The organism is Catenuloplanes sp. NPDC051500, from assembly GCF_044454585.1.
GTDB lineage: Bacteria > Actinomycetota > Actinomycetes > Mycobacteriales > Micromonosporaceae > Catenuloplanes.
Genome location: NZ_JBITDX010000009.1, coordinates 56,243 through 167,662 on the forward strand (window position 1 = coordinate 56,243; position 111,420 = coordinate 167,662).

The 111,420-nt window shown below is 71.9% G+C and carries 108 protein-coding genes and 2 tRNA genes (2 of these 110 only partly in view); 63 read left to right on the forward strand and 47 right to left on the reverse strand.

Annotation, left to right across the window (positions count from 1 at the left end):
- The 9 genes from ACIA8K_RS19565 to ACIA8K_RS19605 all read left to right on the forward strand — a co-directional run.
- Positions 1–72 carry the end of a phosphocholine-specific phospholipase C gene (locus ACIA8K_RS19565; protein WP_396060898.1) on the forward strand. The gene continues 1,953 nt to the left of window position 1, outside the view, so only the last 72 of its 2,025 coding nucleotides appear in the window; its start codon lies beyond the left edge, outside the window; the stop codon is at positions 70–72.
- Positions 73–206: 134 nt separating this feature from the next.
- The gene (locus ACIA8K_RS19570; RefSeq protein ID WP_396060900.1) at positions 207–1,715 is read left to right on the forward strand and encodes an FAD-binding oxidoreductase; all 1,509 of its coding nucleotides are present in this window, start codon (positions 207–209) and stop codon (positions 1,713–1,715) included.
- A gap of 11 nt (positions 1,716–1,726) precedes the next feature.
- Positions 1,727–2,923 carry a sensor histidine kinase gene (locus ACIA8K_RS19575; RefSeq protein WP_396060902.1) on the forward strand — a complete coding sequence of 399 codons (1,197 nt, stop codon included), beginning with the start codon at positions 1,727–1,729 and terminating at the stop codon, positions 2,921–2,923.
- On the forward strand, positions 2,920–3,558 hold the full coding sequence (locus ACIA8K_RS19580) for a response regulator (protein ID WP_396060905.1): 639 nt from the start codon (positions 2,920–2,922) through the stop codon (positions 3,556–3,558). The genes ACIA8K_RS19575 and ACIA8K_RS19580 overlap by 4 nt, the downstream gene beginning before the upstream one ends.
- Positions 3,559–3,662: 104 nt before the next feature.
- On the forward strand, positions 3,663–4,535 hold the full coding sequence (locus ACIA8K_RS19585; protein WP_396060907.1) for a S1C family serine protease: 873 nt from the start codon (positions 3,663–3,665) through the stop codon (positions 4,533–4,535).
- 17 nt (positions 4,536–4,552) lie between these two features.
- Complete coding sequence (locus ACIA8K_RS19590) at positions 4,553–5,524, forward strand: AAA family ATPase (protein WP_396060911.1); 972 nt, start codon at positions 4,553–4,555, stop codon at positions 5,522–5,524.
- Positions 5,525–5,527: 3 nt separating this feature from the next.
- Positions 5,528–6,589: a DUF58 domain-containing protein gene (locus ACIA8K_RS19595; protein WP_396060913.1), complete on the forward strand. Its 1,062-nt coding sequence runs from the start codon at positions 5,528–5,530 to the stop codon at positions 6,587–6,589.
- Positions 6,586–7,557 carry a VWA domain-containing protein gene (locus ACIA8K_RS19600; RefSeq protein WP_396060916.1) on the forward strand — a complete coding sequence of 324 codons (972 nt, stop codon included), beginning with the start codon at positions 6,586–6,588 and terminating at the stop codon, positions 7,555–7,557. Before ACIA8K_RS19595 ends, ACIA8K_RS19600 begins: the two co-directional genes overlap by 4 nt.
- Entirely contained in the window at positions 7,557–8,636 is a 1,080-nt protein-coding gene (locus ACIA8K_RS19605; protein WP_396060918.1) for a VWA domain-containing protein, read from the forward strand. The genes ACIA8K_RS19600 and ACIA8K_RS19605 overlap by 1 nt, the downstream gene beginning before the upstream one ends.
- On the opposite strand, the gene ACIA8K_RS19610 is transcribed toward ACIA8K_RS19605, so the two are convergent.
- Complete coding sequence (locus ACIA8K_RS19610; RefSeq protein ID WP_396060920.1) at positions 8,614–9,015, reverse strand: barstar family protein; 402 nt, start codon at positions 9,013–9,015, stop codon at positions 8,614–8,616. The two genes, ACIA8K_RS19605 and ACIA8K_RS19610, sit on opposite strands and share 23 nt — an antisense overlap.
- Before the next feature lie 54 nt (positions 9,016–9,069).
- On the opposite strand from ACIA8K_RS19610, the gene ACIA8K_RS19615 reads away from it, so the two are divergent.
- Both ACIA8K_RS19615 and ACIA8K_RS19620 read left to right on the forward strand, forming a co-directional pair.
- On the forward strand, positions 9,070–9,456 hold the full coding sequence (locus ACIA8K_RS19615; protein ID WP_396060922.1) for an SseB family protein: 387 nt from the start codon (positions 9,070–9,072) through the stop codon (positions 9,454–9,456).
- A gap of 57 nt (positions 9,457–9,513) precedes the next feature.
- Positions 9,514–10,449 carry a 5,10-methylenetetrahydrofolate reductase gene (locus tag ACIA8K_RS19620; protein ID WP_396060924.1) on the forward strand — a complete coding sequence of 312 codons (936 nt, stop codon included), beginning with the start codon at positions 9,514–9,516 and terminating at the stop codon, positions 10,447–10,449.
- Between the two features lie 50 nt (positions 10,450–10,499).
- On the opposite strand, the gene ACIA8K_RS19625 is transcribed toward ACIA8K_RS19620, so the two are convergent.
- Positions 10,500–11,357, reverse strand: a complete 858-nt coding sequence (locus ACIA8K_RS19625; RefSeq protein WP_396060926.1) for an SDR family NAD(P)-dependent oxidoreductase — start codon at positions 11,355–11,357, stop codon at positions 10,500–10,502.
- 84 nt (positions 11,358–11,441) lie between these two features.
- On the opposite strand from ACIA8K_RS19625, the gene ACIA8K_RS19630 reads away from it, so the two are divergent.
- Together ACIA8K_RS19630 and ACIA8K_RS19635 are read left to right on the forward strand one after the other, a co-directional pair.
- Positions 11,442–12,338, forward strand: a complete 897-nt coding sequence (locus ACIA8K_RS19630; protein ID WP_396060928.1) for an AraC family transcriptional regulator — start codon at positions 11,442–11,444, stop codon at positions 12,336–12,338.
- Between the two features lie 27 nt (positions 12,339–12,365).
- Positions 12,366–13,397: a hypothetical protein gene (locus ACIA8K_RS19635; RefSeq protein ID WP_396060930.1), complete on the forward strand. Its 1,032-nt coding sequence runs from the start codon at positions 12,366–12,368 to the stop codon at positions 13,395–13,397.
- Here ACIA8K_RS19635 and ACIA8K_RS19640 read toward each other — a convergent pair.
- Positions 13,357–14,076: a MerR family transcriptional regulator gene (locus tag ACIA8K_RS19640; RefSeq protein ID WP_396060932.1), complete on the reverse strand. Its 720-nt coding sequence runs from the start codon at positions 14,074–14,076 to the stop codon at positions 13,357–13,359. The two genes, ACIA8K_RS19635 and ACIA8K_RS19640, sit on opposite strands and share 41 nt — an antisense overlap.
- A gap of 60 nt (positions 14,077–14,136) precedes the next feature.
- Between ACIA8K_RS19640 and ACIA8K_RS19645 the strand changes: the two genes are divergently transcribed.
- Both ACIA8K_RS19645 and ACIA8K_RS19650 read left to right on the forward strand, forming a co-directional pair.
- Positions 14,137–15,714: a DUF6194 family protein gene (locus tag ACIA8K_RS19645; RefSeq protein WP_396060935.1), complete on the forward strand. Its 1,578-nt coding sequence runs from the start codon at positions 14,137–14,139 to the stop codon at positions 15,712–15,714.
- 49 nt (positions 15,715–15,763) lie between these two features.
- A complete protein-coding gene (locus ACIA8K_RS19650; RefSeq protein WP_396060937.1) occupies positions 15,764–16,777 on the forward strand; it encodes a threonine/serine dehydratase in 1,014 nt (337 codons plus the stop codon).
- Between the two features lie 19 nt (positions 16,778–16,796).
- On the opposite strand, the gene ACIA8K_RS19655 is transcribed toward ACIA8K_RS19650, so the two are convergent.
- The 3 genes from ACIA8K_RS19655 to ACIA8K_RS19665 all read right to left on the reverse strand — a co-directional run bounded on the left by ACIA8K_RS19655 (position 16,797) and on the right by ACIA8K_RS19665 (position 18,543).
- A complete protein-coding gene (locus ACIA8K_RS19655; protein ID WP_396060940.1) occupies positions 16,797–18,185 on the reverse strand; it encodes a glycoside hydrolase family 16 protein in 1,389 nt (462 codons plus the stop codon).
- 197 nt (positions 18,186–18,382) lie between these two features.
- Positions 18,383–18,457 (reverse strand) — tRNA-Cys (locus tag ACIA8K_RS19660).
- Between the two features lie 8 nt (positions 18,458–18,465).
- Positions 18,466–18,543: transfer RNA gene (locus ACIA8K_RS19665), tRNA-Glu, on the reverse strand.
- A gap of 164 nt (positions 18,544–18,707) precedes the next feature.
- Between ACIA8K_RS19665 and ACIA8K_RS19670 the strand changes: the two genes are divergently transcribed.
- From ACIA8K_RS19670 to ACIA8K_RS19695, 6 genes are all read left to right on the forward strand, one after another.
- A complete protein-coding gene (locus tag ACIA8K_RS19670; RefSeq protein ID WP_396060943.1) occupies positions 18,708–19,349 on the forward strand; it encodes a hypothetical protein in 642 nt (213 codons plus the stop codon).
- A gap of 59 nt (positions 19,350–19,408) precedes the next feature.
- Entirely contained in the window at positions 19,409–19,975 is a 567-nt protein-coding gene (locus tag ACIA8K_RS19675) for a thymidine kinase (RefSeq protein ID WP_396060946.1), read from the forward strand.
- Between the two features lie 107 nt (positions 19,976–20,082).
- On the forward strand, positions 20,083–23,229 hold the full coding sequence (locus ACIA8K_RS19680) for an ABC transporter permease (RefSeq protein WP_396060948.1): 3,147 nt from the start codon (positions 20,083–20,085) through the stop codon (positions 23,227–23,229).
- Between the two features lie 11 nt (positions 23,230–23,240).
- Positions 23,241–25,949 (forward strand): FtsX-like permease family protein, encoded by a 2,709-nt coding sequence (locus ACIA8K_RS19685; protein ID WP_396060951.1) that lies wholly within the window; start codon positions 23,241–23,243, stop codon positions 25,947–25,949.
- Positions 25,949–26,893, forward strand: coding sequence for an ABC transporter ATP-binding protein (locus ACIA8K_RS19690; RefSeq protein ID WP_396060954.1), 945 nt, complete (start codon positions 25,949–25,951; stop codon positions 26,891–26,893). The genes ACIA8K_RS19685 and ACIA8K_RS19690 overlap by 1 nt, the downstream gene beginning before the upstream one ends.
- Positions 26,890–27,603, forward strand: coding sequence for an ABC transporter ATP-binding protein (locus ACIA8K_RS19695; protein WP_396060957.1), 714 nt, complete (start codon positions 26,890–26,892; stop codon positions 27,601–27,603). The genes ACIA8K_RS19690 and ACIA8K_RS19695 overlap by 4 nt, the downstream gene beginning before the upstream one ends.
- On the opposite strand, the gene ACIA8K_RS19700 is transcribed toward ACIA8K_RS19695, so the two are convergent.
- Together ACIA8K_RS19700 and ACIA8K_RS19705 are read right to left on the reverse strand one after the other, a co-directional pair.
- Positions 27,541–27,966: a PPOX class F420-dependent oxidoreductase gene (locus tag ACIA8K_RS19700; RefSeq protein ID WP_396060958.1), complete on the reverse strand. Its 426-nt coding sequence runs from the start codon at positions 27,964–27,966 to the stop codon at positions 27,541–27,543. The two genes, ACIA8K_RS19695 and ACIA8K_RS19700, sit on opposite strands and share 63 nt — an antisense overlap.
- A gap of 42 nt (positions 27,967–28,008) precedes the next feature.
- Entirely contained in the window at positions 28,009–29,616 is a 1,608-nt protein-coding gene (locus ACIA8K_RS19705) for a Na+/H+ antiporter (RefSeq protein ID WP_396060960.1), read from the reverse strand.
- A 161-nt stretch (positions 29,617–29,777) separates the two neighbouring features.
- On the opposite strand from ACIA8K_RS19705, the gene ACIA8K_RS19710 reads away from it, so the two are divergent.
- Entirely contained in the window at positions 29,778–30,251 is a 474-nt protein-coding gene (locus ACIA8K_RS19710) for a molybdenum cofactor biosysynthesis protein (RefSeq protein WP_396060963.1), read from the forward strand.
- A gap of 324 nt (positions 30,252–30,575) precedes the next feature.
- Here ACIA8K_RS19710 and ACIA8K_RS19715 read toward each other — a convergent pair whose 3' ends face one another.
- Both ACIA8K_RS19715 and ACIA8K_RS19720 read right to left on the reverse strand, forming a co-directional pair.
- Positions 30,576–31,769: a beta-ketoacyl-[acyl-carrier-protein] synthase family protein gene (locus ACIA8K_RS19715; protein WP_396060967.1), complete on the reverse strand. Its 1,194-nt coding sequence runs from the start codon at positions 31,767–31,769 to the stop codon at positions 30,576–30,578.
- A 77-nt stretch (positions 31,770–31,846) separates the two neighbouring features.
- Positions 31,847–33,649, reverse strand: coding sequence for an alpha-amylase family glycosyl hydrolase (locus ACIA8K_RS19720; RefSeq protein WP_396060969.1), 1,803 nt, complete (start codon positions 33,647–33,649; stop codon positions 31,847–31,849).
- A gap of 75 nt (positions 33,650–33,724) precedes the next feature.
- Here ACIA8K_RS19720 and ACIA8K_RS19725 point away from each other — a divergent pair, with 75 nt between their 5' ends.
- Entirely contained in the window at positions 33,725–34,231 is a 507-nt protein-coding gene (locus ACIA8K_RS19725) for a GNAT family N-acetyltransferase (protein WP_396060972.1), read from the forward strand.
- 10 nt (positions 34,232–34,241) lie between these two features.
- On the opposite strand, the gene ACIA8K_RS19730 is transcribed toward ACIA8K_RS19725, so the two are convergent.
- Positions 34,242–34,604 (reverse strand): nuclear transport factor 2 family protein, encoded by a 363-nt coding sequence (locus ACIA8K_RS19730; protein ID WP_396060974.1) that lies wholly within the window; start codon positions 34,602–34,604, stop codon positions 34,242–34,244.
- Between the two features lie 81 nt (positions 34,605–34,685).
- On the opposite strand from ACIA8K_RS19730, the gene ACIA8K_RS19735 reads away from it, so the two are divergent.
- From ACIA8K_RS19735 to ACIA8K_RS19745, 3 genes are all read left to right on the forward strand, one after another.
- A complete protein-coding gene (locus ACIA8K_RS19735; protein ID WP_396060976.1) occupies positions 34,686–35,279 on the forward strand; it encodes a TetR/AcrR family transcriptional regulator in 594 nt (197 codons plus the stop codon).
- Positions 35,280–35,453: 174 nt separating this feature from the next.
- On the forward strand, positions 35,454–35,807 hold the full coding sequence (locus ACIA8K_RS19740) for a metalloregulator ArsR/SmtB family transcription factor (protein WP_396060978.1): 354 nt from the start codon (positions 35,454–35,456) through the stop codon (positions 35,805–35,807).
- Positions 35,804–36,283, forward strand: a complete 480-nt coding sequence (locus ACIA8K_RS19745) for an SRPBCC family protein (protein ID WP_396060980.1) — start codon at positions 35,804–35,806, stop codon at positions 36,281–36,283. Before ACIA8K_RS19740 ends, ACIA8K_RS19745 begins: the two co-directional genes overlap by 4 nt.
- A 1,344-nt stretch (positions 36,284–37,627) precedes the next feature.
- Here the strand turns inward: ACIA8K_RS19745 and ACIA8K_RS19750 are convergent.
- Together ACIA8K_RS19750 and ACIA8K_RS19755 are read right to left on the reverse strand one after the other, a co-directional pair.
- The gene (locus ACIA8K_RS19750; protein WP_396060982.1) at positions 37,628–38,509 is read right to left on the reverse strand and encodes an NADP-dependent oxidoreductase; all 882 of its coding nucleotides are present in this window, start codon (positions 38,507–38,509) and stop codon (positions 37,628–37,630) included.
- A 250-nt stretch (positions 38,510–38,759) separates the two neighbouring features.
- Entirely contained in the window at positions 38,760–39,158 is a 399-nt protein-coding gene (locus ACIA8K_RS19755; RefSeq protein WP_396060984.1) for a cellulose binding domain-containing protein, read from the reverse strand.
- Positions 39,159–39,305: 147 nt separating this feature from the next.
- Here ACIA8K_RS19755 and ACIA8K_RS19760 point away from each other — a divergent pair, with 147 nt between their 5' ends.
- The gene (locus tag ACIA8K_RS19760; RefSeq protein WP_396060986.1) at positions 39,306–42,284 is read left to right on the forward strand and encodes a tetratricopeptide repeat protein; all 2,979 of its coding nucleotides are present in this window, start codon (positions 39,306–39,308) and stop codon (positions 42,282–42,284) included.
- A gap of 147 nt (positions 42,285–42,431) precedes the next feature.
- Here the strand turns inward: ACIA8K_RS19760 and gap are convergent, their stop codons facing one another.
- The 4 genes from gap to ACIA8K_RS19780 form a co-directional block, all read right to left on the reverse strand.
- Positions 42,432–43,430, reverse strand: coding sequence for a type I glyceraldehyde-3-phosphate dehydrogenase (gene gap, locus ACIA8K_RS19765; RefSeq protein WP_396060988.1), 999 nt, complete (start codon positions 43,428–43,430; stop codon positions 42,432–42,434).
- A 174-nt stretch (positions 43,431–43,604) separates the two neighbouring features.
- A complete protein-coding gene (locus tag ACIA8K_RS19770; RefSeq protein ID WP_396060990.1) occupies positions 43,605–44,540 on the reverse strand; it encodes a GlxA family transcriptional regulator in 936 nt (311 codons plus the stop codon).
- 264 nt (positions 44,541–44,804) lie between these two features.
- Positions 44,805–45,587: a GNAT family N-acetyltransferase gene (locus ACIA8K_RS19775; protein ID WP_396060993.1), complete on the reverse strand. Its 783-nt coding sequence runs from the start codon at positions 45,585–45,587 to the stop codon at positions 44,805–44,807.
- 85 nt (positions 45,588–45,672) lie between these two features.
- Complete coding sequence (locus ACIA8K_RS19780; protein WP_396060995.1) at positions 45,673–46,155, reverse strand: DUF2231 domain-containing protein; 483 nt, start codon at positions 46,153–46,155, stop codon at positions 45,673–45,675.
- 233 nt (positions 46,156–46,388) lie between these two features.
- Between ACIA8K_RS19780 and ACIA8K_RS19785 the strand changes: the two genes are divergently transcribed.
- Both ACIA8K_RS19785 and nhaA read left to right on the forward strand, forming a co-directional pair.
- Positions 46,389–47,012, forward strand: a complete 624-nt coding sequence (locus ACIA8K_RS19785; RefSeq protein WP_396060997.1) for an excalibur calcium-binding domain-containing protein — start codon at positions 46,389–46,391, stop codon at positions 47,010–47,012.
- 86 nt (positions 47,013–47,098) lie between these two features.
- Positions 47,099–48,400, forward strand: a complete 1,302-nt coding sequence (nhaA, locus tag ACIA8K_RS19790; RefSeq protein WP_396060999.1) for a Na+/H+ antiporter NhaA — start codon at positions 47,099–47,101, stop codon at positions 48,398–48,400.
- 62 nt (positions 48,401–48,462) lie between these two features.
- Here the strand turns inward: nhaA and ACIA8K_RS19795 are convergent, their stop codons facing one another.
- On the reverse strand, positions 48,463–49,737 hold the full coding sequence (locus tag ACIA8K_RS19795) for a dienelactone hydrolase family protein (RefSeq protein ID WP_396061002.1): 1,275 nt from the start codon (positions 49,735–49,737) through the stop codon (positions 48,463–48,465).
- Positions 49,738–49,769: 32 nt separating this feature from the next.
- On the reverse strand, positions 49,770–50,492 hold the full coding sequence (locus ACIA8K_RS19800) for a TetR/AcrR family transcriptional regulator (protein ID WP_396061004.1): 723 nt from the start codon (positions 50,490–50,492) through the stop codon (positions 49,770–49,772).
- Positions 50,493–50,613: 121 nt separating this feature from the next.
- Here ACIA8K_RS19800 and ACIA8K_RS19805 point away from each other — a divergent pair, with 121 nt between their 5' ends.
- The 5 genes from ACIA8K_RS19805 to ACIA8K_RS19825 all read left to right on the forward strand — a co-directional run bounded on the left by ACIA8K_RS19805 (position 50,614) and on the right by ACIA8K_RS19825 (position 53,864).
- Positions 50,614–51,258, forward strand: coding sequence for a DUF2306 domain-containing protein (locus ACIA8K_RS19805; protein ID WP_396061007.1), 645 nt, complete (start codon positions 50,614–50,616; stop codon positions 51,256–51,258).
- Positions 51,258–51,689 (forward strand): protein phosphatase, encoded by a 432-nt coding sequence (locus tag ACIA8K_RS19810; protein WP_396061009.1) that lies wholly within the window; start codon positions 51,258–51,260, stop codon positions 51,687–51,689. The genes ACIA8K_RS19805 and ACIA8K_RS19810 overlap by 1 nt, the downstream gene beginning before the upstream one ends.
- 131 nt (positions 51,690–51,820) lie before the next feature.
- Positions 51,821–53,023, forward strand: coding sequence for a sensor histidine kinase (locus ACIA8K_RS19815; RefSeq protein WP_396061010.1), 1,203 nt, complete (start codon positions 51,821–51,823; stop codon positions 53,021–53,023).
- Positions 53,024–53,058: 35 nt separating this feature from the next.
- On the forward strand, positions 53,059–53,292 hold the full coding sequence (locus tag ACIA8K_RS19820) for a hypothetical protein (protein ID WP_396061013.1): 234 nt from the start codon (positions 53,059–53,061) through the stop codon (positions 53,290–53,292).
- Positions 53,289–53,864 (forward strand): NAD(P)H-dependent oxidoreductase, encoded by a 576-nt coding sequence (locus ACIA8K_RS19825; RefSeq protein ID WP_396061015.1) that lies wholly within the window; start codon positions 53,289–53,291, stop codon positions 53,862–53,864. Before ACIA8K_RS19820 ends, ACIA8K_RS19825 begins: the two co-directional genes overlap by 4 nt.
- Before the next feature lie 4 nt (positions 53,865–53,868).
- On the opposite strand, the gene ACIA8K_RS19830 is transcribed toward ACIA8K_RS19825, so the two are convergent.
- Positions 53,869–54,402: a DUF1697 domain-containing protein gene (locus ACIA8K_RS19830; protein WP_396061018.1), complete on the reverse strand. Its 534-nt coding sequence runs from the start codon at positions 54,400–54,402 to the stop codon at positions 53,869–53,871.
- Between the two features lie 115 nt (positions 54,403–54,517).
- Between ACIA8K_RS19830 and ACIA8K_RS19835 the strand changes: the two genes are divergently transcribed.
- The gene (locus ACIA8K_RS19835; protein ID WP_396061020.1) at positions 54,518–54,928 is read left to right on the forward strand and encodes an HD domain-containing protein; all 411 of its coding nucleotides are present in this window, start codon (positions 54,518–54,520) and stop codon (positions 54,926–54,928) included.
- Here the strand turns inward: ACIA8K_RS19835 and ACIA8K_RS19840 are convergent.
- Entirely contained in the window at positions 54,819–55,679 is an 861-nt protein-coding gene (locus tag ACIA8K_RS19840) for an alpha/beta fold hydrolase (RefSeq protein ID WP_396061023.1), read from the reverse strand. The genes ACIA8K_RS19835 and ACIA8K_RS19840 overlap by 110 nt on opposite strands.
- A gap of 22 nt (positions 55,680–55,701) precedes the next feature.
- Here ACIA8K_RS19840 and ACIA8K_RS19845 point away from each other — a divergent pair, with 22 nt between their 5' ends.
- Entirely contained in the window at positions 55,702–56,277 is a 576-nt protein-coding gene (locus tag ACIA8K_RS19845; RefSeq protein ID WP_396061025.1) for a TetR/AcrR family transcriptional regulator, read from the forward strand.
- A gap of 138 nt (positions 56,278–56,415) precedes the next feature.
- Here ACIA8K_RS19845 and dhaM read toward each other — a convergent pair whose 3' ends face one another.
- On the reverse strand, positions 56,416–56,808 hold the full coding sequence (gene dhaM / locus ACIA8K_RS19850; protein ID WP_396061028.1) for a dihydroxyacetone kinase phosphoryl donor subunit DhaM: 393 nt from the start codon (positions 56,806–56,808) through the stop codon (positions 56,416–56,418).
- A 69-nt stretch (positions 56,809–56,877) separates the two neighbouring features.
- On the opposite strand from dhaM, the gene dhaK reads away from it, so the two are divergent.
- The 4 genes from dhaK to ACIA8K_RS19870 all read left to right on the forward strand — a co-directional run bounded on the left by dhaK (position 56,878) and on the right by ACIA8K_RS19870 (position 60,531).
- Positions 56,878–57,858: a dihydroxyacetone kinase subunit DhaK gene (gene dhaK / locus ACIA8K_RS19855; RefSeq protein WP_396061030.1), complete on the forward strand. Its 981-nt coding sequence runs from the start codon at positions 56,878–56,880 to the stop codon at positions 57,856–57,858.
- 2 nt (positions 57,859–57,860) lie between these two features.
- The gene (gene dhaL, locus ACIA8K_RS19860; protein ID WP_396061033.1) at positions 57,861–58,448 is read left to right on the forward strand and encodes a dihydroxyacetone kinase subunit DhaL; all 588 of its coding nucleotides are present in this window, start codon (positions 57,861–57,863) and stop codon (positions 58,446–58,448) included.
- Positions 58,449–58,533: 85 nt separating this feature from the next.
- Complete coding sequence (locus tag ACIA8K_RS19865) at positions 58,534–60,111, forward strand: FAD-dependent oxidoreductase (protein ID WP_396061035.1); 1,578 nt, start codon at positions 58,534–58,536, stop codon at positions 60,109–60,111.
- A 114-nt stretch (positions 60,112–60,225) separates the two neighbouring features.
- Positions 60,226–60,531, forward strand: a complete 306-nt coding sequence (locus tag ACIA8K_RS19870; RefSeq protein ID WP_396061037.1) for an antibiotic biosynthesis monooxygenase — start codon at positions 60,226–60,228, stop codon at positions 60,529–60,531.
- Between the two features lie 33 nt (positions 60,532–60,564).
- Here ACIA8K_RS19870 and ACIA8K_RS19875 read toward each other — a convergent pair whose 3' ends face one another.
- Complete coding sequence (locus ACIA8K_RS19875) at positions 60,565–60,900, reverse strand: YnfA family protein (RefSeq protein WP_396061039.1); 336 nt, start codon at positions 60,898–60,900, stop codon at positions 60,565–60,567.
- A gap of 232 nt (positions 60,901–61,132) precedes the next feature.
- Here ACIA8K_RS19875 and ACIA8K_RS19880 point away from each other — a divergent pair, with 232 nt between their 5' ends.
- Positions 61,133–61,717 carry a GNAT family N-acetyltransferase gene (locus tag ACIA8K_RS19880; RefSeq protein WP_396061041.1) on the forward strand — a complete coding sequence of 195 codons (585 nt, stop codon included), beginning with the start codon at positions 61,133–61,135 and terminating at the stop codon, positions 61,715–61,717.
- A gap of 23 nt (positions 61,718–61,740) precedes the next feature.
- Here ACIA8K_RS19880 and ACIA8K_RS19885 read toward each other — a convergent pair whose 3' ends face one another.
- Positions 61,741–62,289 carry a TetR/AcrR family transcriptional regulator gene (locus ACIA8K_RS19885; RefSeq protein WP_396061043.1) on the reverse strand — a complete coding sequence of 183 codons (549 nt, stop codon included), beginning with the start codon at positions 62,287–62,289 and terminating at the stop codon, positions 61,741–61,743.
- A gap of 143 nt (positions 62,290–62,432) precedes the next feature.
- Here ACIA8K_RS19885 and ACIA8K_RS19890 point away from each other — a divergent pair, with 143 nt between their 5' ends.
- From ACIA8K_RS19890 to ACIA8K_RS19900, 3 genes are read left to right on the forward strand one after another with little or no spacing between them, the layout of a single operon-like run.
- A complete protein-coding gene (locus ACIA8K_RS19890; protein ID WP_396061046.1) occupies positions 62,433–63,338 on the forward strand; it encodes an SDR family NAD(P)-dependent oxidoreductase in 906 nt (301 codons plus the stop codon).
- Positions 63,339–63,384: 46 nt separating this feature from the next.
- Positions 63,385–63,888 carry a GNAT family N-acetyltransferase gene (locus tag ACIA8K_RS19895; protein ID WP_396061049.1) on the forward strand — a complete coding sequence of 168 codons (504 nt, stop codon included), beginning with the start codon at positions 63,385–63,387 and terminating at the stop codon, positions 63,886–63,888.
- Positions 63,889–63,940: 52 nt separating this feature from the next.
- On the forward strand, positions 63,941–65,107 hold the full coding sequence (locus tag ACIA8K_RS19900; RefSeq protein WP_396061052.1) for a DUF5925 domain-containing protein: 1,167 nt from the start codon (positions 63,941–63,943) through the stop codon (positions 65,105–65,107).
- A 54-nt stretch (positions 65,108–65,161) separates the two neighbouring features.
- Here ACIA8K_RS19900 and ACIA8K_RS19905 read toward each other — a convergent pair whose 3' ends face one another.
- Entirely contained in the window at positions 65,162–65,989 is an 828-nt protein-coding gene (locus ACIA8K_RS19905; protein ID WP_396061055.1) for a hypothetical protein, read from the reverse strand.
- 245 nt (positions 65,990–66,234) lie between these two features.
- A complete protein-coding gene (locus ACIA8K_RS19910; protein WP_396061058.1) occupies positions 66,235–67,449 on the reverse strand; it encodes a pectate lyase in 1,215 nt (404 codons plus the stop codon).
- Between the two features lie 232 nt (positions 67,450–67,681).
- On the opposite strand from ACIA8K_RS19910, the gene ACIA8K_RS19915 reads away from it, so the two are divergent.
- Positions 67,682–68,452: a M15 family metallopeptidase gene (locus ACIA8K_RS19915; RefSeq protein WP_396061060.1), complete on the forward strand. Its 771-nt coding sequence runs from the start codon at positions 67,682–67,684 to the stop codon at positions 68,450–68,452.
- Positions 68,453–68,546: 94 nt separating this feature from the next.
- On the opposite strand, the gene ACIA8K_RS19920 is transcribed toward ACIA8K_RS19915, so the two are convergent.
- Positions 68,547–70,367 carry an RICIN domain-containing protein gene (locus ACIA8K_RS19920; protein ID WP_396061063.1) on the reverse strand — a complete coding sequence of 607 codons (1,821 nt, stop codon included), beginning with the start codon at positions 70,365–70,367 and terminating at the stop codon, positions 68,547–68,549.
- A 406-nt stretch (positions 70,368–70,773) separates the two neighbouring features.
- Here ACIA8K_RS19920 and ACIA8K_RS19925 point away from each other — a divergent pair, with 406 nt between their 5' ends.
- Positions 70,774–74,433 (forward strand): fibronectin type III domain-containing protein, encoded by a 3,660-nt coding sequence (locus tag ACIA8K_RS19925; RefSeq protein ID WP_396061066.1) that lies wholly within the window; start codon positions 70,774–70,776, stop codon positions 74,431–74,433.
- A 75-nt stretch (positions 74,434–74,508) separates the two neighbouring features.
- Here the strand turns inward: ACIA8K_RS19925 and ACIA8K_RS19930 are convergent, their stop codons facing one another.
- Together ACIA8K_RS19930 and ACIA8K_RS19935 are read right to left on the reverse strand one after the other, a co-directional pair.
- Positions 74,509–75,273, reverse strand: coding sequence for a polyphosphate kinase 2 family protein (locus tag ACIA8K_RS19930; RefSeq protein ID WP_396061068.1), 765 nt, complete (start codon positions 75,271–75,273; stop codon positions 74,509–74,511).
- Positions 75,270–75,560: a hypothetical protein gene (locus tag ACIA8K_RS19935; RefSeq protein WP_396061071.1), complete on the reverse strand. Its 291-nt coding sequence runs from the start codon at positions 75,558–75,560 to the stop codon at positions 75,270–75,272. The genes ACIA8K_RS19930 and ACIA8K_RS19935 overlap by 4 nt, the downstream gene beginning before the upstream one ends.
- A 179-nt stretch (positions 75,561–75,739) precedes the next feature.
- On the opposite strand from ACIA8K_RS19935, the gene ACIA8K_RS19940 reads away from it, so the two are divergent.
- The 3 genes from ACIA8K_RS19940 to ACIA8K_RS19950 all read left to right on the forward strand — a co-directional run bounded on the left by ACIA8K_RS19940 (position 75,740) and on the right by ACIA8K_RS19950 (position 78,212).
- Complete coding sequence (locus ACIA8K_RS19940; protein WP_396061073.1) at positions 75,740–76,501, forward strand: alpha/beta fold hydrolase; 762 nt, start codon at positions 75,740–75,742, stop codon at positions 76,499–76,501.
- Positions 76,502–76,678: 177 nt separating this feature from the next.
- Positions 76,679–77,044, forward strand: coding sequence for a DUF427 domain-containing protein (locus ACIA8K_RS19945; RefSeq protein ID WP_396061076.1), 366 nt, complete (start codon positions 76,679–76,681; stop codon positions 77,042–77,044).
- Between the two features lie 4 nt (positions 77,045–77,048).
- Positions 77,049–78,212 (forward strand): acyl-CoA dehydrogenase family protein, encoded by a 1,164-nt coding sequence (locus ACIA8K_RS19950; RefSeq protein ID WP_396061078.1) that lies wholly within the window; start codon positions 77,049–77,051, stop codon positions 78,210–78,212.
- A gap of 15 nt (positions 78,213–78,227) precedes the next feature.
- Here ACIA8K_RS19950 and ACIA8K_RS19955 read toward each other — a convergent pair whose 3' ends face one another.
- Complete coding sequence (locus tag ACIA8K_RS19955) at positions 78,228–78,782, reverse strand: dihydrofolate reductase family protein (protein WP_396061081.1); 555 nt, start codon at positions 78,780–78,782, stop codon at positions 78,228–78,230.
- A 171-nt stretch (positions 78,783–78,953) separates the two neighbouring features.
- Entirely contained in the window at positions 78,954–79,139 is a 186-nt protein-coding gene (locus tag ACIA8K_RS19960) for a Flp family type IVb pilin (RefSeq protein ID WP_396061083.1), read from the reverse strand.
- 192 nt (positions 79,140–79,331) lie between these two features.
- On the opposite strand from ACIA8K_RS19960, the gene ACIA8K_RS19965 reads away from it, so the two are divergent.
- Positions 79,332–80,291: a helix-turn-helix transcriptional regulator gene (locus ACIA8K_RS19965; protein WP_396061085.1), complete on the forward strand. Its 960-nt coding sequence runs from the start codon at positions 79,332–79,334 to the stop codon at positions 80,289–80,291.
- On the opposite strand, the gene ACIA8K_RS19970 is transcribed toward ACIA8K_RS19965, so the two are convergent.
- Complete coding sequence (locus ACIA8K_RS19970; protein WP_396061088.1) at positions 80,254–82,542, reverse strand: ATP-binding cassette domain-containing protein; 2,289 nt, start codon at positions 82,540–82,542, stop codon at positions 80,254–80,256. The genes ACIA8K_RS19965 and ACIA8K_RS19970 overlap by 38 nt on opposite strands.
- Positions 82,543–82,594: 52 nt before the next feature.
- Here ACIA8K_RS19970 and ACIA8K_RS19975 point away from each other — a divergent pair, with 52 nt between their 5' ends.
- A complete protein-coding gene (locus ACIA8K_RS19975; protein ID WP_396061090.1) occupies positions 82,595–83,344 on the forward strand; it encodes a TetR/AcrR family transcriptional regulator C-terminal domain-containing protein in 750 nt (249 codons plus the stop codon).
- 139 nt (positions 83,345–83,483) lie between these two features.
- Here the strand turns inward: ACIA8K_RS19975 and ACIA8K_RS19980 are convergent, their stop codons facing one another.
- From ACIA8K_RS19980 to ACIA8K_RS20005, 6 genes are all read right to left on the reverse strand, one after another.
- On the reverse strand, positions 83,484–84,896 hold the full coding sequence (locus tag ACIA8K_RS19980) for a (Fe-S)-binding protein (protein ID WP_396061092.1): 1,413 nt from the start codon (positions 84,894–84,896) through the stop codon (positions 83,484–83,486).
- 81 nt (positions 84,897–84,977) lie between these two features.
- The gene (locus tag ACIA8K_RS19985) at positions 84,978–86,435 is read right to left on the reverse strand and encodes an FAD-binding oxidoreductase (RefSeq protein WP_396061095.1); all 1,458 of its coding nucleotides are present in this window, start codon (positions 86,433–86,435) and stop codon (positions 84,978–84,980) included.
- A gap of 223 nt (positions 86,436–86,658) precedes the next feature.
- Positions 86,659–88,113 carry an FAD-linked oxidase C-terminal domain-containing protein gene (locus tag ACIA8K_RS19990; RefSeq protein ID WP_396061098.1) on the reverse strand — a complete coding sequence of 485 codons (1,455 nt, stop codon included), beginning with the start codon at positions 88,111–88,113 and terminating at the stop codon, positions 86,659–86,661.
- Positions 88,114–88,639: 526 nt separating this feature from the next.
- Complete coding sequence (locus ACIA8K_RS19995; protein WP_396061101.1) at positions 88,640–89,050, reverse strand: VOC family protein; 411 nt, start codon at positions 89,048–89,050, stop codon at positions 88,640–88,642.
- Complete coding sequence (locus ACIA8K_RS20000; RefSeq protein WP_396061104.1) at positions 89,047–89,487, reverse strand: helix-turn-helix domain-containing protein; 441 nt, start codon at positions 89,485–89,487, stop codon at positions 89,047–89,049. The genes ACIA8K_RS19995 and ACIA8K_RS20000 overlap by 4 nt, the downstream gene beginning before the upstream one ends.
- A gap of 4 nt (positions 89,488–89,491) precedes the next feature.
- Positions 89,492–89,854, reverse strand: a complete 363-nt coding sequence (locus ACIA8K_RS20005) for a DUF1304 domain-containing protein (RefSeq protein WP_396061107.1) — start codon at positions 89,852–89,854, stop codon at positions 89,492–89,494.
- A 107-nt stretch (positions 89,855–89,961) separates the two neighbouring features.
- On the opposite strand from ACIA8K_RS20005, the gene ACIA8K_RS20010 reads away from it, so the two are divergent.
- A complete protein-coding gene (locus ACIA8K_RS20010) occupies positions 89,962–91,098 on the forward strand; it encodes a lycopene cyclase family protein (RefSeq protein WP_396061110.1) in 1,137 nt (378 codons plus the stop codon).
- A gap of 70 nt (positions 91,099–91,168) precedes the next feature.
- On the opposite strand, the gene ACIA8K_RS20015 is transcribed toward ACIA8K_RS20010, so the two are convergent.
- Entirely contained in the window at positions 91,169–93,361 is a 2,193-nt protein-coding gene (locus ACIA8K_RS20015; protein ID WP_396061112.1) for a hypothetical protein, read from the reverse strand.
- 338 nt (positions 93,362–93,699) lie between these two features.
- Between ACIA8K_RS20015 and ACIA8K_RS20020 the strand changes: the two genes are divergently transcribed.
- Entirely contained in the window at positions 93,700–94,437 is a 738-nt protein-coding gene (locus ACIA8K_RS20020; RefSeq protein WP_396061116.1) for an FKBP-type peptidyl-prolyl cis-trans isomerase, read from the forward strand.
- Between the two features lie 76 nt (positions 94,438–94,513).
- Here the strand turns inward: ACIA8K_RS20020 and ACIA8K_RS20025 are convergent, their stop codons facing one another.
- The 3 genes from ACIA8K_RS20025 to ACIA8K_RS20035 all read right to left on the reverse strand — a co-directional run bounded on the left by ACIA8K_RS20025 (position 94,514) and on the right by ACIA8K_RS20035 (position 98,983).
- The gene (locus tag ACIA8K_RS20025) at positions 94,514–95,071 is read right to left on the reverse strand and encodes an isochorismatase family protein (RefSeq protein WP_396061119.1); all 558 of its coding nucleotides are present in this window, start codon (positions 95,069–95,071) and stop codon (positions 94,514–94,516) included.
- 31 nt (positions 95,072–95,102) lie between these two features.
- Positions 95,103–97,004 (reverse strand): hypothetical protein, encoded by a 1,902-nt coding sequence (locus ACIA8K_RS20030; protein ID WP_396061122.1) that lies wholly within the window; start codon positions 97,002–97,004, stop codon positions 95,103–95,105.
- A gap of 125 nt (positions 97,005–97,129) precedes the next feature.
- Complete coding sequence (locus ACIA8K_RS20035; protein ID WP_396061125.1) at positions 97,130–98,983, reverse strand: diguanylate cyclase domain-containing protein; 1,854 nt, start codon at positions 98,981–98,983, stop codon at positions 97,130–97,132.
- Between the two features lie 191 nt (positions 98,984–99,174).
- Between ACIA8K_RS20035 and ACIA8K_RS20040 the strand changes: the two genes are divergently transcribed.
- Positions 99,175–99,834, forward strand: a complete 660-nt coding sequence (locus ACIA8K_RS20040; protein WP_396061128.1) for a (2Fe-2S)-binding protein — start codon at positions 99,175–99,177, stop codon at positions 99,832–99,834.
- 31 nt (positions 99,835–99,865) lie between these two features.
- Here the strand turns inward: ACIA8K_RS20040 and ACIA8K_RS20045 are convergent, their stop codons facing one another.
- The 3 genes from ACIA8K_RS20045 to ACIA8K_RS20055 form a co-directional block, all read right to left on the reverse strand.
- Positions 99,866–100,564, reverse strand: coding sequence for an anti-sigma factor family protein (locus ACIA8K_RS20045; RefSeq protein WP_396061131.1), 699 nt, complete (start codon positions 100,562–100,564; stop codon positions 99,866–99,868).
- Positions 100,561–101,136: a sigma-70 family RNA polymerase sigma factor gene (locus ACIA8K_RS20050; RefSeq protein ID WP_396061133.1), complete on the reverse strand. Its 576-nt coding sequence runs from the start codon at positions 101,134–101,136 to the stop codon at positions 100,561–100,563. Before ACIA8K_RS20050 ends, ACIA8K_RS20045 begins: the two co-directional genes overlap by 4 nt.
- Before the next feature lie 92 nt (positions 101,137–101,228).
- Positions 101,229–102,125, reverse strand: a complete 897-nt coding sequence (locus ACIA8K_RS20055) for a DUF1996 domain-containing protein (protein WP_396061135.1) — start codon at positions 102,123–102,125, stop codon at positions 101,229–101,231.
- A 129-nt stretch (positions 102,126–102,254) separates the two neighbouring features.
- On the opposite strand from ACIA8K_RS20055, the gene ACIA8K_RS20060 reads away from it, so the two are divergent.
- A complete protein-coding gene (locus ACIA8K_RS20060) occupies positions 102,255–102,557 on the forward strand; it encodes a hypothetical protein (RefSeq protein WP_396061137.1) in 303 nt (100 codons plus the stop codon).
- A gap of 44 nt (positions 102,558–102,601) precedes the next feature.
- On the opposite strand, the gene pgi is transcribed toward ACIA8K_RS20060, so the two are convergent.
- Entirely contained in the window at positions 102,602–104,236 is a 1,635-nt protein-coding gene (gene pgi, locus ACIA8K_RS20065; protein WP_396061139.1) for a glucose-6-phosphate isomerase, read from the reverse strand.
- A gap of 84 nt (positions 104,237–104,320) precedes the next feature.
- Positions 104,321–104,686, reverse strand: a complete 366-nt coding sequence (locus tag ACIA8K_RS20070) for a hypothetical protein (RefSeq protein WP_396061142.1) — start codon at positions 104,684–104,686, stop codon at positions 104,321–104,323.
- A 170-nt stretch (positions 104,687–104,856) separates the two neighbouring features.
- On the opposite strand from ACIA8K_RS20070, the gene ACIA8K_RS20075 reads away from it, so the two are divergent.
- The 8 genes from ACIA8K_RS20075 to ACIA8K_RS20110 all read left to right on the forward strand — a co-directional run.
- Positions 104,857–105,750, forward strand: a complete 894-nt coding sequence (locus ACIA8K_RS20075; RefSeq protein ID WP_396061144.1) for a helix-turn-helix domain-containing protein — start codon at positions 104,857–104,859, stop codon at positions 105,748–105,750.
- Complete coding sequence (locus ACIA8K_RS20080) at positions 105,747–105,929, forward strand: DUF397 domain-containing protein (RefSeq protein ID WP_396061147.1); 183 nt, start codon at positions 105,747–105,749, stop codon at positions 105,927–105,929. Before ACIA8K_RS20075 ends, ACIA8K_RS20080 begins: the two co-directional genes overlap by 4 nt.
- A 167-nt stretch (positions 105,930–106,096) precedes the next feature.
- The gene (locus ACIA8K_RS20085) at positions 106,097–106,942 is read left to right on the forward strand and encodes an ATP-binding protein (protein ID WP_396061149.1); all 846 of its coding nucleotides are present in this window, start codon (positions 106,097–106,099) and stop codon (positions 106,940–106,942) included.
- Between the two features lie 120 nt (positions 106,943–107,062).
- Positions 107,063–108,001, forward strand: a complete 939-nt coding sequence (locus tag ACIA8K_RS20090; RefSeq protein WP_396061152.1) for an STM4015 family protein — start codon at positions 107,063–107,065, stop codon at positions 107,999–108,001.
- Entirely contained in the window at positions 107,998–109,044 is a 1,047-nt protein-coding gene (locus ACIA8K_RS20095; protein ID WP_396061155.1) for an STM4014 family protein, read from the forward strand. The genes ACIA8K_RS20090 and ACIA8K_RS20095 overlap by 4 nt, the downstream gene beginning before the upstream one ends.
- Complete coding sequence (locus ACIA8K_RS20100) at positions 109,032–109,817, forward strand: STM4013/SEN3800 family hydrolase (RefSeq protein WP_396061158.1); 786 nt, start codon at positions 109,032–109,034, stop codon at positions 109,815–109,817. The genes ACIA8K_RS20095 and ACIA8K_RS20100 overlap by 13 nt, the downstream gene beginning before the upstream one ends.
- On the forward strand, positions 109,814–111,103 hold the full coding sequence (locus tag ACIA8K_RS20105; RefSeq protein ID WP_396061161.1) for an STM4012 family radical SAM protein: 1,290 nt from the start codon (positions 109,814–109,816) through the stop codon (positions 111,101–111,103). The genes ACIA8K_RS20100 and ACIA8K_RS20105 overlap by 4 nt, the downstream gene beginning before the upstream one ends.
- Positions 111,100–111,420, forward strand: the 5' portion of a protein-coding gene (locus tag ACIA8K_RS20110; RefSeq protein ID WP_396061164.1) for an STM4011 family radical SAM protein. It continues 564 nt past the right edge of the window; the window shows 321 of its 885 coding nt (coding positions 1–321); the start codon lies at positions 111,100–111,102; its stop codon lies beyond the right edge, outside the window. The genes ACIA8K_RS20105 and ACIA8K_RS20110 overlap by 4 nt, the downstream gene beginning before the upstream one ends.

Here is a 111,420-nt window from a genome sequence, read left to right on the forward strand (position 1 = left end):
CTGCGCTACGCCGGGCACCTGGAGAACGGCAAGGCCAGCATCAGCGACCCGGGCATGGGCGGACTCATCTGACCGGAAGCCTGTATCGAGGCGGCAGCCCGGCTGCCACCTCGATACAGGCGTAACGGTGGAGCGGCGGATTCCACCGCTCCACCCCACCGGGCGGGCGATGCGGGGCGGGGTCGCGTTTCGGCAGGCTGACGGGCATGAGAGAGCTGACCCTGAGCCGCCGAAACCTCCTCGCCGCCGCCGGTGTGTCGGCCGCCGGCGCGGCTGCCACCGGCGGTGCGCCGGCCACGGCGAGCCCGGCCGCCACACCCGCGAACCCGGCCTCCGTCACGATCACGCCCGGCGACCGCCGCTACGGCAGCCTGCTGCGCGGCAACAATTGGCGCTTCACCGGCAGCCCGGACGAGATCCGCGTCGCCTCCTCGGCCGCTGACGTGCAGCGCGCGGTCGCCGACGCGGTCCGCACCGGCCGCCGCATCGCCCCCCGCAGCGGCGGCCACTGCTTCGAGAACCTCACCACCGAGGGGGTACGCCTGCTGCTCGACCTGTCCCCGATGAACGCGGTCGGCTGGGATCCGGCCCGGCGCGCCTGGTTCGTCGAGCCCGGCGCCACTCTCGGCGAGGTCTACCGGTCACTGTTCACCGGCTGGGGCGTCACGGTCCCCGGCGGCAGCTGCCCCGAGGTCGGCGCGGGCGGTCACTTCGCAGGCGGCGGATACGGCCCGCTGTCCCGCCGCTACGGCTCCGTCGTCGACTACCTCTACGCCGTGGAGGTGGTGGTTCCCGACCGGACCGGCGCGCGCACTGTCGTCGCCACCCGCGAGCCGGACGATCCGCACCGCGACCTGTGGTGGGCGCACACCGGCGCGGGCGGCGGCACGTTCGGCGTCGTCACGAGGTACTGGCTGCGGGACCTGCCGCCCGCGCCGGAGACCATGCTGCAGCACGTGGTCATCTGGTCCTGGGCCGACCTGACCGAGACCGCGCTGACCACGCTGATTCGCAACTTCGGCGTCTGGCACGAGCGGCACAGCGCGCCCGGCACCCCGGAGTGCGGCGTCTACGGGCTGCTCGAGGCGTCGCATCGGACGGCCGGCACGGTCATGCTCGTCGCCCAGGCCGACGCGGACCTGCCCGGCGCCGGCGGCCTGATCGACGAGTTCATCGCGGCCGTGACCGCCGGTACCGGGCTGACGCCGGTCCTCGACCTGCGGACGCCGATGCCCTGGCTGCACCGGATGACCTGGCCGGCCAGCGGCATGCCTGGTGACGTGCTCACCCGCCGCTACAAGATCAAGGCGGCGTATTTGCGGCGCGGCTACACCGAGGCCCAGCTCGCCGCGGTCTGGCGTCACCTGACCACCGCCTTCGGCGGAAACCTGACGCTCATTGGGTACGGCGGGCAGGCCAACGCGGTCCGGCCGGCCGACACCGCGATCGCGCAACGGTCCGCGGTGATGAAGACGACGCTCGCCACGACCTGGTTCGACGAGTCGGGTGACGCCGCGAACCTTGACTGGGTACGGGCGTTCTACCGCGACGTGTTCGGTGAGGTGCCTGCGGACGGCTCCTACATCAACTACCCGGACACGGATCTGCCGCGCGAGGTCTACTACGGCGCCAACTATCAGCGGCTGCGCCAGATCAAGTCCCGCTGGGACCCGCGCAACGTCTTCCGGCACGCCTTGTCCGTCGAGCCACTGTAGATTGGCGCGTCATGAGGTGGTGGCCGTTGGTGCTGCTGGCGGCGCTCGCCGCCGCCGTGGCCTCGCCCGTCACGCTTGCGCTGTGCGCGGTGGCGGCCGGGTGGCTGCTGCAGCCGTGGTGGCGCAACGCGGTCTTCGTCACCGGGCTCATCCTGCTCAACGCGGCCCTGGTGCTGCAGAGCCCGTGGTTCGGGCTGTTCACTCCGGTGTCCTATGTGTACGCGTTCCGGCTGCTGCGCTGGCCGTGGCAGCCGGCCGGCGTCGGCGCGGTCGCGGTGGTGGCCGGCATCGCGCAGGCGACAGGCGTGTCCCCGGCCTCCCCGGCCTATGCCGCGGTGCTGGCGGCGAACGTCGTACCTATGTGCGGTTTCGCCTGGTTCGCCCGGCGAGCCGAGCAGCAGCAGGCCGAACGCGACCGCGCGCTCGCCGAGACCCGCGAGGCGAATCGGCGGCTGGCCGCGTCCCTGGCCGAGAACGCGGCGCTTCACGACCGGCTGCTGGCCCAGGCCCGGGACGCGGGCATCCGGGACGAGCGGCAGCGGATGGCCCGCGAGATCCACGACACGCTCGCCCAGGGCCTGACCGGCATCATCAGCCAGTTGCGGGCCGCCACCCACGCGGACAACGACCCCGACCGCCGCCGACGGCACGTCGAGGCCGCTACCACGCTTGCCGGTGAGAGCCTGACCGAGGCCCGACGCTCGGTGCACGCGTTGCGCCCGTCCCCGCTGCGGACAGCGCGCCTGGTGGAGGCGCTGACCGGGGTCGCCTCGCGGTGGTCCGCGCTGCACGAGATCCCGGTGCAGGTCACCACGACCGGAACGCCCCGGCAGATCCGGCCGGAGGCGGAGGCCGCGCTGCTCCGGATCGCCCAGGAGGCGCTTGCGAACGTGGCGAAGCACGCGTCCGCCACCCGCGTCGGCGTCACGCTGTCCTTTCTGGACAGCGAGGCCGCCCTCGACATCCGCGACGACGGCCGCGGCTTCGTCGTGCCGGAGGGCATCGAAGACCTGGCCGCATCCGAACCCGGACCGCGGGCAGAGGGCGCCGGCCCTGACGATGCCGTCGCTCCCGCCCGGAACGAGAGCGGCGGCTTCGGCCTGATCGGGATGCGGCAGCGGATCGAGGCGCTGTCCGGCACACTGCGGATCGAGTCGGAGCCGGGTGGCGGCACCGGCATCTCCGCCCGCGTGGGAGTGAGCGCATGACACCGGTCCGGCTGCTGATCGTGGACGACCATCCGATCGTCCGCGACGGCCTGGTCAGCCTCTTCGACGGCGACCCCGGCTTCGAGGTGCTCGGCGAGGCCGCGGACGGCGCCGAAGCGGTCCGGCTGGCTCGCGCGCTGCACCCCCACGTGATCCTGATGGACCTGCGCATGCCCGGCACGGACGGTCTGACCGCGACCCGCGAGCTGGCCGCCGACTTCCGCATCCTGGTCCTGACCACGTACGATACCGACCACCACGTGCTGCCCGCGATCGAGGCGGGCGCGACCGGCTATCTCCTCAAGGACGCGCCGCGCGACGAGCTGACCCGCGCCGTCCGCGCCGCCGCCCGCGGTGAGGCCGTGCTCGCCCCGTCCGTCGCCGCGCTGCTGATGCAGCGGATCCGCAAACCCCCGCCCGGCCCGCTCAGCGCCCGCGAACTCGAGGTGCTGCGCCTGATCGCGGACGGCGCCACAAACCGCGAGGCCGCCACGAAACTCTTCCTCACCGAGGCCACGGTCAAGTCGCACACGCTCAGCATCTACACCAAACTCGGTGTCAACGACCGCGCCGCAGCCGTTACCGAAGCCTTCCACCGCGGTCTTCTGGTGACCCGCCCGCCGGATCGCCCGTAGGCGTCCTGGAAGGTGTACGAGTCGCACGGCCACCGCCGGGTTCCGCTCCGTAGCGTGCTCAACTCTTCTGGCGTTTTCCGAGGTAAGGCTCCTACAGTCGGGTGATGCAGACCGACCGCCCGCCGGTGGTGATGACCGTGCTGCGCGACCCCCCGGCCGCAGGCCCGACCGCCCGGGACCCCGGCCCGGCTCCGGACGGCCAGGCCGCGAGAGGTCCGAGGCTGACGCCGGAACGCCGCCGAAAGCTGATCATCGGCGCGATCCTGGTCTGGGCGCTTGTCCTCACCGGCCTGGTGATCCTCCGCGACGCGCCTGCCGCGCCGGAGACGGCGGCCGCGCCCGCGCCGAGCCCGAGCGAGTCCGGGGGCCCACTCGCCGTGCCGGCGATCTACGAGGCCGTGCTGCCGTCAGTGGTCCGGATAACCGCCGAGGGCGCGGGCGAGTCCACCGGCACCGGCGTGCTCGCGAACGCGGACGGCACCATCCTCACCGCCAACCACGTGATCGACGGCGCGCGGTCGATCACTGTCGCCTACGCGGACGGCTCCGAGACGCCGGCCACCGTCGCGCAGGCCGACCCGGCCACTGACATCGCGGTGCTGCTGCCCGAACGGCTGCCGGAGACGCTTGTCCCGGCCACGCTCGGCGGCGCCGCGGGCGTCGGCGACACGGTGGTGGCGATCGGCAACCCGCTCGGCCTCACCGCGACCACCACGAGCGGCGTCGTCTCCGGGCTCGGCCGCACGCTTGCCCGCGGGAACGATCCGGACCTGCCGGGACTCATCCAGTTCGACGCGGCGGTCAACCCGGGCAGCTCGGGCGGGCCGCTGATCAACGACCGGGCGGAGGTGGTGGGCATCGTGGTCGCGCTCGCCAACCCCACGGACGCAGGCACCTTCATCGGCATCGGCTTCGCGGTCCCGATCGGCGCCGCGCTCGGCGCCGGCGAGGGCGACGGTCAGGCGCCACCACTGTGAGCGACAAGGGAGTGACGATGTCGGAAGCCGGACCGGTCGAGCAGGTGCTCTACGAGGTCAAGAAGACCATCGTGGGCCAGGATCCGCTGCTCGAACGGCTCGTGGTGGCGCTTCTCGCCCGCGGCCACATCCTCGTCGAGGGCGTGCCGGGCCTGGCCAAGACGCTCGCCGTGAAGTCGCTTGCCGAGGCGATCGGCGGCGACTTCCACCGCGTGCAGTTCACGCCCGACCTCGTACCCGCGGATATTCTCGGCACCAGGGTCTACCACCAGCCGACCGGCGAGTTCCAGGTGTCGCTCGGCCCGGTCTTCACGAACCTGCTGCTCGCCGACGAGATCAACCGCGCCCCGGCGAAGGTGCAGAGCGCGCTGCTCGAGGTCATGCAGGAGCGGCAGGTGACGATCGGCCGGGAGACGCACAAGGTGCCGAACCCGTTCCTGGTGATGGCGACCCAGAACCCGATCGAGAACGAGGGTACGTATCCGCTGCCCGAGGCACAGACCGACCGCTTCATGATGAAGGTGCTTGTTGGCTACCCGAGCGTGACCGAGGAGTTCGTGATCGTGGAGCGGGCGCTGGCGCCGGCCGCGGTCATCCAGCGGATCATCGACCCGGAGACGCTTGTCGGGCTGCAACGGGACGCGGACCGGGTCTACGTCGACCCGTCGCTCATCGAGTTCGCGGTGAACCTGGCGCACGCCACCCGCGAACCGGCCCGGATCGGCCTTGACGATCTCGCCCGGTACGTCACCTACGGCGCCAGCCCGCGCTCCTCGATCAGCCTGGTGCTGGCCGGCCGCGCGCTCGCGTTCCTGCGCGGCCGCGACTACGTGGTGCCCGGGGACCTGACCGACCTCGCGCTTGACGTGCTCCGGCACCGCCTGGTCCTCTCCTACGAGGCGCTCTCCGACGACGTCACCGCTGACGACATCCTGCAGAAGGTGCTGGCCAACCTGCCGGTTCCGGAGCCCGCCGGACACGGGCGATAGCCGATGACAAGCGCACCGGACCGGCTGCTGCGGCGCCTGGAGTGGCGGCTCGGCCGCCGGCTCGACGGGCGGCTGCAGGGCGCCTACCGCACGGTGTGGCACGGGACCGGCCTCGACTTCACCGACCTGCGCGCCTACACCGCGGAGGACGACGTCCGGCACATCGACTGGAACGTCACGGCCCGCCTGGACGAGCCGCATGTCCGCCAGTACACCGAGGACCGGGAGCTGACCGCCTGGCTGGTCGTGGACCGGTCCGCGTCGATGCGGTTCGGGCCGGGGGAACAGGGCAAGGAGTCGGTCGCGGCGGAACTGTCGGTAAGCCTGGCCCGGCTCGTCTCGCAGGGCGGCAACCGGGTCGGCGCGATCCTGTTCGACAACGACGCGCACCGGGTCATCCCACCGCGCGGCGGCCGCGACCAGATTCTCCGCATCGCCGGCGAGCTGATCAGACCGCAGCCCGGCACGCAGGGACGCACCGCGCAGGGACGCACGGGGCAGCCCGGCGCGCAGGGGCACACGGGGCAGTCCGGCAGGTGGTGGCGCACCGCACAGCCCGGAAAACGACGCACCGCAGAGTCCGGCGCGCAGGGCCGCACCCCGCAGTCCGGCGCGCAGGGCCGCACCCCGCAGTCCGGCGCGCAGGGCCGCACCACGGACCTCACCGCCATGCTGAGCCTGGCCGCCGCGACCACGAGACGCCGCCGCAGCCTGGTCTTCGTCGTCTCCGACTTCATCGGCGACCCCGGGTGGGAGAAGCCCCTGGCGATGCTCGCCCACCGGCACGAGGTGGTGGTCGTGCGCGTGGTCGACCCGGCCGAGCTGGAACTTCCGGACGTCGGCGTGGTGCTTGTCGAGGACGCGGAGACCGGCGAACAGGTGCTCGTCGACACGAGCGACCCGCTGCTGCGGCGCCGGCTCGCCGACCAGGTCGACGGCCGTGAGCTGGCCGTCGAGACCGCGATGCGCCGCGCCGGCGTGGCCGCGCACCGGATCACCACGGACCTGGACCTGCTCGGCGCGCTGGTCTCGATGACCAACCAATCCGGGAGGGTACGCCGGTGACAGTGCTCTACCCGGCCGTGCTCGCGCTCGCGGTGCTGCTGACCGCGGCCGCGATCGCCGCCTATGTGTGGCTCCAGCGTCGGCGTACCCACGCGCTCATGGCTGTGGGTTTTGTCGCGCCAGGGGATCGGGCGGCCGCGGTAAGGCGGCACCTGCCCTGGGCGCTGCTGCTCGCCGCGTTGCCGATCATGCTGGCCGGCGTGGCGCGACCGCAGGCGGAGGTGTCGGTACCGCGCGTCTCCGGCACCGTGATCCTCGCGTTCGACATCTCCAACAGCATGGCCGCGGACGACGTCAGCCCGACCCGGCTCGGCGCCGCCCAGGCCGCAGCCGGCGAGTTCGTGGCAGCGCAGCCGGACACCGTCGACGTGGGCGTGGTCGTCTTCGGCGATCAGGCGCTCACCACCCAGGCGCCGACGGACGACCACGATCTGGCCGTCGCCGCGATCAACCGGGCCAAGGCGGGCGGTGGCACGTCGCTTGGCCAGGCGATCATGGTGTCGCTCAGCGCGATCACCGGGCGGCCGGTCATGCTGCCGGCGGAGGAGGGAGCGCCGCCGCCGGACCTCGGCTACTGGCCGTCCGCGACCATAGTGGTCTTCTCCGACGGCGAGGAGACCGGCGGGCCGGACGTGGAGGCCGCCGCCGGGCTGGCCTCGGCCGCGGGCGTGCGGATCCAGACCGTCGGCGTCGGCACGCCGGAGGGCGCGACGGTCGAGGTGGACGGCTACCGGCTCTCCACCGCGCTTGACGAGACGCTGCTGACCGCGGTCGCGCAGGCCACCGGCGGCGCGTATCGGGCGGCCGGGGACGCCGCGGCGCTCGCGGACTCCACAGGCGGCATCGACCTGCGGCTGACCACGAAGAAGGAGCCGATGGAGCTGACCGCGGCGTTCGCCGGGGCGGCGCTGCTGCTGCTCGCGGCCGGCGCGCTGCTCAGCACCCGCTGGCACGGGAGGATCATCTGATGTCCGTCGGCTGGCCGTGGGCGCTGCTCGCACTGTTGATCGTGCCGTTGCTGCTGCTCGCCCGGTGGTGGATGAACCGTCGCCGGAAACGGGCCGCGCTGCGCGTCTCGAGCGTCGCGCTGATCCGGGCCGCGCTGCCCGGCCGGTCGTCCTGGCGCCGTCGCGTACCCCTGATCCTGTTCCTGACCGGTCTTGCCGCCCTGGCGGGTGGGCTGACCCGGCCGCAGGCCTCGGTCGCGGTGCCGTCCAACGACACCTCGATCCTGCTGGCGATCGACGTGTCCGGCTCGATGTGCACCACTGACATCGCGCCGAACCGGCTCGCGGTCGCTGCGGACGCGGCGCGCGACTTCATCCGTGAGACGCGGGACGGGACGCGGATCGGGCTGGTCGCGTTCTCCGGCATCTCCGGGCTGCTTGTCGCGCCGACCGAGGACAAGGAGGTGCTGATCACCGCGATCGACACGCTGAAGACCGCGCGCGGCACCGCGATCGGGGCGGCGATCCTGACCGCAATCGACGCGATCGCGGAGATCAATCCGAACGTGGCCGCGACCGGCGTGGACCTCGGTGACCCGCCGGTGGCCGACCCGAACGCGTTCGAGCCGGACACCATTGTGGTGCTCACCGACGGCGCGAACAGCACTGGCGTCGACCCGGTCACCGCCGCGGAGCAGGCCGCCGCGCGCCGGTTGCGCGTGTTCACGATCGGCTTCGGCACCACCGAGCCGGCGCAGATGGTCTGCACTGCGGACCAGATCGGCACTGATGCGTTCAGCGGGCGCCGTGGTCCCGGCGGCCGTGATCCCGGCTTCGGCAACGGCGGCGGGCGGCGGATTCAGGAGATCGACGAGGTGGCGCTGACCGCGGTCGCGGACCTGACCGGCGGCAGCTACTTCAAGGCGGAGGACGCGGAGCAGCTCACCGACGTGCTCGGCGACCTGCCCCGGGAGATCGGCCTGCACACCGAGGACGTGGAGATCACGTTCTGGTTCCTGCTTGCCGGCGCGGTGCTTGTGGTGACCGGCGCGGGTCTGTCGCTCCTGTGGAGCCGGGTCACGCTTCCGCCCAGGCGATAGGCGGCTGGACCAGGCAGGAGAGCTGTCGGCCGTGGACGGCCGCCTCCGCGCAGTGCTCGGCGATGATCTCCAGCGCGATCCTGGCGGTGCGCGGGCAATGCGTGGCGAACCCGTCGTAGCCGATGAACGCGAGCGCCAGGCCGTCGCCGACGTCCAGGTCGCCGAGCGAGTCGTTGAGCGCGTCCAGGTTCGCGCCGTAGTGCGCGGGGAACTCAAGCGCGGCCGCGAGCTCCCGGTGCAGGTCGGCGTCCTCGGTCCAGCCGGAGGCGTCCAGCCGGACCACCCGCTGGCCGCGTGCCCGCAACGACGCCGCCACCGCGTCAAGCACCACGACCTCCAGAAACGGGCGTACGTACTCAGCGGCTCCGGCAGAAGTCATGCGCCCGACCATAGCCAAATATTGATGGTGCTGCAGGCCCTATAGTCACTGGGCATGAGCGATTCGCCGCTGTCCGACGCAATGGCCGCATATGCCGGTAATCGGACGGATGAGAACTGGGCCCTTTTCGTGGAGGTGTTCCGCAATGCGATCGTCGGCGCGGTCGGCTCCGGCCCGGTGGACGAGGAGGGCCGCTCCCGCCCCGGCTTCGGCGTGGGCCGCACCACACACGGCGACGGGCAGCCGCGCATCCTGACGTTCGCGGACCCGCCTGTCTTCGCGCGCACGTTCGGCAGGCCGTTCACCGTCGGCGTGCCCGGATCAGTGCTGCTGGAGATGGCCGCGGGCGACCCGGACTGCGCCGGCATCCTGGTCAACAGCGCCACCGAGGAGACCAGCGTGATCATCACCCGCGAGGCGGCCGAGGCGGCCTGCGACTAGGCCTGCCCGTGGGACGGGTTGGTCAGACGTGGATCACGCTCGGTAGGGTTTACCGCTATGCCCGACACGTTCCCCCGGCCGAGCCTCCGCCAGCTGATCGAGACGGGCGGGGAGCCGCTGCTTGTCGGCATCACGCCGCCCCGGCGGTCCGCGGAGCCCGCGCAGGTCGCGGAGATCGCCGGCCGCACGCTTGAGCGGCTGTCCGCGGTCGACGTCGACGGGCTGATCCTCTACGACATCGACGACGAGAGCGACCGGAACCCGGACGAGCGCCCGTTCCCGTACCTGCCGACAATGGACCCGGCGTCGTTCCACGAGCGGCACCTGGCCGGCTGGGACCGTTCCGTAGTCGTCTACAGGTGCGTCGGGAAGTACCCGGAGGCCGACCTCGCGGACTGGCTGCGCACCGTCGACACGGACAAGGTGCTCGGCGTCTTCGTCGGCGCGTCGTCAGGCGACAAGCCTGTGCACACCCACCTCGGCCAGGCGCACGCGCTGCGCCACGAGGTCCGCGCGGACCTGACGCTCGGGGCGGTGAGCATCACCGAGCGGTATACGCAGCGCGGCGACGAGCACGTACGCATGCTCGAGAAGCAGGAACGCGGCGTCGCGTTTTTCATCTCGCAGGTCGTCTACGACGTCGGCGCCACCAAGAGCATGCTCTCCGACTACTTCTACGCCTGCCGCGAGCGCGGTGTCGCACCCCGCCCGGTGATCCTGACGCTCTCCGTCTGCGGCTCCGTGAAGACGCTCGAATTCCTCAAGTGGCTCGGCGTGGACGTCCCCCGCTGGCTTGAGAACACGCTTCGCCACTCCGACGACCCGCTCGCCGAGTCGTACGAGCAGTGCGTCGCCAACGCCCGCGAGCTGATCACGTTCTGCCGCCGTCTCGGCCTGCCGTTCGGCTTCAACGTCGAGAGCGTCTCCAGCCGCCGCGTCGAGATCGAGGCCTCCGTCGCGCTCGCCGCGGAGATCCGCCGTCTCCTCGGCTGACCGGCTCCGCGGGCACGTGAACGGCGCACCATGGTTAAAGACGGACCTGGTTACGGCGTTCGCAGGGCGGCTGAGGCGTAATCCCAGAGCCAGCCGGCCGTGTCCGGGTCGATCGCGTGCGCGCCCACGTTCGCCGAGGGCGCGGTGTCCTCGAAGTACCGGCCGGTCATGCCGTCGGCCAGCGGGGCCACGGCCAGCAGCACCGGGCCGGCCGCGCCCTCCGCGAGCGTGCGCGAATACGGCTGCGGGATCAGGTTTCCGGCCGCGTCCATCGCGCCCATCGCCCGCATGGTGTCGTCGTCCACGTGCCGCTGCAGACCTGTGGTGACCCAGCCGGGGTTCGCCGCGTTCGCCACGATGCCGTCCGCGGCCCAGCGGCGCGCCGCCTCCACTGTCAGCAGCACGTCCGCGCTCTTCGACGCGCCGTAGGCGGCCCACCTGTCGTAGCGGCGCCTGGTGAACTGCGGGTCGTCGCGGTCGAGCGGGTGGTCGCGGTGCGCGCCGGAGGAGAGCACCACAAGCCGGCCGGCGCCGGAGCTGCGCAGCGCCGGGTGCAGCGCGGTCGCCAGCGCGAAGTGGCCGAGGTGGTTGACGGCCAGGTGCATCTCCCAGCCGGCCGGACTGAGCCGCCGCTCCGGAATCGCCATCACGCCCGCGTTCGCGATCAGCGCGTCAAGCGGGCCGTCCCAGGCCGCCGCGAACGCGCGCACCGAGTCGAGGTCCGCGAGGTCAAGGGGCACAGAGCCGAAACCGGCCACCGGGGTACGCGCACCGATAGTCACCTCCGCGCCCGCCTGGGCCAGCACCCGGGCGGTCTCCGCACCGAGCCCGGACCCGCCACCGGTGATCAGGATGCGCCGCCCGGTGAGGTCGAGCCCGCGGACCACGTCTTCTGCAGTCGTTCTCATGACCTCGACGGTACGTAGCGCATGTCGTACCCCCAATGGTTGAATGTCGCTTGTTCTTTAGCGAGCGTCCAACGGAGGCGACCCATGGATCCGCTCGACGACGTGCTCGGGATGCTCGGCGCGACCGGCAGGCTGTCCGCGGGGCTGATCGCGGGCGGCGAGTGGGCGGTGGCGTTCGACGCGCCGCTCGACCTGAAGTTCAACGCGGTCCGCCGTGGCGCGTGCCTGCTCATCACCGGCGGCGAGACCATCGCGCTCGCACCCGGCGACTGTTTCCTGATCACCCGGCCGGTGCCGTTCGTGCTGGCCGGCGATGCGCAGGTGACGCCGGTTCCGGCCTCGAAGATCTTCGCCACGGCTGAGGGCGGGTATGCGCGGGCCGGCACCGGCGACGACGTGGTCCTGATCGGTGGCCGGTTCGAGCTGGCCGGTCGCGCGCGGGAGCTGCTGCTCGACGCGCTGCCGCCGGTGATCCACGTGCCCGCGCACACGCCGGAGGCGGCCACGGCCGGCTGGGCGATCGGCGAGATCGACGCGGAGCTGCGGGCCGGGCGCACCGGGTCCGGCCTGGTCGCGGAACATCTGGCGCTGGTGCTGCTGATCCGCGTGCTGCGGAATCTGCCCCACCGGACCGGCTGGCTGGGCGGCCTTGCGGACCCGGTCGTCGCGCCCGCGCTGCGTGCGGTCCACGCCCGCCCCGCGCACAGGTGGACGGTCGCGGAGCTGGCCCGCACGGCCTCGGTGTCCCGGTCCACGCTCGCCGCGCGGTTCAAGGCCACGGTCGGGCGCGGGCCGCTGGAATACCTGACCGGCTGGCGGATCGAGCTGGCCGCGGACCGGCTGCGACGGGGGGACACGGTCGCGGCGATCGCCCGCGAGGTGGGCTACGGGTCGGAGAGCGCGCTGAGCGTCGCGTTCAAGCGCGTCACCGGATCTACGCCGCGGGCGTACCGATCGTTCGTTTCCAGGACATTCCAGTGACGATCGGCACCATCTATATTCCCCGACATGAATGCTAGGAAGGCTCTCGCCACAGTCGTGACCACCACCGCGATCGCTGTGCTCGCGCTCGCCGCTCCCGCCTCCGCCGCACCCGGCCGGGCCGAGCTGGCGCTGCGCTGGGCGCCCGTCCACCACCAGGACGTCGACCAGACCGGCGACCACGCGCTCGGCGGCAGGTCCGACTACATCTCCCGCGTCGACTTCGACGGGGACCTCAACGGCCGCAACAACTGGGACAACACCGGCACCGGCGACCTCACGGCCGCGGCGTACTACTCGGTGACCGAGACCAGCTCGCACTGGTTCATCACCTACCTGTTCTTCCACCCGCGCGACTGGGTGGACCACCCGTTCTTCGAGACCGAGCACGAGAACGACGGCGAGGGCGTCCTGCTTGCCGTCGAGAAGAACGGCACCGACTACGGCGTGCTCAGGTCCGCGGTGACCGTGGCGCACAGCGACTTCTACTCGTACCTGCCGTCCGGCAGCACCTGGACCGGCGGGCGCGAGTCGAACGACGGCACGCTTCAGTTCGCCGCGTCGCCGCACGACGCGTTCCAGCACCCGGTCACCGCGCAGGAGGCCAAGGGGCACGGGCTGAAGGCCTGGCCGCAGTACCAGATCGACGGCGACGGCGTTACGTACTACCCGGCGACGTCGGGCGAGGCGCCGAGCGGGCCGAACGACCGGGACGTGCGCTACCAGCTGATCGACGTGTTCGCGGGCGACGGACTGTGGGCGCAGCGGAACAACGCGACGCTCTTCGCGAGCCTTGGCACGTTCGCTGGTGACACCACTGGCGGCTGCGGCACCGGGACGTACAGCTGCGGGACGAACTCGGCGAACGCGCCGTGGGGCTGGGACGACGGCAACGACGTGCCGGGCCGCGGCGAGCTGGCGACCGACCCGGCGAAGGTGTCCGCCGAGTACTGGACGGTTCCGGGGACGCTCGCGCGCACGTACACCTACAACCCGTTCTCGTCGGCTGCGGCAGCGCTCAAGGTCGCCGCGGAGACGGCACCTGCGGTGGTCGACTGAGGTAGTCCTCGACGCGCGCGGCCGCGGTGAGCATGGCCCGGCCGCGCGCGGTCAGCCGTTCCCGCCACGCGATGACCGAGTCCTTGAGCAGCCCGGCGCCGCCCGCCGCGCGGATCTGCGCGGTCACCGTGGCGATGTGGTCGAGGCGGTAGCCGCCGCGCCGCAGCAGGTGGGCCAGCTGGGCGTCGCGGATGTCGTCCTCGGCGAAGATCCGCTGGTGGGAGCGGTCCCGCTGCGGGGTGAGGATGCCGGCGCGCTCCCAGGTGCGCAGCGTGGCCGGCGTGACGCCGAGCCGGTGCGCCAACTCCCCGATCTGCAGCGTTATCCGCTTCTGTGGCGTTATCTCGCCCAGGACGGCGATGGCGATCTCGACCTGGTCAAGCGTCTCCCGGTCGCGAAGCAACAGCGCGTGGCCCTCGTCGACGGCCCGCAGCGCCGCGTCCGTGTCGCCCCGGACGACCGCGCGCATGATCGTGCGGGCCGGGCCGTGACCGTACGCCGGGATCAGCGCCAGGAACGCGCGCAGCGCCGCCGCGTGGTCCGGCGTGTAGACCCGGTAGCCGCTCGCCGTGCGCGGCGCGGCCGGCAGCACGCCGTCACTCTCGTAGTTGCGGACCGCCTGCGCGGACAGGCCGTGCTCCCGTGCCAGGTCTGCCGGCCGTTGAGACTTAGACACCATGCACCCCAGGTCAGTGCGCTTAAAGCCTCAACAGGAGATTCAACGATACGGTAGAGGTCTATGACCTCCGAATTCTCGCCCCTGTTCGACCTCCTCGACGCCCGGCCGACGCCGCCGGAGATCCTCGCCGTGGGGGAGCCCACGCACGGCGAGCCGGCGTTCCTGACGTACCGCAACGACCTGCTTGCCGCACTCGCCGGGCGCGGCTTCCGGTCCGTCGCGCTGGAGACCGGCGCGGAGCGGGCACGCCGGGTGGACGCCTACGTCCGCGCGCTCGCCGACGACGACCTCGACACCGTGCTTGCCGAGGGCTTCAGCCACGGCTGGGGCGGCCACACCGGCAACCGCGAGCTTGTCGTCTGGCTGCGCGAACACAACGCCTCCGTCGCGCCGGAGGAGCGGATCGCGTTCCACGGGTTCGACACGCCGCTTGAGGTGTCGTCCGCGCCCAGCCCTGGGCCGTACCTCCTCGCCGCCTTTGACCTGGTCGGCGACCGGATCGCGGCGAGCCGGGACCAGATCGTGGAGTGGATCGGCGGCGACGAGCGCTGGTCGCGCTCCGCGGCGGTGATGGACCCCGTGGCGTCACCAGGCGCGGGGGCGGACGCGGTCGCGCTGCGGGCCGCCGCGGACGACCTGCTCACCGCGCTGTGGGTGGCGGACCTGCCCGGCCGGGCGATCCATGCGGAGACCGCGCTGTGGCTGCTGCGCTACCACGCGCAGGCGGCCGCACCGATCGAGCTCGGGCTGCGCGTCACCCGGCTGCTCGGCATCCGCGACGCGTGGATGGCACAAAACCTGATCAACCTCCGGGGGTACGAGCGCCGCCGCGGGCCGACCCTGCTGCACGCGCACAACGGGCACCTGCAGCGGCACGCGGCCTCCTGGAACCCGGCCGACTGGAAACAGGGCGACCTGGACCTGCGGTGGAACCCGGCCGGCCGGATCGTGGCCCCGGTGTTCGGCGACGGCTACGTGTTCGTGGCCGGGAGCCTCGGGGCCAGCGCGGCGCTCGGGCTGGCGGCCCCGGCCGAGGGGACGTTCGAGGCGGCGCTCGAGGACGGGCTCAACAGCGCCGGGACCGGGCTCGCGGCGCGGGAGGACGGCCAGCACGGCTACTCGCCGCTCTCCGCGGAGCTGGTCGCGGACGCGGACGCGATCTGGCACCTCGCGTCCGCCGGCTTCGACGGCCCGGCCGAACCCGAGATCGCCGAACGCATCCGCACAATTCCCGGCGTCACCGAGTTCGTCGCGGACGAGGCCGCGGGCGCGCCGCCCGGCAGCCACGGCGACCGGTTCTACTTCGCCGGAGTCTCGCACCGGATGCCGTTCGCCACGATCGTCGCCCACGACACGGCCGACTTCGACGAGAAGTCCCGGCTCGACCGGCCCGGCGTGTTCCGGCTCAACATCGCGCTCGGCCGCGCGGAGTTCACCAGGCGCTTCGGCTACCCGCCCGCGGAGGCGGCCGACCACTGGGGAGTCGTGGACTTCGCCCGGATCGGCGTGATCATGCCGCATCCGGCGTACGCGGTGCAGGGCTGGATGGGCGTGCTCAACCCGCCGGTCTCGCTGCTTCCCGAACTGGACGACCTGCTCGACCGCGCCCGCCGCCGCGCCTCCGGGGAGCCCGGGTGATCATGTGCCTGTTACGGTGGCCACCGTCACCCCTGTGAAAGGTGGTCCCATGACCGACGTGGAGAATTCGCTCCGGACGGTCGAACCGCCCACCGCGGCTGACCTGGACCACGCCCGCCACGCCGTCGCCGCCGAGCTGGCACCGACTCCGCTGATCCGGCTCCCGCTGGACGGCATCGTCGGTGCGGACGTGCACGCCAAGCTTGAGACCATGCAGCCCACCGGCTCGTTCAAGGTCCGGGGCGCGCTCGCCGCGGTCGCGGCGCTCGGCGGGGCCGACGCCGGCGTGATCACCGCGTCCGCCGGCAACCACGGGCTCGGTGTGGCGTACGCGGCCACCCGGCTCCGCGTGCCGTGCACGATCGTCGTGCCCGCGAACGCGTCCCCGGTCAAGATCGAGGGCCTGCGGCGGCTCGGCGTCGAGCCGGTGCTGCACGGTTCCTCCTACGACGAGGCCGAGGCCCACGCGCTGGGCCTCGCCGCCTCGTCCGGCGCGGAGTTCATCTCCGCCTACAACGACCCGTACGTGATCGCCGGTCAGGCCACCTGCCTCGGCGAGGTCCGGGAGCAGCTGCACGGCGCGTTCACAGTGGTCGTGCCGGTCGGCGGCGGCGGGCTGCTCGCCGGCACGGTGCTTGCCGCGCACGGGCCGACCCGCGCGGCCGCCTCACCCTGGTCGTCCGCGGCCGCGCGGATCCGGGTGGTAGGCGTCGAGTCCGCCGCGTCCCGGGCGGTCTCCACCGCGGCCGGCGCGGGCACGGTCACCGAGGTCGAGATCGGGCCCACGCTCGCGGACGGCCTGGCCGGCAACCTGGAACGCGGCTCGATCACGCCCGGTCTCGCGGCCGCGCACGGCGTCGAGTTCGCCGCGGTGGGCGAGGAGCACATCGCCGAGGCGGTACGACTCCTCGCCACCCGCTGCGGCCTGATCGTCGAGGGCTCCGGCGCGGTCGGGCTGGCCGCGCTGCTGGCCGGCGCGCTGACCCTTGACGGGCCGGTCGTGCTTCTGCTGACCGGGCGGAACATCGCGGTCTCCGCCCTCACCCCGATCCTCAGCGCCTGATTCTTCAGCGCCTGATTCCTCAGCGCCGGAAGACGAACCAGTCGACGTTGACGAAGTCCGCGGGCTGGCCGCTTGAGAACGTCAGGTAGACCGTGTGCGTGCCGGTGACCGCGCCGACGTTGCCCGGCACCTCGCGGAAGCTGCTCCACCCACCGGTGTCGCCGATCGCGAAGCTGCCGATCGGTGAGCTTGTCGCGCTGTCCAGCCGCACCTGCACCAGCCCGCTCACACTGCCGCCGGCGCCGGACGCGACCCGGGCCACGAAGTCGCGTGCCGAGGTGCTGCCGAAGTTCACGTTGTCGTAGCGGGCCCAGTCGCCGTTCGCGAGGTAGCCGATCTGGTCCGCGCCCGCGACGACGCCGTTCTGCGCGTTGAACGACTCCGCCTGGATCGTGCTGTACGCGTCGCGCGTCCCCCCGGCCGGTGGCGGCGTGGTCGAGCCACCGCCGCCCTTGCGGTAGACCGCCACGTAGTCGACAAGCATCGGCACGCCGGAGGCCGTGCTCGCGGTGGGCGTCGAGGAGCCGGCCACCCCGTTCGGGAACGCGCCGCCCATCGCCACGTTGAGCAGGATGAAGTAGCCGTTGTGATCCGTCATCTGCGACCAGTACGACGCGCCGACCTGGCTCTGCGAGACCTGGAAGAACTGGGTGCCGTCGACGTACCAGCGCAGCAGGTTCGGGCTGACGCTCGTGTCCCACTCGATCGCATAGGTGTGGAACGTGCCCTGGCAGGCGCTGTTCGGGCAGGCGCGGGTGGCCCCGATCCCGTTCGTCTCGTTGCACGGGCCGCCAGGGTTCACACCGCAGTGCAGCGTGCCCCAGACCTGGTTCAGCCCGTTGACGTTCTCCATGATGTCCAGCTCGCCGATGCCGGGCCAGTTCCAGTAGTTCCCCCGGTACGGCGCGCCGAGCGCCCAGAACGCGGGCCAGTAGCCGGCCGCGGCCGCCCCGGTCACGTTCGGCATCTGCACGCGGCCCTCGATGCGCAGCACACCCCCGGCCGGCGGCTTGAAGTTGGTCCGCTGTGTTTCGATCCGCGCGGACGTCCACTGGCCCGCGCTGTTGCGCACCGGCGTGATGCGCAGGTTGCCGGACCCGTCGAGCCCGATGTTCGTGCTGCTCGTGGTGTACGTCTGGATCTCGCCGGTGCCGAAGTTGGCCGGCCCGCCCGGGTACTGCGTGCCGGTCGTGAAGATCCAGTTGCTGGCCGAGGGCAGCGCGTTCGCCGCACCTGTGAAGTCGTCGCCCCACTCAAGCGTCCAGCCGGACGGCGTCGGCGGGATCGAGGCCTGCGCGTCCGCGGTGACCGCGACGGTGCCGGCCAGCACGACCGTGGCGAGGGCGGCGAGGACCTGCCGGCGGCGGGTGTGGTGCGCTGCTCGGGCAAGCGGGTCGATGGTGGGCATGAGCACCTCCGGGGGAGTGAGAGCGCTCTCGCCGTTGTAGCCCGGAAAATTACACTTGTCAATGTGTGGCGGCGGCGGGCGGTGCATGCGCCGGTGGGCCGGGCGGGGACCCGTACCCTCAAAAGATCTTGATCTTGAATCGGGCGCGACCGCTCTACACTCACCGTGGCCGATCGGCATGTGTAGGAGCACGGCGGGGCGGGTGTGCCGGAATCGAACCGGCGTCCTCCGCAATTGCAGTGCGGCGCGTCGACCTCTGCGCTACCACCCGCTCGCCAGGTGGCACGGATGAGCCGGAATCGAACCGGCGTCCTCCACGATGAGAGCGTGGTGCGTCGACCTCTGCGCTACCACCCGTACCGGTCGCCAGCCTAGTCACCACGCGCCACGGCCCGGCGGGCAGGCGGATGCCACCCGGCCGGCGGCGGGCCTCGCCCTGACGGGGTCGCGGGAATTAGGATCTAGCCGGGGGTGGGGATGGACGGGCGGCACAGCCTGCGGCCGGGTCGCACAGCGGCGCCGGTGCGGCGTCGTGCCGTGCGCGTGCCCGGCCAGGCCGCCGCCGCGGAGATCAGGCAGGTCCACGCCGCGCTGATGGCCGGTGCGGACCGCCGGGTGCACGCGCGCGGCTGCGGCAGGTGGCGTGGTCCCCGGACGACGCATCTCGGCGGGCGGCACGCCCTGATCTGGGAGCCCTGCGCGCACGACTGTCCCTGGCCCGAGCCGGAGGCGGAGGAGATGCCGCTGGCCACGCGCGGCTCTCGGCTGTCCCGGTGGCTGACGCTTGGCCTGCTGGTCCTGATCCCGATCGTGTCGACGGTGTGGGGCTATGCCCGTCCCGAGGCCGCCGCGCCCGCCTGCCCGGCCGGTCAGGTGACGATGGCGGCGGCGGGCGGCGATGTGAGCGCGAGCCTTGAGGCGGGCGGCGGCGCCGGCTCCAGGCTGCTGCGCCTCTGCACGACCGGCGGTGTGATCTCCTCCTGGACGGCCACCGTCACGCCGAGGGCGGGTGGAGAACCGACAGACTTCGAGGTGGTACGCGTCCGCGACGGTGCCGCGCTCGGCACGGCGACGCTTCCGGCGGGCCAGGAGTGGTTGCTGACTGTGGAGCTGGTGACGGAGGGCGGCGAGCGGCGTGCGGCCAGCTCGTACATCCGCGGCTGACTGGTGATTAACGCGACCCGGAGGCCCGCGGCGGCGCCGGGACCGGCAGGATCGGCGACGTGGATCTGACGGTGATCGTGGGCCCGGTCAAGGGCGGTAAGAGTCTTGAGATGATCAGCCTGCTCTCGCCCCTGGAGCATGCGGGTGTGCCGCACCGGATATTCCAGTCGGAGCGGCACGGGCGGGACACCGAGATCGTGTCCCGGGCCGGCGGCAGCCTGCGGACCGAGCGCGTCCGGGACCTGCAAAAAGCGCTGGACCGCCCGGTGCAGGTGATCGGCGTGGACGAGGTGCACATGTTCACTGTCGCGGACGTGGCGGTGCTTGGGGAGGCGCTCTCCAAGGGCGTGAGCGTGGTGGTGGCCGGGATCGACCTGGACCATCGGGGGGAGCTGTTCGCGCCGATCCGGGCGCTGCTGGAGCTGGCCCCGGAGAAGGTGATCCACCGGCGGGCGGTCTGTGACGTGTGCCGGAGCATGGACGCCGCGTACACGCAGGTGCTTGAGAACGGGGTGCCGTTCATCCGCCGTCTGGCGCCGTCGACAGCGCTCCCGGACGACGGGACTTACACGTATGAGGCCCGCTGCCGCCGCTGTTTCGTGTTTCCTGATCATGACGAGCGGTAGCTAGATCACGAATTGGAACGCGTGCGAACCTTTTCGTGGGCCTCGCCTCTCCTGTGTGACTGAGGGAGGCGAACACGCGCCGCCCTCGGTGAGGAGAGTGCGGCGGCATGAGGCTGGTGATGCGGCGCGCCCGCGCGGCGAGGAGCCTGCTGATCGCGGCCGTCGCGGCGACACTTATCGCCACGGCGCTGCTGACGGGCCTGGCCGGCTACAGCCGGGAGGTCGTCGACGCGGGCGCGCGGGGCGCGGTGTCCGCGGCGGACGGCGATCAGCGCTCGGTGCTGGTCCGGGGCTCGGCCGGCGGTACCGCGGCGGACCTGGACAAGCGGGACGGCGCGGTGCGGGACCGGCTGGCCGGCGGCCTCGGCGGGCGGCGGACCACTGTCTCCGCCGCCGGTTACGGCGCCGGACGCGAGCTGACCGGCCCGACCGGCGCGGCCCAGCCGGACAAGGACGGCACTGTCTACGCGTCAGTGGTGTTCCTTGAGGGCATCGCGCAGAAGGCCGACCTGGTCGCCGGTGTCTGGCCCGACCCGGCCGCGCCGACAGTGCAGGCCGCGCTGAACGAGGATGCCGCGGCCGTGCTCGGCGTGCGGACCGGCGACACCGTCCCGATCCTGGACCGGGTGAGCAAGCAGACGACGGCCGTGACAGTCACCGGTGTCTGGCGGCCGCGGGACGACTCGGACGCCTACTGGCGGCTCGCGCCGGACGCGGACGCCACCTACGGCCCGTTCGTGGTCGGCCGGGCGGCGTTCGTGAAGAACTTCCTGGTCAACGCGTCCGCCGCCTGGCTCGTGGAGCCGGACCTGACCGGCGCCGCGCTTGACGACCTGCACCGGGTCGCGGACGACGCCGCCACCGTCTCCGAGGGCCTGCCGGAGGCGACCGGCCTGGGCCGTTCCGGGCTGGTCACCTCGGACATCGGCGCGCTCGCCGACCGCCTGGCCGCCGCTGACCTGGTCGGCCGCTCCGCGCTTGTCACCCCGATGCTGCTTGTCGTGGTGCTCAGCGGGTACGCGCTGCTGCTGGTCGCCGGCCTGCTCACCGAGCAGCGCCGGGACGAGACCGCGCTGCTGCGGGCCCGGGGCGCCGCGCGCAACCAGCTGGCCGGGCTGGCCGCCCGGGAGGCGCTGCTTGTGGTGCTGCCGGCCGCGGTGATCGCGCCTCCGCTTGCCACCTGGGCGGTCCGCGAGACCGCGCGCCTGCCGATGCTGCGGGACGCCGCGATCGAGCTGCACCCGTCAGTGGACGCGGTCGCCTGGACCGTCGCGGCGTTGGCCGCGCTCGGCTGCGGCCTGGCGATGCTTGCGCCCGCGCTGCGCAAGGGCGGCACCTACGCGGGTGAGCTGGCCGCGCGCGCCCGGCCGACCCGGCGGACCGCGATCCAGCGGGCCGGCGTGGACCTGCTGCTTGTGGTGCTTGCCGTGCTCGGCTGGGTGCAGCTGCGTCAGTACACGTCGCCGCTGTCCGGCTCCGGTGACGGCGGGATCGGCATCGACCCGCTGCTTGCCGCCACGCCCACGCTCGGCGTGCTCGGCGGCGCCGTGGTCGCGCTGCGCCTGCTGCCGCCGGTGACCCGGCTGGCGGAGCGGGTGGTCGACCGCCGCCAGTGGATCGCGGCCACGTTCGGCGCCTGGCAGGCCGGCCGCCGCCCGCACGCCGGCCCGGTGCTGCTGCTGTCGCTCGCGGTCGCGGTGAGCACTGTCGCCTGGTGCCTGGCCAGCACGTCGACCCGCTCGGGTACGGACCGGGCGGATCACGCGACCGGCGCGGACCTGCGCCTTGTGGAGCAGGACGGCGCCGCGCCGGCCGCCCGCCTGCCGCAGATGGCGACGTTGCCGGGCGCCGCGACGGTGCTGCCTGCCTGGCGGGACAGCCTGCGGATGGGCCCGGACAACACGGCCGGCGACATGATCGCGCTTGACGCCGAGGCCGCGCCCGCGGTGCTGCGCCTGCGCCCGGACCTGGCCGGCGGTGACCCGGACGCGCTGCTCGGCGGGCTGGCCGGGGCGCGGCAGACCGCTCCGGACGTGCCATTGCCGTCCGGTGCGAAGCGGCTGACCGGCCGGTTCACAGGCGACGGGGTTCCGGCGCCGATCCGTACCACCGTGGTGCTCGGGGGTACCCACGGCGCGACCCAGCGCCTGCTGCTCGGCGAGGTCTGGCCGGGCCGGGAGGCCGTCTTCGACGTGGAGCTGCCGGCCGGCGCGGACCGGCTTGCGGGTTTCGTTGTCGACTCGGTCGCGGGTGAGGGCAACACGGTGACCTGGTCGCTCACCGCGCTTGCGGTCGACGGCGTGCCGCTGGATCTGGCCGCGGCCGTGCCGCGGTGGCAGGGCGCGGACCGGGCGGGCCGCAAGAGCGACGCGTCCGTGCAGGGCGCCGGGCTGAGCACCAGGTACGCCAAGGGCGGCCCGGTCTACGGCGTCGAGTCGTTCCAGTTCACTGTCGTCCCGAAGGTCGCGGCCCCGTTTGTCGTGCCGGTCGTGGCCACGCCGCAGGCGCTCGCCGCGCTGAAGCTTGACGTGGGCGACACCACCCAGATGACGCTCGGCGGCGCCTCGGTCAACGTGGTCTTCACCGGCACGGTGGAGGCGCTGCCCGGCGCCGCGCTGCCCGCCGCGCTGCTTGTCGACCTGCCGACGCTTCACTCGGCGGTGTTCTCCGCCTGGGGCCTGACCAGGAGCCCGCAGGAGTGGTGGGTGGCGGCGCAGCCGGGTGGGCGCGCCGAGGCGGCGGAGGCGGCCCGGAAGCTGGGCGGCCTGACCGTGCTCGACCGGGTCGCGCTGGGCAGCGGGGCGCAGTCCGACCCGTACGGCGTGGGCGCCCGCGCCGCACTGTTCGCGGCAGCGATCGGCGCGGTGCTGCTGGCCGCGGTGGGCATCGCGGTCGACGTGCGCGCGACCGGACGCCGGCGGCTGACCGAGATGGCGGTGCTTCACACGCTCGGCGTCGGCGCCCGCCAGCTGGCCCGCTCCCTGCTGATCGAGCAGGCGTTCCTGGGCGGTCTCGGCGTGCTCGCCGGTCTGGGCGTCGGCATCGCGGTGGCCGCGACCATGGCGCCGCTTGTGGTGCTGACCCCGTCCGCGGAGAGACCCGTGCCGGAACCGTTGTTGGAGGTCGACTGGCCGGCGGTGGGCCTGACCGGCGCGCTGCTGTTCGGGCTGGCGCTCGCGCTGTCCGGGCTGTCCGGCGTGGGCCTGCGTAAGCACCTGGCCGTGGCGCAGCTCCGGATCGGCGAAGACAGGTGAGGGGCCGGTCGATGAGTCTTCTGCGCAGGGTACGGGCCATCGCGGGCTATCTCGCCTTGCTCGCCGCCCTTGGCCTGGTGGCGTCGCTGCTGGTCAGCGGCGTGCCCCGGCTCGCCAACGGCTTCACCGACGACGGCCTGCGCAGCGATGTGGCGGCGATGCGCGGCACCTCGCGGGACCTGACGTTGGAGTCGGAGCCGCGGCTGGACAAGCGGCCCGTGGTCGCGGCCCAGGGCGGCAACCTCGCCGGCTATCAGGCCAAGCTCCCCGCACCGCTTCCCGGGGCGATCGACCGGAGCTGGTACTCCGCGCAGGTCGGCCAGGGCTCCGGCGACGCGAGCCGCCGGGTGCGTGCGGTGGGCCCGTTCACCGCCGACTGCCTGCCGTCGCTTGCGCTGCGCTACCAGCCGGGGCTCGCCGAGGGGGTACGCCTGGTCGACGGGCGGGCACCGGCCACGAAGAGCGGCGGGCCGGCCGAGGCGGTCATCTCCGAGGAGGCCGCGGGCCGGCTCGGGGTGGCGGTCGGCGCCGACTTCACGCTCACCGGCGACGGCGACGCACCGGTCCGGATCGTCGGCGTCTACCAGCCGCTTGACCGCACCGGCCCGGAGTGGGACGAGGTGGTGCTGGCGCCGGAGAACTGCCCGCCGCCCGCCACCGGCCAGACCTGGCGTGCCACGCTGCTCACCGACGCGGAGGGTGCCGAGTTCGCCGCCGTGGGGACCGGCACGATCACCTTCCACTGGCGCTACCGTCTCGCCGAGCAGCGGCTGCGAGCGGACGAGCTGGACGCGCTCGTCGCCGCGATCACCGAGGCCGACCGTACGCCGCCGGCCGAGGGTTTGTGGCTGACCACCGGCCTGGACCAGGAGATGACCGGCTTCCAGGAGCGGCAGCGCGCGGTCGCGGCACTGCTCGCGGTCGTGCTGTCCGGCCTGGTCGCCACGCTGCTCGGCCTGATTGTGCTGGCCGCGCGGCTGGCCGTGGACCGGCGCCGGGACGAGCTGACGCTGCTGCGCGCCCGCGGCGGCACCAGCGTCGTCATCGGCCTGCGCACGCTCGCCGAGACCGCGCTTGTCGTGCCGCTCGCGGTGCTGGCCGGCTGGGGAGGCGGCATGCTGCTGCCCGGCCGGGCCCAGGAGGGCGAGTGGCGGTTCGTGCTCGCCGTCGGGCTGATCGCGGTGCTGTCCGTGCCGGTGCTGGCCATGACGTCGCGCGCCGCGTTCCTCGGTGGCCGCCACGACCTGACCCGGCAGCGGATCTCGCCGCGGCGGCTCGCGCTGGAGGGGTTCCTGCTGCTGCTCGCGGTGCTCGGCGTGTTCGTGCTGCGCCGCCGCGGGCTCAGCCAGGCGTCCGGCGTCGACCCGTTCCTGGCGTCGGTGCCGGTGCTGCTTGCGGTCGCGGCCGCGCTTGTCGCGGTGCGCGCGGTGCCGTGGCCGCTGCGCAGGCTCGGCCGGTTCACCGCGCGTGCCCGCAGCGTGGTGCCGTTCCTCGGCCTGGCCCGCGCCGGGCGGGCCGCGCCGGTAAGTCTCGGCCCGCTCGCGGTGCTCGTCGTCGCGATCGCCACCGGCGTGTTCACGAGCGTCGTCACCAGCACCGTCGGGGACGCGCGGGACCGGGCCGCGGACAGCGCGATCGCTGGTGACGCGCAGATGATCGGCTACACGTACGCGTCCACCACCACCGAGGCGCTCCGCGGCGTCGACGGCGTGGAGGCGGTCGCGCCGTTGCTCGTCGACTCCGGCGTGCGCCTGCAGGACCGGCTCGGCACCGGCAGCCACGGGATCATGCAGGCCCAGCAGATCGTGCTGGACGGGCCGGCCATGGCCGAGGTGCTGCGGATCAGCGGCCGCGGCGGCAGGCTGCCGGGCGTGCTCAGCGACGCCGTCCGGGTGGACGCGGGCGACGCCCCGGTGCCGGTGGTGGTCTCACCGGAGGTGGCCACGAAGGTCGGCGGCAGCGGCGCCACCGAGGTGCAGGGCCGCCGGTACGCGTTCCGCGTGGCCGCGGTCGCGGAGTCGCTGCCCGGCCTGCCGGTCGGGACGCGGAACTTCATCGCGATCCCGGCCCAGGCGCTGCCGCTTCCGGTCAACGCGGAGATCTCGCCGAACCGGTTCCTGATCGCCGGCGACGGCTTCGTGGTCGCGGAGCTGGCCGCTGCGGGTGACCGGGGGCAGCTCGACTGGTACGAGAACGTGTTCGGCCGCGAGGTTCCGGACAGCCGCCTGATGGCCCGGTCCGCGGTCACCACCTGGGCCGGCTACCGGGCCGCGATGGAGGCCGGCGGCGTCAACGGCGTGCTCAGCTTCACGTTCGCGGCCGGGGCCATCGGCGCGACGCTGCTGGCACTGCTCGCGGTCGGGTTCACCGTGCTTGCGGACGCGGCCGGCCGGGGTCGCACGCTGTCCCGGCTGCGGACCATGGGCCTGTCCACCGGGCAGAGCCGCGGTCTGCTGATCTACGAGCTGCTGCCGCTTGTCGCGGTGGCGGTGCTTGCCGGAGGCGCGGTCGGGGTCGCGCTCCCGTGGATTCTCGGTCCCGCGCTCGGGCTCGGCGGCTTCACGGCCGGCGCTCCGATCCGTACCCATCTGGATGTGATGTTGGTGTTGGGTGTTCCGTTGCTCATGGTGGTCGCGCTGGTGACGGCGCTGCTTGTGGAGAGCGGGCTGAATCGCCGGATGCGCCTCGGCGAGGTGCTCCGCCTCGGAGAGGAGAACTGATGGCGGCCCCAGATCTGGCCACCCTGCAGCAACGGGCGGCCGAGCGTGCCGCCGCGCGGGCGGGTGGCACCGACCGGCTGCGTGGACACATCGTCTGCGACGGCCTGGTACGGATCTTCAAGACCGAGGGCGTGGAGGTCTTCGCACTGCAAGGGCTGGATCTCGTGGTCGACCGCGGCGAGCTGATCGCGATCGTCGGCGCGTCCGGTTCCGGCAAGTCGACGATGCTCAACGTGCTGTCCGGACTTGACGTGCCGACCGCGGGAATCGCCCGGGTGGCCGGCTTCGACCTGCTCACCATGTCGCCGCGTCGGCGCCTGACCTACCGGCGGCACACTGTCGGCTTCATCTGGCAGCAGACCGCGCGGAACCTGCTGCCCTATCTGACCGCGCGGGAGAACGTGGAGCTGCCGCAGCAGCTGGCCCGGAAGCGTCGCGGCGCCGGCAGGCGGGCGCTTGAGCTGCTCGACATGCTCGGCGTCGGCGAGCTGGCGAACCGGCGGCCCGGCGAGATGTCCGGCGGCCAGCAGCAGCGCGTCTCGGTCGCGGTCGCTGTCGCGAACAACCCGGAGGTGCTGTTCGCGGACGAGCCGACAGGCGAGCTGGACGAGTCCACGGCCGCGGACGTGTTCGGCGCGCTCCGCACGATCAACGCGGAGCTGGGCGTCACCGTCGTCATCGTCACCCACGACCACTCGGTGTCCTCGCAGGTCCGCCGCACGGTCCAGATCCGGGACGGCCGGACGTCCGCGGAGGTGCGCCGATCCGCGCGCCTCGGCCTGGACGGCGTCGAGGAGCTGATCTCCGAGGAGTACGCCGTGATCGACCGCAGCGGCCGGCTGCAACTGCCCGCCGCGTTCGTCGACGAGCTGGCGCTGCGGGACCGCGTCAAGCTCCATCTCGAACCCGACCACGTCGCCGTCTTCCCCGGGCAGGAATCATGATCATCTCAGTGTCCGGCGTCAGCCGGAACTACGGCGACGTCGCCGCGGTCCAGAACGTGTCGTTCACCGCGAACCGCGGCGAGCTGGTCGCCGTGCGCGGCAGGTCCGGCGCGGGCAAGACCACGCTTCTCAACATGGTCGGCGGCCTCGACCGGCCGAGCGCGGGCACTATCGAGATCGACGGCCACGACGTCACCGCGGCGAACGAGAAGAATCTGCTCGAACTGCGCCGCACCACGATCGGCTTCGTGTTCCAGTCGTTCGGCCTGATCCCGATCCTGTCCGCGGCCGAGAACGTGAGCGTCCCGCTGCGCCTCAACAAGCAATCCGCGGCGGTACGCGAGGAGCGCATCTCCCTGCTGCTCGAGCTGGTCGGGCTCGGCGGTCACGCGAACCAGCGCCCGTACGAGCTCTCCGGCGGCCAGCAGCAGCGCGTCGCGGTGGCCAGGGCGCTTGCCAACGACCCGCCGCTGCTCATCGCGGACGAGCCGACCGGCCAGCTCGACTCCGAGACCGGCCGGTCCATCATGGACCTGCTGCGCGCGCTTGTGGCCTCGCGCGGCATGTGCGTGCTCGTCGCCACGCACGACCCGACGCTCATCGACCTGGCCGACCGGGTCCTCACGCTGCGGGACGGCCGCCTGGTGTCATCGGACGCGGGCGCCGTACACGTGCTCGACGGCGATGGTGAGCAGCACGCGACGGTCTGAGACCATCGCGCGCTTGTAGTCGTCCCAGTCCGGGTGCTCACCTGCCGCGCGCCGGTAGTAGTCGATCAGCGCGGCCACCTCCGGCCCGTCCGGATCGGTCCCCGGGCCGGTGAGCGTGGCCGTGCCCTCGGCGGTCACCCAGGACCAGCCGTCCTTGCTCGTCGCCTCGAGCGTCGCGCGCGGGTCGCGGCGCAGATTCGCGGTCTTGGCACGGCCCTCGGTGATCGACACCAGCAGCACGCCGCGGTCCCGGTCGTAGAAGTGGGTGACCGGGGAGAGTTGGGGACGGCCGTCCTTCTTGATCGTGGCGAGGATGCCGATCCTTGAGGAGGCCAGCAGCTCGTGCAGCTCTTCGGAGGTCATAACCGTCCCCAACTCCCGTGCGGTCAGTCACATTCCGGTTTCTCAGTGCTTCCCCGGGGACGGCAGGATGCTCTCCTCGTGGTCCAGCTCGCGTTCCAGGATGCGCAGGTCAGCATCGGAGAGCAGGCCCGCGTCGCGCCGGGCCAGCAGCTCCTCCCGCTGCGCCGTGATCATCTCGCGGCGGGACTGCTGCGCGGCCCGGTACTCCTCGTTGACCGGAAGCGCCTCGTCCTCGGTCGCGTTCAGCACCACCAGGCGGTTCCGGTACCGCTCCAGCCGCGCCTCGGCCAGCCGCCGTGCGCCCGGCAGCGACGCGTGGATCGCCGGGTCCTCCGACTCCTCAAGCTCGTCCAGCCGGGCCACCGCGGCCTCCATCGCTGCCGCGCGGGCCTCGTTGCGGCTCCGGGCCTGACTCACGTCCGTGCCCGGCAGCTTCAGCGCGCGAAGCAGCGGCGCGAACGTCAGACCCTGGCCGATCAACGTCACCATCACCACGATGTACGCGCAGAAGAGCAGCAGATCGCGGTTCGGCACCTCGGGCGGAAGCGTGAACACGGCCGCCAAGGTGATCACGCCACGGGTGCCGGCCCAGGTCAGCGCGGTCAGCTCGCGGAACGACAGCGGCGGATTGTCCCCCTTCGGGTCGCCGCCGAGGCGCGCGTGCATGCGGCTCGGCAGGTGCGCCATCACGTACATCCAGATCGGCCGGACCAGCAGCACCGCCGCGAGCGTGACCGCGGACGCGGAGACGATCGTGCGCAAATCGTACTCGCTGAGCGCGCGCAGCGTGTGCGGCAACTGCTGCCCGATCAGCACGAACACGTAGCCCTCGAGCAGGTACTCGACGAAATGCCAGACCGGGCGCGACTGCAGCCGCGACCGGCTGGTCTGCATCGACGGCGCGCGGTGGCCCATCCACAGCCCGCAGACCACCACGGCCAGCACGCCTGACACGTGGATCTCCTCCGCCACCAGGAACACCGCGAACGGCGTACCGAGCGACATCGCGGTGTCGATAAGCGGATCCGTCACCCGGCGGCGCACCTGCGCCAGCACCCACGCGGACGCCAGCCCGACCGCGAGACCACCGACCGCCATCAGCGCGAACTCGCCGACCGCATGGCCGAGCGAGAAGTGCGCGCCGGTCGCGGCCAGCACCGCCACCTTCAGAATCGTCAGCGCGGTCGCGTCGTTGAGCAGGCCCTCGCCCTCGACAATCGTGATCAGCCGCGGCGGCAGACCGGCACGGCGGCCGATCGAGAGCGCCGCCACCGGATCCGGTGGCGCGACCGCGGCGCCGACCGCGATGCCGACGCTCAGGGCCACGCCCGCGACCAGCAGGTCCAGGCCGTAGCCGACAAGCAGCGCGGTGGCCAGCACCAGACCCACGGACAGGCCCAGCACGGTACGCAGATTCCGTTTCAGCGCGGTCAGGCTGGACTCCAGCGCGGCCGCGTAGAGCAGCGGGGGGATCACCAGGTAAAGCACGACCTCCGAGTCGAGCTCGAGATTCGGGCCCGGCAGGTAGCCGTACCCGATCCCGGCCACGACAAGCAGGACGGAGGCGGGCAGGCGCAGGCGATGGGCGAGCGCGTTCGCCACCATCACCAACACGAGCCCACCGAGCACCAGCGCCATTGTCTCGACCATCCGAACAGGTATTCCCCTCTGCGCGATCCTCCCCGGGAGAACCCTTTCATGCGCCCGCCCGCGCCCGCCGCCCGTATCCCCCAATTGACAGCAGTCGCTGCCCCGCGGGTAATACGATGCGTGCGGCACCCGCCTCACGAACCGGCTGGAGGTTCGGTCAGATGACCGAGATCGCAGAGTTGCTGGCCTCGCCCGTTCACCGCCTGGCGGGCCGCCCGAAGGACGGTCCCGCACCAGCCCCGCCCGGCGAACTGCGCACCGAGATCCACATCCGGGCCGGGATCGGCATCGTCGGCGACCGCTTCTTCGGCCACCCCGCCCACCACGACGCCAGCGTCACCATGATCGCCCGCGAGCACCTGCCGCCCGGCGCCGGCCTCGCCGAGGTGCGGCGCAACGTGCTGCTCACCGGCGTCCCGGTCGACGACCTGATCGGCACCGTCCTCACGCTCGACTCCGGCGCCGGCCCGATCCGCCTGCGCGTCAACAGCGCCGCCCACCCCTGCGCCTGGATGGACGTCACGATCGCCCCCGGCGCCTGGCGCGCCCTCCGCGGCCACGGCGGCATCCGCTGCACGCCCCTCGACGACGGCATCCTCCGCGTCGGCCCGGTAAAGGTCGACATCAGACGATAGAAGCAGATATTCCCGCTTCCGCGGTGGCCGGGTGCCGCATGCTCCCGCGGGCTTCGGTCGTCGCTGGCGCTCCTCCCTGCGGGATCCGTGGTCCACGAAACCCACAGGCGCGGGCCCGCTGACCCCGGGCACCCGGTCCGGGGGCAGGCGTGCTTGTCGGCCGCGTGCGGCGGTCCCGGGCCGGAGCGGCGGTCCGGGGCCGCGTGCAGCAGAGCAGGGCCGGCCGTGGCTGGAGGCCCCGCGGTCAGGAACGTGGCCGGGGCGGGGGTGCAGGGCCGGCCGTGGCCGGGTGCCCCGCGGTCAGGGGCGTGGCCGGGGCGGGGGTCAGGAGGCGGGGACGAAGAGCAGGGAGGCGTTGTGGCCGCCGAAGCCGAAGCTGTTGGACAGGGCCGGGGCGGGCTCCCAGTCGCGCGGGGAGAGGACCACGTCGATGTCGAGCGCCGGGTCGACGGTCGTGGTGCCCATGGTCGGGGGCAGTGAACGGTGAGCGAACGTCAACGCCAGCGCGGCCGCCTCGATCGCGCCCGCGCCGCCGAGCGAGTGACCGGTCACGCCCTTGATCGAGGTGACGGCCGGCCTGTGCGCGCCGAAGACCGCGGCGATCGCCTGGGCCTCACCCGCGTCGTTGAGCTGCGTGGACGTGCCGTGCGCGTTGACGTGCGTGACCTCCGAGGGTGCCACGCCGCCGTCCGCGAGCGCCTCCCGCATGCACGCGGCCGCGCCCCGGCCACCAGGTGACGGCGCGGTGATGTGGTACGCGTCCGCACCCGAACCGGTTCCGGCGATCTCGGCGTAGATGCGCGCGCCACGGGCGACCGCCCGCGAGTACTCCTCAAGCACCAGCACGCCCGCGCCCTCGGCCGCGCAGAAACCGTCCCGGCCCGCGTCGAACGGGCGGGACACGCCGGTCGGGGAGAGCGCCCGCATGTTGCCGAAACCGGCCAGGTTCACACCGGTCAGGCAGGACTCGGTGCCGCCGGCCAGCACGGTGTCCGCACGCCCGGCCGCGATCCACCGGGCCGCGTTCCCGATCGACTGGGTGCCTGTGGCGCAGGCGGTGGAGATCGTCTCGCACGGTCCGGCCAGGCCCCAGCGCATCGAGACCGCGCCGGCCGCCGCGTTCGGCATGACCATCGGCACGGTCAGCGGGGAGACGCGCGACGGGCCCCTCTCGTCGAGCACCCGCACCTGCGACTCCCACGACCAGGCGCCGCCGATGCCGCAGCCGATCAGCACGCCGGTGCGGTCGCCGTCCCGGTCCGCCTCGTCGGCGAGCCCGGCGTCACCGAGCGCCTCGTGCGCGGCGACCAGCGCCAACTGTGCGAACCTGTCCAGCCGCCGGATCTCCACCGTGGAGAGACCGATCACCGCGGCGTCGAAGCCGGGCACCTCGCGGGTGACCGACGGCATGGCCGGCTTCGACAGGCCGGCCCAGAAATCGGCCGCGCCGATCCCGCACGGCGCCACCAGTCCGACGCCGGTCACCACGACCCGGCGCCCGTTCCGAGACTCGAGCATCGACGATCCTTACGTTCGAAAGTCGGTTGTTACCGTGATCCAGTATCCCGCCGCGCACCGCCGGCCCGAAGGGCCGCTCACCAGTACGCGACGAAGCCGCCGGGCGGCACTGTCAGCTGCACCGCGCTCCCGTTGCGGGGTTCCGCGCGCACAGTCGTACCCTCGAGGCCTTGATCGGTGTTGAATGTGCAGGTCAGGGTGGTGCCGGGCGGGTGCAGGAGCGCGTCCACCGTCACCCAGGCGGTGCGGGCGGCGAACGGGTCCGTGTTGATCGCGCACAGCACCTCGTGGTCGGCGAAGATCCGGGACCAGGGCACAAGCGACCGCATCGGGCCGTCGCCGATCGGCGCGGGCGTGCCGAAATGGGTGCCGTCGCCGGAGATCTCCCGCAGATATTGCCGGCCGCGGCGCAGCGCCGGGACCGTGCGGCGCAACGCCAGGATGCGGGCGACCTGCCGGTAGACCGGGTGGTCCTCGTCGAACGCGTGCCGGCCGCGGCTGCGGAACGGGCCGAACGCGCCGCCGAACATCGCCTCCCGCAGGTACCTGTCGTCGCCGCCCTGCCCGTCGAACAGCTGCTCGCTGCCGTAGTAGACGCACGGGATGCCGAGCGTGGCCGCGTTCAGCGCGAGCGCGGCCACGGCCAGCCGGTCACCGTCCCCGGTCGCGGCGAACCGGGCCTTGCGTGACCCCTTGCGCACCTGGTCGTGGTCGTCGTAGCCGGTCACTACGCGATTCCGGTACCAGGTGTGCGAGTCCTTGCCGTCCTGCAGCGAGTCCCGGAACAATGCGAAGTACTCGGCCGGGTTCTGCTTGCCCTTGACCGTCCACTCCAGACGGTCCTGCACGTCCGCGATGCCGAGCGCCGCATCCATCCCGACCGCCTCGAGCGTGCGGTAGGCGAACGACCGGGGGCCGGTGATCTCCGCGATCAGGTAGAAGTTCTCCTTGCCGATGCTCTGTGCGAACTCGTGCACCGAGGAGGCGAAATATCTGGCTGCCGCCGGGTCCATGTGCTTGACCGTGTCCACCCGGAAACCATCAAGATCCGCAAAGGCGAGCCAGAATTGGTACGCCCTGGTCAGCGCCGCGAGCGCGGGGGACGGGCCACCGTCCGCGCGCAGCAGCGACACGTCCTTCAACGCCTGGAAATCGCCGCGCAGATACTCCGGGGAGCGGTCCCAGTCCTGAATCCGCCCGGCCCGGGTGAACGTCTCCAGACGCTGCAGCTCGGCCGGCCACACCCCTGTGTCCCGGTCGGTCAACTCCTGGAACGGCAGCGTCGGCTTGCCGTCCGCATCACGGAAACCCGCCACCGGATAGGTCCGGTCGCCGTCCCACACGGGCGCGGGCACCGCGTAGTCGAACACGTCGCCGGTGTGGTTGAGCACCACGTCAAGCACGACGCGGATGCCCAGGCCGTGCGCGGTGCTCACCAGCTCGCGCAGCTCCTCGGCGGTGCCGAAATGCGGGTCCACGTCGAGGAAGTCCTGCGTACCGTACCCGTGATAGCTCTCGGTGCCCGGGACCTGTTTCAGGATCGGACTCACCCACACGGCCGTGATCCCCAGCCGCCGCAGATAGCCGAGCTTGCCGCGCAGCCCGCTTAGCGTGCCGCCCACCCACCGCTCACCCGCTGCCCGCCACGCCGCCCGCTCCGCCTCAGTGCCCATCGCGTTGTCCCGGTTTCCCGGCCGCAGCGGCGGCGTCTCGCCGAACGCGACCGCCACCCCGTCGTTGTCCCGCCAGTCCCGCTCCCGTCCGTCCGAGAAACGGTCGACCATGAGGAAGTAGAGAACCTCGTCCTCCCACGCCATCGGCGACGGGTGGAAACTCCTGTCGGTCAACCGGCTGAAGTCGATCTCGGCAACGCTCCGCATCCCTCGTTTCTACGACCCGTCGTGGTCCGGTGGGAAGGGCGGTGGAACCAATCGGACCCGTTAAAGTCCTCCCACATGATCAACGCTGACGGCCTGACGCTTCGCCTCTGGACGGAGGCGGACGTGCCCGCGCTGGTCGCGGCCTATGCCGACCCCGACCTGCGTCGCTGGACCCAGCTGCATGCGGACACCGTGCCCGCCGCGCTCGCCTGGGTGGCAGTCCAGCGCGACGGCCTGGCGAACCGCACCCGCTACGGTTTCGCGATAGTCGGGTCGGCCGGCGGCCCGATCCTCGGCACGGTCGCCCTCAAGCGCGCCGACCCGGACGGCCCCCGCGGCGAGGTCGGCTACTGGACCACCGCCCCCGCCAGGGGCCGTGGCCTCGCCCCCCGCGCGGTGAGCGTGCTGACCGACTGGGCGTTCGCGGCCTTTCCGGAGCTGCGCGCGATCGACCTGCGGCATCGACTGGGCAATCTGGCGTCCTGCCGCGTCGCGGTGAAGGCCGGTTATCCGCTGATCGAAACGCTTCCGCCCGAGGCCCCCGGCCGGGACGGCGGCCACCTGCACACCCGCGCTGCCTGAGCCGGGTCGCTCATCCGACGGCCGGTCGCAGGCCCGCGGTGTCGAAGGCGACAAGCGAGTCGGTGACCAGGCCGTTCTTGAGGCGCATGCGGTCGATGCCCTCCCAGGTGAGGGGGTGGCCGGCGGCGGTGGCGGTGCCGCGCCAGCTGACGAAGCAGAGGTCGCCGGCGGTGGCGTGGGCGGTGACGGTGAGGCGGACGTCCGGAAAGCGGTCCACGATGGACGTCACCCGTGCGCGCCAGGCCTCGATGCCGCGCACCGGCTCGGGGAGGCCGGGATAGGTCAGCTCGATGCCGGGGGCGGCGAGGTCGTCCACGCGCGCCGGGTCGGGCGCGTCCCAGAACGCGGCCCAGCGGTCCACGAACTCGTCCATGTGCGTCTCCTCGCTAGTTACATACTCGCGGTATGTATCATGGGAGTCGTCCGGAACGGCTGTCAAGGCATAAGGAATCCGATGTCACCACGCCGTACCCAGGCCGAGCGGTCCGCCGGCACCACAGCGGAGCTGCTCGCGCATGCGACAGCCGCCTTCGGCGCGGACGGCTATGACCGGGTCTCGATCGACGTCGTGGCGGTCGCGGCCGGCGTGACCAAAGGCGCGATCTACCACCATTTCGGCGGTAAGCGGGAGCTGTTCCTCGCGGTCTATGCCGCCGCGCACGCGCACATCGCGCACCGGGTGACCGAGGCCGTCACCGCGGCCGATCCCGGCTGGCCGCAGCTCGAGGCGGGCACGGCGGAGTTCCTGGCCGCTGTCGCGGAGCCGCACCCGCAGCGCATCGTCGTCGTCGACGGCCCCCGGGTGCTCGACCGTCCCACCATCCGCGACATCGAGGAGCGGCACGCCGCGGGCCTGCTGCGGCGCGCGTTCACCCGGCTCCGCGAGGCGGGCGAGACGACCGCGGGGGACGACGCGCTGCGCACCCGACTGGTGATCGGCGCGCTCTGCGAGGCCGCCACGACGATCACCGAGTCGGCGGACCCGGCTCGGGCGCTCGCGGTGGCGCGCGCCGAGGTGTTTCACCTGCTGAGTGGTCTGCGCGCCTGAGGTGACGGGCGGTCGAGCGGCGCCGCGCCCTGCTGGGTTTTGCTGGGTCCTGCGCGGTCGTGCTGGTCCTGCGCGGTCGTGCTGGTCCTGCGCGGTCGTGCTGGTCCTGCGCGGTCGTGCTGGTCCTGCGCGGTCGTGCTGGTTAACGTGTAACCGATGGGTTACGCTTTTGCGGTGGATGAGGTGGCGGGCGCGATCGCCGATCCGATACGGCGGGAGATCCTGCTCATGCTGCGTGATGAGGCGCTGTCGGCCGGGCAGATAGCGGACCGGTTCGCGATCAGCCGGCCGGCCGTCAGCCGGCACCTGCGCGTGCTGCGCGAGGCCGGGCTGGCGCGCGACGAGGCCGACGGGCGCCGCCGCGTCTACACGCTTGTCACCGCGCCACTGACCGAGCTGACCGACTGGCTGGGCCAACTCACCCGGCCCTCCGGCTGGCAGCACCGGTTCGACGCGCTGGAAACCGAGGTCTACCGCACCCGCCGGGAACGCCGCATCGATCGTCACGATCACGAGGAGACCGCATGAGCCCGACCCCGACCGGCCGCCTGCACGGCACCGACCTCGTCCTGACCCGCACGTTCCGCGCGCCGGTCGACGACGTCTGGGCCAGCATCAGCGATCCGGAGCGCACGGCCCGCTGGTTCGGCCCGTGGGAGGGCGACGCCGCACCAGGCAACACGATCAAGGTCCAGATGTCGTACGAGGACGGCGCCCCCTGGATGGACATGACAATCGACGCCTGCGAGCCCCCACGCCGTCTCGCACTCTCCTCCGTCGACGAGCACGGCAGCTGGCACCTCGACCTCACCCTGACCGAGACCGCCGGCGTGACCGAGCTCCGCTTCACCCAGCACCTGACCGGCACCGACAACGTCGGCGAGGTCGGCCCCGGCTGGGAGTACTACCTCGACGCCCTCGTCGCCTCCCGCAACGGCCTCCCGATGCCCGACTTCAACGACTACTTCCCATCAATGAAGGACCACTTCGAGTCCCAGCGCTAACCCGAGGGCCTTTCGCACGTCGAAACCATCGCACGTCGAAACCATCGCCCGCGAGGGCAACGCAGCCGGTTTGAATCGTCGCCGCCCCGCGCCAGATAGTGCCCAACGGCGATTCTCGCCTCGACGAGGAAACGCCGGCGACAAGTCAGAGATCCCGCCGCGGTCACGCCGCGCTTCGCGTGGGGCGCCTTACTGACCTTCCGCGGTCAGGGTAAGGCGCGTCAGGGGCTTCTATATAACGAAATTTCGGGCGCGGAGTGCCCGACTCGCACCCCGACCGCGAGACCTCAGCGCTGACCTTCCGGGGTCGGGAAGCGTGCATCGCAGCCGCCTATATAACGAAATTTCGGGCACGACGTGATCGGCGGGCGCCCTGGTTGCGAACCCCAATAACCCGAACTTCGGGCGCGGAAGTAGCCCGAAATTTCGAGCGTGGAGTGCCCGAATGCTGGCCGCGCGCTGTGCGTGCCCGGCATACGGGAGTCCGCTGTCCACCTGGCGAGATTGAAGATCCTTGCGGCTCTGGTGGCCCTTATTTCGCCTTGATAAGGGCCACCAGAGCCGCAAGGATCTTGAGCACCGGCAGCGGACAAGTCGTAACGAGCCGCGAAATAGGAAAAATGGGGCGAAGGTGCTTCTCGCTCGATCTTCACGACCGCGCGACCGGAGCAGGCGAGATCAACCGGACCTTTGCGGAGCCGATGCCGGATCTTGCGTCCACTCAGCTGCACTCGCACTGATCATCCGCCGCTGACGCGACACCGCCCGCGCCCTCGGCTCAACTCACTCCTGACACTGGCGGCCGACACAGCTCGACCACCCGCATCCTCTGCCTTCGATGCCGGTTCTTGCGGCCACGTGGCCGCGGCCGCGCGGGCGGCCGGTGCTGTCGAAATAGCCGGCGTGGTTCGTCACGGGCCGCCGCTGCCCCTGCTTATCGCGTTCACCGCGAGCCGCCGGCTTCGGCGCCGGTTCTTGCGGCCACGTGGCCGCGGCCGCGCGGGCGGCCGGTGCTGTCGGAATAGCGGGCGTGGTTCGTCACGGGCCGCCGCAGCCCATGTTCATCGCGTCCACCGCCAGTCTCTGGCATCGCTGCCGGCACCGGCCCCAGTACCCACAATCGCCGACGCGGCCCCCGGAGCGCGGCGCGCCGCCTTCGTCGGTACCTCGGTGCTCGCGTGCTCTGTCCCCGCACCGCGCGGAACCGGCTCCGAGCCGCCCGGCAAGCGGAGCGCTAGCGGAGTCTTGGTGGGCGGCGAGGTTTGCCCGCGGGAGCACGCGGGCCGGACCACCCGCAGAGCGGGAACACGACCTGGACCTTGTTTCCCTGTTCCGGCCGGCGAGCTAGTCGAGGAGCAGGGCCAGGTGGTCCCCGCCTGATTCGCCGAGGCGGTGAGCTTCCGAGGCCTGGGTGAGGGGGAAGGTGTGTGCGATGGGGAGGTGGAAGTCGCCGCGTTCGAAGAGGCCGGCGGCTTCGGGGAGGGCGTGCCAGGCGCGGCGGGGGGATTCGGAGAGGTGGAGGGCGCCGGTGGCGCCTGGTGGGGCGACCGTGACGAGGCGGTCGGGGGCGCCGGCCAGCGCGAGCAGCTCGTCGGTGACAGTGCCGGAGGTGTCGAAGACGCAGTCGATGCCGTCCGGGACGAGGGTGTGCAGGCGGTCGGCGAGGGCGGGGCCGAATGCGACCGGGGCGACGCCGAGCGCGCGCAGCCGGTCGTGGTGTTCGGGGGCGGCGACGCCGGCGACGAGCACGCCGCGGGCGCGGGCGAACTGGGCGGCGGCCTGGCCGATGCCGCCGGCGGCGCCGTGGATGAGCAGCACGTCGCCGGCGGCGGGGCGGAGGGCCTCGATCGCGCGGAGTGCGGCTTCGGCGGCGGAGGGCAGGCCGGCGGCCTCGGGCCAGGACATCGCGGGCGGTTTGTGGGCGAAGTGGGTGAGCACGGCGTGTTCGGCGCAGGCGCCGCCGGGGGCGATGCCGAAGACCTCGTCGCCGACCTGGTAGCCGTGCACGTCCTCGCCGACCTGGTCGACGATTCCGGCCGCGTCGAGGCCGGGGATGCGGGGGAGTGGGACCGGGGCGGCGCCGGCGCGGATCTTCCAGTCGGCGGGGCTGACGCCGGCGGCGCGGACCGCGATGCGGATCCTGCCGGGGCCGGCGTTCGGCGCGGGGGTCTCGACGACGCTCATCACGTCTGGGGGACCGAATTCCGCGAACCGTAGAGCCTTCATGACACCTCGATCAACCGGCGGAGGGGCGCCGGCCGCCCAGCGGCCCGTAACAGCCTTGCCGCAGCGCTGTTTCGTCACCGTAACACTCGTCAGAAGCGAGTGGCAGCCCGGGAATTCAGCGCCCGGACCATCAAGGGGGTACGGACTCGGAGGCGAGCGCGGTGGTGCCGGGACCGGCGCCGCTACGCGCGCGACGCCGGCCAGGATGATCACCGTGAGAAGTGCCCGCAGGAAGCGCCGGCAGTCGATGTCAGGCCGTCGGCCACGCATCGACGCTGCACAGATACCCGTTGATCGTGAATGCCGTGGGCTCGACCCGGTAGTCCGGGCCCTTCACCTCGAACCCGACCCACAGCCGGTTGCCGGGCTCCAGCAGAGGGTTGTAGCCGAGGTTCGTCCCGGTGACCTCCTGGCCGACCTGGACGAGGCTCACGCCGTGCGCGGTCGCGGGCAGCACCGTCTGGCCGGGCGGCGCCGTGAATCGCAGCGTCCAGCCGTTGATGTGGTAGTCGGTGCTGCTGTTGCCGATGACGAGATTGACAGTGAACTGGCTGCCGCCCTGGTATGCGTGGTAGGCGATGTCGCAGGGCCACGTCGCCGCGGCCGATGCCGGCACCGCCGGAAGAAGAACAATCAGGCACGCCGCCATGAAGGCCCCGATCCTCGCTCGCACGTTCCGTACCCCCGATTTCTGTCCTATTTCCACACTGGGATCTATCGTTTCAACCGCAGCCTCCACCACCCGACTGGATGCCTACTGGACGGGTGCTGAAGGCCTCTCGTAGGAGGTGCGCGCGTGCGGATCCAGGTGCTCGGCTCGGTCCGCGCCTGGCTCGGCGACGACGAGCCGGTCGAGCTCACCTCGGCCGGTCAGCGCGCGGTGCTCGGCCTGCTCGCACTGGCCGGCGGCCAGGCGGTGACCCGGCCCGAGCTGATCGACTCGCTCTGGGGCGACGAACCGCCGGCAAGCGCGGTCAACGTGTTGCAGACCTACGTCAAGCACCTGCGCCGCCGCCTCGAACCGGGCCGCCCGTCCCGCTCGCGCAGCGCGCTGCTGCCACACATCGGCGACGGCTACGCGCTTCGCGTCACCGCGGACACGCTCGACCTGCTCTGCTTCCGGCAGCTGTCCGCCCAGGCAGCGGTCGCGCGCCGGGAGGGCGACGACCACCGCGCCGCCGCGCTGCTGGAACAGGCGCTCCGGCAGTGGCAGGGCGCGCCACTGGCGGACGTGCCGCAGTTGGCCGGGCATCCGAAGGTGATCGCGGTGGCGGCGGAGCGGAGCGCGGCGCTGGCCCGGTTCGGCGAGCTGAAGATCGCGCTCGGCGAGGTGGAGGAGGCGCTGCCCGCGCTTGCCGAGGCGGTCGCGGCCCAGCCGCTCGACGAGGCCGGCCAGGCGCGGCTGATCCGGGCCTACGCGGCGGCCGGGCGGCGGGCGGACGCGTTCGAGGCCTACCACGCGGCCCGGCGGCGGCTCGCGGACGAGCTGGGCGTGGACCCGGGCCCGGAGCTGCGGGCCGCGCACGACACGGTGCTTCACGACACGGTGCCGCACGAGGCCACGCCTGTGGTTCCGAGGCGGCGGGTGCCGGCGCAACTCCCCGCGGACGTGCCGGACTTCGTCGGCCGCGGAGACGAGCTGACCCACCTGGACGCGCTTCTCGACGTGAATACCGTGCTCATCTCCGCCCTCTCCGGCACCGCAGGCGTGGGGAAGACCGCGCTCGCGGTGCGCTGGGCGCATCGGGCCCGGGCCCGCTTCCCGGACGGGCAGCTCTACATAAACCTCCGGGGGTACGACGTGGAGCGCCCGGTCCAGGCGGGCGAGGCGCTGGCCCGGTTCCTGCGCGCGCTCGGCGTCCCCGGCCAGGACGTGCCGCTCGACGCGGACGAGCGCGCCGACCGCTACCGCAGCCTGCTTGACGGCCGCCGCATGCTGATCGTGCTCGACAACGCGGCCTCGGTCGCCCAGGTACGCCCGCTGCTGCCCGGCACGCCCGGCTGCCTCACGCTCGTGACAAGCCGCGACGGGCTCCCCGGCCTGGTGGCCCGGCACGGCGCCCGCCGCCTCGACCTGGACCTGCTGCCGCACACGGACGCGGTGCTACTGCTCCGGCGGCTGATCGGCCCGCGCTGCGACGACGACACGGCCGCGACCGACGAGCTGGCCGAACGCTGCGCCCGCCTGCCGCTGGCGCTCCGGGTGGCCGCGGAGCTGGCGCTGGCCCGGCCGTCCGTGCCACTGCGGCAACTTGCCGGCGAGCTGGCGGACGAGCGGCGGCGGCTGACCATGCTCGACGCGGGCGGCGACCCGGAGACCGGCGTGCGCGCGGTGTTCTCGTTCTCCTACCGTCAGCTGCCCGAGGCGGCCGCGCGCGCGTTCCGGCTGCTCGGCCTGCACCCGGGCCCGGACGTGGAGCCGTACGCCGCGGCCGCGCTGTTCGGCGCGCCGGTCGCCCACGCCCGCGACCTGCTTGAGGCGCTGGCCGGCGCGCACCTGGTGCAGCGCAGTGCCGTCGGCCGCTACACGCTGCACGACCTGCTCCGGGCGTACGCGTCCGAGCTGGCGTTCCTGGACGGCGACGAGACCGGGACCACCCGGCTGCTCGACGCCTGGCTGTTCACCGCGCGCACCGCGATGGACACGCTGCACCCGGCCGAGCGGGACAGGCATGCCTCGCTCGGGACGCCCCCATCGCCGATCGCCCCTGTCGGCGAGCCGATGACCGCGCAGGTGTGGCTCGACGAGGAACGGGCGAACCTGGCCGCGGCCGTCGCCCACGCGGCCGCGCACGGGCACCCCGCCCACGCGGTCCGGCTCACCGTCACGCTGCTGCGCTACCTGGAGGGTGGCGGGCACGTGGCGGAGGCGGTCGCGATGCACACGTACGCGCGCGCAGCCGCACAGCTGACCGGCGACACCGGGGCCGAGGCGCGGCTGCTCAACAACCTCGCGCTCGTCTACAGCCAGCAGGGCCGGTTCGCGCAGGCGGCCGAGCACCTGCGGGCCGCGATCGACCTGGCCCGGCGCTGCGGCGACCACGAGGAGGAGGCACGGGCGCTCGGCAACCTCGGGCACGTCGACTCGTGGCTCGGCAGGTACGACGACGCGGCCGCCCGGCTCGGCGAGGCGCTGGCGCTCTGCCGGCGTACCGGCAACCGGCCGGGCGAGGCGCGGGTGCTCGGCAACCTCGGCCAGATCTACCGGCGGCAGGGCCGGCACGCGGACGCGGATCGCCACCTGCGCGAGTCGGTCGTGTTGTGCCGCGGCATCTCAGACCACATCGGCGAGGCGTACGCCCTGGTCAGCCTCGGTCACGTGGCCGCCGGCCAGGGCCGCCTGGAGGACGCGTCCGACTGCCACCTGGCCGCGCTCCGGCTGTTCCGCCGCAGCACCGAGCGGGGCGGCGAGGCGCTGGCGCTCGACGGCCTCGGCACCGCGGAACTTGCGCTCGGCGACCCGTCCGGCTTCGACCGGCTGCTCCAGGCGCTGGCGATCTTCCGCCGGCTCGGCGAGCGCGCCGGCGAGGCCCAGGCCGGCAACAGCATCGGCGAGGCGCACGCGGCGGCCGGGCGCCACGACGCGGCCCGCGAGGCGCACACGGCCGCGCTCTCCGTGGCCCGGGAGATCGGCGACCGCTACGAGCAGGCCCGCGCGCACGGCGGTCTCGCGGCCGCGCACACCGACCGGGCCGCGTCCGACGAGCATCGGCGCGCCGCGCTCGCGCTCTACCTGGAGATCGGCGCACCCCAGCAGGCCTCGATCTTCTCCTGATCCACCGGGACTGCAAGCCGGAGGTGACAGTCACCTCGAGGTCTGGGACGCGTCCACCGGCCGGCGGATCGGCCGGCCGGTGGACATCTGGCGCATGGTGATCAGCTCGCTGCGGGTGGCCCGCCGGCCAGCACACCTTGCGGATGATCAAGCGGTAGCCAGCAGCTCCAGTGTGTCGATCACCCGGTTCGAGAAGCCCCACTCGTTGTCGTACCAGGCGACGACCTTGATGTGCCGCCCGTCGACGCGGGTGAGGGCCGAGTCGAAGATCGCCGACGCCGGATTGCCGGTGATGTCGCCGGAGACAAGCGGCTCGTCCGCGTACTCAAGGATGCCCTTCAGCGGTCCCGCGGCCGCGGTCCGGTAGGCGGCCAGCACCTCGTCGCGGGACACGTCACGCGCGACAGTCGTGTTCAGCTCCACGATCGAGCCGACCGGGACCGGCACCCGGATCGAGTCGCCGGACAGCTTCCCCGCGAGCTGCGGCAGCACCAGGCCGATCGCCTTGGCCGCACCGGTCGTGGTCGGCACGATGTTCACGCCGGCCGCGCGGGCACGCCGCAGGTCGCGGTGCGGGCCGTCCTGCAGGTTCTGCTCCTGCGTGTAGGCGTGGACCGTGGTCATGAAGCCGTGCTCGATCCCGGCCAGGTCGTCAAGCACGGCTGCCAGCGGCGCGAGCGCGTTCGTGGTGCAGGACGCGTTCGACACGATCGCGTGCGCGGCCGGGTCGTAGGCGTCCGTGTTGACGCCGTAGGCAAGCGTCACGTCCGCACCTGACGCGGGCGCGCTGACCAGCACCTTCCTGGCCCCGGCGGTGAGGTGGGCGCGGGCGGCGTCCGCGGAGGTGAAGCGGCCGGTCGACTCGAGCACCAGGTCGACGCCGAGATCGCGCCACGGCAGGTGCGCCGGGTCCTTCTCGGAGAGCACGGCGATCCGGCGCCCGTCGACGATCAGGGTCGAGCCGTCGACCTCGACCGGGCGGCCCAGGCGGCCGAGCGTGCTGTCGTACTTGAGCAGGTGCGCCGAGGTCGCCGGGGCCGTGAGATCGTTGATGGCGACGACCTCGAGCTTGCTGTCCCGATCGAGCAGCGCGCGGAGGAAGCTGCGTCCGATGCGTCCGAAACCGTTGACGGCGATGCGTGTCATGCCTCAATGCTCGCGGAAATCCGCCCCGCACGGCAGCGACCAGAACGCCACCATGCGTAAGGATCCCGCCAGGTCACAAGCAGATGTCCCGCCTCCGCCGGGGCCCGGTTCCGCGCGCTCCCGCGGCCGGCGGATCCGTGGGTGGTCACCGAAGACCCGCCCGGCACGTCACTGTCAGGCGGAGAAGGTGTGGCGGTACTCGGACGGCGACGTGCCGAGGATGCGGTGGAAGTGCAGACGCAGATTCGCGGCAGTGCCCAGGCCTGCGCGGCGGGCGATCGTCTCGATGCTCAGATCGCTTCGTTCGAGCAGCTCACGGGCCAGGTCGATGCGGGCACGCAGCACCCATTGCATGGGCGTGTAACCGGTGTCCTCAAGGAACCGGCGGGAGAACGTCCGCGCGGAGACGCTGGCGTTGCGCGCGAGCACGTCGAGCGTGAGCCGGTCGTCGAGGTGGGTGAGCGCCCACTCGCGGGTGTCGGCGAACAGGTCGCCGAGCGGCTCCGGCACGCTGCGCGGCACATACTGGGCCTGACCACCGCTACGGTACGGGGCCGCGACCAGCCGGCGGGCCGTGTGGTTGGAGAGCGCCACGCCGTGGTCACGCCGGACCAGATGCAGGCAGAGGTCGATCCCGGACGCGGCGCCCGCGGAGGTGAGCACCGTGCCCTCGTCGACGAAGAGCACGTTCTCGTCCACCCGGATCGACGGGTGCCGGTCCGCGAGCGCGCGCGTGTAATGCCAGTGCGTCGTGGCCCGGCGGCCGTCCAGCAGCCCGGTCGCGGCAAGCGCGAACGCGCCGGTGGAGATCGCTGCCAGCCGGGTGCCGCGGTCGTGCGCGTCCCGCAGCGCGGTCACCACCTCGGGCGGCGGCTCAGTCGTGGCCGGCGACCGGTAACCCGGGATGAAGATCGTGTCGGCGCGGCCGAACGCCTCCAGGCCCTCCGCCACGTGGTACGACAGGCCGTCACCGCCGGTCACCAGGCCGGGCGCGGGACCGCAGACCCGGACCTCGTAGGGCATGCTCGGCCGGTTCGAGAACACCTGCGCCGGGATGCCGACGTCGAGCGGTTTCGCGCCCTCCAGCACGAGCACAGCGATCTGATGCACCCGGAAATCATGCCCGATCCGCACCGGCGCTCACGGTCAGGTACACCGCGCCCGGCGGGACGGCCTGCGCGGTCGGCCCGTCACGCCGCCGCGGGCCGGGTGGTCGTGCTGCCGGGCGGGCCGGGTGGTCGCGTTGCCTGGCGGGCCGGGTGGTCGTGCTGCCGGGCGGGCTTGGCGGTCGTGCTGCCGGGCAGGCCGGGTGGTCGTGTTGCCGGCTGGGCCGGGTGGTCGCGTTGCCGGGCGGGACGAGAGCCGGCGTTGAGGTCACGACCTCAGGTAGGTCCAGGACTCGACGGTGGTGAAGCCCATCGAGGAGTAGAGCGGCAGGCCGTCCGCGCTCGACTGCAGGAGCGCGCGGGTCGCCCCGATCCCGAACGCCTCCCGCATGATCGTCTCGGTGATCAGGCGGCCGTGCCCATGCCTACGCCGCTCCGGCACCGTCGTGATGTTGAAGATGGCGATGACGTCGCGGATCAGCACGCCGAGCCCGGTCGCGACCGGCCTGCCGTCCTCCTCGACCAGGTAGGTGGCGGCCTTCGGCAGGTCCAGGATCCGCGGGTCGAGCATCGGGCCCAGCAGTTCGCGCGGCGCACCGAACCCGGTGGTCAGCACGTGCGCGTAGGCCTCGGCATCCGCGCTGCCGATGCGCCGTACCGCGACGGCCGGTGAATCTGATCTCGCCGCCTCACCTGTCTGTGCGCCGCGGGCTGCGACCGCGCCGGGCCGGGCATCCTGGGTCCGGAACGCGTCGGCCGCGCAGAGCATCATCGGCACGGAGACCAGGGTGGTGAGGCCGTGGGCGGCGGCGATCTCCACGATCTCCGGGGACGGCTCGCCGCGCACCTGGATCGACCACGGCCCGTCGCCGGGCATGTCCGCGGCGAGCCGGGCGATCTCGGCCGCGTCCGGGACCGGCGCGCCGCTGAACACGCCGTTCAGCATGGCCAGCCGGATGCCGGAGACGACGCGCACAGTGCCGTTCGCCTCGGTCTCGACGGCGCAGAACAGGCTCAGCGCGTCGTAGAACGCGTCCACGGGGATGATCACGCGCTCATTGTCCGCCGCGGCCCACCCGCCGGGCCAGCGCGCGTCACCGACCTCTCATCGCGTGAACTCCGCCCGCCCGACGACGTTATTGACCCTCCCAGACCGCCTTCGCGCCGGTGTCGCCGGTGCGGATCACGTAGTAGAGCGTGGCGCCGGCCGCACCGAGCGCGAGCACGCCAAGCAGCAGGCCGAGCACCCGGTTCGACGCCTGGAAGCCGTCCTTCGGCCGGACGAACCAGACCAGCGCCAGAGTGATCACGCCGAGCCCGATCGACGCCCAGAGCGTGGTCGTACCCAGATCGCTGTGTGTGTTGAGCCGGTCGTAGTAGCCCTCGCTGATCCGGCCCTGAGAGTCCAGCCGGGCGTAGAACGCGTCACCGGTCAGCTTCGCCATCAGCGCGGACAGCGGCGCGCCGATCGCCAGCAGCCCGAGCACCCACCGCGTGTGCGCACGGGTGAACGGCACGAACGCGTAGACGATCGCCAGCACGGCCAGCAGCGGCACGAACACCACCGCGGCATGCACCATCAGCGGGTGGGCCGGAATGCCCATCACGGTCTCGAACACTGCGCCTCCTGGATCGGGTGCTCACACAATAGAGGCCCGTCGGCGTCCTGCGGTGCCCGTCCGCCGTCAGGGAGTCCGATCGGTCACGGAACGCGGCACCCGTTCGGCCTACCGCCGTCCACAATCGAGTGAGGCTACGGTGACTGAGCTGCGGATCTCGGATCGGCCGAGCGCTTTTTCGCCGGCCCGGTCGGTGGGTGCCGTGGATCCGGTGACCGCTACATGATCACTGCGTGACCACTGAGACGAATCCGGCGCGGAAGCTGACCGCGCAACAGACGATCTGGGCGTCGATCAGCGCCGGGGTGCTGGCGTTGTGCTGCTGCTGCGGCGGCGTGATCGGTGCGTTCTCGGGCGAGGGCGAGAGCACGCCGCTCGCCGTGGCGTCGACTCTGCCGCCGCCGTCCCCGTCCCCCTCCCCGTCGCCGTCGCCTTCCCCCTCTCCTTCTCCTTCTCCGTCCGCGTCTCCGCCGCCGTCGCCGTCCGCGTCCTCCGCGCCGGTCGCTGTTGTGCCCTCGGCGGCCGCGCCGGTGACGGACAAGCGGTACAAGACCTGCCAGGAGGTGACAGGCGACGGGCGCGGGCCGTACCAGCGCGGCGTCGACCCGGAGTACGACTGGTACATCGACCGGGACTCCGACGGCGTGGTCTGCGAGTCTGGCGAGTCCTCCGGCGGCGATTCCGGTGGCGATTCCGGCGGCGGTTCGGGGTCTTCCGGTGGCGATTCCGGCGGCACGTCGGTCTACTACAAGAACTGCGCCGCCGCCCGGAACGCCGGCGCCGCCCCGGTCCACGCGGGCCAGCCCGGCTACGGCAGGCACCTCGACCGGGACGGCGACGGCATCGGCTGCGAATGAGCCCGCCCGGGACGGTAGGTTGGGTGCCAGGTGTGCCGGGAAGGCTGGTCGGCGATGGCTTCGTCGTGCCCTCCTGAAGGAGTCCCATGTCCGGTGTTCCGCCGCGTCCCGCCCGTCACCTGTTCGGCAGGGGGACCTGGCCCGAGGCGCGCCGGATCGCCGACATCCTGCGCGCGGAGACCGTCGGCGGCGCGCTGCTGCTCGGCGCCGCAGTGCTCGCGCTGCTCTGGGCGAACTCGCCGTGGGCGGACGCGTACCGTGCCCTGAGCGAGGTCACGATCGGCCCGCGCGCGCTGCACCTGGATCTGACGCTCGCCCAGTGGGCGGCGGACGGGCTGCTCGCCGTCTTCTTCTTCGTCGCCGGGCTGGAGCTCAAGCGCGAGTTCGTCGCCGGTGACCTGCGCGACCCGAGCCGGGCGATGCTGCCGATTGTGGCCGCGGCCGGTGGCATGGCCGTCCCCGCGGTCATCTACACCGTGATCAATGTGCGCGCGGCCGGCGGCGCCCTGTCGGGATGGGCGGTGCCGACCGCCACCGACATCGCGTTCGCGCTCGCCGTCCTCGCGGTGGTCGGCACGCACCTGCCGTCCGCGCTCCGCACGTTCCTGCTCACGCTGGCCGTCGTGGACGACCTGCTGGCCATCGTGATCATCGCGGTCTTCTACACCAGTTCCCTGCACCTGCTGCCGCTGGCCGCCGCGCTGATCCCGCTGGCCCTGTTCGGCTTCCTGGTGCAGCGCCGGGTCCGCTCCTGGTGGCTGCTGCTTCCGCTCGCGGCGGCCGCGTGGGCGCTTGTGCACGGGTCCGGCATCCACGCCACCGTCGCCGGCGTGCTGCTCGGCTTCCTGGTCCCGGTGGTGCGCCGGTCCGGCGGTGACGGTCCCGGCCTGGCCGAGCACTTCGAGCACCGCTGGCGCCCGCTGTCCGCAGGCGTCGCGGTCCCGGTCTTCGCATTCTTCGCCGCCGGGGTCTCGGTTGCCGATGCCGGCGGTCTCGGCCCGACGCTTCGCGACCCGGTCACCATCGGCATCATCGCCGGCCTGGTGTGCGGCAAGACCATCGGCGTGCTCGGCGCCACCTGGCTGGTACAGCGCTTCACCCGCGCCTCCCTCGGCGACCAGCTCAGCTGGTGGGACGTGGCCGGCCTGTCACTGCTGGCCGGCGTCGGTTTCACCGTGTCGCTGCTCATCGGCGAGCTTGCCTTCGGCGCCGGAAGCGAGAAGGACGACCACGCCCGCCTCGCCATTCTGACCGGCTCCCTCATTTCCGCCCTGCTGGCCGCCGCCGTGCTGCGCCTGCGCAACCGGCATTACCGGCGCCTGCACGAGGCCGAAGAACTCGACGCGGACGCGGACGGCATCCCGGACGTCTACCAGCAGAAGGCCTGAGACCTCCAGTCCGGCACCCCACCGAATGCGTGACCTGCCTCCGGCTGGTGCGCACGTGCCGGTCAGGGGCGTGGCCGGAGGGCGCGGTCGAGCCAGGTGAAGGAGTCCTCCTGCATGTCGGCGTCGAAGATGTGGGCCTTGCCGGGGTAGACGCTTGTGGACAGGTGGGCGGCGGCATGCTGGGACTGCCAGACCGTCTGAAGGCGGGCGTGGGCGGCGGCGACGCCGGCGGGGGTGAAGAGGGGGTCGAGCGCGCCGTCGAAGACCATCAGGGGTTTCGGGGCGGCGATCGTGGCGACGTCGGGGATGTCCAGGTGGCGGGTGAGGCCGGGGTGCAGCATCCAGTAGGCGGACTGGCCGCGCAGCGTGTTGTTGCCGACGACCATCATGTCGGCCACCGTGGTCAGCCAGCAGGCGGAGACGGCGGCGGCGACGTGGTCGGAGAGCGCGGCGACCTGCCAGGCCCGGAACGCGCCCATCGAGAAGCCGACCACGCCGACGCGGCGCCGGTCGACCTGCGGGAGCGAGGCCAGGAACGCGGCGGCGCGGACGTCCTCGCGGGCGGCCAGGCCGGCGGGGGAGGAGCCCAGCTCGTAAAGGTTGCTCGCGAGTGCCTGCTGCTGGTCGTAGACGAGGCCAGCGCGGTCGCCCCAGCCGAGCGTGTCGACGGCAAGCACTGTGTAGCCGCGCGCGGCCAGCTCGTCGCCGACGAAACGGCCGCTCATCAGGCGGGTCGTCCACTCCTGCGCGGAGGCGAGGCGCGCGTCGTCGTACCACGGCTCGACGAACTTCTCCTTGCCGATGTCGAAGCGGGCGCCGTGATCGTGCAGGAGCAGCACGCCCGGGTGCGGACCGGGCGTGTCCGGGGTGAGGAGCGCGGCGCGCACCCGGCTGTAGCGGGTGAGGTCGAACGCGATGAGACGCCGGACGTACCCCCGAGGGCTCTTCTGCTCCTGGAGCACGTGCGGGCGGAACGGGAGCCGGTCGTCGGCGGGGTGGAAGAGGTGGCGCTCGACGAGCGCGCGGGCATGGCGACGCCACGCGCCGAAATCCCGGATCGACGAACGACCCCAGGCATCGGGGTACGTCAGGTCGGCGCGAAGTCGCTCGTAGAAGGTGGGCAGGTTGCCGTGGACGACGCCGGGTGACTCGAACCCGTCGAGCGGGCCGCCGGGCCCGGGGGCGCTGGGTCCGGAGATATCAGGGTCGGGGCTGCCGGGGCCGCCGGTGAGGGCGGCGTCTGGTGTATCGCCCGGTGGCGGGTCGGTGCCGAGGTGGGGGAAGGCCGCGGGGAGCAGCGCGGCAGCGGGTAGGGCGGTGAACGCGCGGCGCTTCATTCCGCCGATGCTAGGCGGGAAAGCGCTTTCCATCAAGCGGTGTCGATGAAGTGGCCGATGCCGTCGAGCATGCGCGCCAGGCCGAAGGAGAAGTCCGCGCCGTCGACCTCGTCCTCCATGGCGAACGCGCCCTCCTCGGTGGCGGCCGCCAGGTGCGGGAAGCGCGCGCGGGTGACCAGGAGTCGCATCAGATCGCCGTACCGCTGCTGGGTCTCCTCGTCGGCCCAGGCGGAGCCGGCCAACCCGGCGCTGATCTGCGCCTCGCCACGCACGTAGTTGAGCACCGCCAAGATCGCGGAGAGCCGCTGACCGCCGTTCAGCCCGGTGCGGCTCAGTGCGGCGAGCCCGGCGTCGGCCCAGGCGAGCTGGCCCGGGTCGAGCGGCGGGCGACCGGGATTGATCACCAGGATCCAGGGGTGGCGCAGGTAGACCTCGCGCAGCGCGAGCGCCCACGTCTCCAGGCCGGGCCGCCAGTCGGCGTCCGGGTCGATCGCGGGCGGCCTGCCCGGGGCGGCGTCGCTCATGAAGATCAGGAGCTCTTCCTTGTTGGCGACGTGCCGGTAGAGCGACATGGTCGCGCTGCCCAGGCGTTCCGCGAGCTTGGCCATCGAGAGGGCGGCGATGCCCTCCGTGTCCGCGATCTCGATCGCGGTGGCCACGATCCGCTCCCTCGTCAGGGACTGCGCGGGTCGTTTGGCCGGCGGGTCCATGTCCCAGAGGACTCGCAGGCTGCGCGGCATTCCAATGTCGGCCATCGCGCCGATCATAGCGGTGTGCGTATCCCGCACCGAAAGCGTGTGACATACGCTGAGCGTATCAGATACGCTCCGGCGTATGAGCTACGCGAAATCGAAATGGATCTTTCCGCTTTCCTTCGTGATCGTCGTGTTCCTGGCCTTCTCGCTGCCGCCCTACCTCAGCCTCGACCCGGCCCGGGCCCGCGTCCCGGCGAATGACGCGCTCCCCGGCCAGTTCTGGTGGCTGGTCGCGCACGTGGTCGTCGGCTCCGTCGCGCTGCTCGGCGGCGCGCTGCAGGTCTGGCCGTGGCTGCGGCAGGCCCGTCCCGCGCTGCACCGGCGGATCGGCACGGTCTACGTGTTCGGCGGCGCGCTCCCCGCCGCCACGACCGCGCTGGTGCTGGCCGTGTTCACGCCGTTCGGCCCGGTCGCCGGGGCGAGCAGCGTGATCCTGGCGCTGATCTGGTTCGGCACCACGCTTGCCGGCTGGCGGGCCGGCCGGCAGCGCCGGTACCGCGAACATCGTCGCTGGATGATCCGCAGCTTCGTGCTCTCGGCCTCGATCATCTCGAACCGGCTCTGGGGCGTGGTGATCGCGATCCTTGTGCTGCCCGGTCTGCCGCCGAAGATCGCCGAGGACCCGCAGCTGACCATGTGGACCATCGGCGGCCTGACCACCTGGCTCGGCTGGACCATCCCGCTCCTGATCGCCGAGGCGTGGCTGGAGCGCCGGCCCCGCCGCACCCCGGCCGCCTCGGGTGCGGAGGTGGCTACCGTTGCCTGATGACGACGTGGAACCCGTCCGCACCCGGCGTGCTGCGACTGCCGTCCGGGCGCCTCGTCCGCGGCCGCGGCCTGCGCCACCCGCTGCCGGCGGGCCCGTTGCCGGAGTTCGCGGTTCATCTGCGCGGCCGCCGCCCGCCGGAGCCCGGCTGGCCGAGCACCTGGGTGCGCTGGCCCGACTTCTGGCTGCCACTCGACCCGGCGGCCGCCACCGCCGCGTTCCGGGAGGCCTGGCGCCGGGCCGCGACCGAACGGGTGGAGATCGCCTGTGGTGGTGGCCGCGGCCGCACCGGCACCGCCCTGGCCTGCCTCGCCATCCTCGACGGCCTCCCACCCGCCGACGCGATCCCGTTCGTCCGCGCCAACTACAGCCGCCACGCCGTCGAGACCCCCTGGCAACGCCGTTTCGTCACCCACTTCACCGCCCACTGATCCGCTTCCCACTTCCCGGTCGCGGCCCGCTGGCCGCTGATGCGCCGGGCCTCGCCGGTGCCCGGCGCACGGGCCGGCGGCGAGTGACGGTTTCGCGGATTTGGCAGGTGATTGGAGATATTTTCGGGGTTATGGCCAGCTCGCGGGGGTGGTGGGCCGGGCTGCGCGCGCGGGCGGGGCTCGGCGACCCGGGCCCGAGGGCTGCTGCGCGTCAGGCGGCCGCGCTGCTGGCGTTCTCCGGGCTGGCCGCGTTACTGGGGTTGCTGGCCGGTTCACCGCGGCCGGGTCCGCTGATCGCGATCGCCGGAACGGACCTGGGGCTGGCCGCGCTGATCTGGATGCTGCCCTGGTCGCGATGGCCGCCGCTCGCGCCGGTGACGGCCACGCCGTTCGCGCTCGCGGTGCTCGGGTTCTCCACCTGGGCGTTCGGCGGGGTCGCGGCCGGGACCGGGCCGTTGTACGTGCTGTTCTTCGCCTGGCTGGGCCTGCACTTCCCGCGGTGGGTGATCTGGGCGCTCAGCCCGTTCGCCGTGGTGAGCTATGTGCTGCCGCTGCTCCTCACCAACCAGCCGCCGGACGTGGTCGGCAGCGTGGTCGGCCTGATCCCGGTGGCTGTCGGGGTCGCCCTCATGATCAACGCTCGGGTCGGCGCGCTGCGGGCCGCGCTGGAGCAGCTCTCCGGCGTCGAACGCTGGCGCCGCGGCCTGACCTCGGCCGTGGCGCACGACGTCCGCTCGCCGCTCAGCACCATCCAGTTGGTACTGGAGATGATCCGCGACGGTGACCTGCCCCCGGAGAAACGCGACAGCTTCATCGAGTCCGCGCTCCGCCAGTCCGCGCGGCTCGGCCGGCTCGCCTCCGGCCTGCTCGACCTGGACCGGGTCGAATCGCGCGGCACACTCCGGCTCGAACTCACGCCGATCTGCCTCCGTAAGGCCTGTCAGGACGCGGTCGGCTTCCTGAACGTCGGGCCGGTCGCGATCGAGGTCCCGCCGGAGCTCACCGTCACCGCCGACCCGCAGCGCCTGGAACAGATCGTGGTCAACCTGGTCGGCAACGCGGCCAAGTACGGCGTCGCCCCCGTCGAGATCACGGCCGGACCGGCGACCGGCGGCATGATCTGGCTAGCTGTCCGGGACCACGGCGCCGGCGTCGCCCCCGCGGACCAGGATCGTCTCTTCGCCCGTTACGGCACCTCCGGCGACCTGCCCGGCTCGGTCGGGCTCGGCCTGTGGCTGGTCCGCGAGCTGGCCCGCGCGCACGGCGGCGACACCTGCTACGAGGACGCCGACCCCGGCGCCCGGTTTACCGTGACCCTTCCGTCCGCCGCGTGAGGCGCACGTCGTACCCCGGTGGTAGGCATGTGGTCATGGATGTGCGGGACGCGGCGAAGCGGTGGCCGAGCGGGTGGGCCGGGTGGCCGGCGAAGGATGTGGAGGCGATCGCGCCACTGACGATCAGCGGGTGCACGGTGCTCCGGTTCCCGGCGGACGGGCTGGTGACAGACGGGCTGGTGGCAGACGGGCTGGTGGCGGAGGCCCGCGACTACTCGCACGCCCGTCCGGAGCGCCTGCTGCCGTCGGCGGGGGTGTGTGGCCGGTGAGCCACGTGCACGTGGTCTACGCCCACCCGGCCCCGCAGAGTTTCACCCGCGAGGTGCTTGGCGCGTTCCTCGGCGGGCTGGCGGAGGCCGGGCACACCGCCTCCGTGTCGGACCTGTATGCGCAGGGATTCCGGGCGGGCCTCTCGGCCGAGGAGTACGCACGGGAGACCGGCAGGGGCGCCCACGTGCCGGTCGCTCCGGATGTCACTGTGGAGCAGGAGCGGCTCGCCGCGGCGGACGTGTGGGCCTTCGTCTATCCGGTCTGGTGGAACGACTGCCCGGCGTTGCTCAAGGGCTGGTTCGACCGGGTGTGGACGGCGGGGTGGGCCTACGAGCCGATGACGTTGCGCCCGGCCAGGTCCGCGCTGGTGCTGTGCACGAGCGGGCACGGCGCCGCGGATCTTGAGGCGTCCGGCTGCTACCCGGCGATGCGCACCACGATGCTTGCTGACCGGATCGGCGCGCGCGCCGCCCACGCCGACTTCGTGCTGTTCGGCGGGCAGTTGAACGGTGGGGAGGCCGGCCGGCGGGAGCATCTGCGGCGGGCGGCGGCGCTGGGGCGGGAGGTGTGAGTGGTCAGTCAAGCATCGCGAGGAGCTTCTGGACGGTGTTCCAGTTGCGTACCGTGGCGGCGGGCTGGTTCTTGATTCTGCTCAGGGCGGTGATCACCGGGCTGTTGCTGAGGCCGTGCGGGCACCAGACGTAAATCTCCTCGTCCCGGGCGGCGAACAGGTCGTCCAGCGGGTCGACGCCGGCCAGCAGCTCGGTGACCGGCGTGGTGAGCGGTGCGGCCAGGAACGACACGGTGAACCGGGAGCCGTCGGCGGCCACGTCGGCGAACGGGTTCTCCGCGACGAGGGCGGCGAGGTCGGCGCGGTCGCGCACGATCACGTCGACGGACAGGCCGAAGCGCTTCTCGATCGCCTTCTCGGCGGACGGGCCGAGTTCCGCGCGCGGGAGGTCGCTGTCCAGCACCACGTTGCCGCTCTGCAGCAGCGTGGCGACGTTCGTGTGGCCCTCGGCGGTGAGCAGCTCACGAAGGTCGGCCATGCCGATGCGGCGGTTGCGGCCGACGTTGATGCCGCGCAGCAGCAGGACGTACCGGTTCATGACGGCCAGGCTGTCCGACCGGCACGGACCCGTCAAGCGCCCACGCGGTCCGCGGGCGAACAGGCCGGCACCCGCAGCATTGTGGAATCGGATTCGTGGACAGGTGGAGATCGACATGACTGATCGGCTGCTCAAGGCCGCGCTCACCGACGGGGATCTGCGGCCGTTGCCGGAGGCCGCCACCGCGCACCTGGAGGCGCTTGACGCGCCGCCCCGGCTGGCCGCGCACCTGCGGGCGGTCCACGACGTGGCGTGGCAACTGACTCACGCGCTTACCGGAAAGCTGGATTTCGACAGGGATCTGGTCCTGTTCGGTGCCGCGATTCACGACATCGGGAAGGTGCGGCATCCGGAGGAACCGCCTACCCGGTGCCGGGCTGAGGCGGGGAGCCTGCACGAGCCGCCAGGGCGCGGGCTCAGGCTGTGGTCAGGAAGGTCTCGATCCGTGAGGCGACCAGGTCGGGTGCGAAGGCCGGTACGTCGTGTGAGGCGCCGGGAACCACCAAGACCTGCGCGGACGGCATGATCGAGGTGAGCCGGGCCGCCGCCTCGGCCGCCGGATAGAGCGCACTGTGCTCGCCGAGCAGGAACATCGTGGGTACGCCAACGGACGCCAACTCCGCATCGGTGAACGTGTCAGGCGCGGGCAGCCGCCGGCGGAACGACATCTGCAGCGGCAGCAGCCCCATCAGCTCGTCGTCCCGGAGCGTCGCGTTCCGGAACGGCCCGGCCAGCGCATGCCGCAGCGTCCGCGGTGTGAAACCGGCGAGCCCGCCCGCGATCAGCCACAGCATGAAGCGCGTGGTCACCCGCCCGAACCCGGCCGGATCGAGCAGCGTCAGGCTGGCCGCGCGCCCGGGAAACGTGATCTCGTGACGGAGCGCCGCCCACCCGCCGTAGGACATGCCGACCAGATGGCATCGCGGCACGTCCAGCCCGGCCAGCGTCTCGGCGACGCACGCCACGAACTCGCCCGCGTCCACGATCGGCCTGGTCTGCCGCGCCGCGCCGGGTTCGCCGATCAGGTCGAGCGCGATGACCGGGTGCTGCCGCCCGAGCCGCCCGGCATACCGGTACCAGGTGATCGCGCTCCCGCCCGCCCCCGGGAGCAGCACGATCGGCGTGCCTGTGGACGCGCCACCCCGGTAGGCGACAGCGGTGCCGAACGACGTCGTGACCGATGCGGACGGCAATGGCAGCAGGCGTGCCAGGGCGGCCTCGTACGCCGAGAGGAATCGTGAGCCAGCCGCCGGGGAGGTGAACTCGCTGGTTTTCATGGTACGAACGTATCATCAAAAAATGCCGAAGCGGGTGGACCATGACGAGCGGAAGCGGCACATCGCCGGCGCGTTGCTGCGCATCGCGGAGGAGCGCGGCCTGCAATACGCCAGCATGCGGGAGGTGGCGGTCGCGGCCGGCGTCTCACTACGCCTGGTGCAGTACTACTTCCACACCAAGGACGAGCTGCTCCTGGCCGCGCTCGGCTTCCTCGCGGAACAGCTCGGGGACCGGATGAAGGCACGGCTGACGGCCACCATGCCGCCACGCGAGTTCGTCACCGAGCTGCTGCTCGCGGTGCTGCCCACCGACCCGGAGGGCGTGCGGATCACCCGCACGTTCGCCGCGTTCTACAGCCTGGTGCTGGCCGAGCCGCACCTGACCGAGAACGGCACCGCCTACCCGGACGGGCTGGAGCGCCTGATCGCCACCCAGCTACGGACTGCGGAGCGGCCGGAGCCGGAGCTGACCGCGGCCGGGCTGCTGGCGCTCACCAACGGGCTCGGCTCAAGCATCCTCGGCGGCCAGCGCGACGCCACGGCCGCGATCGGGGTCCTCCGCCATCAGCTCAGGCTGGTCTTCGGGGACGGCGGGTAGACCCACCCCGGCTCGTCGATGCGACGGACCCTGCACGTCAGACCCGCCAGGAAACGATCGCACGGAGCAGGCCCGCTGCCGCCCGACCACCGGCCCTGCCGCCCGGCCGCCGGGGCCGGGGGCCGACGTCGCCGCCGGTCAATCGCCGAGTTTCGCGACCGTTCGGGCCTCCTCCGCGGCGGCGGCGACCGCGTCCAGTGTGGCCCCGGTCGACGCCGTGACCGCCGCCGCGATCGCGCCCTCGACAAGCGGCGCGTCCGCCAGGCGCAGGTCCTTGCGGTCGAGATCCTCCACGATGGTCAGCGCGGTCAGCACGGAGCTGCCGAGGTCCGCGAGGAGCAGCACGCCGTCGCCGCGGTCGGCCCGGGAGATCGCGGCCAGGATGAGTTCCTCGCTGGTGCCGAGGCCGCCGTCCGCGGTGCCGCCGGCCACCTCGATGGCGCCGGAGCCGGGCCCGCGGAGCTCGGTGAGGAGATCACGGAGCCCGTCCGCGAGAAGACCGCTGTGCGATATCAGGACTATCCCCACCATGTCCGGATCGTAACGCCTGGCGGAATCCCCGGCAGAAGGGAAAGCTGACCCCTGGAAGGGAGCGCACCGATGAAGAAGTTCATCAACGATCCTGGTGACGTGGTGGCGCAGGCGCTTGCGGGGCTGGCCGCGGCCCACGCTGAACTGCGCATAGACCCCGAAAATCAACTTGTGGTACGCGGAGACGCGCCGATCCGCGGCAAGGTCGGCATCGTCTCCGGCGGCGGGTCCGGGCACGAGCCGCTGCACGGCGGCTTCGTCGGGCCCGGCATGCTCGACGCGGCCTGTGCGGGCGAGGTGTTCACGTCGCCGGTGCCGGACCAGATCGTCGCCGCCACGCGCGCGGTCGACGGCGGCGCGGGCGTGCTGCACATCGTCAAGAACTACACCGGCGATGTGCTCAACTTCGAGATGGCGGCGGACCTGGCCGCGGACGACAAGATCACCGTGGAGACAGTGCTCGTCAACGACGACGTGGCGGTGGAGGACTCGACCTGGACCGCGGGCCGTCGCGGCACCGGGGCCACGCTGATCGTGGAGAAGGTCGCGGGCGCGTTGGCGGAGGAGCGCGCCCCGCTTGCCGACGTGGCCGCGATCGGGCGGCTTGTGAACGAGCGGTCCGGCTCGTTCGCTGTGGCGCTGACCGCGGCGACCACGCCCGCGGCCGGCCAGCCGGGCTTCGACCTGCCGGACGACGAGATGGAGGTCGGCGTCGGCATCCACGGCGAGCCCGGCCGGCAGCGGGCCACAGTCACCGGTGCGCGGGAGGTCGCGGCGCTGATGGTGGAGGCGATCCTGGAGGCCAAGCCGGGTCTTGGTGACAACGCGATCGTGCTGCTCAACGGCCTCGGCGGCACGCCGCTGATCGAGCTCTACCTGCTGTTCGGCGAGGTCTCCAAGCTGGTGAACGTGCGCCGCAGCCTGGTCGGGAACTACGTGACCAGTTTGGACATGGCCGGCGCCTCGCTCACGCTGTGCCAGGCGGACGACGAGATCCTGCGCCTGTGGGACGCTCCGGTGCGTACCCCCGGATTGCGTTGGGGGTCATGATCATGAATGTTGATCAGGCTCGGGAGTGGATCGCGGCGATCGCGGCGAAGGTCGAGGCGGACGCGGAGACGCTCACCCGGCTGGACTCCGCGATCGGCGACGGCGACCACGGCGCGAACCTCAAGCGCGGTTTCGCCGCGGTGAAGCAGGCGCTCGACGGCTTCGAGGCGGAGACCGTGGGGGACGTGCTGACCAAGACCGGCGCGACGCTGATCTCCAAGGTCGGCGGCGCGTCCGGCCCGCTCTACGGTTCCGCGTTCCGTGCCATGGGCAAGGCTCTGACCAGTCCGGACGTGACTCGGGAACAGTTCGGCGACGCGCTCGAGGCGGGCCTGGCCGCGATCCGCAAGCTGGGCGGCGCGCAACCGGGCGACAAGACGATGGTGGACGCGTGGCTGCCCGCGGCCGCTGCCTACAAGCTCAGTGGCGCGGCGGCGGCGGCGACCGCGGCGGCGAAGGGGGCGAAGGACACCACCGGACTGCAGGCGCGCAAGGGCAGGGCGTCGTATCTCGGTGAACGCAGCGTCGGCCATCAGGACCCGGGGGCGACGTCCACGGCGATCATCTTCCAAGCGCTGGCGGGCTCCTAGGCTTTGCCAATCCGGCAAGCTTTCTTGTCGTTCTCCGGGGGCGCGGGTGACGCTCGTTCCCGTCGGACACGAGGAGGAAGAAACCGTGAAAGAGCAGTACGACGTGGTGATCATCGGCGGCGGCGCGGCCGGGCTGAGCGGGGCGCTCGCGCTCTCCCGGGCGCGCCGCTCGGTGCTCGTCGTAGACGCCGGCGAGCAGCGCAACCGGCCGGCCGACCACATGCACAACTACCTGGGCCGGGAGGGCGTGGCGCCGGGGGAGTTCCTGCGCGGTGGACGGGCGGAGGTGGCGTCCTACGGCGGCGAGTTCCTGGACGCGGCCGTCACCGCGGTGACCGGCGACGCCGACCGCGGATTCACCGTGGCCTGCGGCGAAACGTCGGTCACCGCGCGGCGGATCCTCGTCACGACCGGACTCGTCGACGACCTGCCGGACATCCCCGGCCTCGCGGACCGGTGGGGCAGGGATGTCCTGCACTGCCCCTACTGCCACGGCTGGGAGGTCCGCGACCAGGCGATCGGCGTGATCGCGACCAGCCCGATGGCCGTGCATGCCGCGCTGCTCTGGGGCCAGTGGACCGCCGACGTCGCGCTGTTCCTGCACGACGGCTTCAGCATCACGGACGAGCAGCATGAGCAGCTGACGGCCCGCAGGGTCCGCCTGATCGAGGGCCGCATCACCGGTCTCGAGATCATCGACGACCGGCTGACCGGTGTGCGCGTCGGCGACGAGGTCATCCCGCGCGCCGCGCTCGTCATTCAGACCGGCCTGCGCCCCCGCGACAGCCTGCTGACCTCGCTCGGCCTCGTCGCCGAGGAGAAGACCGCCGGTCCCGTCCCGATCGGCGCCTTCATCCCGGTTTCCCCGGCCGGGGCCACGAGCGTGCCCGGCATCTTCGCCGCCGGCAACGTCGTCGACCCGATGGCCCAGGTCATCACCGCGGCCGCATCAGGTCTGATGGCCGGAGGCGCGCTCAACGGCGACCTGATCATGCAGGAGACCCGGCGCGCGGTCGCGTTGCGGCGCCTCGGCGTGGACGCCGACGACCCGTCCGAGCTGTTCTCCCGCGACTACTGGGAGCGTCGCTACGCCACCCCGAAATTCAGCGGCAATCCCAACGTCCACCTGGTCAGTGACGTGTCGGACCTCAAGCCCGGTCGCGCGCTGGACGCCGGCTGCGGCGAGGGCGGCGACGCGATCTGGCTGGCCGCCCAGGGCTGGGAGACGACAGGCGTCGACATCTCCACCACCGCGCTGGAACGCGCCGCCACCCACGCGGACGCCCGCGGCGTCTCCGTCAGCTGGGAACAGGGCGACCTCACCACCTGGGCCCCCGAGCCCGGCGCCTTCGACCTGGTCAGCACGCAGTTCGTGCACATGTACGGCGCCCTGGGCACTGACCTCTACCGGCGGCTCGCGGCAGGTGTCGCGCCCGGCGGCACGCTGCTGATCGTCAATCACAGCTACACCGACGTCGCCTCGTCCACGGTCCCGCGCCCGGACCTGCCCGAGCTGTTCATGACCGCGCCCGAGATCGCCGCAGTGCTCGAGCCGGACGAGTGGGACCTCCAGGTCGTCGAGGAACGCGCCCGCCCGGCCACGGGACCCGATGGTGCCGAGACCACGGTGCACGATGTTGTGGTGAAAGCGATCCGCCGCTGACGGGACTATTACCGGCAGATGAACCGGCAGCTCGAGGCGCCGGTTCGCCCTGCGTGATCGCGCGCGAACCGGCACAATCGACCCCGTCACCAACGCTGAAGGCGAGGCTGATCCGTGATCGCACGAGTCTGGCGTGGCTGGGTCCACGCTCAGGACGCCGCCGCCTACGACCGTCACTACCGCGCCGAGGTCCTTTCCACGCTGCGTGCCGTCAACGGCTTCGGCGGCGCCCGCCTGATGCGCCGCGAGGCGGACGACGAGGTCGAGTTCCTCTCCATCGCCTACTTCGAGGACATGGACTCGGTCGCCCGGTTCGCCGGCGACAGCCCCGAGACCCCGGTCATCGCCGACTCGGTGCGCGCGCTGTTCATCCGCTACGACACCATCGTCCGGCACTACGAGGTCGATTTCGAAACCTGAGGGAGTACGCGGAACCCCGCGCATCGCAGCAGGTCATGTGCTGCGCGGGGCGTACATGATGACGACCACGCCGACCAGGCAGATCGCGGCGCCGAGCAGGTCCCAGCGGTCCGGGCGGAACCTGTCGACCACCATGGCCCAGGCGAGTGAGCCGGCCACGAAGACGCCGCCGTACGCGGCGAGGATCCGGCCGAAGTTCGGGTCGGGCTGGAAGGTGGCGACGAAGCCGTAGAGGCCGAGCGCGATCACGCCACCGGCGATCCACCACAAGCCGCGCTGCTCCCGGAAGCCCTGCCAGATCAGCCAGGCCCCGCCGATCTCCGCAAGCGCGGCCAGTCCGAACAACGCCAGTGACCGTAGGATCTCCACTCGCCGCACGTTACCCGTGGAGGTATCCCGGCGGCCCGCTCCTCGGCTCGCCGCGATCCACCACGCACACCCTAAGATGTCGCCGTGACCATCCTGGACACCGCGCGCAGCCTCTCCCGGCTCGGCCTGTTCCGTACCCCCGTCGGCTCGTGAATTTTCAGGTCTCGTGAATCCTCAGGTGTCGTGCCTGCCGCACGATCTGCACGTGGCGCAGACACCCAGGCTGTGGATCGTGACCAGCCGAGCGACTGACATCGCGCGCTGGATGCGGCAGTCGGCCGAGGACCCGGGCAGTCGTGCCGAGATGACCGACGAGGTCGCGGAGGCGTGGCTGGCCATGCCGAACGAGCCGCTCGCCGACCCGGTGCGGGAGTACGCGGATCCGGATGCGATGGTGCCTGTCGATCCGCACTTTTTGTTCTTCGCCGGGATCAGCCGGGAGACGCGCCACCTGGTCGGCAACCTGTCCGTCTTCAGCCGGCACGGCGCCAGCGAGATCGGCGGCGCGATCCACCGCGAATTCCGGCGGCAGGGCTACGGCCACGAGATGCTGGAGACCGTCACCGCGCTTGCCCACCGGCACTTCGGGCTGGAACGGCTCGTCGCGGGCGCGGAGCCGGCGAACACGGCCTCCCGGCACTGGCTGGGCCGGTCCGGCTTCACCCCGGCGGACGGACCGGACACTGTCACGCTGGAGAGCGGCCGGACGGTGCAAACCGTCTGGTTCGAGCACGTCGACCCGGAGTACGAGCTGCGCTGCACCCGCCCGCGCCCCACCTTCCGCAAGCGCCGCCGTCAGGTCAGGCGCACGCGGTAGAGCGCGGGGTCACGCCCGACCACTCAGGACTGACTGCGGAGACCGTCGATGAGCAGGTCGAGGAGCCGCCCGGCCTGCGCGCGCTGCTCCGGCTTGCCCGCTGCGAACGTGATGCCGCTCAGCCCGACAAGCACATCGTCCGCGGTCAGGTCGGCGCGGATCAGCCCGGCGTCGATCCCGGCGGCGAGCAGTTGCGCCAGCGCCGCGATCATGCGGTCCCGGCTGTGCGCGTACGGGTTCCCGCCGGACGCGATGACCGCACGCAGCGCGTCGGCCATCCCGTGCTTGGTGGTCATGTAGTCGAGGAACCTGTCCATCCACGCCCGCAGCGCCTTGTCCGGCGAGAGCGTCGCGGCGAGCTCCGGCGCCGCATCGCAGAGCCGCGACAGCTCATTGCGGTACGCGGCCTCGACAAGCGCCTCACGCGTGGGGAAGTGCCGGTACAGCGTGCCGATGCCGACCCCCGCCGCCTTGGCGACGGACTCGAGCGTCACCTCGGGCCCTTCGGTGGTGAACGCGTTGACCGCCGCGTCGAGCAGCCGTTCGCGGTTGCGCTGCGCGTCGGCACGCATCGGTCAAGCACCTTCTCTCAGTGTGTCAAGCGGAATTGTGAAGCGTATCGCGCCACCTCAGGAGGAACCGCGTTCGGGCTCCTGGCAATCGGAGGTTCCTCCGGTTAACGTTACCGGAGGAACCTCCGCTTAAGGGAGAAGAGATGGACAGCACCGCCGCCGACGTCCTCCGCGACGTCGACCTCACCCACAAGCGCGCGATCGTCACCGGCGGCGCGTCAGGCATCGGCATCGAGACCGCCCGCGCGCTGGCCGCAGCCGGCGCCGAGGTCACGCTCGCCGTGCGGGACACCGCCGCCGGCGCCCGCGTCGCCGACGAGATCACCCGGGAGACGCACAATCCCGGCGTACACGTGGCATTCCTTGATCTTGCCGATCCGGTCGGCGTCGGCGCGTTCGCCGCGCACTGGGACGGGCCGCTGCACATGCTGATCAACAACGCGGGCGTGATGGCGCCGCCGCTGACCCGCACCGGCCCCGGCTGGGAGCTGCAGTTCGCCACGAACCACCTCGGCCACTTCGCGCTCGCCACCTGCCTGCACCGTGCGCTCGCCGCGGCCGGCGGCGCCCGCGTGGTCGCGGTCAGCTCAAGCGCCCACCTGCGCTCGCCTGTCGTGTTCGACGACATCCACTACCGGCAGCGGGAGTACGAATCGTGGGCCGCCTACGGCCAGTCCAAGACCGCAAACATCTGGTTCGCGGTCGAGGCGGCGACACGCTGGGCGCGCGACGGCATCGACATCAACGCACTCAACCCCGGCGCCATCAAGACCAACCTCCAGCGGTACGTCTCCGAGGCCGACCTGGCCGCGGCACGACAGGCGGCCGGCGGCGGGGAGCCGCGGTGGAAGACACCACAGCAGGGCGCGGCCACGTCCGTGCTGCTCGCGGCCTCGCCGACGGTCAAGGGCGTTACCGGCCGCTACTTCGAGGACTGCGCCGAGGCCGCCCCGAACCAGCCCGGCACCCGCACCGGCTTCGCGCCCTGGGCGCTTGACACGGACGCGGCCGCCCGACTGTGGACGGTGTCGGAACAGACGCTCAGATGAAAAAACTCACCACGCCGATCGCCCCCGCATCGTTGATCATGGGGTGATGGAGATTGCGCCGCTGACCGCCGAGGACCACGCCGCCGCCGAGACGGATCTCGCGGAGGTGCTGCTCGAGTGCGTCCTCGGCGGCGCCAGCGTCGGGTTCACGCTGCCGTTCGCCGTCGAGGACGCCCGTGCGTACTGGCGGCGGGCTCTGCAGGACCCGGAGGCCCGCACCTGGGTGGCCCGGGAGGACGGCAGGATCCTCGGCGTCGTCCGGCTGCTGCCGGCCGCGCAGCCCAACGCGCCGCACCGGGCGGAGGTCGCGAAGCTGCTGGTTCACCCGGACGGGCGGGGCCGCGGCCTGGGCGGCGCGCTGCTCGTGGCCGCGGAGGAGGGGGCCCGCGCGCTCGGGCGTACCCTCCTGGTGCTGGACACCGAGTCCGGCAGCGTGGCGGAGGGGCTGTACGCCCGGCGCGGCTGGACCCGGGTCGGCGAGATCCCGGAGTTCGCGCTCACTCCGGCGGGTGAACGGGTCGCGACCACGATCTTTCGCAAGCACGTGTAAGAAAGCAGAAATAGGTTGGTCGGCGACCGTCCGGCCCCGGATCATGGGACAGATGAACACCCCCCGGCAGCCCGTCGACGCGCGCGACAAGAAGACGGCCACGGGCGCCAAGGCGGCCGTGGCCAAGGCGAAGGCACCGGAGCTGGTCGGCGCGCTGCCGATGTCCGGCTCCGTCGATGACGGCGACCGTCTGGTCGACGTGGTCGACCTGCTGGCGATAAGCGCGTTCACCACCGGCCGGGAGCCGTACGGCCGCACCACCCACCTGGAGAACGTGCGCTCCGACGCCAAACTCATGATCGACGGCGCGCGGGTGCTGCGCGAGGCGGTCGAGGACACCGGGCGCGGCCGGCTGATCGCCGGCGACGGCTTCACGCTTCACGTCAACCACTGGACCCAGTCCCGCCGGGCCACGGTCATGGTCACCGCGGTCAGCGCTGAGCTGGCCGAGTCCGTGGTGACAAGCGTGATCGACGGCGCGGTGGAGGAGCCGGAACCCACGCCGGACACGGTCGGCATCGGCTTCTGGCACTTCGGCCCGCACGGCCCGCGCCGGGTCGAGCGGCAGATCGACGCGGCCCCGTGGGACACCATCCGCGGCAACTACGCGACAGGGGTGGCGTCCGCACTCGACCGGGTGATGGCGCAGGACGGCGAGTCGCCGGACGGCCGGCTCCTGCTGCTGCACGGCCCGCCCGGCACCGGCAAGACCACGCTGATCCGCGCGCTGGCCCAGGAGTGGAAGTCCTGGTGCCAGGTCGACTGCGTGCTCGACCCGGAGCGCCTGTTCGCCGACCCGGCGTACCTGATGAACGTGGCGCTCGGCGGCGACGACGAGGACGGCCCGCGCTGGCGCCTGCTTGTGCTCGAGGACTGTGACGAGCTGATCGGCGGCGAGGCCAAGGCCAGCTCCGGCCAGTCGCTGTCCCGCCTGCTGAACCTGACCGACGGGCTGCTCGGCCAGGGTCGCAACGCGCTCATCGCGATCACGACAAACGAGGACCTGACCCGCCTGCACCCCGCGGTCATCCGCCCGGGCCGCTGCCTGGCCCAGATCGAGGTCGGCCGCCTCCCCTACGACGAGGCGACCTCCTGGCTCGGCCGCTCGCACGGCATCACCTCGGACGGCGCCACGCTCGCGGAACTCTTCGCCCTGCGCTCCGGCACCGCCCCGGTCACCGTCCCCGAGCCGCCCACCAACACCGGCATGTACCTCTAAAACACGGGCGTGTGTGGCGGATCCCGGTCCACCACACACGCCCAGGGGCGTCGTCTACCAGGGGGCGGTCACGGTGACAAGCAGCGCGCTGTGGTCTGTGTAGATCATGGGCAGCGTCCGGGCGCTCATGCCGGTGAACCCGGACGAGACCATGACGTGCTGCACGTCGCCGTCACCCTTCCTGGTCCACCCGGACGGCACGCAGTTCTGCACGTTCTCCGGATCTGCGGTGTTGTACTTCAGGTTGAGGTCGCCGCTCACGATCGACGGCACGTTCGGCTCACCGTAGAGCGCCTTCATGGCGGGCAGGCGCTGCCGGGTCAGTTCGTTGCACTGGGCCAGCGCGGTCGGCTCGTCCGTGCTGAGGTGGGTGACGCAGCCGTAGAAGTCGGCGAAGCGCGCACAACCGTAGGCCCGCTGCTCGGACGTGCTGTTCTGCCGTGCGTAGACGCCATAGTCGTCCATGTATACATAGTTGTTGTCGACAAGGATCGCGCTGCCGTAGTCCGCGCCGTTCGTGCATTTCACCGGGGTGCCCGCATTCGCGTTCCACGCCGCAGCGAAGGTCCAGGCGGAGTAGTAGTCATAGTCGTTGTTCTCCGCGATGTCGACCTCTTGCCCGCGGCAGATCTCATTGATGAAGACGACGTTCGGGTGATAATGCTCGATCATCATCTTCGCTTCGCCGACCGCCGCCAGCCCGCCGGTGTAACAGTCGGCGGCACCGCCGTTGCACAGATTCATCTGCAGGATCGTGGCGGTCCGCGCGGCCGCGGCCGGCGAGGCGATCAGCGTGGACGCGACCAGCGCCACGGCTGCCGCGGCCATCAGGCGCAGCACCCGCCCACCGGGACCTCGTCTGTTTCGCACGTCGACGTTCATCGTCAGCTCCTCTTTCCCCGTCTGGAGGGCATCCATGACCATGTGCCGCGGTCCAGTCTGTGGGGTGATCACCATCGATACAACGACGTTTTGATCCAGCTCTAAAGTCCCTGCCAATACCGCTTTCCCACTCCCGCGGTGGCCCGGCCCGCACGCTCCCGCGGGCTTCCAGCCCGTGGGTGGTCGCGTCCAGGGCACAGGAAACGGGCGTCCACCGCGCGGTGGACGCCCGTACCCGGCAGGTTTTATCTGTAGGTGATGTCGCTCTGCTTCACCTTGCAGTTCGCGTCGTCCCAGCCCGCGCCGAGATAGGTCGGCTCGCTGCCCTTGCTGACTCCCTTGTACTTACCGCACACCGTGGCCGACGAGCTGTTGACGAGCGTCACCCGGGTGATTGTGGCGGTGTCGCCCCAGTTGCTGTTGATGCCGGCCACCATGTCGATGTCGTCAAGCAGCACGTTGTCGATCTTCACGTGCCGGGTGTACGAGTTCGTGCAGTTGCCGCAGCCCCGGTAGAGCTTGCCGGAGCCCTTCAGGTAGAAGCCGCTGATGCTCACGGTGCCGTTGCCGTTGTGCTGGAACGTCTTGTCGCTGCCGTTGCGGGCGCCGCCGCCGATCACGTACGACGTGCCGCCGCCGGTGCCCTTGAACGTCGCGGCGTCCTCACCGATGTCGTTCCACCAGACGTTGCGAAGCGTGCAGGTGCCCTCGCAGTGCACGCCGTCGCCGGCCGGGGAGCCGAGGATGACGTTCTGCAGCGTGCCGCCGTTCGCGATGGAGAACATCGGGTCCTGCGACTCGTTCTGCGAACCGTCACCGATGCAGCAGTAGGTCTTCATCCCGCCGTCGAACGTGCCTGACACGTTCTGCGTGCTGGAGATGCTCACCGAACCGGCCGACGACGGCCACGCCCCGGTCGGGGTGCCGGAGCCGCCCGTCGGGGTCGGGGCCGGAGTGGTCGGGCCCCCGGTGGTCGGGCCGGTGGTCGGGTTCGAGGTGCCGCCCGCGTACGTCTCGAACTCGGCGATCCTCGGCGCGGCGGACGCGCCGGTGATGTCGAGCGTGACCTTCTTCAGCGAGGCCGCGGTGAACGAGATCGTGCTCGGGCTGCCGCTGCCGCTGCTCAGGACCGCGCCGCTGTCCGCGTTCAGCAGACGCCACGCGGTGATCGACCCGCCGCCGGACGCCTGCTTGATCACCACGCTGCTCACGGTTGTGGCGCTGCCCCACTTGACCGAGATGGACCCGGTCGCGCTGCTCGGCGCCCAGTACGTACCGGTGTCGCCGTCCTTGACGTTGCCGTAGCTGGTGCCGCTGGCCTTGCTGGAGCCGTCGGCGCCGCCGCTGAGGCTCAGGTTCGTCTCCGCGGCCCAGGCCTGGGGCAGCGACAGCATGACCGCCGCCCCCACCGCCGCGACGGCGCCCCCGGTTATCCACCGCAGGGCTACGTGTCGTCTCATCCGTGTCTCACCTTCATGGTCACAAAGTGCGCCGGCGCCACACCGCTTCCAATCTGGAAAGCGCATTCCTGAAAGAATAGATACAAGTCGATCAGAAAGGCAAGTGCTGGTCGGAGGCGGTACGGTCCGCGGCGGCGCCCACGTGAACGCGATACTGCTGAATCGCTGATCCCGGACGGGCGGATCACCGATGATGAGGTCACAACCTCTCGTCATCGGCGGTGCTCGTCCCATGAAACTACTGCTCATAGCCGTCACGCTCGCGGCAACGACGATCGCGGCGACGCCGGCGGCGGCGGTGGCCGCACCCGCGGCCCCAGCCCGGTTCGTCGATATCGCAAGCGTCGACCCGACAATCCTTCGCGACATCCGCTACCACTCGGCGCACAACTTCGTCGGCCGGCCCATCAAGGGCTACCGCGAGCCGCTCTGCATCCTGACCAAGGCGGCCGCCCACGCGCTGGCCCGCGCCCAGGCCGCACTGCGCCCGCGCGGCCTCAGCCTCAAGGTCTACGACTGCTACCGGCCGGGCCGCGCCGTCGCCGACTTCGCCGCCTGGACGCGCGATCGCACCGACCGGCGGATGAAAGCCGAGTTCTACCCGCGCACCGGCAAGGCCGGGCTCTACCGGAAGGGATTCCTCGACAGCCCGTCAGGTCACAGCCGCGGCAGCACTGTAGACCTCACGATGGTCCGCCTCCCGGCGGCCGCGCAACCCGCGTACCGGCCCGGCGACCCGCTTGTCGCCTGCTACGCGGCGAACCGTTTCAGGGACAACAGCGTCGACATGGGTACGGGTTACGACTGCTTCGACACGCGCGCGGCCACGCTCGCCCCCCGTGTCACAGGTGCCGCGCGTGCCAACCGCATTCTGCTCCGCGACACCATGGCGGCCGCCGGCTTCACCGGGTACTTCCGGGAGTGGTGGCACTTCGCGCTCGCCGCGGATCCGTACCCCGGCACCTACTTCAATTTCCCGGTGGCCCGGTCGTCCCTGCGCTGACGAGCGCTGAGGCCTTGATCCGGGGCGGGCGTCGCGGTGGGGTGCCCCGTCCGACGGGAGGCCGCGGACGAGGCGTCGAAGGGTCGTACGGGCGTCACACGCGTGCGAAGGCCCAGATCTGCGCCGTGTCGTCGGGCGCGGCGGTCTGCTGCTCGATGGGGGAGCCCAAGCCGGTGGTCATCGCCGCGACCTTGCCGCTGTGCCGGTTGACAAGCAGGAACCGCGAGTCGGCCACCCGGCGTAGCGTCCACTGCTGACCCAGCGGGTTCGTGCTGCACGTGCGCAACGTCAGCGCGAGCCCCTCCGTCGCGTTCTGTGTGTTGGCGGCGCACAGGCCGCTGCGCACATGCACCAACTGCCAGTACGACCCGATCGCCTGCAGGCGGAACTGCTGCGTGGTGTTCGCGCTCCGGGCCGCATGGCTGATCACCTGGCCCACATCGGAGGCGACCGGCGCCGACAGAGCCGCCCGGTTGCTCAACGCCGCGATCGTGTAGACCGCGTTGTCGACGGGCGTACCCGGGTCGGCGATCCTTGTGAAGAACCACCGCTGGTTCGGCGCGCCGGTGTAGACCTGCTGGTCGACAAGGGCTCCGGCGGCGGTCGGCTGGGTCAGTGCCAGGCCGCTCCGCCAGTTGAGGATCGTGAAGGAGCCGTCGGAGTGCGGCAGGTAGGCCCACCGCATGCCGTCCTGCCCGTTGCAGTCGTACTGCAGGACCCGGGTGCCCGGGGTGACTCCGCTGTAGGCGGTGTCCACGCAGTGGAAGCTGTCGCGGTTCTGCAGCTGAAGGCCGGTGTTGTACGTCACCAGCCACTGTTGGCTGGGCGCCGTGCTCGACGCGGCGGTGGCGTGCAGGTACTTCAGCGGGTCACGCACCGTGCCCCCGTCCGGGTCGACATCGAGCGCCCTGCCGGAGGCCACGTTCTGCACCGTGTAGGTCCAGCCCGACCGCGGGTAGTTCTGGTTGTCCGCCGTGGTGCCGGCGCGGAAGTACACGCTGTTCGCGGTGTTCCAGTGGGTCGCCAGGTACGTCCCCGCCGCCGGCTGGGCGCTGAAGAAGTCGTCACCGCCGCAGTCGGGCAGCCGCTTGTGGTCGTACTGCGCGCAGTCGAACGAGAAGTCCTCGGCGTAACACATCAGGTCGAAGCCCTGGCTGCAGTGCCCGGTCGAGGCGAAGTGCGGCGCGCTGCTCTGGATCGCGCCGATCGTGTGCCCGAACTCATGCGCGATCGCGTTCGCGCCGAGGCAGTTGGGGGCGGCGTCGACCCGGGCGTACCGGACGGCCGTGTTCGCCGCGTTCGCCGCGCCCGGCTGATCGTCGCCGGTGCCCTGGGCCAGCCCGCAGACGACTGTGGCCTCGGTGATCAGCAGGTATTTGCGGTTGGAGACGGCGTTGTAGCCGAGCGCCTTGACCGCGTTGATCGACGCGTCGAACGTGTCGAGGGCGCCGGCGGGCACCACGACGTTGCGGACCACGGCCTGGCACGAGCCGTTGACTGTCTCGGTGAGGTACCTGATGTGCCGGCTCTCGGCGTGGCGGGCGGCGGCGTCGTTCCAGGCCGCGTCCGCGTTGAGCAGCCAGGCCTGGAGTACCGGCTGCATCGCCGCGTACCGGTCGGGCATCGACGCCTCACGCACGTACAGCACCTCGACCCGGGGGCCGGCGGTGCCGTCGCAGGTGAAGCCGATGAACGGGCCCCCGGCGAGGGCCGTCGTCGAGTTGCCACCTGCTGCCGGCACCGATGAGGCCAGCGGACCCGTCCGCGCGCCGCCGAGCTGCGCGCCGGGGAAGACGTCGTCGTTCACCGTCGACACGGGCGCCGGTTCGTCCGGGACGGCCGCGGCGCTGGTCGCCGTCGCGCCGAGCATCACCAGTATCGCCAGCCCTACCGTGGCGATTCTTCGCACAGACATACCTGCTCGCTTCGATCGGACCCCGCGGGGCGGAGTGCACGAGATGGACGGACCCGCACCGTGCCGGTATCCGCAGTGGACGCCGTCACGCCGACGTGGCCGTACCGGCCGGGGCGAACGTACGGGCACTGCGCATAGGGGCCGTACATCCGCTGCATATGCACCCGTGACCGGACGGGCTGCCTGATCCGCCCGGCCCGGCGTACCGGCGCGGGTGTTGCCGGCCCTGTACGTGCGATGTGCGGTGAATATGCGTGTCCGTGAGGGACTGCGTGCTGACACACGACGAGTGGGGGCGCCTGCCGCGTACCGGGCGGACATCGAGGCGTACCGCGCCTGACTCCCGTCGCGGGGCTCGCCACTGCCCGGCCGGGCCCCGCGTCACCGGTGAACGAAAGGAAGCGCCATGCACCTCCGATCGCTGAGAGCCTCACTTGCCGTCCTGCTCGTCCTGATCGGCGCGATTGTCATAGCGGCCCGGCCCGCTCCGGCGCTCGGCGACGTGCAGCCGGCCGCCGGTCAGTACACGCCGCTGACCCCGGCCCGGATCGCCACCTCGGCAACCGTGCCGGTGCAGGGCGTCTTCTCCTTCGACCCGCGCGGCGCCGCAGGTGTGCCCGCCACCGGCGTCTCGGCCGTGGCGATCAATCTGACGGCGACGAGTACCGCCACCGGCTACCTGACCGTCTATCCGGCGGCGACCACCCGGCCGGGCACCTCCACGGTGAACTTCCGGCCGAACCTGACCATCGCGAACTCCGCTGTGGTGTCGCTCGGCACCGGCGGCCGGGTCTCGGTCTACAACAGCTCCGCCGACGCGACGGTACGGCTGCACGTCGACATCACCGGATTCTTCAGCGCCGCGGGCGTCACGGCGGCCGGTTCGTCGTACGTGCCGTTGACGCCGGCCCGGATCGCCGCCGGTCTGCCCGTCGCCGCCGGCGAGTACACGACAGTCGCCCCGCTGGGGCTGGGCGGCATCCCGTCCACAGGCGTCACGGCCGTGCTCGCCCACGTCACGGTCAGCTCGTCGGCGGTCGGCTGGATCAGCGTCTATCCGGACGGGGTGACCCGGCCGGGCACGTCAGTTGTCAACCACCGGGACGACGGCGGGTCGTACACCAATCAGGTCCCGGTCACGCTCGGCGCCAACGGCCGGTTCAGGATCTACTCGCAGTCGGCGTCGACTGTCACCGTGGACGTGGTCGGCTATTACCTGGGGCCTGCCGCGACGGAGGCGGGCAGTTCCTACCTCGGGCTGACCCCGGCCCGGGTACTCACCTCGGAGCTGCTCGAGGCCGGGCAGACCGGAACGTACCTGCTGGCCGGCGTCGGCGGGATCCCGGCGTCCGGGGCGTCCGCCGCCGCGTTCAACCTCACCGCGGCCGGCGGGACCGCGAACGGCGCGCTCGCCGTCCGGGCCGCGGACGCGCCGCAGACGGTCGCCCGGCTGCTGTCCTACCGCTCCGGAGGGGGCTGGCCGACGATGCAGGTCAGCAAGCTGAGCCCGGACGGCCGGATCGCGGTCTACAACAGTGGCGGCGCCGCCGTCCGGTTCCACCTGGACGTGGCCGGCTACTACCGCGCGGCGACCGCGCCCGGTGCGCCTCGCGCTGTCACCGCCCGTGCCGAGGACGGACGGGCGAGCCTGACGTGGACGCCACCGGCGACCGACGGCGGCGCCGCGATCACCGGTTACCGGATCACCGCGAGCCCGGGCGGTGGCACGCTTGACGTCACCGGAACCACCTCGGCGGTCTTCGCCGGCCTCACGAACGGCACGGCGTACACGTTCACGGTCAGCGCCGTCAACGTGGTAGGCCGGGGACCGTCGAGCGCGGCCTCGGCCGCGGTCAGCCCGGCCGCGCCGTCCGTCCCGGGCGCCCCCGGCGCGGTCACCGCCACCGCGCGGGACGGCGCCGTGTGGGTGGCCTGGCAGCGTCCCGCGAACGATGGGCGGCTCCCGCTGGACACCTACACGGTGACCGCCTCGCCCGGTGGCGCGACAGTGACCGTGACCGCGACGGCCACCGAGGTGGAGGTGCCGAAGTTGACGAACGGCACCGCGTACACGTTCACGGTCCGGGCCGCGAACGCGCGGGGTGCCGGCCCCGCCTCGGCCGCGTCGGCGACGGTGACGCCGGGCCGGACCGTGCCGGACGCGCCGGTCGGGGTGCTCGCGGCCGCCGAGGGCAACGGCGTGGTCATGGTGGAGTGGACCGCCCCGGCCTACACCGGCGGCACCCCGATCACCGGTTACACGATCACGGTGCAGCCCGGCGGCCGGACGGTCACCGCGCCGGCGACCGCGCGGTCCGCCGGAGTGACAGGCCTGACCGCAGGCACCCAGTACACGTTCGCGGTGACCGCGCGCAACGCCGTGGGTGCCGGCGCCGGGACGGTCTCCGAGCCCAGCCGGGCGGATCTCACGCTCGCCTCCAAGGCCCGGCAACTGTCCGCAGCCGCGCTCGGCACGCTCACCGGGATCACGGACACCACGCTCGCCTTCACCGGCGCGCCGGCCGAGGTGACCGGGCTGCCGGTCGGCACGGTGCTCGTGGTGCCGGACGCCCCGGTCGCGCCGGACGGATTCCTGCGCACGGTGAGCAGGGTCGCCACCAGCGGTACGACCACGACCGTGAGCACCACCGACGCGGCCACGAGCGAGGCGTTCACGGACGGCGGCTTCGGGTTCTCCGGCCTGCTGCCACCGGTGTCACAGGCGGGGGACGGCTTCGGAACCCAGACGATCACGCCGGAGCACGAGTTCCTGGTGCAGGAATGGGAGGTGGCCGCCGGGGTGAAGCTCAACGCAAAGATCAAGCTGTCGGTGGCGCTCGACGGCAGCATCGACTTCCCGGACGACGTGATGCTCTCGGCGGACGCCACCTCGCACGTCGAGGCGTCGCTGACCGCGGAACAGCCCGCCGAGCTGAAGGAGCGGGAGCTGAAGCTGGGCAGCTCGGACTTCAAGGCGGCGAAGGCCTCGAAGTTCTTCCGGCCGAATTTCACAGTCAACTTCTCGCTCTTCGTCTCCGGGAGCGTCGGTCCCGGCTTCACCACCTCGCTGAGCTCCGCCAAGACCGCCGGGGCGACAGTGCACCTGCCCGTCGTGACCTCGTCCAGCTTCCGGAACCCGCCCGCGGTCTTCGAGGTGGAGGCGCCGAACACCTACATCGACGGCGGCGTCAAGATCGGCGTGCGGGTTCAGGTGGTCGGCGAGATGTACAGCAAGGACATCGCCAAGCTCAACGTGGACGCGTACAACGACTCAAGCGTCTCCCTGCTCGGCGACCCGTGGTGGAAGGTCGAGGACTGCGTCCGCGTCGGCGCCGAGCTGGTGCCGTTCTTCAACCGCACCGCGTACAAGAATCCGGCCCTGTTCGCGCCGAACTGCACCCGGGTCGCGGGAGCGGACGGTGCCCTCGCCAAGCTCGACATCTCCCCGAAGGACGTGACGCTCGCCCGCGGCGGCACAGTCGACCTCAAAGCCGACAGCAACTACCTCGGCGGTACGGTCGCATGGGAGGTGCAGGGCACGGACAACGGCACCATCACCAGCGCGGGGCGGTACACCGCACCGGCACGGGACGGGATCTTCACAATCGTCGCCACGGTGCCGGCCGGCATCACCAGGCCGGCCCAATCGGCGTCGGTCCGGGTGAGCGTCGGATTGCCGGGGCTGCCCACCGTCTTCGCCTTCCCGGACCCGGTCCGGCCCAACGGCGTCACCGTCCCGGTCGTCGGGCTGGTGGTCGGCTCGGGTCCCGGCGCGGCCCCGGAGTCCTTCATCGTCACGAAACAGCCGGTGGAGTCGAGCCCGATCTTCTGCGACTACTACATCCTTCCCGGGCCCGGCACGTACACGCTGCTCGACCAGAACTCGGCCGGGCAGCCGTGCAATCAATTCCAGCCCGGCAAGACCTACACGCTCACAGTGACGGCACACAACGCGAACGGTGGCTCGGCCGCAGCCCGAAGCAATCCGGTGACGGTCCTCGTGCCGGCCGCGCGGTCCTCGACCGCGAACGGGCCGTCCACTGTGACCACCTTCGCGTCGGACTGATCCCCGCCGCGCGGTACGGGCCCCGCCGAGCCCGTACCGCGTGTGCAGACCGGCCGATGAGATCCGGCGGGCGTGTCAGTCGGCGTCCCGGAGGTCGTAGCCGCCGGTGGAGAGGCGGCCTTCCACGGTGTGACAGACCTGTTCGAGGACTGCGACGCGCGCGTAGGCCTTGTTGTCACCGGCGACGACGTGCCAGCGGGCACGCTTCTTGTCGGTCTTCTTGAGCATGTCCTCGATGGCGGCCTCGTACTCCTCGCGGCGGTCGCGGTTGCGCCAGTCCTCGGCGGTCAGTTTCCAGGTGCGCAGGGGGTCAGCGGCACGGTCGTTGAAGCGCCGGAGCTGCTCCTCGGGGGAGACGTGCATCCAGAACTTGATCAGAATCATGCCTTCGGCGGTGATGGTGCGCTCGAACTCGACGATCTCCTGATAGGCGCGGCCCCACTGCTCCTTGGTGGCGAAACCCTCGACGCGTTCGACCAGGACCCGGCCGTACCAGGACCGGTCGAGAACGGTCATCCCGCCCCAACCGGGCAGAACCGCCCAAAAGCGCTTCAGGAAGTGGTGCCGTTTCTCGTCATAGGTCGGGGCGGCGAACTGGGAGACGCGCACGTGCCGGGGGTCAAGCGGCGCGACAAGCCGCTTTATCGCCCCTCCCTTGCCGGACGCGTCCCAGCCCTCGAAGACCACGCACAGCGGCGGCCCGAGCTTCCCCTCGCCCAGCTGCCCGCCGAGCAGCAGCCGCAACCGCAATAACCGCTGCTGGGCAGCCTCGAGCCGTTCCAGCGCTTCACGTTTCCCGAGCCGGGCCGACAGATCCACCCGCGACAGCCGCGTCGTCATCCCACCATCCTCGCACTGATCATGAGCAGCTCCTCGTCCTGCAGGAATCCGCGCCAGCCGCCCGACCAGCACAGCCGCCGCGCGCTGCCGAGCACGGCCCGCGCGATGGGCACGCCCTCGGCCGCGCCGATCTCCGCCAGGTGACCGAGCGCCACCGGCATGATCGGCAGGTACTCGCCGTCCGTGAGCGGGGCGGCCAGCTGGCGGAGAACAGGAATCGCGTCGGTGACCCGCCAGAACGCGTGGGCGGCCGCCACCCGTACCCACTGATCCGTTGATCCGGTCATTCCGGCCCGCAGCCCGGGGCGGCGGCGTGCGATCCCTGGTCCGCAAGCAGCGGCGGCACGTCCGTGGCGGGCCCGTAGTTGTGCTCCAGCCGTCGCCAGTCCACCGCATCGAGATCGTGTTCTATGGTCGCTCAGCCTAGTCCCGGTTTGCCGATCGGCGCATCGGGCACAGGCCGGGCGTGACTTTCACGAGCGAGTACCGGAGCGTCGCCGGGCGTCGCCTGCACATCCGGGCGCGCGACGAGCCCGGCACGCCCTGGGTGCTGCTGCACGGCCTGGCCGTCTCGCACCGCTACCTGATGCCGACCGCCGAGGCGCTCACCGGCCCGGTCTACGCCCCTGACCTGCCCGGATTCGGCCGCTCGGTCGGACCGCGACGCAGCCTCGGCCCGGTCGAGCACGCCGCCGTGATCGCGGAGTGGATGGACGCCGCCGGTCTCCGGGGCGCCCGCCTGATCGGCGGCTCGTTCGGCTGCCAGGTCGCTGTGGAACTGGCGCTCACCCGCCCGGACCTGGTCACGCTGCTGGTCCTGATCGGCCCGACCGTCGACCCGGCCGCCCCCAGCATGACCCGCCACGTCCTGCGGCTGATCTGGGACTTCCGCCGCGAGGACCCACGGCAGCTGCCGGTCGTCGTCGGCGGCGCGTTCGCCGCCGGGACCCGCCGCATCCTCGGCACGCTCCGCACCGCCGTCCACCACCCGATGAAAGACCGGCTCCCGCTCCTCACCCAGCCCGTCCTGATCCTGCGCGGCGAACACGACCCGATCGCCCCGGAGCGCTGGACCACACATGCCGCACGCCTCTCCGGCGGCCGGGCAATCACGATCCCGGGCGCGGCCCACAACGTGATCACCACCGCGGGCACCCGCGTGGCCGCCCTGGCGACCGCGTTCGTCCACGACGCCGAATCGGTCAGATCAGACCCAGAAATATCGTGATATTCCCACGTCCGCCGAGCGAGGGACCCGCATGCTCCCGCGGGCTCCAGCCCCGCGGCCCACGGTCAAGACCCGCCCGCCCCCTTCCGTACCCCCGTGGGTCTGTGGGCTTGTGCTCCTCGGTGATCAGGGGTGGGGCGGATAGGCTGCAGGTGAGAAGAGCAGAAGGAGGCCCGAGTGAAGATCCCGGGACCCGACCACCCGATCACGGTGGAGCCGGCCAAGGCGCGCGTCGTGGTGCGTGCCGGCGAGAAGATCATCGCGGACACCACCTCGGCGTTCGCGCTGAAGGAGGCGTCCTACCCGGCGGTGTACTACATTCCGCTTGCCGACGCGGACGAGTCCGTGCTCATCGCGACGGACACGCACACCACCTGCCCGTACAAGGGTGAGGCGTCCTACTACACGATCCGCACCGACGAGGGCGACCTCACGGACGCGGTCTGGTACTACCCGGAGCCGTACGACGCGGTCTCGCCGATCGCCGGCCACCTCGCGTTCTACCCGGACAAGGTCGAGATCGTCGCGATCGAAGAGGGCTGACAGCATGATGCGGGACCCGCTGGAGCTGCTTGACGTCGCCGGCCTGCTGACCGACGAGGAACGGCAGATCCAGGAGACCGTGGCGCGATTCGTCGCCGGCCGGGTCCGCCCGCATCTGGCCGAGTGGTTCGAGGCCGGCACGTTCCCGCGCGAGCTCGCGCCGGAACTGGGCCGCCTCGGGCTGCTCGGCATGCACCTGGACGGGTACGGCTGCGCGGGCACGTCCGCCACCGCGTACGGCCTGGCCTGCCTGGAGTTGGAGGCGGCCGACTCCGGCCTGCGCAGCTTCGTCTCCGTGCAGGGCTCGCTGGCGATGTACTCGATCCACAGGTACGGCTCCGAGGGGCAGAAACAGCAGTGGCTGCCCCGGATGGCCGCGGGTGAGGCGATCGGCTGTTTCGGCCTGACCGAGCCGGACTTCGGCTCCGACCCGGCGAACATGCGGACCCGTGCGGTCCGCGACGGGGACGACTGGGTGCTCAACGGCGCCAAGATGTGGATCACGAACGGCAGCATCGCGGACGTGGCCACGGTCTGGGCCGCGACCGAGGATGGCATCCGCGGCTTCCTGGTCCCGGCCGGCACGCCAGGCTTCACCACCCGCACGATCACGAACAAGCTGTCGCTGCGCGCCTCGATCACCGCGGAGCTGTCGCTGCAGGACGTCCGGCTCCCGGAGAGTGCCCGGCTGCCCGACGCGAAGGGCCTGCGCGCGCCGCTGAGCTGCCTGAACGAGGCCCGGTTCGGCATCTGCTTCGGCGCGGTCGGCGCGGCCCGGGACTGCCTGGCCGTGGCGCTCGACTACGCGACGGAGCGGGTGCAGTTCGGCAGGCCGATCGCCGCGTTCCAGCTGACCCAGCAGAAGATCGCGGACATGGGCGTCTCGCTCGGCACCGCGGCGCTGCTCGCGGTGCACCTGGGCCGGCTCAAGGACGGCGGCCGCCTGCAACCGCACCAGGTAAGCGCCGGCAAACTCAACAACGTGCGTGCGGCGCTGGCGATCGCCCGGGAGTGCCGGACGATCCTCGGCGGCAGCGGCATCACGCTTGAGTACTCGCCGTTGCGGCACGCCAACAACCTGGAGTCGGTGCTCACCTACGAGGGCACCTCGGAGATCCACACGCTTGTCATCGGTGAGGCGCTTACCGGCCATGCTGCGTACCGGTGAAAGCGGTCAGGGCATTCAGCGCCGATAGGTGCTCACCAGCGCGCCGGACTCGAACGACAGGCTCTCCACGAGCGTGAACGGCGACGGCGCGAACCCGGCGCCGAACATCGGCTTCCCCGTGCCCGCCACCACCGGGTAGCGCTTGACGATCAGTTCGTCGATCTCGGGCAGCAGCTGCCCGGCCAGGTCCGCGCCGCCGCAGAGCCAGATCCCGAGGCCGTCCTCCTGCTTGAGCGCCCGCACTGTCTCGGCCGGGTTCCCGGCGACGATCTCCACCGCCCGGTCCGGTGAGGTGAGCGTCCGGGAGAAGACGATCTGCCGCAGGTGCGCGTAAGGGCTGGCGTCACCCAGCTGGTACGTCGCGCGGCCCATCAGCACGGTGTCGAAGTGCTTGTTCGGCACGTCGGCCAGCCCGGCCTGCGTGCGGAACTGGGTGGGAACGGTCTCCGGCCACTCCGCGTTGATCGCCTCAAGCACGTCCGCCGCCATCGGGAAGAAGTCGAACTCGCCGCCCGGCCCGGAGATGAAGCCGTCGATCGTGGTCGCCACGTAGTAGGTCAGCCGTCTCATCCGACAATGATCCCAGCCTGCGGCCCGGTGCACAGCAGCGGCCGGAACCACACAGCGGCGCCTACGCGGGGCGCATCCCGGTTACGGCCGGCGCGCCGGCCGCGATCGAGTCCGAGCAGTGAACCGAACGGCCGCGGAGTCTGCACACTCCGCGGCCGTTCCGCATCAACGTCAGGGCGACGGCGAGACGACCGGCGCCACGTGGCTGAAGGTCGCGCTCAGGTTGCTTCCGACAAGCGTCACCGCGCCGATGATCACCACCGCGATCAGAGCCGCCAGCAGGCCGTACTCGACGGCGCTGGCACCACGGTCGGAGGTCACGCGCTCGCGGATCACGGTCCGCACGTGTTGGATCATGGGGGGCCTGCTTCCGATTCGGGGTACGGCGCATCCGTGCGCCGTACCCCCTCCATCGGCCGCTGCCCCGCCGGTCCGACCCAGAATCGGTTGCAGACCGGTTAGTCCGCCGACCGCAGCATCGCCCGGCACGAGGAGATTGTCAGCGGAAGCGGACAGCTCCTGTCCTATAAGCCGTGCGATCGTGGATGGATGCTGGAGACCTCGGGACGGCTGCTCAAACTCCTCTCGTTGCTGCAGGCCCGCCGCGACTGGCCGGGCGGCACGCTCGCGGACCGGCTCGGCGTGAGCGGCCGGACCGTCCGCCGCGACGTGGACCGGCTCCGCGAACTCGGCTACCCGGTCCAGGCCACCAAGGGCCCGGAGGGCGGCTACCGGCTCGGCGCCGGCGCGGACCTGCCGCCGCTGCTCTTCGACGCGGAACAGGCCGTCGCGGTCGCGGTCGCCCTGCAGACGGCCACGACAAGCATCGACGGCATCGAGGAGGCGTCGCTTCGCGCGCTCGCCACAGTCCGCCAGGTGATGCCGGCCCGGCTCCGGCACCGGGTGGACGCGCTGCAGGTCACGTCCGTGCGCCAGGCCGCGGACCGGCCACGCGTGGACGCGGAGGTGCTGCTCGCGGTCGGTGGCGCGGTCCGGGCGCGCGAGGTGCTTCGCTTCGACTACAAGGACGCGCCGCGCCGCTGCGAGCCGCACCACGTGGTCATGTGGGGCGGGCGCTGGTACCTCGTCGCGTGGGACCTGGACCGGCAGGACTGGCGTACGTTCCGGGTGGACCGCCTGACGCCCCGCACGCCGAACGGGCCGCGTTTCACACCCCGCGAGCTGCCCGCGCCCGATGTGTCGTCCTATATCGCGCAACGGTTCGCGTCGCCGGAGATGCCGTGCACCGGCACCGTCATCCTGGCCGCGCCAGCGGAGGCCGTCGCGCCCTGGGTGCGGAAGACCGACCTGGTCGAGCCGCTCGGCGACGGCCGCTGCCGGCTGACGCTGAGCTCCTGGTCGTGGGTCGGGCTCGCCGCGACAACGGGCATGTTCGACGCCGAACTGGAGATCGTCGGCCCGCCGGAACTGCGCGAGGCGGCCCTCCGCCTCGCGCAGCGCTACACACGCTCTAGCACTCCAGGTGACGTCGAAGGAAGTCGCCGGTGACCGAGCGCGGTTCGTTCATCAGCGCCGCGGGCGGCCCGGCGAAGACCAGCTCGCCGCCCTCGTGACCGGCGCCCGGGCCGAGGTCCACGATCCAGTCGGCGCGGCAGATCACGTCCAGGTGGTGCTCGATCACGATCACCGTGTGGCCCGCGCCGGCCAGCCGGTCGAGAAGCGTGTTCAGCTGCTCCACGTCGCGCAGGTGCAGGCCGGTGGTCGGCTCGTCCAGGACGTACACCTGAGGTGTCTGGGCATTTGCGCTTCCGGCCAGCTTGATCGCGAGCCGGAGCCGTTGCCGTTCACCGCCGGAGAGCGTGTCGAGCGACTGGCCGAGCGTCAGGTAGCCGAGCCCGGTGTCGACCATCGCGCTCAGGACCGGCCGCGCCGCCTTCTCGGTCACGAAACCGACAGCCTCTGCGACCGGCATGGCCAGCACCTCCGCGATGTTCTTGCCGCGCAGCCGGTACTCGAGCACCGACGGGATGAAACGCTTCCCGGCACACTCCTCGCAGACAGTGGCGACCTGGTCCATGAACGCCAGGTCCGTGTAGGTCAGGCCGATGCCGCCGCAGCGCGGGCAGGCACCCGCAGAGTTCGCGCTGAACAGTGCCGCGTTGACGCCATTGGCCTTCGCGAACGCCTTGCGCAACGGCTCAAGCACGCCGGTGTACGTGGCCGGCGTCGACCGCCGCGAGCCCTTGATCGCGCTCTGGTCGAGGAAGACCGCGTCCGGCGCGATCCGGGGGAGCGAGCCGTGGATCAGCGAACTCTTGCCGGACCCGGCCACGCCGGTGACCACTGTCAGCGCGCCGGTGGGCAGCTCCGCGGTGACGCCCTTCAGGTTGTGCGTGCGCGCGTCCTCGATGCGCAGCCATCCCGTACCCACGCGGGGGTTGTCCTTGATCGTCGCCTGGTGCGAGAGGGCGCGCCCGGTGGCGGTGTCCGAGGCGCGGAGACCGTCGAGCGTGCCCTGGTAGACGATCTCGCCGCCGCCGCTGCCCGCACCCGGCCCCATGTCGATCACGTGGTCCGCGATGCCGATCACCGCGGCCTTGTGCTCCACCACAAGCACTGTGTTCCCCTTGTCGCGCAGCCGGACCAGCAGCTCGTTGAGGCGGTGGATGTCGTGCGGGTGCAGGCCGGTAGACGGCTCGTCGAAGACGTAGGTGATGTCGGTCAGGCTGGAGCCCAGGTGCCGGACCATCTTCACCCGCTGGGACTCGCCGCCGGAGAGCGTGGCCGACCGCCGGTCCAGGCTCAGGTAGCCGAGGCCGATGTGGCCGAGGTTGCCGAGCCGGTCCGCGAGCGCGGTGACAAGCGGCGTGACAGTCCCGTCATCCGCCTTCCGGACGAACTCGGCCAGGTCGGTGACCTCCATCGCGGCGCACTCCGCGATGTTCCTCCCGTTGATGCGGCAGGCCAGCGCGGCCGGATTGAGGCGGGTGCCCTCGCAGGCGGGGCAGGCGGACCGGGTCGCCACCCGCTCGACTGTCGCGCGCGCGGCAGGCTGCATCGAGTCGAGATCCTTGCTCAGGAACAGGCGGCGGAACTTCGGCAGCAGCCCCTCGTAGGTCGAGTTCATCGCACTGCCGCCGGGCATCTGGAGCTTGACCTTCGCCTCGGGCAGATTGAGCAGCTTGTCCCACTCGTCCTCGGTGTAGTCGCGCAGCTTCTTGTCCGGGTCGAAGAAGCCGGACTGCGCGAAGATGCTCCAGAACCACTGGCCGACCGCGAACTGCGGCAGCCTCAGCGCGCCCTCGTTGAGGCTCTTGTCCCTGTCGACGAGTTCATCAACGTTGAGCGCGGACACGTCGCCGAGGCCCTCGCACTCCGGGCACATGCCGGACGGGTCGTTGAACGACAGCGCGATCGGATGCGGCACCGCCGGCGTGCCCAGACGTGCGAAGAGCAGGCGCACCATGGTGTACGCATCCGTCGCCGTGCCCACGGTCGAGCGCGAGTTGCCGCCCATCTTCTTCTGATCCACCACGATCGCGGCGGACAGGTTGCCGAGCGAGTCCGCGTCCGGCTGGCCGTAGCCGGTCATCAGGTTCTGCACGAACGCCGGGTACGTCTCGTTGATCAGCCGCTGCGACTCGGCCGCGATCGTGTCGAACACCAGCGACGACTTGCCCGACCCGGAGACACCTGTGAAGACGGTGATCCGCCGCTTCGGGATGTCGACCGACACGTCCCGCAGATTGTTCTCCCGCGCGCCGCGGACCTCGATGTTTCCGTAATCAGCTGTGGTCACGCGTCGGATCGTACCATGTACCGTACATAGTACGGTCCGCTACGATGGCATCGTGAAGAGCCGCGCCCTGGACCCCGCCCGCACGCTCGCGCTGCTCTGGGGCGCACACGGGAACGCCGGCCGCAGCGGCCTCAGCGTGCGCACGATCGTCGCCGCCGCAATCGAGATCGCCGACGCGGAAGGCCTGGAAGCCGCGGTCATGCGCCGCGTCGCCGAACACCTCGGCGTCGGCACCATGTCGCTCTACACACACGTCCCCGGCAAGACCGAACTGACCGCACTGATGGCAGACACCGTGCTCGGCGAGCTGTACCCCGCCACCCGCCCCGGCTCCCACGACGACTGGCGGGACGGCCTGCGCGCGATCGCCCACGAGAACTGGGCGCTCTACGAACGCCACCCCTGGCTGCCGTCCGCCGTCGACGGCCGCGGCGAACTCGGGCCGAACGTGATGCGCAAATACGAACTCGAACTCGCCCCCCTCGACGGCATCGGCCTCACCGACGTCGAGATGGACTCCACCCTCACCATGCTCCTGGTCTACGTCGAGGGCGTCTGGCGTACCCGCCAATCCCTGCGCCGCGCCCACGACCAGACCGGCCTCTCCGACGCCGAATGGTGGCAGAACACCGGCCCCGTCCTCGAGCGCGTGATGGGCGGCAGCCAGTTCCCCCTCGGCGGCCGCGTCGGCACCGCCGCCGGCCAGCAGCACAACGCCATGCTCGACCCGGCCCACGCCCTGTCCTTCGGCCTCGACCGCATCATCGACGGCATCACCCGCCTCATCGACCGAAAGCCATAGATCATCTGCCGAGTTGATCGCGCATCACCACCCGAGGCCTCCCGGCGACACCGGTCGTCGCTGGCGCTCCTCCCTGCCAGGTCCGTGGTCGCACGATCAACACCCGGAGGCGGGCCGGCCCGGTGCGGTGCGTGACAGGTCAGCCGTTGATCGAGCGGTCCAGGATCTCGACCGTGTGGGCGAGCTGTGGGGGAGTACCGCCACGGCGGCGGAACGCGTCCGCGATCTGGAGGAGACAGCCGGGGTTGGCGGTGACCAGGAAATCCGCGCCGGTGGCGGCGATCGCGTCGGCCTTGCGGTCGCCAAGCTCGGCGGCCGGCTCGGGGTGGAGGACGTTGTAGATGCCCGCGCTGCCGCAGCACAGACCGCCGTCGTTGATCTCCCTGACCGTCAGCGCGGGAATCTGCCCCAGCAGCGCGCGCGGCGCGGACCGGATGCCCTGGGCGTTCGCGAGGTGACAGGCGTCGTGGTAGGCCACTGTGAGCGGAAGCGGGTGGCGCTCGGCCACCGGGCCCAGCTCGTGCAGCAGCTCGGCGATGTCGACGACCCGGAACGGCGGCTCCTCGCCGAGGATCTCCGCGTACTCCTTGAGTGCGGACCCGCACCCGGCCGCGTTCGCCACCACCACGTCGACCTCACGGAACGCCTTCACGACGTCCAGTGCGAATCGCCTCGCCTCGCGGTCGCGCCCTGAATGCCAGGACAGCGCACCACAGCAGCCCTGTCCCTTCGGCACGATCACCTCGACGCCCTCGGCGGCCAGCACGCGCACCGTCGCGGCGTTCACCTCAGGAAAGAACTCCCGCTGTACGCAGCCGGTCAGCATCCCGACGCGCGCCCTCGACACACCGGTCGCCGGTGTGCGCGTGGCGACCCGCTCGCGGCGCCGCCGACCAGGCTGATCGCGGGCCGGTGGCGGGGGAGCGACGTGGTGCTCGGGCTGTGAACCGCGGTCGTGGGAGCCGGCGGAGAGGTGCGGGGCGCGGCTTTGCTGCTGATCGCCTGTTCGGCTCTGCCCCCGATCCCCGGAGCGGCTCTGCCACCGGTCTTCGGAGCGGCTCTGCCACCGGTCTTGGGGGTGGTGCTGTGGCTCGGGTGCCAGGCGGGCCAGGAGTGCAAGCCGCGGGGCGATCCGCTCCAGGACGCGGCCGACGCCCATCCGGCGGTAGAGATGGAGCGGCCCGCGCAGCAGCCGGAGCCGCCCGGGACGCGGAAAGACCGCGAAGATCATGGCCCGGAGCAGGCGCTCCCGGAACGGCCGCCGATGCTCCTCCTCCACCTGCGCCCGGGCCGCGCCGATCAGCAGGTCGTAGCGCACGCCGGACGGGCACGCCGGCATGCACGCCAGACAGCCCAGACAGGCGTCCAGATGCCCGGCCAGCACGTCGTCGACAGGTGCGCCGCCGATCGCCTGGCCGATCAGGTGGATCCGGCCGCGCGGGGAGTCCATCTCCTCGCCCCACAGGCTGTACGTCGGGCACGCCGGCAGGCAGAACCCGCAGTGCACACAGTCCCCGACCAGCGTCGGATCCGGCCGCCGCGTCCCGCTCATCCGCACAACCCTCCTAGCGTCGCATCGCCCGTCGTGTCACAGCCCGCCTGGTCACAGCCCGCCGTGTCACAGCCCGCCGTGTCACAGCCCGCCGACGAACCGGCCGGGGGAGAGCCGGCGGTCCGGGTCGAACTGGTCCTTGACCCGCCGCATCAGGTCCAGCGCCGGGACCGGGCCCCACATGTCGACCGTGGCCCGGACCGCTGGCGGCGCGTCAAGCACGATTGCGGCGCCTCCGTGCCTGGCGCAGACGACGCGCAACCTGGCCAGCGCGACGGCGACCCGCTCCGGAGAGGCGTGCGGGAGCACCGCGGTGAGGACTCCGGCCGCGGCCGCGCCGCGCAGTGCGGCACCCTCGTCGCGGGCGGCGGACACCACGTCGAGCAGCCCGGAGCGGACGAACGTCAGGCGTAGCAGCGTCTCGCCGCTCCCGGTCGCCGGGAGCGCAGCCCACCACGCCGGCGCTTCCGCCCGCACGTGTACCTCTTCCGCGCCCGCCTTCTGCAGCAGCTCCCGGACGGCCGCAGCACGCCCGGCGACCCCGGCCGCCGGGCCCTCCACAAGCACCACGACAGCGCCCACGCCAGAAATGCTGCAGTTGCCGCCGGCCTCGCGGGTCTCGCGGGCCTCGCGGGTTTTGCCGGTCTCGCCGCGTGCTGCCGAACGAGCGCCGGGCTGGTCGGAGCCGTCACCGGGCACCGAGGAGAAGCCACCGCTGGTCGCCGGACCTGAGCCGTCGCCTGATCTGTGGATGCGGTCGCTGCCTGCCGGACCAGCCGCGTCGCGCCTGAGGTCAGGATCGCGGGGTGGGGCGGGGAGGTCGAGTTCGATTGCGGAGGGGGCGAGCTGGGCGCCGGCGATCGCCTCGATCAACGGGGTGACCAGCGACGGGCCGAGGATCGGGGCGGTGATGAACGCCCGCGCGGCGGGGAGCGGGCGCAGGCGGAAGATCAGGCGGGTGAAGACCGCGAGCGTGCCGTAGGAGCCGCACATCAGGCGGCCCAGGTCGTACCCCGCCACGTTCTTGACGACGCGCCCGCCGGAGATCGCTGGTGTTCCGTCGGGCCGTACCACCGAGATGCCGATGATCTGGTCTTTGATCGGTCCGGCGAGGAGCCGGGACGGCCCGGAGTGGCCGGTCGCCACCGTGCCGCCGAGCGTCGCGCCCGGGGTCGGCGCGTCCACGGCCAGGCGCTGACCGGCGACCGCGAGGTGGCGCTGCACGTCGGCCAGGCGGGCACCGGCCTCCGCGACAAGCACGAGATCACCGGCCGCGTGATCGATGATCCGGTCCAGCCCGGACAGGTCGAGGATCAGATCCAGCCGCGACGGTGGCGTTCCCCAGTCCAGGCGGGTGCCGCCGCCACGGGCGACCACGGCGAGGTGGTACGCGGCCGCGACCCGGAGTACGTCCGCGACCTGCGCCGCGTCGGCCGGCCGGGCGACAAGCGCCGCGGGTACCCCGGCGACGACAGGTGCTCCTACCGGCGCGCGGCCGGTGGCATCGGCCCATCCGCCGTTCGCCGCGTTCGCCGGCATTCCGTTCGCCCTGTCCGCGGGCGTTCCTGTCGTCGCGCCCGCCAGCGTTCCGGCTGCCGTGCCCGTAGGCGTGTCGGCTGCCGTGCCCGCCGGCGTTCGGGCTGCCGTGTCCGCGGGCGTCTCAGCTCCATCGTTGACAGCGTGAACCTCTACGCAGACGCCCCTGAGCGCGCCGAGCGCATCCCCACCCATCGTCATCGGCGCTCCTCCCGGCCGGGCGGCATCAGAACACCTCGCCCGCGACCGGCGTCGCCTCGCCCGCATGCCGCTTCCGTGGAACCTCGCCGCACAGGCGTGGCGTAGGGAAAATCTTGCCGGGGTTGGCGATGCCGGACGGGTCGAAGGCGCAGCGGACCAGCTGCATCGTGTCCAGGTCCGCGTCGGTGAACATGCGGGGGAGGTAGCGGGCCTTGTCCACGCCGACGCCGTGCTCGCCGGTGATCGAGCCGCCGTGCGTGACGCACAGGTCCAGGATCGCGCCGCTCACCTCCTCCGCCCGCTCCTCCTGGCCGGGGACCGCGGCGTCGAAGAGCACGAGCGGGTGCAGGTTGCCGTCGCCGGCGTGGAACACGTTCGCCACGCGGACGCCGGAGTCCGCGGAAAGAGCCGAGATCGCGCCCAGCACCTCCGGAAGCGCGGTACGCGGGATCACGCCGTCCTGCACGATGTAGTCCGGGCTGATCCGGCCGACCGCGGCGAACGCGGACCGGCGGCCCTTCCAGATCAGCTCACGTGCGTCGTCGTCCTCCGCCACCCGCAGCGCGAATCCGCCCGCGGCCGTGCACAGCCGGGTCACCACGGCCAGCTCCGCGGCCACGTCCGCGACCGGGCCGTCCAGCTCGACGATAAGCACCGCGCCCGCACCGGCCGGATATCCGCAGGCCACAGCGGCTTCGGCGGCCTCGATGGCGAGCGCGTCCATCATCTCCACGGCGGCGGGTACGATCCCGGCCGCGATGATCGCGGAGGTGGCGGCGCCCGCGTCGTCGGTGCCGGGAAACGCCACCAGCAGCGTGCTCACCGACTCTGGGTCGCGGGTCAGCCGGACTGTCACGGAGGTGACCACACCGAGCGTGCCCTCCGCGCCGACCACGGTGCCGAGCAGGTCGTAACCGGGGGCGTCGGGGGCGGACGTGCCGAGCACGACCAGCTCACCGGACGGCGTGACCAGGTCGGCGGCGAGCACGTGGCAGGCGGTGAACCCATACTTGAGGCAGTGCGCACCGCCGGAGTTCTCCGCGAGGTTGCCGCCGATCGAGCACACCTGACGACTCGACGGGTCCGGCGCGTAGTGGAAACCGTACGGCGCGGCGGCGCGCGTCACGTCCAGGTTGATCACGCCGGGCTCGACCACGGCCCGCTCGTCCTCCGGGCGTACTCCCAGAATCCGGCGCAGCCGGGACGTCACGATCAGCACGCCGTCCGCGTGGGGGAGCGCGCCACCGGACAGCCCGGTCCCGGAACCGCGCGCGACGAACGGGACACCGTGCCGCGCACACGAGGCCACCACCGCGGCGACCTGGCCGGCGGTCTCCGGCAGCACCGCCAGGCCGGGCACGACCCGGTGGTGGGCGAGGCCGTCGCACTCGTACGTCCGCAACCGCGCCCGGTCCGTGATGACCGCGCGCTCCGGCAGCAGCGCGCGGACCTCGCTGGTCAACGCCGCGAGCGCATCCATGCCCGTCACGTTACCCGGTCATTGCGACCATGGCGCCTAATCGAGAACAGTGGATGCGCCCAGTGGTCGGGCTGGGTCCGCGTTGATAGCTGAAGATCCTTGCGGCTCTGGAGGCCCTTTCAAGGCTCGAATAAGGGCCCTCAGAGCCGCAAGGATCTTGCATCTCAAGCGATGGACGCCATTTCCTGAATATTGAGCGCACGACCAGCAGTCCCCACCGCAGGCAGAAATATGCGGAAATTTCGGGCGCGCAGCGCCCGAGCCGCACTGGCCCCGATAACCGTGAGCGCCGCAACCAGCCGCACTGGCCCCCACAACCGTGAGCGCCGCAACTAGCTGCATTGACGCGCCACTCCGGCTTCGGTGCCCGTCCTTGAGTCCCCACACAGCAGCCGCGCCTACCAGCTCCCGCTGACGCGGTTCCAGGCGTCGGTCCGATCCGAGCCGCACCCCGGCGTGAGCGGAAGATCGGCTCTCGGAGGCTCCGGCGCCCGCGGACTGTACCTGCGCGGGAGCCGGATGTGAGCTAAGAGTTCTTCGGTTCGACGAGAACGAGCCAGTTGCCGGTGTTGTCGCGCATGACGGCCTCGACCCCGTAGGGGCGGTCGGACGGTTCCTGGAGGAAGGTGATGCCGGCGGCGCTGAGTTCGGTGAAGGTGGCCTTGCAGTCGTCGACGCGGAGGCCGAGGCCGCCCATCTTGCCGGCCTCGAGCTGGCGGCGGACGAAGGTGGCCGCGTCGTCGTCGAGGGGTGGGCCGGGGGTCATCAGGGTGACTTCGAGTTCGGGCTGGTTGGGGTGGATGAGGGTGACCCAGCGGAAGCCGGGGCCCATCGGTACGTCGACGCCGGGCTTGAAGCCGAGGTGCTTGACGTAGAAGTCGCGGGTCGCGTCCTGGTCGAGGCAGTAGACCGTGACCAGGGAGATGTTCGTAATCATGGAGTGACGGTAGCGGTGGGTGACGGGGAACCGCTTCTCCCAGATTGCGGCAATACGCCGGCCATGAAGAGGTAGCAGCCGGGTACGTGCGGGGCGCCGCGCACCGCCCATCTGCGCTGGTAGGCGGCCGGGTTTTCGCCGACGAGCGCGGAGAAGCGGGAGGAGAACGAGCCGAGGCTTGTGAAGCCGACGGCCATGCAGACCTCGGTGACTGTCAGGTTCGCGGCGCGGAGCAGGTCCTGGGCGCGGGCGATGCGGCGGCGGGTCACGTACCTGATGGGGGTCTGGCCGTAGACGTCGTGGAAGCTGCGCACGAAGTGGTATTTGGAGACGCGCGCGACCCGGGCGAGCGCGTCGAGGTCGAGCGGGTCGGCGGAGTGCCGGTCGATGTGGTCCCGGGCGCGGCGCAGGTGCGCCAGCAGCCCGGTCGCCACCATGCGGTCAGCCCGCGATCAGGACGAGGGCGAGGCCGAGCGCGGCCGGGACCGCCTGGACGAAAAGGATGCGGCGGCTGACGGTGGCGGCGCCGTAGAGGCCGGCGACGAGCACGCAGGCAAGGAAGAAGATCTTCGCCTGGTACGCCGTGGTGCCGTCCGTGAGCAGCGCCCAGATCAGCCCGGCGGCCAGGAAACCGTTGTAGAGGCCCTGGTTCGCGGCGAGTGTCTTTGTCGACTGCGCGTACTCCGGCGTGGTGCCGAATGCGGCCATGCCACGCGGCCGGGTCCAGAGGGCCATCTCCAGCACCACGATGTAGAGGTGGATGGCGATCACGAGGCCGACGACGAGGTTTGCTGCGATTGTCACGCCGAGACTCTACGCGGAGTGACCCCGGGCAGAATGAGCGCTGTGCTCGAAGCCATCCGTACGCTGCTGACCCCGCCCGCCGCCGGCCTGCCCTTGGACGGGACTCGGTGACCGTCGACGTCGATCTCGTACTTGTGGGCGGTGGCGGCGCCGCTTCCCTGGTCCTGGCCGCGCTCGGCCCGTCCTCCGGCCTGCGGGTGGCAGTCGTCGATCCGGTGCTCAAGCGCGGCCAGGACCGTACCTGGGCGTTCTGGGGCGAGCCCGGCACCTTCCTGGACCCACTGCTCAGCGCGAGCTGGGACGCCGTCGACGTGGTCACCGCCACCGGCCGCCGCACGCTCCCGCTGGCCCCGATGCGCTACGCCATGCTCCGCTCCGCCCCGCTCTACGACCTGGCCGCCGCCACCGGCGCGATCCGGATCACCGCACCGGCGGGCGAGTTCGACGACGACGGCTCCAAGGTCACGATCAAGGACGCCGGGGGTACGCCGCTTGTGCGCGCGGACTGGGCGCTCGATTCCCGGCCGCGCCCGCCCCGGCGCCCGGGTCGTACCAGCTGGCTTCAGCACTTCAGGGGCTGGTGGCTGGAGTCCGACCGCCCGGTCTTCGACCCGGGCCGCGCGGTGCTGATGGACTTCCGGACGCCGCAGCCGGCCCGGGGCGTCTCGTTCGGCTACGTGCTGCCGGTGAGTGACAGGTTCGCGCTCGTGGAGTACACCGAGTTCTCGCCCGCGGTGATCTCCGGCGAGGCCTATGATCGCGCGCTGGAGGGCTATCTGGCGCTGCTCGGACTGGGTTCGCTGCGGATCCGCGAGATTGAGGACGGCGTGATCCCGATGACTGACGGCCCGTTCACGCCCCGCCCGTCGCCCCGCGTGGTGCGAATCGGCACGGCCGGCGGCGCAACCCGCCCGTCGACCGGGTATACGTTCTCCGCGATGGCCCGCCAGGCCGGCCAGATCGCGCGCGCGGTCGAGGCGGGCCGCCCACCGGTGCCGGAACCGGCGTACCCGGCCCGGCACCTGTGGATGGACGCGGTTCAGCTGCGCGCGCTTGACCGGGGCCTGGTCGGCGGCGTGGCGTTCTTCGACGGGCTCTTCGCGCGAAACCCGGCCGAGCGCGTGCTTCGTTTCCTGGACGGGAACACGACCGTGCGCGAGGACCTGGCGCTGATGGCGTCCAGCCCGCTGCTGCCGATGATGCGCGCGGCCGCCGGCGACGCGGCCGGCCGGCTGACCTCCTGAAGGGCGACGATCGGCACATGCGAAGCGTCTGATCCGGCGTCACGATCGACTGTCTTGACCCGGGCCCGGATCAGTGTGGGAGGCGGGCCAGCCGGCGCATCGCGCGGGCGTACCCACGGTCGTCGCCGGTTTTCAGGGCGCGGTCGATGACGCGGCTCCAGCAGAGGCGGGCGGTGGTGAGGTTGCCGGCGGCGAAGGCCAGGTCGCCGTCGATCTCGTCGAGTTCGGGCTGGTACTGGGTGGTGCCGGACGCGGCGGCGCGTGCGGCGGTCAGCGCGGCCACGGCCTCGTCCAGGCGGTCGAGCGCGAGCAGCGTCTTCGCCCGGACGGTGTGGACGCGGCCCGCGTTGCGGCGGTCCGAGGTGTGCGCCGCGGCCTCGTCGGCGGCGGCCAGCGCCTCGGCCGGGAGGCCGGCCTTGACCAGCACATTGGCGAGCATGCGGGCATGGATGCCGCGCGAGTACGACCAGTCGGCGGCCCGGTCGGCGGACAACGCGGCCCGCAGCAACGCCGCCGCACCCGCCAGGTCACCCTGTTCCTCGGCGAGGCGGGCGCGGAACTCGGCGAGCGACGAGTCGAAGCGCGTCGTGTCCGACCCGGCCTCGCGGGCGGCGGCGAGCAGGTTGTGCGCCGAGTCGAGCAGGTCCGCCGCGAGCGCCCACCGGCCACGAAGCAACGCGACCCGCCCGCGGAGCGCGGTGAACCGGGCCTGGGCGAGCGGGTCGCCGAGCGCCACCGCCGACGTGACACCGTGCGCGAACGCCTCGTCGCACCGCTCGTGACAGCCGCGGTGCAGCAGCAACACCTCGAGCGTGCCGCACAACCTCAGCACATCGTCGTGCCGGCCGCGGTGCAGGGCCTGCGCGGTCAATGCGAAGAGGGCGCCCGCGGACCCGGCCAGCCAGTCCAGCGGCGTGATCGCCAGCGGCCAGCGCACGTCCGCGGGCACGGGGTACGGGCGCAGCCGGTCCGGGCGGGTGAGCGCCACGTCCGCCGCGACGCCGAGCGTGACGTGGTGGGCGAGCAGGCGGAGCAGCGCCGCGTCCGCGTCCGGTTCCGTGGGGGCGGGCAGCAGGTTCGGGCGGCGTCGGACCAGGCTGAGCAGCCGCAACCGCCCGTCCGGCGCACGGTCCAGCAGCGACAGATCGTCAAGTTCGGTGAGCGTGGGGTCCGTGAGCGGTCCGAGCATCGCGCTCGCGGCGGCGCGGGTGAAGCCGTCGCCCGGATGGCGGGTGAGCAGCGCCAGCCCGTCGCGCGCGGTCTGGCTCAGCTCACCGAGCGCCCGCGACACCATCAGATCGAGGAAGTCGTCCGTGTGCAGCGCGTCAAGCTCCGCGGCGAGCGCGCCGGGCTCGCCGGGGCGGCGGCTCAGCCGGGCCGCGATCTGCTGGATCCCGTAGGGCATGCGGTCGCACGCGTCAAGCAGCCGCCGTGCGGGCTCCGGCTCGGCCGCGAGCATCGCCGGGTCGACGCGGGCGGCAAGCATCTCCCAGGCGCCGTCCGGATCGAGGCCGCCGAGCGGGACAATCGCCTGCGGCCTGGACCGCCGGAAGTCGTCGCCGAGCCGCCTGGTGCTCACCACCACGCGCGCGGCCGGGGACACCTCGATCAGCGGTGCGACCTCCGCCTCGCCGCGCGCGTTGTCGAGCAGCAGCGTGTAGCGGCCGCGTGCCAGCACCCGCCGGTAGTCGGCGCCGCCCGGCAGGCCGAGCTGCCGCAGGATCTCGTGCCGCGCCGCGTCCAGGTCGAGCTGGTCCCCGAGCCGCAGCGCATCGCGGTCGAGATCCAGATAGGCGAACGCGTCCGGGGCGGCGTCCGCGGCGACCCGCCACAGCAACGCGGTCTTGCCCGCGCCCGGAGCACCCCCCACGATCCATGTCCCGGGTACGCCAAGGCGCGCGCGAACCCCGGCCCGGTCATGGAACGCGATCGCGGGCGGCACGGGAGCACCCGCGACCCCATCACCTGCCGTCGGAAGCGCGGCGGCGACCTCCGCGGCCAGCGCCGGGTCACGCGCGATCGCCCGCGCGATCTCCGCGGTCAGCCCCGGCACATCCGGCACATCCGGCACGGCCTGAGGATCGGCGGCGCTCGCCGTACCCCCGGCGGCTCTTGAACTGCCGTCCGCACGGCGGGACAGGAGCGGCACGCGGGACCTGAGCAGCGCGATCAGGCGGCCGGCACCGGAGACTGAGGCGCCGAGCGCGGCCGCGGCGATGGTGCGTGCGGCCTCGCTCGCGAGAATCGCGCCGATCTCGATCACCGGAACACTCCCGACTGGACAGCCACCAAGGGTGAAGCGACGCTAGCACGCTGTGCGGGACGCACCGGCTCCTCGCGCGCCGGACACTCCACAGTGCCGCAGCCCGCCGGGGGAGCTGACTGTCCGTCGTGGACAGGACGACACGTCGACAGCCCTCGGCGCGAAGTCTTCGGCCCGTGCGCGCCAGGCGGCGGATCGTCTGGATGTGCCTGGTGGCGGATCGTCTGGATGTGCCTGACGGCATTCCGGCCTCGGCGGTCCGACGGCCGATCACGGCGCCTGAGGGTGCCCGGCACCGGGTGTCGGCCGCGTTCGATGCGGTGTCGTATCGTCGGGCGGTGCCCGATTCCGTAGTGAGCCGCGGCGGCGCGTCCGCCCGAAACGCCCCCGCCGGTCCGCCCCGCAAGAGCGCCGGCGGCCAGCCCGGCAGGAACGCCGGCGGCCTGCCGGGAAAGACGAAGGCCGAGAAGCGGGCCGAGGCCAAGGCCGCGAAGGCGCGCGCCCGGGCGTTGGAGCGCAGGCGCAGGGTGCTTACCGTGGCCGGCGCCGCCGTGGTCGTGCTGGCTCTCCTCGTCGGGCTGATCGTGTGGATCGGCAACTCGACGTCTTCGGATCCCGGTGCCACGAGCGCGAGCGCGGACGCCACCCCCGCCCCCACCGTGACCGGGACGAGCGCGGCATTCCCACAGCTGCCCGCGGGCGCCGACCCGGCTCTGAGCACGAAGCCGGCCGTGAGCGCCGGCACCGGCAGCGTGACCGAACTCAAGACGATAACCCTCGTCGAGGGTATGGGTGCGGCCGTCCAGGCGGGCCAGACCATCGACGTGAACTATGTCGGGGTCACCTACGCGGACGGCACCGAGTTCGACTCGTCGTGGAGCAACGCGCAGCCGTTCAGCTTCCCGATCGGCGCCGGCAAGGTCATCCCCGGCTGGGACCAGGGCCTGATCGGCGCGAAGGTCGGCAGCCGCGTCCAACTCGACATCCCGGCCGATCTGGCTTACGGCGAGAATCCCAGCGGTGGCCAGCCGGCCGGCGCGCTCCGTTTCGTCGTCGACGTGCTGGCGGCCTCCTGACCCCACGGCCGGCCACGTGTCCCGGCGGACGGATCCAGCGGCAGCGGGTGCCCAGTCGCGGACTCCCGTTCGGCCGTTATGCAGGCGTCGCCGCCCGGCCGCCGTTCCCGGCCGCGGCGGCGAGCAGGTCGAGCAGCTGTGCGGTGTCGTGGACCGTGCCGAAGCGGGGGAGCGTGGTGCTGAGCGCGTGCTCGTGTTCGGCGGCGGCCGGCCCGCTCATCGCGTCCGCGGCGAAGAGCAGGTCGAAGCCGTGGTCGGCGGCGGCGCGGGCGGTGGATTCGACGCCCATGGTGGTGACGAGCCCGGCCATGATGACCGTGGTGATGTCGCGTTCGCGCAGGCGGTCCGCGAGGCCGGTGCCGTAGAACGCGCCGATCGTCCGCTTCACGATGAGGATGTCGCCCGGCTGCGGGGCCATCTCGGGGACGAGATCGCTGCCGGGCGGCTGGGTGTCGACGTGCGGCCGTTCGACGCGGACCGGGACCACGACGCCACCGGCCCGGCGCAGCGCGTCGGCCAGCGCGGCCGTCCGGGCGACGACGTCGGCGCCGCGATGCGGACCCATGTTCTGCTCCACGATGCGCGGCATCAGGTCCACGGCGATCAGCGCGGTCCGCGCGGCGACGAAGGTCATGACCGCGAGGGTACGCATCCGGCCGCCGTCACTACCGGCGCTCCGCGCTGACCGGAACGAGGCGGTCTCCCAGCCGGAGCGCGTCGAGGCGGACGCCGGGGTCCTTGAGGTGCAGGTAGACGAGCGAGGCCAGCACGCCGGGGTCGTCGACGTCGGCGGCAAGGGTCCACGCGTCGCCGGAGCGGGTCACGACGTGGCAGCGCTCCTCCGCGTCAACGCCTGTGACGAGCGCGGCGACCGGCCACTCGGCCAGCAGCACCCCGGCGTCGCGCCGCCAGCGGTCAAGCGAGGCGGTCACGTCCGCGCGAAGGACGGCAGCCCCGCCGAGCCGCCCGTAGGCGGCGGTGGCAACCTCAGCGACGACGTGCCGGTAGTCGCGGTCACCTCGGCCCGGCGGGGCGTCGATGAAGGCGGGAAAGCGACGCACCGAGGCCACCCCGTCCGTGATCAGCGCATCGACGACCAGGGCCGGGATCGGCGTCCCGGGGGACACAGGCATGGAGGGCGGCGGCAACACGCCCGGTGACGGCGGCTCGGGCAGGTCGAGCAGCCGGTAGATCAGCGGGCGCAGTCGCTCGGCGCAGGCACCTGGCGCGTCAACCACGCCGGCCGGCACGGGGTCGCGGAGCCGGTCCGACGCCGGAGGGAACCGCGCCCCAGCCGCGTCATCGCCGACGGCGCGCAGCGCCTCCCGCACCTGTTCCAGCAGATCCGACGCCGGCGAGGGAGGTGGCGCGGTGGCGCGCAGCGCGTCTCGCACCTGTTTCGGCAGATCCGACGCCGGCGAGAGAGGTGGCGCGGTGGCGCGCAGCGCCTCCTGCACCTGTTCCGGCAGATCCGACGCCGGCGAGAGAGGTGGCGCGGTGGCGCGCAGCGCCTCCTGCACCTGTTCCGGCAGATCCGACGCCGGCGAGAGTCGTGGCGCGGTGGCGCGCAGCGCCTCCTGCACCTGTTCCAGCAGATCCGACGCCGGCGAGAGACGTGGCGCGGAGGCGAGCAGCCGCTCCATCGCCGATCCCGGCACCACTGTCGGCCCGCCGCCAGCAAGCAGCAACGGCCGCCCAAGCAACGCCGCGTAGAGCGACAGCGACCCGGCATCCGACACGACGAGATCGGCCGCGCTAAGTGTGGCCTGCCAGCCGTCCTCCGGCGAGACGATGCGCAGCCCGGCCGCGGCCGCACGCTCCAGCCAGGCGCGGACCTGCCACGGCCCGTGGGCGGACCAGATGCCGGGGTGCAGGATCGCCGCCACGGCGAACTCGTCGGCCGGCAGCGTGGCGGCAAGCACCTCCAGCAGATCGGGAAAGCGCCCCCACAGCCCGTCAGGACCCCAGGTCGACGCCAACACCACGAGGGTACGCGCGTGCGCGCCGAGCGCGGCCCGGTAGAGCGGAACACGGTGGCGGCCGGCGATCATGCGGTCCAGGCAGGGGTCCCCGACCACTACCGCACGCGGGACCGCGGGCGGGCAGGCCGCGGCCAGGACAGCCAGCTCGGCGGGGTGGGTGAGCGCGATCGCGGCCGGGACCACCCGACCGTCGTGCACCAGCCGAGACGGGTCCATCCCGGAGATCGTTGTCGAGCCCGGATAGTACTTGTGGAAGCCGAGACCGTGCGGAACCAGCAGGATCGGTGCGTCCAGCTCGTGCAGCCGGTCGTTCTCGCTTGCCGCAAGCGCGAGGTCGAAGCGGCGCGACACCGCGTCCGGCCAGGGGATGAGCGGCGCCTCCAGCCGGTCCAGGAACCCCGGCGTACCGGCGGCGAAGTTGGGTGGATTGTCCGGGTCGTACGTGAAGTAGGTCTGGATGCGCTTGTCGCCCGCTGTAAGCGTGAGGACGTCAAGCAGCCGGGTGAGCGTGACCCCGGTCCGCACCACGACAAGCAGCGTGCGCAGCGGCCGGATGGTGGCCCACGCCGACGACGAAGAGATCATCTAACGGCCGGAAACCGAACAGCCGCAGCCCGCCAGCCCGCCAGCCCGCCAGCCCGCCAGCCCGCCAGCCCGCTGTGGTGTTCAACGAGGGAGTGAGGGTGGTCGCAGCGGGCACAGCGACGAGACTAACTCGCGGCCAGTGCGTCCCGTCCGCCCCGCTTCGCCCGGTACATCGCCGCGTCCGCGGTGCGCAGCAGCCCGTCCGCCGACGTGCGCGTTCCGATCGCCACGCCGACGCTCGCCCCGACCTGCAGGTGATGCCCGTCGATCACGGCCGGCTGGGTGACGGCCGCGCGGATCCGGTCGGCGGTGGCGTCCGCGAACTGCTCCGTGGTCGGCGACAGGATGACCGCGAACTCGTCCCCGCCGAGCCGCGCCACCGTGTCGTACGGTCGCACGCACCGCCGCAGCCGCTCCGCGACCATCGCCAGCACCTCGTCACCGACGTGGTGGCCAAGCGTGTCGTTGATCGCCTTGAAGCCGTCCAGGTCGATGGCGAGTACGCCGACAAGCGCTTCCGGGTCGCCGGGTGAGGCGGGCCCGCGCAGCTTGCGGTGGAAGAGCAGGCGGTTGGCGAGTCCGGTCAGCGCGTCGTGGGTGGCGTCGAAGCGCAGCTGGTCCTGGAACGCGCGGGCCTCGGTCACGTCCCGGGCGTTGCAGATGTAGCCGCGCACGTTCTCGTCGTGAAGCCGGTTGGTGCTTGTCACCTCAAGCCACCGCCAGCTGCCGTCCGCGTGGCGTACCCGCAGCTGGGAGGTCTGCACCGCGGCCTCGTCGGCGGGCAGGGAGAGCGGTTCGAGGTCGTCTGGGTGGATGAGTGCCTGCAGCGTCAGGCCTGTGACGTCCTCGGGGGCGATGCCGAGCACGCGCTGTACGGCGGGGCTGGCGTACGTGATGACCGCGTCGGAGTCCGCGACGATGGTGATGTCGGAGGCGTGCTGGACCAGCGCCCGGAACCGGGCCTCCTGCTGCGCGATCGTGTGAAGCAACGCGCCGTTCTCGGCGAGCGCGGCCAGTTGCCGGGCGACCACAAGCGTGGTGATCACGATGGCGCCGGCCACGATGCCCCAGGCGCGCGGGGACAGCTCGGCGCTCCACAGCACGGAGACCAGCAGCGCGTAGGTGGCGGCGACCGCGACGTACGGCAGCACGCTCACCCTGCCGTGGCGGCGGGCGGTGCTCGTCGCGGCGCCGTGCCGCATGCCCAGCTCCTGGATCTTCGGTGCGAACGCCATCACGACGCACGGAACGAAGCTGGCCGCCATCGCGAGGTTGTAGTGCCCGGCGTCGGTGAGCGTGCCGCCGACCGCGATGCCGGCGCCGGTCATGGTGACGCCGATGATGCCGACCGCGGCGGCGGCGCGGGTGAACGGCGGGTTCCCGCCCAGCGCGAGCTTGAGCACGCCGAGCGCGCAGATCAGCATGCCGGCCGCACCGGCGACGGTGAGCACGAGCCGTGGCAGGCCGGTGCCGCCCGCGCCGCTCACCGAGTACACCCAGATGAACGCGCAGACCGCGGCCAGGATGATGACGGCGTCCAGCCAGAATCGCAGGCGCTCGCCACGGCGTACCGCCTGGATCGGGTGAGTGATCATGGCCCAGAGCGGCATCGCGACGCCGACGGCCAGGAAGGCCAGCTGGACCGGGCCGCCGGTGATCGCCTTCTCCGGGGTGGCGCCGACCGCGATGACCGCCTGGTAACTGTCGCCGACCGAGAAGAGCAGCGTGGCACCGGCCATCGACCGCCAGAACCGGCGGGTCGCGGGCACCGCGCCGGACATCTTCCAGATCTGCCACGAGGTGAGGCAGATGGTGAGGTCGAGCACGACCTGGGCCGGCCAGAACAGCCTGATCATGCCTTCCAGGTTCGCGAGCGGGACCAGGTACCAGAGAAGGCCGAGCACGGAGAAGACGACGAGCCCGACGAAGAGGGGATCGGCGAACGCGGCACGGCGCACCGGGCGCTGTCCTGTGCCCATCCAAACCCCCCGCGCGTGAAAGTTCTGTAACCGAATCATCGCGCGCGGTAACCCTGACCTGAGGGCTGTCGTTTTTCTGATTCAACTTCCCCGGGGGTACGGCCCGGCGCGGTCACCGGGAAATCGCCTAGGCTGGGAGGATCCTCCCGGGGATCGCGCGTACGGCGTACCCACGGGCATATGCTGCCCGCTTGGAAACGCTCTCGGCGGGTGAGATCGCGGCCGCGCTCGCGCGTGTGTCCGCCGGCAATCAGTTCTTCGGCATCGGTCTCGGGCCGCTTCCGGTCGCGGCGCCGATCGAGGACGCGGTGGTAGCTGTCGGCCGCTGGGCGCGCACTGACGAGCCCCGGGTGGCGGCGTCGCTGACAGTGCTCGGCTACTCCGCCCGGCTTGTCGGCCCGGTGCTCGCGCTGCTGGTCCGCGAGCGGATCCTGCTCGACCTGTCCTCCGTGAGTAGTTCCTACGCGCCAGGCGCCGGCTTCCGGCTGTCGCTCGACGTGCCGTCCGCGACTCCCGCGGACGCGGAAGCCGCCGGTCCCGCCCTTGTCGCACACCTTTCCACGATCATTTCGAGGGTACGGGTGGCAGCTCCCGCCGCGGCCGGGCTGCTCTGGGGGAACGTCGCGTCCGGGATAGCCGGCACCGCCCGGCAGCTGGCCCGGGTCGCGCCGCCGGACGAGTGCCGCCGGGTGCGGGACGCGGTGCTTGCCACCGGGCCGCTCGCCACGGCCGGTGCGTTCGGCGCGGGCGACGCGTACACCAGGCGCAGTTGTTGTCTGTTCTATCGCCTCGGCGCCGGGACCTGCGGCGACTGCCCGCTGCCCGCGGACATCGCCCGTGTCCGCCGGTGATCCTCCCTGGGAGCACCGGCGGGCACACGCCTCAGATCGGCACGCTGACGAAGACGCGGCCGGCCGTGTTGACGATCTCGATCGAGGCGACGTCGTCCGGGGCGACCGAGGCGCTGCCGTCCAGCATCGTGCCGTTGACCTCGCCCTGTTCGGAGACGAGCCAGCCGCCCGCGATCTGCCGGTCGCCGTCCTTGGTGACCACGATCAGCCGGCAGTCCTCGCCGTGCGGGATGCCGGCGACGGCCGCGTTGACGCGCACCCAGCCCGCGGCCGGCGTGACCGACGCGGTCAGCCGCACGTTCGTGGCCGGGTCGAGCGTGGTCGCCACCCGGGTGCCGGGCGCGGCGGTGGCCGGAATCGCCTGCGGCGGTGTCCCGCCCGGGTCGCCGGTGCCGCGGCCGACGAGGACGCCGCCGCCGATCGCCGCGACAAGTGCCACCGCGGCGGCCGTCACGATCAGGCCGCGCTGCCGGAGCGCGCCGCTGGACTTCTCCCGCCGGATCTGCTGAAGCGTGCGCTGCAGCACCAGGTCCGCGTCCGGCGGGCCGTGGAGAAGCGCCTCCGGCGGGATCTCGCCGAGCGCCTCCTTCATCGCCTCAAGATCCGCGAGCTCGGCCCGGCACGTCTCGCAGGTGGCCAGGTGGGCCTCTACGTCGCTGCGCTCAGCGGGTTCGAGCGTTTCCAACACGTACGCTCCGATCAGCTGGCTGTGCTCAACCTCGGCGTTCATCGGGTCACCTCCGCCACCTGTGCGACGGTCCTGCCCGGCGCCTTCGTTCGTCCGCCTGTGACGTGCTCCCGGAGCGACTTCATGGCGTTGTGTGATCGGGACTTCACGGTACCGGCGGGGATGCCCAGATGCTCCGCCGTCTCGGTGACGGTCCGGCCCCGGAAGTAGATCTCCACGAGCACGCTGCGGTGCTCCTCGGAGAGGCGCTCCAGCGCGTCCAGCGCGACGATCGAGTCGACCACCGTGTCGGAGTGGTCGCGGGTCACCGGCACTGTCACCGGCGACTCGGCCACCTCCACCGGGCGGACCGACCTGGCCCGGGCGCGGTCGGTGATGATGTTGCGGGCGACAGTGAACAGCCAGCCCCGGATCGAGCCGGACGACTCGGACAGCTCGTGGACGTGCCGCCACGCGCGCAGCAGCGTCTCCTGGAGCACGTCCTCGGCCGCGCTGCGGTCACCCGTCAGCCGTGCCGCGTAGGCGATCAGGGCGCCGCCGTGTTCCTCGTACAACGACCTGATCAGCGCCTCGTCACTTGACGCCTGGCGTTTGCGCGGCCGTAGCATCGCCATCGCTCGCCCCTCTGTGTGATGGTGGCGTGAACCCGTCGACCCGCGCCACCCGAGCTACGACGGTCCCCGCGGAACGGTTCAGGGGTAGTTTCTCAAGCCGTACAGACGCCGCCCCGGTTCAGGCACGCGACGATGTCAGCCATCAATGCCGTGGGCGCAAGATTGATCATGATGCCGTGGTCCGAGCGCGCACTCCGCTTCTGGTCGGGGAACGCGTCGACAGTGAAATCGCCTGTTGCCGCGTAGCCGGCGATGATCCGCAACCGCGGTACCGGGAACGTGCCACGCCTGCAGCTCCCGTCCGGCTCCGCGAAGACCAGGTGCCGGCGGTGCCCCTCACTGTCCGGGTGCAGGCCGTCCCAGCAGCTCGGGAACTCGAAGACGCGCTCCACGTCGCGGCCGGCCGGGCAACGGGGGTAACTGTCGGTGCGGCGGTCCTCCGCACCCGCGCAGGTCCAGGTGGGCGTGCCGAACGCGCCACCGGTCGCGGCGCGGGCGTCCCCGGTCATCGCGCGCAGACCGGCCGGCGGGGCGACCACCTCGCCGGTCACGGCCGCCAGGTACTCCAGGCGGACCGTGCGCGGCGTGAGGATCGCCGAGTGCTCACCACCGGCCCGCAGCACCGGCCAGTAGAACGTCGACAGGTCGCCGTTGCCGCAGCTGGTGCCGGCCGCGGCCAGGGACGCGTCGGTCGAGTCGACGTCCGTGGCCAGGTTGCCGACATAGTCGTGGACGTGGTGCTCCGGGCCGGGCACACCCGGCGTGACCACCACATTCGCGGTGTTGCGGTGACCCTCCGCGTTGACGCCGCAGTCGAAGGAGTAGCGGCCCGGGCCTGTCGGGGACGCGACAACGGGCGGGGCGTCCGCGAGGTCGGTCCGCGCGATGTCCGGGCGCGCGAAACCGCCCGCGGTCAGCGCCCCGGCCAGCAGCGCCACCTCCACCACGAGTACGGCGGCGAGCGAGAGCGTGCGGGACGGCCCGGCCATAGTCGTCACTCTATTGGCCACGGCCCGATACAGCACGTGAGCGCCGGTCTCCCCGCACGAAAAAGGTCTGAACCGGTTTCGGGTGGCGGTCGTTATAGCGTCGAGTGCCGAATCACCCGGAGGTTGACAATGACCGTTCCGCACCACGCGATCCGTGACCCGCGTACCGCCCCAGGACTCGTCGTGCCCATCTCGGGCCCGGTCCGCCACGGACGCCGCCGGGTGGTGAAGGCAGCCGGGTTCGCGCTGCTTGCGGTGGGTGCCGTGGTGCTGCTGGGAGCGCTGCCGTTCCTGGGCCTCCAGCCGGACGTCGCCGCTCGTCAGACCGAGCTGGTGCAGGTCGACCACCCGCTGTACTACGCCGCCGGGGGAACCGTCGCGGTCGCGGTCGCGCTCGTGGTCATCCGGCGCGCACGCCGCAAACGCTCATAGAACCGGCGAGGGTACGGCGTACCCCCGCCGGTTCTTGATCGTGGTTAGGCGCGCCCGCGCTGGCTGCGGTAGCGGGCGATGAGCGCGTTCGTCGACGAGTCCTGGTCGCCGGCCGGTGCGGTCTCCTGCGTCAGCAGCGGGGCGAACTGGTTCGCCATGACCTTGCCGAGCTCGACACCCCACTGGTCGAACGGGTTGATGTCCCAGATCGCGCCCTCGGTGAACACGATGTGCTCATAGAGCGCGACAAGCTGGCCGAGCGTCGACGGCGTGAGCTTCTCGCCGAGGATCGTGGTGGTCGGGTGGTTGCCCGGCATCACCTTGTGCGGCACCACCGAGGCGTCGACACCCTCCGCCTCGACCTGCTCCCGCGTGCGGCCGAACGCGAGCGCCGCGGTCTGCGCCAGGAAGTTCGACATCAGCAGGTCGTGCATCTCGGCGGTGTCGTGGTTCGGCACGCTGAAACCGATGAAGTCCGCCGGGATGATCTTCGTGCCCTGGTGGATCAGCTGGTAGAACGCGTGCTGGCCGTTCGTGCCCGGCTCGCCCCAGAAGATCTCGCCGGTCTGGAAGTCTACTTTTTCGCCACTGCGCGTCACGGACTTGCCGAGGCTCTCCATCGTCAGCTGCTGGAGGTAGGCGGCGAAGCGGTGCAGGTACTGCGAGTACGGCAGCACCGCATGCGTCTGGACGCCGAGGAAGTTGTTGTACCAGACGTTGAGCAGCCCCATGATCGCCGGAATGTTCCGCTCCAGCGGCGTGGTCCGGTAGTGCTCGTCGATCGCGTGGTAGCCGGCGAGCATCTCCCGGTAGTTCTCCGGCCCGACCGTGATCATCACGGAGAGGCCGACCGCGGACGGCAGCGAGTACCGGCCGCCCACCCAGTCCCAGAAGCCGAACATGTTCGCCGGGTCGATGCCGAAGTCGGTGACCCGCTTCTCGTTCGTGCTGACCGCCACGAAGTGCTTCGCGACCGCGCTGTCGTCCACGCCCAGCTTGCCGAGCAGCCAGGTGCGGGCCTCGCGCGCGTTGGTGAGCGTCTCCTGCGTGCCGAACGTCTTCGACACGATGACGAACAGCGTGGTCGCCGGGTCCAGATCCGCGGTCTTCACCGCGAGGTCTGTCGGGTCGATGTTCGAGACGAACCGGGCCGTAAGATTGTTGTCGCGATAGTCGCCGAGCGCCTCGTACGCCATCACCGGCCCGAGGTCCGAGCCGCCGATGCCGATGTTGACAAGCGTGGTGATCCGCTCGCCGGTGGCGCCCCGCCACTCGCCCGACCGGACCTTCTCCGCGAACGCGGCCATCTTGTCGAGCGTGGCGTGCACGTCCGCCACCACGTCCTGCCCGTCCACCGTCAGCTGCGCGTCGCGCGGCAGGCGCAGGGCCGTGTGCAGAACCGCGCGGTCCTCGCTGGTGTTGATGTGATCGCCGCGGAACATCGCCGCGATCTTCTCCTCGAGCCCCTGCTTCTGCGCGAGGTCCCGGAGCAGCCCCAGAGTCTCGTCGGTGATCAGATTCTTGCTGTAATCGACGTACAGATCAGCTGCCTGACCGGTCAGACGCTCCCCGCGGCCGGGATCGCCCGCGAAGAGCTCGCGCAGGTGCGACTGGCGAACCTTCTCCGCGTGCGCCTGCAGCGCCTGCCACTGCGTTGTGGCCGTGACCGTTTCACTCATAGAGCTCGACCTACCCGTGTAGCGGTTGACTGTTGTTTCATCCTTACGTACTCCGGCCGCTCAGGGATGACAACGTGCCGTGCCTTACGTACGTCTGCGGTAGATCGTCACCGCGATCCCGCCACCGGTGACGAACGGAGCGAGCGCCAGGAGGGCTTCGGGGAGGTGGGCCGCCACCAGTCCGGCCAGGAGCCCGACCAGGACGAGCAGGGCGACGAGAAGGATAAGTGCGAGGGCCGCCGCGAGAAGAATGCAGGTCAGGAGCAGAATCGCTCGTCTCGCCGCGACGTCACTCGCCTCGGCGAATCGCCACCGGTTGTCCAGGAAGTCGATCAGGCTCGGTTGCGGTGGTGTCGGCGACGGCTGCGGCAAGTCCGGCTGCCCGTCTACATCGATGGTGCGCTGCTGGTGGGCGGGCGGCCGTCGCGTGACGGCATCGTTCGGCCCCATGTCGTTCCTCCCCGGCCTGGCGCGCCGTGCTTCCCCCTACTGCGCGCCCGAATGATCCAGTAAGGTGCTTCTATATTCAAAGTCGCAGGCGCAACTCGCACGTGCAAGTTCTTAAGCCTGTCACTCACGTCTGTCTTTTTTCGGCATCTTAATGGCGAGGTGTGGTTCAGGTGGACGGCGAAAAGAAAGATAGCGATCTGCCAGGTGGCAATCCGCAGGGCCGTCGCCGTGTCCTGGGTGCCGAGCTCCGGGGTCTGCGTCTGGGGCGTGGGCTCACCGCGGAGGAGGCCGGCCGCGGGATCGAAAGATCCGGTTCGTGGATCAGTCGCATCGAGGGCGGGAAGATCCGCATTCGGACGCGCGAGCTCAACGACCTGCTCGACGTCTATGGTGTCGCAAACCATTCCCGCCGTACCTTCCTGGAAAGCCTCGCGATTGAGGGTCGGCAGCGAACGTGGTGGAGTTCCTATCGGGATGTCGTGGGGGAGAACTACGCCGTCTTCATCGGCCTCGAGCAGGCGGCCGCGCGAATCTTCGAGTATCAGGAGCGGGTGGTTCCGGGCCTGCTGCAGACCGAGTCCTACATGCGGGCACTCCTGGGAAGCTATGGCGTCGTCTCGGAGTGGGCGGTGGGGGCGGAGCAGGCCGAGCGGCTCGTGCAGGTCCGCCTGACGCGCCAGGAGCTTCTTCGGCAGCCGCCGAGGCCGGCGCTGTCGGTCGTCATCGATGAGTCGGTGGTGCGGCGAGTGGTCGGCAATCCAGATGTTCACAGTGCCCAGCTCAAGGCGCTTTTGGCCTGCTCCGAGTGGATGGAGCTGAGGGTCTTTCCCTTTCGTGGACCCGTCGGGGCCGTCGCGGTCTCGTCGTTTGCGATTCTGTGGGCACCTGGTGGCACGAGCGCGGCATATGAAGAACACCTGTCGAGGTCTGCACTATATGATGGCCCATTGGCGGCTCCGTATGTCGAGATGGCGGATTGGCTCGTGTCGAATGCGCTGTCCAAGGGGAATTCGGAACGCCTGATCATGATGGCCATCAAAGAAATGGATCGTAGAAATTCATGAAGCGCAACCCATTGCGGCATGGTGTCTGGGTCACGAGCTCGCGAAGTCAGCAGGTGGCTTGTGTGCAGGTCCGCGCGAGCGAGACGTCGGTGGATATTCGTGACAGTAAGCAGCGATTTGGTGACGTACTGAACGTTTCTCCGGGGGCGTGGACGGCGTTCGTGCGCACATTCGGCTGAATCTCTGTTACCGGCATGGAGAGAAGGCGTGGCCGGGAGGCCGCGCCTTCCTCCGTGCGGGGCCACGTCGTCACGAACCTCAGAGTTTCCTGACAGCGATCGTGAATAAGCGAGCCGTTGTGCGGGCAGTAGGTCATCAGGCCTGGTAGTGAGGGAGGCGAGTGACCGTGGTAGGCAGCGTTCGGGCGCATGTGGAGAGTGGTGCGCTGGTCGTGGCGCTCGGTGAGCGAGCCGACCTGCTCTCGGCCGAGCGGCTGCGGCGTACGCTGACGCGCTGCACGGCACACCACCCGCCGTTCGTGATCGTGGACTGTGCGCAGGCCGTGCGGTCGAAGCGGCTGGCGTCGCTGCTCTCCGCGGTGGTGATGTTCTGCAACGCGCGCCGGCCGGGGATAACCATGGTCGTCACCGGCCCGAACGCGGCGGTGCGCGGGATGCTCCGCGGGCGGGTCCGGATGTTCTCCACCCTGTCCGAAGCGCTTGCGGCACTGCCCGCGTACCGGCCGCACGCAGCCCGCGAGCACGTGCGGATGGAGCCGGAGATCTCCGGGGCCTCGGTGGCCCGCGCGCTGGTCCGGTCGTTCTGCGCCCGGCGCGGTCTGGGCGAGTCGGTGGTGGACGCCGGCGAGCTGATCGTCTCCGAGCTGGTGTCGAACGCGGTTCAGCACGCCGGGACCACGCTTGACGTGACGGTCAGCCATTACCGGCGGCACCTGCGGATCGCGGTCGCCGACCGGTCGCATGAGCTGCCCCGGTTCAGCGGCGGCGATCGGGAGCCGGGACTGTCCGAGCGTGGGCGCGGGCTGGATCTGGTGGCGCGGTCGGCGGAGCGCTGCGGTGTGCTGCTCGGCGAGGACGGCAAGGTCGTGTGGGCGAGCGTGGCGGTGCCGCGGCAGCGCTGGCGGCGGACCCGGGGCTCGGTCGCGGCGCTGGGCCGGGTGGCCGCGTGGCGTCCGGTGGTGCGCCGGCGCGTGGTCGCGCGACGCCCCAGCGGTCAACTGCGCCCCGCCTGAGCGTCAACTTCGCCCCGCCTGAGCGACTTCGTGACCGATCCGTCCTAACGCAGCCGAAAGTGTCGGCCGCCACTGTTACGGTCCGTTCGAATCACATCGGACGAGACGAGCGGCGGCAGCGTGACCATCAACGTGAACCTGGAGACGTTCGCCGGGCTCCCGGTCCTGGACTGGGCGGAGCACCGGCCGGGGGACGATCCGTCAGCGGTGGCGTGGCGCGTGATGACCGAGGAGTACGACCTTGCCCCCGACGAGTTCGAGGCCGCGTTCGAGGGGATGCTCGACCGCGCCGGTGACGGTGGCCCGGCCGCGCTGGTGATCGGCCAGTGGGGCGGCGCCTACGAGACGGGCCCGCCGATCGACCTGCTCGTGCGGCTGGCACCGCGCATGACGGCGCTGCGGTCACTGTTCCTCGGCGACATGCGCTTCGAGGAGTGCGAGATCTCCTGGATCAAACAGGGTGATCTCGCGCCGCTGCTGAGGGCGTTTCCGCGGCTCAAGCGACTCGCCGTGCGCGGTGCGGACGGCCTGGAGATCAGCACGCCGCTGCGGCACGAGTCGCTGCGCGACCTGGAGTTCCAGACCGGTGGGCTTCCGGTCCCGGTGCTGCGGTCGATCACCGAGCTTGAGCTTCCGGCGCTTGAGCGGCTGCACCTGTGGCTCGGCGTCGAGGATTACGGCGGCACCGACACGGTCGACCCGGTCCTGCCCTTCCTCGACGAGGGCGCGGTCGCACGGTGGCCGCGCCTGACCGCGCTCGGGCTGTGCGACAGCGAGGTCCAGGACGAGATCGCGGCCGCGGTCGCCACGTCGCCGGTGGTGCCCCGGCTGCGTGCGCTGAGCCTGTCGATGGGCTCGCTCGGCGACGTGGGGGCGGAGGCGCTGCTCGCCGGGCAGCCGCTGACCCACCTCGAGACGCTCGACCTGCACCACCACTTCATGACCCCGCCTGTCGTGCAGCGCCTGGTGGCCGCGCTTCCGTCGGTGCGCGTCGACGTCGGTGATCCGCAGGAGGAGGACCCGGAGTGGCCGCGCCGGTTCGCGGAGGTGCGGGAGTGACCACGCTGTCCGTGATAGGCAACCCGGCGAACCGGCGGGTGACCATGTTCGTGCGGGCCGCGCTCGACGCCGGCCTGCCACCACCACGCGTCTACGCCTGGCGTGACGTGCTGCGCGGCGGGCCGCTACCCGGGCCTGGCGAGGTCGTGCGGATCGACTCGGCCGGCGAGGACGCGGAGGTCGACCGGCTGTTGCGCGGCGCCCCGGCCGAGGCGGAGCACGGGGAGATCATCGGTGGTGCCGCGGCGTACGCGGGGCTGGCCGCGGCGCTGCACCGGGTCGAGGCCGCGGGCGCCACGCTGCTCAACGCGCCTGACGACATCCTCACCATGAGCGACAAACGGCGCTGCCATGCGCTGCTGTCCGCGCGGGGCGTGCCGGTGCCGCCCGCGCTGCCCGCGGTGACCGGCTACGACTCACTCCGGGCGGCGATGCGGTCCGCGGGCTGGGGACGGGTCTTCGTGAAACCGGCGCACGGCTCGTCCGCATCAGGCGTGCTGGCGCTCACCGCCGCGCCCGGCCGGGTCGAGGCCGTGACAAGCGTCGAGCGGGCCCCGGGCGGGCGGCTGTTCAACAACCTGACCATCCGGCGGTACGACCGGGAGGCCGACGTCGCCGCGATCGTCGACGCGCTGGCCGGTGACGGCCTGCACGTGGAGCGCTGGTTCCCGAAGGCCGGCGTGGACGGGCGGACCATCGACCTGCGCGTGGTGGTGATCGCGGGCGAGCCCCGGCACGTGGTGGTCCGGGCCAGCCGGTCCCCGCTGACGAATCTGCACCTCGGCAACGCGCGCGGTGACGTGGCGCGGGTGCGCGGGCTGGCCGGCACGCGGGCCTGGGACGCGGCGATGGAGACGTGCGCGCGGGTCGGGGCGGCCTTTCCCCGTACCCTGATGGCCGGTGTGGATCTGATGTTCGGCAGCCGGTGGGAGCGGTATGCGGTGGCCGAGGTCAACGCGTTCGGCGACCTGCTGCCCGGCGTGCTGGACCGGGGCGAGGACACCTACACCGCGCAGATCCGGGCGGCGCTGTGCGCGGTCTGATCGGCAGCCACGACCTGCTCCTGGTCACGCTTGACACGCTGCGGTACGACGTGGCCGCCCGGCTGCTCGCGGACGGGCGCACGCCGACGCTGGCCCGGCTGCTGCCCGGCGGCTGGGAGCGGCGGCACACGCCTGCCAGTTTCACCTACGCGGCGCACCACGCGTTCTTCGCCGGGTTCCTGCCGACGCCTGTCGCGCCGGGGCGGCATGAGCGGCCGTTCGCCGCACGGTTCGCCGGCAGCGAGACGACCGGGCCGGACACCTGGGTGTTCGATGCCGCCGACCTGCCGGGCGCGCTGGCCGGGGCCGGGTACCACACGGTCTGCCTGGGCGGCGTCGGCTTCTTCAACCCTGGTGCGCCGCTCGGCCGGGTTCTGCCCGGCCTGTTCGCGGAAGCGCACTGGGAGCCGTCGTTCGGCGTGACCGCATTGCACGGCGTCGATGCCCAGGCGGACCGGCTCGCCGAGATCGTCGCGCGGCTGCCCGGCGACCGGCCGCTCTTCACGTTCCTCAACGTGGCGGCCATGCACCAGCCGAACCGGCATTATCTGCCCGGCGCGGCAGGCGACTCGGTGGACAGTCACGCGGCCGCGCTCGAGTACACGGACCGGGCGCTCGGGCGGGTCTTCGCGCTGGCCGGCGGGCGCGGCCGTCCCTGCCGGGTGATCATCTGCTCCGACCACGGCACGCTCTACGGCGAGGACGGGCACGTCGGGCACCGGGTCGCGCACGAGGCAGTGTGGACAGTGCCGTACGGGGAGTTCTCCCTGTGAGCGACTCGCCGTACCAGGGATATCTGTACGCGTACCCGCACAAGACCGCGTACCGGCGGCTCTCCCCGCGCCCGGCGCTCACCGACGTCTGGGCGGGGGAACGGACGGACGCGCTGTTCGGGTACGTGCACGTGCCGTTCTGCGAGATGCGCTGCGGCTTCTGCAACCTGTTCACCAGGTCGAATCCGGACGCCGACCAGGTCACGCTGTACCTGGACCGGCTGCGGGCGCAGGCGAGGGCGGTGCACGACGCGCTGGGCCCCGGCAGTCGTTTCGCCCGGCTGGCGATCGGCGGCGGGACACCCACCTACCTGACCGCGCCGGAGCTGACCGCGCTGTTCGAGATCATCGGCTTCTCCGGTGGTGTGCCGCTGTCCGTGGAGACCTCGCCGGCGACCGCGACGCCGGACCGGCTGGCCGTGCTCGCCGCGCACGGGACGACGCGGGTCAGCATCGGCGTGCAGAGCTTCCTGGACACGGAGGCCCGTGCGGCGGGCCGGCCCCAGCGTCGTCAGGAGGTGGAGACCGCGCTGGCCGCGATCCGGGCGGCCGGCATCCCGGAGCTGAACATCGACCTGATCTACGGCATCGACGGGCAGACCGCGCACACCTGGCGGCAGAGCCTGGACGCGGCGCTGACCTGGCGGCCTGAGGAGCTGTACCTCTACCCGCTCTACGTGCGGCCGCTCACCGGGCTCGGCCGCCGGGCCCGGACCAGGGCGGACTGGGACGCGGCCCGGCTGGCGCTCTACCGGCAGGCGGTGGACGTGCTGACCGGCGCGGGCTACACGCAGCTGTCGATGCGGCAGTTCCGCCGGGCGGACCTGCCGTCCGGCGACGGGCCGGACTACTGCTGCCAGGACGATGGCATGGTCGGGCTCGGGTGCGGCGCCAGGTCGTACACCTCGTCGCTGCATTACTCGTTCGACTACGCGGTGACGGTCGGTGAGGTGCGTGCGGTGCTTGACGACTACCTGGCCCGCCCGGACGACGACTTCCGGTTCGCCGAGTTCGGCTACCGGCTGGACGACGCCGAGCAGCGCCGCCGCTGGCTGCTGAAATCACTGCTCCGCGCGGAGGGTGTGCCCGCGGCGGACTACCGCGCCCGGTTCGGCACGTCGCACACGGACGACTTCCCGGAGCTGGCGGCGCTTGCCGCACGCGGCTGGCTGGAGCCCAGGCTGGACCGGCTGACCGCGGACGGACTGGCCTGGTCGGACGCGATCGGCCCGGCGCTGGTGTCCGCGCCGGTCCGCGCCGCGATGGACGGGCACGTGCCGCGGTGAGCGCGCTCTACGTGCTGTACCGGGGGCCGCTGGCGAGCTGCAACTACGACTGCCCGTACTGCCCGTTCGCGAAGCATGTGGACTCGCCCGCCACGTTGCGCGCGGACCGGGACGCGCTGCTCCGCTTCGCCGACTGGGCCGAGGCGACCATGGACCGGCGGCTGTCGATCCTGTTCACGCCGTGGGGCGAAGGGCTGACGCGCCGCTGGTACCGGGAGACGATCGTCCGGCTGTCCCACCTGCCGCATGTGGACCGGGTGGCGATCCAGACGAATCTCGCCGCACGCACGCGGTGGCTCACGGGCGCGGACCACCGG

Bases quoted from the DNA above. Each gene is read 5' to 3' on its own strand.
- ACIA8K_RS19570 (WP_396060900.1), top strand. From the start codon at position 207: ATGAGAGAGCTGACCCTGAGCCGCCGAAACCTCCTCGCCGCCGCCGGT.
- ACIA8K_RS19575 (WP_396060902.1), top strand. From the start codon at position 1,727: ATGAGGTGGTGGCCGTTGGTGCTGCTGGCGGCGCTCGCCGCCGCCGTG.
- ACIA8K_RS19580 (WP_396060905.1), top strand. From the start codon at position 2,920: ATGACACCGGTCCGGCTGCTGATCGTGGACGACCATCCGATCGTCCGC.
- ACIA8K_RS19585 (WP_396060907.1), top strand. From the start codon at position 3,663: ATGCAGACCGACCGCCCGCCGGTGGTGATGACCGTGCTGCGCGACCCC.
- ACIA8K_RS19590 (WP_396060911.1), top strand. From the start codon at position 4,553: ATGTCGGAAGCCGGACCGGTCGAGCAGGTGCTCTACGAGGTCAAGAAG.
- ACIA8K_RS19595 (WP_396060913.1), top strand. From the start codon at position 5,528: ATGACAAGCGCACCGGACCGGCTGCTGCGGCGCCTGGAGTGGCGGCTC.
- ACIA8K_RS19605 (WP_396060918.1), top strand. From the start codon at position 7,557: ATGTCCGTCGGCTGGCCGTGGGCGCTGCTCGCACTGTTGATCGTGCCG.
- ACIA8K_RS19610 (WP_396060920.1), bottom strand. From the start codon at position 9,015: ATGACTTCTGCCGGAGCCGCTGAGTACGTACGCCCGTTTCTGGAGGTC.
- ACIA8K_RS19615 (WP_396060922.1), top strand. From the start codon at position 9,070: ATGAGCGATTCGCCGCTGTCCGACGCAATGGCCGCATATGCCGGTAAT.
- ACIA8K_RS19620 (WP_396060924.1), top strand. From the start codon at position 9,514: ATGCCCGACACGTTCCCCCGGCCGAGCCTCCGCCAGCTGATCGAGACG.
- ACIA8K_RS19625 (WP_396060926.1), bottom strand. From the start codon at position 11,357: ATGAGAACGACTGCAGAAGACGTGGTCCGCGGGCTCGACCTCACCGGG.
- ACIA8K_RS19630 (WP_396060928.1), top strand. From the start codon at position 11,442: ATGGATCCGCTCGACGACGTGCTCGGGATGCTCGGCGCGACCGGCAGG.
- ACIA8K_RS19635 (WP_396060930.1), top strand. From the start codon at position 12,366: ATGAATGCTAGGAAGGCTCTCGCCACAGTCGTGACCACCACCGCGATC.
- ACIA8K_RS19640 (WP_396060932.1), bottom strand. From the start codon at position 14,076: ATGGTGTCTAAGTCTCAACGGCCGGCAGACCTGGCACGGGAGCACGGC.
- ACIA8K_RS19645 (WP_396060935.1), top strand. From the start codon at position 14,137: ATGACCTCCGAATTCTCGCCCCTGTTCGACCTCCTCGACGCCCGGCCG.
- ACIA8K_RS19650 (WP_396060937.1), top strand. From the start codon at position 15,764: ATGACCGACGTGGAGAATTCGCTCCGGACGGTCGAACCGCCCACCGCG.
- ACIA8K_RS19655 (WP_396060940.1), bottom strand. From the start codon at position 18,185: ATGCCCACCATCGACCCGCTTGCCCGAGCAGCGCACCACACCCGCCGC.
- ACIA8K_RS19680 (WP_396060948.1), top strand. From the start codon at position 20,083: ATGAGGCTGGTGATGCGGCGCGCCCGCGCGGCGAGGAGCCTGCTGATC.
- ACIA8K_RS19685 (WP_396060951.1), top strand. From the start codon at position 23,241: ATGAGTCTTCTGCGCAGGGTACGGGCCATCGCGGGCTATCTCGCCTTG.
- ACIA8K_RS19690 (WP_396060954.1), top strand. From the start codon at position 25,949: ATGGCGGCCCCAGATCTGGCCACCCTGCAGCAACGGGCGGCCGAGCGT.
- ACIA8K_RS19695 (WP_396060957.1), top strand. From the start codon at position 26,890: ATGATCATCTCAGTGTCCGGCGTCAGCCGGAACTACGGCGACGTCGCC.
- ACIA8K_RS19700 (WP_396060958.1), bottom strand. From the start codon at position 27,966: ATGACCTCCGAAGAGCTGCACGAGCTGCTGGCCTCCTCAAGGATCGGC.
- ACIA8K_RS19705 (WP_396060960.1), bottom strand. From the start codon at position 29,616: ATGGTCGAGACAATGGCGCTGGTGCTCGGTGGGCTCGTGTTGGTGATG.
- ACIA8K_RS19710 (WP_396060963.1), top strand. From the start codon at position 29,778: ATGACCGAGATCGCAGAGTTGCTGGCCTCGCCCGTTCACCGCCTGGCG.
- ACIA8K_RS19715 (WP_396060967.1), bottom strand. From the start codon at position 31,769: ATGCTCGAGTCTCGGAACGGGCGCCGGGTCGTGGTGACCGGCGTCGGA.
- ACIA8K_RS19720 (WP_396060969.1), bottom strand. From the start codon at position 33,649: ATGCGGAGCGTTGCCGAGATCGACTTCAGCCGGTTGACCGACAGGAGT.
- ACIA8K_RS19725 (WP_396060972.1), top strand. From the start codon at position 33,725: ATGATCAACGCTGACGGCCTGACGCTTCGCCTCTGGACGGAGGCGGAC.
- ACIA8K_RS19730 (WP_396060974.1), bottom strand. From the start codon at position 34,604: ATGGACGAGTTCGTGGACCGCTGGGCCGCGTTCTGGGACGCGCCCGAC.
- ACIA8K_RS19735 (WP_396060976.1), top strand. From the start codon at position 34,686: ATGTCACCACGCCGTACCCAGGCCGAGCGGTCCGCCGGCACCACAGCG.
- ACIA8K_RS19745 (WP_396060980.1), top strand. From the start codon at position 35,804: ATGAGCCCGACCCCGACCGGCCGCCTGCACGGCACCGACCTCGTCCTG.
- ACIA8K_RS19750 (WP_396060982.1), bottom strand. From the start codon at position 38,509: ATGAAGGCTCTACGGTTCGCGGAATTCGGTCCCCCAGACGTGATGAGC.
- ACIA8K_RS19755 (WP_396060984.1), bottom strand. From the start codon at position 39,158: ATGGCGGCGTGCCTGATTGTTCTTCTTCCGGCGGTGCCGGCATCGGCC.
- gap (WP_396060988.1), bottom strand. From the start codon at position 43,430: ATGACACGCATCGCCGTCAACGGTTTCGGACGCATCGGACGCAGCTTC.
- nhaA (WP_396060999.1), top strand. From the start codon at position 47,099: ATGTCCGGTGTTCCGCCGCGTCCCGCCCGTCACCTGTTCGGCAGGGGG.
- ACIA8K_RS19795 (WP_396061002.1), bottom strand. From the start codon at position 49,737: ATGAAGCGCCGCGCGTTCACCGCCCTACCCGCTGCCGCGCTGCTCCCC.
- ACIA8K_RS19800 (WP_396061004.1), bottom strand. From the start codon at position 50,492: ATGGCCGACATTGGAATGCCGCGCAGCCTGCGAGTCCTCTGGGACATG.
- ACIA8K_RS19810 (WP_396061009.1), top strand. From the start codon at position 51,258: ATGACGACGTGGAACCCGTCCGCACCCGGCGTGCTGCGACTGCCGTCC.
- ACIA8K_RS19815 (WP_396061010.1), top strand. From the start codon at position 51,821: ATGGCCAGCTCGCGGGGGTGGTGGGCCGGGCTGCGCGCGCGGGCGGGG.
- ACIA8K_RS19820 (WP_396061013.1), top strand. From the start codon at position 53,059: ATGGATGTGCGGGACGCGGCGAAGCGGTGGCCGAGCGGGTGGGCCGGG.
- ACIA8K_RS19830 (WP_396061018.1), bottom strand. From the start codon at position 54,402: ATGAACCGGTACGTCCTGCTGCTGCGCGGCATCAACGTCGGCCGCAAC.
- ACIA8K_RS19835 (WP_396061020.1), top strand. From the start codon at position 54,518: ATGACTGATCGGCTGCTCAAGGCCGCGCTCACCGACGGGGATCTGCGG.
- ACIA8K_RS19840 (WP_396061023.1), bottom strand. From the start codon at position 55,679: ATGAAAACCAGCGAGTTCACCTCCCCGGCGGCTGGCTCACGATTCCTC.
- ACIA8K_RS19845 (WP_396061025.1), top strand. From the start codon at position 55,702: ATGCCGAAGCGGGTGGACCATGACGAGCGGAAGCGGCACATCGCCGGC.
- dhaM (WP_396061028.1), bottom strand. From the start codon at position 56,808: ATGGTGGGGATAGTCCTGATATCGCACAGCGGTCTTCTCGCGGACGGG.
- dhaK (WP_396061030.1), top strand. From the start codon at position 56,878: ATGAAGAAGTTCATCAACGATCCTGGTGACGTGGTGGCGCAGGCGCTT.
- dhaL (WP_396061033.1), top strand. From the start codon at position 57,861: ATGAATGTTGATCAGGCTCGGGAGTGGATCGCGGCGATCGCGGCGAAG.
- ACIA8K_RS19885 (WP_396061043.1), bottom strand. From the start codon at position 62,289: ATGCGTGCCGACGCGCAGCGCAACCGCGAACGGCTGCTCGACGCGGCG.
- ACIA8K_RS19890 (WP_396061046.1), top strand. From the start codon at position 62,433: ATGGACAGCACCGCCGCCGACGTCCTCCGCGACGTCGACCTCACCCAC.
- ACIA8K_RS19895 (WP_396061049.1), top strand. From the start codon at position 63,385: ATGGAGATTGCGCCGCTGACCGCCGAGGACCACGCCGCCGCCGAGACG.
- ACIA8K_RS19900 (WP_396061052.1), top strand. From the start codon at position 63,941: ATGAACACCCCCCGGCAGCCCGTCGACGCGCGCGACAAGAAGACGGCC.
- ACIA8K_RS19905 (WP_396061055.1), bottom strand. From the start codon at position 65,989: ATGAACGTCGACGTGCGAAACAGACGAGGTCCCGGTGGGCGGGTGCTG.
- ACIA8K_RS19910 (WP_396061058.1), bottom strand. From the start codon at position 67,449: ATGAGACGACACGTAGCCCTGCGGTGGATAACCGGGGGCGCCGTCGCG.
- ACIA8K_RS19915 (WP_396061060.1), top strand. From the start codon at position 67,682: ATGAAACTACTGCTCATAGCCGTCACGCTCGCGGCAACGACGATCGCG.
- ACIA8K_RS19920 (WP_396061063.1), bottom strand. From the start codon at position 70,367: ATGTCTGTGCGAAGAATCGCCACGGTAGGGCTGGCGATACTGGTGATG.
- ACIA8K_RS19925 (WP_396061066.1), top strand. From the start codon at position 70,774: ATGCACCTCCGATCGCTGAGAGCCTCACTTGCCGTCCTGCTCGTCCTG.
- ACIA8K_RS19930 (WP_396061068.1), bottom strand. From the start codon at position 75,273: ATGACGACGCGGCTGTCGCGGGTGGATCTGTCGGCCCGGCTCGGGAAA.
- ACIA8K_RS19935 (WP_396061071.1), bottom strand. From the start codon at position 75,560: ATGACCGGATCAACGGATCAGTGGGTACGGGTGGCGGCCGCCCACGCG.
- ACIA8K_RS19950 (WP_396061078.1), top strand. From the start codon at position 77,049: ATGATGCGGGACCCGCTGGAGCTGCTTGACGTCGCCGGCCTGCTGACC.
- ACIA8K_RS19955 (WP_396061081.1), bottom strand. From the start codon at position 78,782: ATGAGACGGCTGACCTACTACGTGGCGACCACGATCGACGGCTTCATC.
- ACIA8K_RS19960 (WP_396061083.1), bottom strand. From the start codon at position 79,139: ATGATCCAACACGTGCGGACCGTGATCCGCGAGCGCGTGACCTCCGAC.
- ACIA8K_RS19965 (WP_396061085.1), top strand. From the start codon at position 79,332: ATGCTGGAGACCTCGGGACGGCTGCTCAAACTCCTCTCGTTGCTGCAG.
- ACIA8K_RS19980 (WP_396061092.1), bottom strand. From the start codon at position 84,896: ATGAGCGGGACGCGGCGGCCGGATCCGACGCTGGTCGGGGACTGTGTG.
- ACIA8K_RS19985 (WP_396061095.1), bottom strand. From the start codon at position 86,435: ATGCCGGCGAACGCGGCGAACGGCGGATGGGCCGATGCCACCGGCCGC.
- ACIA8K_RS19990 (WP_396061098.1), bottom strand. From the start codon at position 88,113: ATGGATGCGCTCGCGGCGTTGACCAGCGAGGTCCGCGCGCTGCTGCCG.
- ACIA8K_RS19995 (WP_396061101.1), bottom strand. From the start codon at position 89,050: ATGATTACGAACATCTCCCTGGTCACGGTCTACTGCCTCGACCAGGAC.
- ACIA8K_RS20000 (WP_396061104.1), bottom strand. From the start codon at position 89,487: ATGGTGGCGACCGGGCTGCTGGCGCACCTGCGCCGCGCCCGGGACCAC.
- ACIA8K_RS20025 (WP_396061119.1), bottom strand. From the start codon at position 95,071: ATGACCTTCGTCGCCGCGCGGACCGCGCTGATCGCCGTGGACCTGATG.
- ACIA8K_RS20030 (WP_396061122.1), bottom strand. From the start codon at position 97,004: ATGATCTCTTCGTCGTCGGCGTGGGCCACCATCCGGCCGCTGCGCACG.
- ACIA8K_RS20035 (WP_396061125.1), bottom strand. From the start codon at position 98,983: ATGGGCACAGGACAGCGCCCGGTGCGCCGTGCCGCGTTCGCCGATCCC.
- ACIA8K_RS20045 (WP_396061131.1), bottom strand. From the start codon at position 100,564: ATGAACGCCGAGGTTGAGCACAGCCAGCTGATCGGAGCGTACGTGTTG.
- ACIA8K_RS20050 (WP_396061133.1), bottom strand. From the start codon at position 101,136: ATGGCGATGCTACGGCCGCGCAAACGCCAGGCGTCAAGTGACGAGGCG.
- ACIA8K_RS20055 (WP_396061135.1), bottom strand. From the start codon at position 102,125: ATGGCCGGGCCGTCCCGCACGCTCTCGCTCGCCGCCGTACTCGTGGTG.
- ACIA8K_RS20060 (WP_396061137.1), top strand. From the start codon at position 102,255: ATGACCGTTCCGCACCACGCGATCCGTGACCCGCGTACCGCCCCAGGA.
- pgi (WP_396061139.1), bottom strand. From the start codon at position 104,236: ATGAGTGAAACGGTCACGGCCACAACGCAGTGGCAGGCGCTGCAGGCG.
- ACIA8K_RS20070 (WP_396061142.1), bottom strand. From the start codon at position 104,686: ATGGGGCCGAACGATGCCGTCACGCGACGGCCGCCCGCCCACCAGCAG.
- ACIA8K_RS20080 (WP_396061147.1), top strand. From the start codon at position 105,747: ATGAAGCGCAACCCATTGCGGCATGGTGTCTGGGTCACGAGCTCGCGA.